Source organism: Streptomyces sp. NPDC046557, assembly GCF_040645975.1.
GTDB lineage: Bacteria > Actinomycetota > Actinomycetes > Streptomycetales > Streptomycetaceae > Streptomyces.
Genome location: NZ_JBEYZH010000025.1, coordinates 1 through 87,618, shown reverse-complemented (window position 1 = coordinate 87,618; position 87,618 = coordinate 1). Strand labels below are relative to the sequence as shown.

86 protein-coding genes and 7 tRNA genes are annotated in these 87,618 nt (G+C 71.9%); 23 read left to right on the top strand and 70 right to left on the bottom strand.

Annotated elements, in window-relative coordinates; genetic code table 11:
- Positions 1-114: 114 nt before the first annotated feature.
- From nusB to ABZ934_RS28620, 20 genes are all read right to left on the bottom strand, one after another.
- Positions 115-543, bottom strand: coding sequence for a transcription antitermination factor NusB (gene nusB / locus ABZ934_RS28715; RefSeq protein ID WP_361318627.1), 429 nt, complete (start codon positions 541-543; stop codon positions 115-117).
- Between the two features lie 2 nt (positions 544-545).
- Complete coding sequence (efp, locus tag ABZ934_RS28710) at positions 546-1,112, bottom strand: elongation factor P (protein ID WP_361318625.1); 567 nt, start codon at positions 1,110-1,112, stop codon at positions 546-548.
- A 59-nt stretch (positions 1,113-1,171) separates the two neighbouring features.
- Positions 1,172-2,278, bottom strand: a complete 1,107-nt coding sequence (locus ABZ934_RS28705) for an aminopeptidase P family protein (protein WP_361318623.1) — start codon at positions 2,276-2,278, stop codon at positions 1,172-1,174.
- 98 nt (positions 2,279-2,376) lie between these two features.
- Entirely contained in the window at positions 2,377-3,165 is a 789-nt protein-coding gene (locus ABZ934_RS28700) for an AAA family ATPase (protein ID WP_361318621.1), read from the bottom strand.
- 108 nt (positions 3,166-3,273) lie between these two features.
- Positions 3,274-3,714, bottom strand: coding sequence for a type II 3-dehydroquinate dehydratase (gene aroQ / locus ABZ934_RS28695; protein WP_361318619.1), 441 nt, complete (start codon positions 3,712-3,714; stop codon positions 3,274-3,276).
- The gene (aroB, locus tag ABZ934_RS28690; protein ID WP_361318617.1) at positions 3,711-4,802 is read right to left on the bottom strand and encodes a 3-dehydroquinate synthase; all 1,092 of its coding nucleotides are present in this window, start codon (positions 4,800-4,802) and stop codon (positions 3,711-3,713) included. The genes aroQ and aroB overlap by 4 nt, the downstream gene beginning before the upstream one ends.
- Positions 4,799-5,317 carry a shikimate kinase gene (locus ABZ934_RS28685; RefSeq protein ID WP_361318615.1) on the bottom strand — a complete coding sequence of 173 codons (519 nt, stop codon included), beginning with the start codon at positions 5,315-5,317 and terminating at the stop codon, positions 4,799-4,801. Before ABZ934_RS28685 ends, aroB begins: the two co-directional genes overlap by 4 nt.
- Positions 5,314-6,498 (bottom strand): chorismate synthase, encoded by a 1,185-nt coding sequence (aroC, locus tag ABZ934_RS28680; RefSeq protein WP_361318613.1) that lies wholly within the window; start codon positions 6,496-6,498, stop codon positions 5,314-5,316. The genes ABZ934_RS28685 and aroC overlap by 4 nt, the downstream gene beginning before the upstream one ends.
- Positions 6,499-6,612: 114 nt before the next feature.
- On the bottom strand, positions 6,613-6,777 hold the full coding sequence (locus ABZ934_RS28675; protein ID WP_361318611.1) for a hypothetical protein: 165 nt from the start codon (positions 6,775-6,777) through the stop codon (positions 6,613-6,615).
- Between the two features lie 67 nt (positions 6,778-6,844).
- The gene (locus tag ABZ934_RS28670) at positions 6,845-7,669 is read right to left on the bottom strand and encodes a shikimate dehydrogenase (RefSeq protein WP_361318609.1); all 825 of its coding nucleotides are present in this window, start codon (positions 7,667-7,669) and stop codon (positions 6,845-6,847) included.
- A gap of 6 nt (positions 7,670-7,675) precedes the next feature.
- The gene (gene mltG, locus ABZ934_RS28665; protein ID WP_361318607.1) at positions 7,676-9,409 is read right to left on the bottom strand and encodes an endolytic transglycosylase MltG; all 1,734 of its coding nucleotides are present in this window, start codon (positions 9,407-9,409) and stop codon (positions 7,676-7,678) included.
- 125 nt (positions 9,410-9,534) lie between these two features.
- Positions 9,535-10,005 (bottom strand): Holliday junction resolvase RuvX, encoded by a 471-nt coding sequence (gene ruvX / locus ABZ934_RS28660; protein ID WP_361318605.1) that lies wholly within the window; start codon positions 10,003-10,005, stop codon positions 9,535-9,537.
- Between the two features lie 2 nt (positions 10,006-10,007).
- Entirely contained in the window at positions 10,008-12,692 is a 2,685-nt protein-coding gene (alaS, locus tag ABZ934_RS28655; protein ID WP_361318603.1) for an alanine--tRNA ligase, read from the bottom strand.
- Positions 12,692-13,054, bottom strand: coding sequence for a DUF6167 family protein (locus ABZ934_RS28650; RefSeq protein WP_361318602.1), 363 nt, complete (start codon positions 13,052-13,054; stop codon positions 12,692-12,694). The genes alaS and ABZ934_RS28650 overlap by 1 nt, the downstream gene beginning before the upstream one ends.
- A gap of 8 nt (positions 13,055-13,062) precedes the next feature.
- A complete protein-coding gene (locus ABZ934_RS28645) occupies positions 13,063-13,491 on the bottom strand; it encodes a DUF948 domain-containing protein (RefSeq protein ID WP_361318601.1) in 429 nt (142 codons plus the stop codon).
- A 181-nt stretch (positions 13,492-13,672) separates the two neighbouring features.
- Positions 13,673-14,284 (bottom strand): 30S ribosomal protein S4, encoded by a 612-nt coding sequence (rpsD, locus tag ABZ934_RS28640; protein WP_030026606.1) that lies wholly within the window; start codon positions 14,282-14,284, stop codon positions 13,673-13,675.
- Between the two features lie 491 nt (positions 14,285-14,775).
- Positions 14,776-16,131: a replication-associated recombination protein A gene (locus ABZ934_RS28635; RefSeq protein ID WP_361318600.1), complete on the bottom strand. Its 1,356-nt coding sequence runs from the start codon at positions 16,129-16,131 to the stop codon at positions 14,776-14,778.
- A 41-nt stretch (positions 16,132-16,172) separates the two neighbouring features.
- Positions 16,173-16,784, bottom strand: a complete 612-nt coding sequence (locus ABZ934_RS28630; RefSeq protein WP_361318598.1) for a vitamin K epoxide reductase family protein — start codon at positions 16,782-16,784, stop codon at positions 16,173-16,175.
- 165 nt (positions 16,785-16,949) lie between these two features.
- Entirely contained in the window at positions 16,950-18,209 is a 1,260-nt protein-coding gene (gene hisS, locus ABZ934_RS28625) for a histidine--tRNA ligase (protein WP_361318596.1), read from the bottom strand.
- A gap of 10 nt (positions 18,210-18,219) precedes the next feature.
- Positions 18,220-18,930 carry an MBL fold metallo-hydrolase gene (locus ABZ934_RS28620; protein ID WP_361318594.1) on the bottom strand — a complete coding sequence of 237 codons (711 nt, stop codon included), beginning with the start codon at positions 18,928-18,930 and terminating at the stop codon, positions 18,220-18,222.
- A 163-nt stretch (positions 18,931-19,093) separates the two neighbouring features.
- Here ABZ934_RS28620 and ABZ934_RS28615 point away from each other — a divergent pair, with 163 nt between their 5' ends.
- Both ABZ934_RS28615 and ABZ934_RS28610 read left to right on the top strand, forming a co-directional pair.
- Entirely contained in the window at positions 19,094-19,873 is a 780-nt protein-coding gene (locus ABZ934_RS28615) for a peptidylprolyl isomerase (RefSeq protein WP_361318592.1), read from the top strand.
- Between the two features lie 194 nt (positions 19,874-20,067).
- The gene (locus ABZ934_RS28610) at positions 20,068-21,297 is read left to right on the top strand and encodes a DUF349 domain-containing protein (RefSeq protein WP_361318590.1); all 1,230 of its coding nucleotides are present in this window, start codon (positions 20,068-20,070) and stop codon (positions 21,295-21,297) included.
- Between the two features lie 85 nt (positions 21,298-21,382).
- Here ABZ934_RS28610 and ABZ934_RS28605 read toward each other — a convergent pair whose 3' ends face one another.
- The 15 genes from ABZ934_RS28605 to pgsA all read right to left on the bottom strand — a co-directional run bounded on the left by ABZ934_RS28605 (position 21,383) and on the right by pgsA (position 36,665).
- The gene (locus tag ABZ934_RS28605; protein WP_361318588.1) at positions 21,383-23,863 is read right to left on the bottom strand and encodes a bifunctional (p)ppGpp synthetase/guanosine-3',5'-bis(diphosphate) 3'-pyrophosphohydrolase; all 2,481 of its coding nucleotides are present in this window, start codon (positions 23,861-23,863) and stop codon (positions 21,383-21,385) included.
- Positions 23,864-24,085: 222 nt separating this feature from the next.
- Positions 24,086-24,637: an adenine phosphoribosyltransferase gene (locus tag ABZ934_RS28600; RefSeq protein WP_361318586.1), complete on the bottom strand. Its 552-nt coding sequence runs from the start codon at positions 24,635-24,637 to the stop codon at positions 24,086-24,088.
- Entirely contained in the window at positions 24,634-25,695 is a 1,062-nt protein-coding gene (gene secF, locus ABZ934_RS28595; RefSeq protein WP_361318584.1) for a protein translocase subunit SecF, read from the bottom strand. Before secF ends, ABZ934_RS28600 begins: the two co-directional genes overlap by 4 nt.
- A gap of 1 nt (position 25,696) precedes the next feature.
- Entirely contained in the window at positions 25,697-27,514 is a 1,818-nt protein-coding gene (secD, locus tag ABZ934_RS28590; RefSeq protein ID WP_361318582.1) for a protein translocase subunit SecD, read from the bottom strand.
- Between the two features lie 153 nt (positions 27,515-27,667).
- Entirely contained in the window at positions 27,668-28,150 is a 483-nt protein-coding gene (yajC, locus tag ABZ934_RS28585; RefSeq protein WP_361318580.1) for a preprotein translocase subunit YajC, read from the bottom strand.
- Between the two features lie 163 nt (positions 28,151-28,313).
- A complete protein-coding gene (gene ruvB / locus ABZ934_RS28580) occupies positions 28,314-29,372 on the bottom strand; it encodes a Holliday junction branch migration DNA helicase RuvB (protein ID WP_361318578.1) in 1,059 nt (352 codons plus the stop codon).
- Between the two features lie 192 nt (positions 29,373-29,564).
- The gene (gene ruvA / locus ABZ934_RS28575) at positions 29,565-30,191 is read right to left on the bottom strand and encodes a Holliday junction branch migration protein RuvA (RefSeq protein WP_361318576.1); all 627 of its coding nucleotides are present in this window, start codon (positions 30,189-30,191) and stop codon (positions 29,565-29,567) included.
- Positions 30,188-30,724 carry a crossover junction endodeoxyribonuclease RuvC gene (gene ruvC / locus ABZ934_RS28570; protein ID WP_361318574.1) on the bottom strand — a complete coding sequence of 179 codons (537 nt, stop codon included), beginning with the start codon at positions 30,722-30,724 and terminating at the stop codon, positions 30,188-30,190. The genes ruvA and ruvC overlap by 4 nt, the downstream gene beginning before the upstream one ends.
- 127 nt (positions 30,725-30,851) lie before the next feature.
- Complete coding sequence (locus tag ABZ934_RS28565) at positions 30,852-31,604, bottom strand: YebC/PmpR family DNA-binding transcriptional regulator (RefSeq protein ID WP_361318572.1); 753 nt, start codon at positions 31,602-31,604, stop codon at positions 30,852-30,854.
- A 57-nt stretch (positions 31,605-31,661) separates the two neighbouring features.
- Positions 31,662-32,252, bottom strand: coding sequence for a pyridoxal 5'-phosphate synthase glutaminase subunit PdxT (gene pdxT, locus ABZ934_RS28560; protein WP_361318570.1), 591 nt, complete (start codon positions 32,250-32,252; stop codon positions 31,662-31,664).
- The gene (pdxS, locus tag ABZ934_RS28555; RefSeq protein ID WP_030157377.1) at positions 32,252-33,169 is read right to left on the bottom strand and encodes a pyridoxal 5'-phosphate synthase lyase subunit PdxS; all 918 of its coding nucleotides are present in this window, start codon (positions 33,167-33,169) and stop codon (positions 32,252-32,254) included. The genes pdxT and pdxS overlap by 1 nt, the downstream gene beginning before the upstream one ends.
- 149 nt (positions 33,170-33,318) lie before the next feature.
- Complete coding sequence (locus ABZ934_RS28550; RefSeq protein ID WP_361318568.1) at positions 33,319-33,858, bottom strand: hypothetical protein; 540 nt, start codon at positions 33,856-33,858, stop codon at positions 33,319-33,321.
- Positions 33,859-33,937: 79 nt separating this feature from the next.
- Complete coding sequence (locus ABZ934_RS28545) at positions 33,938-35,098, bottom strand: glycosyltransferase family 4 protein (RefSeq protein WP_361318566.1); 1,161 nt, start codon at positions 35,096-35,098, stop codon at positions 33,938-33,940.
- Complete coding sequence (locus ABZ934_RS28540) at positions 35,098-36,000, bottom strand: phosphatidylinositol mannoside acyltransferase (RefSeq protein ID WP_361318564.1); 903 nt, start codon at positions 35,998-36,000, stop codon at positions 35,098-35,100. The genes ABZ934_RS28545 and ABZ934_RS28540 overlap by 1 nt, the downstream gene beginning before the upstream one ends.
- Positions 36,000-36,665: a phosphatidylinositol phosphate synthase gene (pgsA, locus tag ABZ934_RS28535; protein ID WP_361318562.1), complete on the bottom strand. Its 666-nt coding sequence runs from the start codon at positions 36,663-36,665 to the stop codon at positions 36,000-36,002. The genes ABZ934_RS28540 and pgsA overlap by 1 nt, the downstream gene beginning before the upstream one ends.
- Positions 36,666-36,907: 242 nt before the next feature.
- On the opposite strand from pgsA, the gene ABZ934_RS28530 reads away from it, so the two are divergent.
- Together ABZ934_RS28530 and ABZ934_RS28525 are read left to right on the top strand one after the other, a co-directional pair.
- The gene (locus tag ABZ934_RS28530) at positions 36,908-39,103 is read left to right on the top strand and encodes an elongation factor G-like protein EF-G2 (protein ID WP_361318560.1); all 2,196 of its coding nucleotides are present in this window, start codon (positions 36,908-36,910) and stop codon (positions 39,101-39,103) included.
- Positions 39,104-39,259: 156 nt separating this feature from the next.
- Positions 39,260-40,909 (top strand): hypothetical protein, encoded by a 1,650-nt coding sequence (locus tag ABZ934_RS28525; RefSeq protein ID WP_361318558.1) that lies wholly within the window; start codon positions 39,260-39,262, stop codon positions 40,907-40,909.
- Between the two features lie 42 nt (positions 40,910-40,951).
- Here ABZ934_RS28525 and ABZ934_RS28520 read toward each other — a convergent pair whose 3' ends face one another.
- A complete protein-coding gene (locus ABZ934_RS28520; protein ID WP_361318556.1) occupies positions 40,952-41,512 on the bottom strand; it encodes an HIT domain-containing protein in 561 nt (186 codons plus the stop codon).
- A 67-nt stretch (positions 41,513-41,579) separates the two neighbouring features.
- On the opposite strand from ABZ934_RS28520, the gene ABZ934_RS28515 reads away from it, so the two are divergent.
- Positions 41,580-42,266: a potassium channel family protein gene (locus tag ABZ934_RS28515; RefSeq protein ID WP_361318554.1), complete on the top strand. Its 687-nt coding sequence runs from the start codon at positions 41,580-41,582 to the stop codon at positions 42,264-42,266.
- Positions 42,267-42,283: 17 nt separating this feature from the next.
- Here ABZ934_RS28515 and thrS read toward each other — a convergent pair whose 3' ends face one another.
- Positions 42,284-44,260 carry a threonine--tRNA ligase gene (gene thrS / locus ABZ934_RS28510; RefSeq protein ID WP_361318552.1) on the bottom strand — a complete coding sequence of 659 codons (1,977 nt, stop codon included), beginning with the start codon at positions 44,258-44,260 and terminating at the stop codon, positions 42,284-42,286.
- A 122-nt stretch (positions 44,261-44,382) separates the two neighbouring features.
- On the opposite strand from thrS, the gene ABZ934_RS28505 reads away from it, so the two are divergent.
- Complete coding sequence (locus ABZ934_RS28505; RefSeq protein ID WP_361318550.1) at positions 44,383-44,877, top strand: GNAT family N-acetyltransferase; 495 nt, start codon at positions 44,383-44,385, stop codon at positions 44,875-44,877.
- Positions 44,878-44,909: 32 nt separating this feature from the next.
- Here ABZ934_RS28505 and ABZ934_RS28500 read toward each other — a convergent pair whose 3' ends face one another.
- Both ABZ934_RS28500 and ABZ934_RS28495 read right to left on the bottom strand, forming a co-directional pair.
- A complete protein-coding gene (locus tag ABZ934_RS28500; protein WP_361318548.1) occupies positions 44,910-46,148 on the bottom strand; it encodes a hypothetical protein in 1,239 nt (412 codons plus the stop codon).
- Positions 46,148-46,738: a DUF4365 domain-containing protein gene (locus tag ABZ934_RS28495; RefSeq protein ID WP_361318546.1), complete on the bottom strand. Its 591-nt coding sequence runs from the start codon at positions 46,736-46,738 to the stop codon at positions 46,148-46,150. Before ABZ934_RS28495 ends, ABZ934_RS28500 begins: the two co-directional genes overlap by 1 nt.
- A 212-nt stretch (positions 46,739-46,950) precedes the next feature.
- Here ABZ934_RS28495 and ABZ934_RS28490 point away from each other — a divergent pair, with 212 nt between their 5' ends.
- On the top strand, positions 46,951-47,676 hold the full coding sequence (locus ABZ934_RS28490; protein WP_361318544.1) for a 3'-5' exonuclease: 726 nt from the start codon (positions 46,951-46,953) through the stop codon (positions 47,674-47,676).
- Between the two features lie 93 nt (positions 47,677-47,769).
- Here the strand turns inward: ABZ934_RS28490 and ABZ934_RS28485 are convergent.
- The 4 genes from ABZ934_RS28485 to ABZ934_RS28470 all read right to left on the bottom strand — a co-directional run bounded on the left by ABZ934_RS28485 (position 47,770) and on the right by ABZ934_RS28470 (position 49,182).
- Positions 47,770-47,841: transfer RNA gene (locus ABZ934_RS28485), tRNA-Val, on the bottom strand.
- Between the two features lie 38 nt (positions 47,842-47,879).
- The gene (locus tag ABZ934_RS28480; RefSeq protein WP_361318542.1) at positions 47,880-48,389 is read right to left on the bottom strand and encodes an SRPBCC family protein; all 510 of its coding nucleotides are present in this window, start codon (positions 48,387-48,389) and stop codon (positions 47,880-47,882) included.
- Between the two features lie 228 nt (positions 48,390-48,617).
- Positions 48,618-48,689, bottom strand: a tRNA-Val gene (locus tag ABZ934_RS28475).
- Positions 48,690-48,744: 55 nt separating this feature from the next.
- Positions 48,745-49,182 (bottom strand): TIGR02611 family protein, encoded by a 438-nt coding sequence (locus tag ABZ934_RS28470; RefSeq protein WP_361318540.1) that lies wholly within the window; start codon positions 49,180-49,182, stop codon positions 48,745-48,747.
- Between the two features lie 188 nt (positions 49,183-49,370).
- Here ABZ934_RS28470 and ABZ934_RS28465 point away from each other — a divergent pair, with 188 nt between their 5' ends.
- Positions 49,371-49,784: an SsgA family sporulation/cell division regulator gene (locus ABZ934_RS28465; protein ID WP_030011909.1), complete on the top strand. Its 414-nt coding sequence runs from the start codon at positions 49,371-49,373 to the stop codon at positions 49,782-49,784.
- Between the two features lie 252 nt (positions 49,785-50,036).
- Entirely contained in the window at positions 50,037-50,672 is a 636-nt protein-coding gene (locus tag ABZ934_RS28460; protein WP_361318538.1) for a CGNR zinc finger domain-containing protein, read from the top strand.
- Positions 50,673-50,895: 223 nt separating this feature from the next.
- On the opposite strand, the gene ABZ934_RS28455 is transcribed toward ABZ934_RS28460, so the two are convergent.
- Complete coding sequence (locus ABZ934_RS28455) at positions 50,896-51,342, bottom strand: hypothetical protein (RefSeq protein ID WP_361318536.1); 447 nt, start codon at positions 51,340-51,342, stop codon at positions 50,896-50,898.
- A 194-nt stretch (positions 51,343-51,536) separates the two neighbouring features.
- Here ABZ934_RS28455 and ABZ934_RS28450 point away from each other — a divergent pair, with 194 nt between their 5' ends.
- Positions 51,537-52,079 (top strand): DsbA family protein, encoded by a 543-nt coding sequence (locus ABZ934_RS28450; protein ID WP_361318534.1) that lies wholly within the window; start codon positions 51,537-51,539, stop codon positions 52,077-52,079.
- A gap of 4 nt (positions 52,080-52,083) precedes the next feature.
- Here ABZ934_RS28450 and ABZ934_RS28445 read toward each other — a convergent pair whose 3' ends face one another.
- Genes ABZ934_RS28445 through ABZ934_RS28435 form a run of 3 tightly spaced genes read right to left on the bottom strand, consistent with a single transcriptional unit; the run spans position 52,084 to position 54,870 of the window.
- On the bottom strand, positions 52,084-52,908 hold the full coding sequence (locus tag ABZ934_RS28445) for a GNAT family N-acetyltransferase (RefSeq protein WP_361318532.1): 825 nt from the start codon (positions 52,906-52,908) through the stop codon (positions 52,084-52,086).
- A 52-nt stretch (positions 52,909-52,960) separates the two neighbouring features.
- Positions 52,961-53,779, bottom strand: a complete 819-nt coding sequence (locus ABZ934_RS28440; protein ID WP_361318530.1) for an aminodeoxychorismate lyase — start codon at positions 53,777-53,779, stop codon at positions 52,961-52,963.
- Positions 53,776-54,870 (bottom strand): chorismate-binding protein, encoded by a 1,095-nt coding sequence (locus ABZ934_RS28435; protein WP_361318528.1) that lies wholly within the window; start codon positions 54,868-54,870, stop codon positions 53,776-53,778. Before ABZ934_RS28435 ends, ABZ934_RS28440 begins: the two co-directional genes overlap by 4 nt.
- A 179-nt stretch (positions 54,871-55,049) precedes the next feature.
- Between ABZ934_RS28435 and ABZ934_RS28430 the strand changes: the two genes are divergently transcribed.
- From ABZ934_RS28430 to ABZ934_RS28410, 5 genes are all read left to right on the top strand, one after another.
- Positions 55,050-55,122: transfer RNA gene (locus ABZ934_RS28430), tRNA-Gly, on the top strand.
- A gap of 38 nt (positions 55,123-55,160) precedes the next feature.
- Positions 55,161-55,234 (top strand) — tRNA-Cys (locus ABZ934_RS28425).
- A 1-nt stretch (position 55,235) separates the two neighbouring features.
- A tRNA-Val gene (locus ABZ934_RS28420) sits at positions 55,236-55,307 on the top strand.
- 20 nt (positions 55,308-55,327) lie between these two features.
- Positions 55,328-55,399 (top strand) — tRNA-Val (locus ABZ934_RS28415).
- 50 nt (positions 55,400-55,449) lie between these two features.
- Positions 55,450-55,524 (top strand) — tRNA-Val (locus tag ABZ934_RS28410).
- 236 nt (positions 55,525-55,760) lie between these two features.
- On the opposite strand, the gene ABZ934_RS28405 is transcribed toward ABZ934_RS28410, so the two are convergent.
- The gene (locus ABZ934_RS28405) at positions 55,761-55,946 is read right to left on the bottom strand and encodes a hypothetical protein (RefSeq protein WP_361318526.1); all 186 of its coding nucleotides are present in this window, start codon (positions 55,944-55,946) and stop codon (positions 55,761-55,763) included.
- A gap of 546 nt (positions 55,947-56,492) precedes the next feature.
- Between ABZ934_RS28405 and ABZ934_RS28400 the strand changes: the two genes are divergently transcribed.
- The gene (locus tag ABZ934_RS28400) at positions 56,493-57,677 is read left to right on the top strand and encodes a serine/threonine-protein kinase (protein WP_361318524.1); all 1,185 of its coding nucleotides are present in this window, start codon (positions 56,493-56,495) and stop codon (positions 57,675-57,677) included.
- A 22-nt stretch (positions 57,678-57,699) separates the two neighbouring features.
- On the opposite strand, the gene ABZ934_RS28395 is transcribed toward ABZ934_RS28400, so the two are convergent.
- The 8 genes from ABZ934_RS28395 to ABZ934_RS28360 form a co-directional block, all read right to left on the bottom strand.
- Positions 57,700-58,521: an RNA methyltransferase gene (locus ABZ934_RS28395; protein ID WP_361318522.1), complete on the bottom strand. Its 822-nt coding sequence runs from the start codon at positions 58,519-58,521 to the stop codon at positions 57,700-57,702.
- Between the two features lie 62 nt (positions 58,522-58,583).
- Positions 58,584-59,801, bottom strand: coding sequence for a uroporphyrinogen-III C-methyltransferase (gene cobA / locus ABZ934_RS28390; protein WP_361318520.1), 1,218 nt, complete (start codon positions 59,799-59,801; stop codon positions 58,584-58,586).
- A gap of 176 nt (positions 59,802-59,977) precedes the next feature.
- The gene (gene cobT, locus ABZ934_RS28385) at positions 59,978-63,214 is read right to left on the bottom strand and encodes a nicotinate-nucleotide--dimethylbenzimidazole phosphoribosyltransferase (protein ID WP_361318518.1); all 3,237 of its coding nucleotides are present in this window, start codon (positions 63,212-63,214) and stop codon (positions 59,978-59,980) included.
- 230 nt (positions 63,215-63,444) lie between these two features.
- Positions 63,445-64,695, bottom strand: a complete 1,251-nt coding sequence (gene cbiE / locus ABZ934_RS28380) for a precorrin-6y C5,15-methyltransferase (decarboxylating) subunit CbiE (RefSeq protein WP_361318516.1) — start codon at positions 64,693-64,695, stop codon at positions 63,445-63,447.
- A gap of 79 nt (positions 64,696-64,774) precedes the next feature.
- Complete coding sequence (locus ABZ934_RS28375; protein ID WP_361318514.1) at positions 64,775-65,452, bottom strand: GNAT family N-acetyltransferase; 678 nt, start codon at positions 65,450-65,452, stop codon at positions 64,775-64,777.
- 179 nt (positions 65,453-65,631) lie between these two features.
- On the bottom strand, positions 65,632-66,495 hold the full coding sequence (locus tag ABZ934_RS28370) for a MetQ/NlpA family ABC transporter substrate-binding protein (RefSeq protein ID WP_361318512.1): 864 nt from the start codon (positions 66,493-66,495) through the stop codon (positions 65,632-65,634).
- Positions 66,496-66,613: 118 nt separating this feature from the next.
- Positions 66,614-67,282, bottom strand: a complete 669-nt coding sequence (locus tag ABZ934_RS28365; RefSeq protein WP_361318510.1) for a methionine ABC transporter permease — start codon at positions 67,280-67,282, stop codon at positions 66,614-66,616.
- Complete coding sequence (locus tag ABZ934_RS28360) at positions 67,279-68,364, bottom strand: ATP-binding cassette domain-containing protein (protein ID WP_361318637.1); 1,086 nt, start codon at positions 68,362-68,364, stop codon at positions 67,279-67,281. The genes ABZ934_RS28365 and ABZ934_RS28360 overlap by 4 nt, the downstream gene beginning before the upstream one ends.
- A 476-nt stretch (positions 68,365-68,840) precedes the next feature.
- Here ABZ934_RS28360 and ABZ934_RS28355 point away from each other — a divergent pair, with 476 nt between their 5' ends.
- Together ABZ934_RS28355 and ABZ934_RS28350 are read left to right on the top strand one after the other, a co-directional pair.
- Positions 68,841-69,209, top strand: a complete 369-nt coding sequence (locus ABZ934_RS28355; protein ID WP_361318508.1) for a hypothetical protein — start codon at positions 68,841-68,843, stop codon at positions 69,207-69,209.
- 1 nt (position 69,210) lies between these two features.
- The gene (locus ABZ934_RS28350; RefSeq protein ID WP_361318635.1) at positions 69,211-69,645 is read left to right on the top strand and encodes a hypothetical protein; all 435 of its coding nucleotides are present in this window, start codon (positions 69,211-69,213) and stop codon (positions 69,643-69,645) included.
- Positions 69,646-69,711: 66 nt separating this feature from the next.
- On the opposite strand, the gene ABZ934_RS28345 is transcribed toward ABZ934_RS28350, so the two are convergent.
- The 3 genes from ABZ934_RS28345 to ABZ934_RS28335 form a co-directional block, all read right to left on the bottom strand.
- Positions 69,712-70,218 (bottom strand): GNAT family N-acetyltransferase, encoded by a 507-nt coding sequence (locus tag ABZ934_RS28345; protein ID WP_361318506.1) that lies wholly within the window; start codon positions 70,216-70,218, stop codon positions 69,712-69,714.
- A gap of 37 nt (positions 70,219-70,255) precedes the next feature.
- Complete coding sequence (locus ABZ934_RS28340; RefSeq protein WP_361318633.1) at positions 70,256-70,795, bottom strand: sigma-70 family RNA polymerase sigma factor; 540 nt, start codon at positions 70,793-70,795, stop codon at positions 70,256-70,258.
- A gap of 178 nt (positions 70,796-70,973) precedes the next feature.
- Positions 70,974-72,152 carry a glycerophosphodiester phosphodiesterase gene (locus ABZ934_RS28335; protein ID WP_361318504.1) on the bottom strand — a complete coding sequence of 393 codons (1,179 nt, stop codon included), beginning with the start codon at positions 72,150-72,152 and terminating at the stop codon, positions 70,974-70,976.
- A 295-nt stretch (positions 72,153-72,447) separates the two neighbouring features.
- On the opposite strand from ABZ934_RS28335, the gene ABZ934_RS28330 reads away from it, so the two are divergent.
- The gene (locus ABZ934_RS28330; protein ID WP_361318502.1) at positions 72,448-73,080 is read left to right on the top strand and encodes a lysophospholipid acyltransferase family protein; all 633 of its coding nucleotides are present in this window, start codon (positions 72,448-72,450) and stop codon (positions 73,078-73,080) included.
- Positions 73,081-73,083: 3 nt separating this feature from the next.
- Here the strand turns inward: ABZ934_RS28330 and ABZ934_RS28325 are convergent, their stop codons facing one another.
- From ABZ934_RS28325 to ABZ934_RS28315, 3 genes are all read right to left on the bottom strand, one after another.
- Positions 73,084-74,559, bottom strand: a complete 1,476-nt coding sequence (locus ABZ934_RS28325) for a membrane-associated oxidoreductase (protein ID WP_361318500.1) — start codon at positions 74,557-74,559, stop codon at positions 73,084-73,086.
- Positions 74,560-74,626: 67 nt separating this feature from the next.
- On the bottom strand, positions 74,627-76,171 hold the full coding sequence (locus tag ABZ934_RS28320; protein ID WP_361318498.1) for an MFS transporter: 1,545 nt from the start codon (positions 76,169-76,171) through the stop codon (positions 74,627-74,629).
- A complete protein-coding gene (locus ABZ934_RS28315; RefSeq protein ID WP_361318496.1) occupies positions 76,168-76,719 on the bottom strand; it encodes a helix-turn-helix domain-containing protein in 552 nt (183 codons plus the stop codon). Before ABZ934_RS28315 ends, ABZ934_RS28320 begins: the two co-directional genes overlap by 4 nt.
- A gap of 99 nt (positions 76,720-76,818) precedes the next feature.
- On the opposite strand from ABZ934_RS28315, the gene ABZ934_RS28310 reads away from it, so the two are divergent.
- On the top strand, positions 76,819-77,337 hold the full coding sequence (locus tag ABZ934_RS28310) for an HAD domain-containing protein (protein ID WP_361318631.1): 519 nt from the start codon (positions 76,819-76,821) through the stop codon (positions 77,335-77,337).
- A 48-nt stretch (positions 77,338-77,385) separates the two neighbouring features.
- On the opposite strand, the gene argH is transcribed toward ABZ934_RS28310, so the two are convergent.
- Complete coding sequence (gene argH / locus ABZ934_RS28305) at positions 77,386-78,813, bottom strand: argininosuccinate lyase (RefSeq protein ID WP_361318494.1); 1,428 nt, start codon at positions 78,811-78,813, stop codon at positions 77,386-77,388.
- Between the two features lie 92 nt (positions 78,814-78,905).
- Positions 78,906-80,099, bottom strand: coding sequence for an argininosuccinate synthase (locus ABZ934_RS28300; protein ID WP_361318492.1), 1,194 nt, complete (start codon positions 80,097-80,099; stop codon positions 78,906-78,908).
- Positions 80,100-80,288: 189 nt separating this feature from the next.
- Between ABZ934_RS28300 and ABZ934_RS28295 the strand changes: the two genes are divergently transcribed.
- Positions 80,289-80,975, top strand: coding sequence for a L,D-transpeptidase family protein (locus tag ABZ934_RS28295; RefSeq protein WP_361318629.1), 687 nt, complete (start codon positions 80,289-80,291; stop codon positions 80,973-80,975).
- A gap of 15 nt (positions 80,976-80,990) precedes the next feature.
- Here the strand turns inward: ABZ934_RS28295 and ABZ934_RS28290 are convergent, their stop codons facing one another.
- The 6 genes from ABZ934_RS28290 to ABZ934_RS28265 all read right to left on the bottom strand — a co-directional run bounded on the left by ABZ934_RS28290 (position 80,991) and on the right by ABZ934_RS28265 (position 86,751).
- Complete coding sequence (locus ABZ934_RS28290) at positions 80,991-81,527, bottom strand: arginine repressor (protein WP_361318490.1); 537 nt, start codon at positions 81,525-81,527, stop codon at positions 80,991-80,993.
- A gap of 7 nt (positions 81,528-81,534) precedes the next feature.
- The gene (locus ABZ934_RS28285) at positions 81,535-82,782 is read right to left on the bottom strand and encodes an acetylornithine transaminase (RefSeq protein ID WP_361318489.1); all 1,248 of its coding nucleotides are present in this window, start codon (positions 82,780-82,782) and stop codon (positions 81,535-81,537) included.
- On the bottom strand, positions 82,779-83,717 hold the full coding sequence (gene argB, locus ABZ934_RS28280) for an acetylglutamate kinase (protein ID WP_361318487.1): 939 nt from the start codon (positions 83,715-83,717) through the stop codon (positions 82,779-82,781). The genes ABZ934_RS28285 and argB overlap by 4 nt, the downstream gene beginning before the upstream one ends.
- On the bottom strand, positions 83,714-84,886 hold the full coding sequence (gene argJ / locus ABZ934_RS28275) for a bifunctional glutamate N-acetyltransferase/amino-acid acetyltransferase ArgJ (protein WP_361318485.1): 1,173 nt from the start codon (positions 84,884-84,886) through the stop codon (positions 83,714-83,716). Before argJ ends, argB begins: the two co-directional genes overlap by 4 nt.
- Before the next feature lie 37 nt (positions 84,887-84,923).
- Complete coding sequence (gene argC, locus ABZ934_RS28270) at positions 84,924-85,952, bottom strand: N-acetyl-gamma-glutamyl-phosphate reductase (protein ID WP_361318483.1); 1,029 nt, start codon at positions 85,950-85,952, stop codon at positions 84,924-84,926.
- Positions 85,953-86,199: 247 nt separating this feature from the next.
- Positions 86,200-86,751, bottom strand: coding sequence for a CGNR zinc finger domain-containing protein (locus ABZ934_RS28265; protein WP_361318481.1), 552 nt, complete (start codon positions 86,749-86,751; stop codon positions 86,200-86,202).
- Between the two features lie 113 nt (positions 86,752-86,864).
- On the opposite strand from ABZ934_RS28265, the gene ABZ934_RS28260 reads away from it, so the two are divergent.
- Both ABZ934_RS28260 and ABZ934_RS28255 read left to right on the top strand, forming a co-directional pair.
- Positions 86,865-87,446 carry an MFS transporter gene (locus tag ABZ934_RS28260; protein ID WP_361318479.1) on the top strand — a complete coding sequence of 194 codons (582 nt, stop codon included), beginning with the start codon at positions 86,865-86,867 and terminating at the stop codon, positions 87,444-87,446.
- A partial coding sequence (locus ABZ934_RS28255; RefSeq protein ID WP_361318477.1) for a hypothetical protein occupies positions 87,413-87,618 on the top strand: 206 nt, incomplete at its 3' end. The genes ABZ934_RS28260 and ABZ934_RS28255, both read left to right, overlap by 34 nt.

Below are 87,618 nucleotides of genomic sequence, written 5' to 3'. Positions count from 1 at the left end.
GGGCGGCGAGCCAGAGGTTCTCGACGGCGAGGGCCGAGGAGTACGGGGCCATCTGCGGCTCCCGCGACGCCGTGAAGCGTCGCGGGCCCTCCGTTCCGACCGGTCTGCCGCGAACTACTCGCGGCGCAGACTCGGCTTGAGGTCCTTGAACCGGCCCAGCAGCCCGTTCACGAACGAGGGCGACTCGTCCGTGGAGAACTCCTTGGCCAGCTGGACGGCCTCGTCGATCGCCACGGCGTCCGGGGTGTCGTCCACCCAGATCAGCTCGTACGCGCCGAGTCGCACGATGTTCCGGTCCACGACCGGCATGCGGTCGAGGTCCCAGTCCACGGCGTAGGTGACGATCAGGTCGTCGATGCGGTTCACCTTGTCGGCGTACCCCTCGACAAGATCCATCGTGAAGGCGTTGACCGGCGGCTGCCGGTCGTCCGACCGCGCGTGGCGGATCCAGTCCGCGAGGACCTCGCGCACGGGCACGTCGCGCTGATCGGCCTCGAAGAGGATCTGGAAAGCGCGCTTTCGCGCGTTGCTCCGGGCAGCCACGGTTAGCTGTTCACCCGGCCGAGGTAGTCGCTGGTGCGGGTGTCGACCTTGATCTTCTCACCGGTGCTGACGAAGAGCGGCACCTGGATCTCGTGGCCCGTCTCCAGCGTCGCCGGCTTGGTGCCACCGGTGGAGCGGTCGCCCTGGACGCCCGGGTCGGTGTGCTGGATGACCAGCTCGACGGCGGCCGGCAGCTCGACGTAGAGCACCTCGCCCTCGTGGCGGGCCACGGAGGCGGTGAAGCCCTCGATGAGGAAGTTGGCGGCGTCGCCGACGACCTTCTTGTCGACCATCAGCTGGTCGTAGGTCTCCATGTCCATGAAGACGAAGTAATCGCCGTCCATGTACGAGAACTGCATGTCACGGCGGTCGATGGTGGCCGTCTCGACCTTGGTGCCGGCGTTGAAGGTCTTGTCGACGACCTTGCCGGAGAGCACGTGCTTGAGCTTGGTACGCACGAAGGCCGGGCCCTTGCCGGGCTTGACGTGCTGGAACTCGACGACGGACCAGAGCTGGCCCCCGTCGAGCTTCAGCACCATGCCGTTCTTGAGGTCGTTCGTGGAAGCCACGGTTGCGGAATCTCCTGCACTGGAAGACCACGGGTGCGCGCACAGCCCGGTCGAGCGGGCTACAGCGCGAGCAGTTCCTTGGTCGTAATGGTGAGTAGCTCTGGACCGCCGTCCGCCTCGGGGCGTACGACGAGCGTGTCATCGATCCGGACACCTCCCCGGCCCGGGAGGTGAACCCCCGGTTCGACGGTGACCGGCACGCAAGCGTCCAGTTTACCCATGGCCGTAGGTGCAAGCTGCGGGTCCTCGTCGATTTCGAGGCCCACACCGTGTCCGGTGGACGCGGCCAGCGCCTCGCCGTGCCCCCCGGAGTCCACCACGGAGCGCGCCGCGTGGTCGACGTCGCGGTAGGCGGCGCCCGGCACGAGGGCCTCACGGCCGGCCCGCTGGGCGGCGAAGACGAGGTCGTACAGCTCGATCTGCCACGCGGCCGGGGTGGTGCCGATCACGAACGTACGGCCGATCTCGCAGCGGTAGCCCCGGTAGTTCGCGCCCAGGCACACGGAGAGGAAGTCCCCCTCCTCGACCCGGCGGTCGGAGGGCCGGTGCCGGGATCGGCCGGAGTGGGGGCCCGTGCCGACTGAGGTGGGGAAGGCGGGCCCGTCCGCCCCGTGGTCGACCAGGCGTCGTTCCAGCTCCAGCGCGAGGTGGCGTTCGGTGCGGCCGACGAGGATCGACTCCAAGAGCTCGCCGAGGGCCTGGTCGGCGATCTCGGCGGCGATCCGCAGGCAGGCGATCTCCTCCTCGTCCTTGACGAGACGCTGCTGTTCGACGGCGAGCCCGAGGTCCGCCAGGCGCAGCTTCGGCGCGACGGAGTGCAGGGCCCGGTGGCGGCCGACGGTGAGGTGGTGCTCCTCGACGGCGAGGGAGTCGGCCCGTACGGAGGCGGCCAGGTCGGCGGCGGCCACCGCGGGGTCCCCTCCGGGGACACCGAGCACGGTGACCCGCAGCTGCTCGTCGAGGCGGCCTTCGTCGCTCTCGCCGGTCGGCGCACCGCCGCAGAACAGCGCGTCCTCGGCCGGACCGACCAGCAGGACGGCTCCCGGCGGGGAGGCGCCGGTGAGGTAGCGGACGTTCGCCGGACGCGTGATCAGCGCGGCGGCGTTGCCCGCGGCGGCGCAGCGGTCGCGAAGCAGGGCCCGACGGGCCGCGTACACGTCTGACATGTATTCGAGCGTACGAGCGCACCGCCGATCCGGCCTGACGAGAGCCGCCGTCCGGGGCCGCGGGCCGTCCCCGGGCCGTAGGCCGCCGCCCCCGGCCGTCAGTGGGCGGGCGGACCTATGACGCGGGCCAGGGTCTCGTCCAGCGCGCGCGCCGTGCCCTCCACGTCGAGCTGGGAGTTGTCGATGATCGGCAGGCCCGACCCGTACCAGCCGGCCATCCGCCCGTGGATGCGGGCGACCTCCTCGTCGGAGAGCCTGCGGTTCCCGGAACGGGCCGCGTTGCGCTCCAGGACGACCTCCAGGCCGGGCAGGAGGACGACCGGCAGCAGGGCGGGGCCCACGTGCCGCTTCCAGCCGCCGAGCCCGACCACGGGCCGGTCCGGGAAGACGGCGTCGTCCAGGATGCAGGAGATGCCGTTCGCCAGGAAGTTGCGGGCGGCGAAGCCGCAGGTGCGGCGGGCGAGGCGGTACTGGGCCTCGGAGTGGTCGTTCCAGCCTGCCTGGGGGTCGGCGAAACCCGAGCAGACCCATTCGCGGACGTCGTCGAGGCTGACGTGGGCGGTCGGCACCGGCCGGGTGGCGGCCCAGTGCCGGGCGACGGTCGTCTTGCCCGCGCCCGCCGGGCCGATCAGCAGCACCGCGAGGGTGGCCGCGCCGGTCCCGGGGGCGACGGCGGGTGGCAGCGGGATGTGCCCGGTGGCGTCCTGACCGGGCGCCTGCGGGGGCGGCGGCGGAACGTATCCGCCGGGCTCCCGCGCCGGGGGCCGGGCGGAGGGCGGCTGCCCGGTCCCGGGCCAGCCCTGCGCCGAGGGTATGGGCGGCTGCGGGGGCGCCTGCGGATGCTGTCCCGACTGCCCCCAGCCGCCGCCCCCCACTCCTTGCTGCATCCGCTGCCACTCCGTCTCGTTCCGGCCACTGATGCGAGAACGTTATCTGACCGCGGGCGGCCTCCCGGCCACCCCGCGCGCCGAGGGCGCGCCGGGCGGCCGGGAGGGTCAGGCGTCGACTTCGTCAGCCAGCGCCCGTAGCGCCAGCCGGTACGAGCCCAGGCCGAAGCCCGCCACCGTCCCCGTGGCCACCGAGGCGATGACCGACGTGTGCCGGAACTCCTCGCGGGCGTACGGGTTGGAGATGTGCACCTCGATCAGCGGGGCGGTGCGCTGCGCCGCCGCGTCCCGCATGGCGTACGAGTAGTGCGTGAAGGCACCCGGGTTGATCACGACCGGGATCTTGCCGTCGGCCGCCTCGTGCAACCAGCGCACCAGCTCGCCCTCGTCGTTGGTCTCGCGGACCTCGACGTCGAAGCCGAGTTCCGCGCCCACCGTCCGGCAGCTCTCCACCAGCCCGGCGTACGAGGTGGCCCCGTACACGTCGGGCTCGCGCGAGCCGAGCCGGCCCAGGTTCGGGCCGTTCAGGACCAGGACGCGCCGGCTCACGCGGCGACCTCGCCGAAGGCGGCGAACAGCACCGCCGGGTCCGGGCCCTCCAGGACCGTCGGCTTGGCCAGCCCGTCGAGCACGATGAACCGCAGCAGGTCGCCGCGGGACTTCTTGTCGAGCTTCATCGTCTCCAGCAGCTTGGGCCACTGGTCGCCCCGGTAGGTCAGCGGCAGCCCGACGGAGGCGAGCACCGCCTTGTGCCGGTCCGCGGTCGCGTCGTCCAGCCGGCCCGCGAGCCGGCCGAGTTCGGCGGCGAACACCATGCCGACGGAGACGGCGGCGCCGTGGCGCCACTTGTAGCGCTCGTTCTTCTCGATGGCGTGCGCCAGCGTGTGGCCGTAGTTGAGGATCTCCCGCAGCCCGGCTTCCTTGAGGTCGCTGGAGACCACGTCGGCCTTGACCTGGATGGAACGGCGGATCAGCTCGGCGGTGTGCGGGCCGGCGGGCGTGCGGGCCGCCTCGGGGTCCGCCTCGATCAGGTCGAGGATCGCCGGGTCCGAGATGAAACCGGCCTTGATGATCTCGGCGAGGCCGCTGACGTAGTCGTGGACCGGCAGCGAGTCCAGGGCCGCGAGGTCGCAGAGCACACCGGCCGGCGGGTGGAAGGCGCCGACGAGGTTCTTGCCCTCGGCGGTGTTGATGCCGGTCTTGCCGCCGACGGCCGCGTCCACCATGGCCAGCACGGTGGTCGGGACCGCGATCCAGCGCACGCCGCGCAGCCAGCTCGCGGCGACGAAGCCCGCGAGGTCGGTGGTGGCACCGCCGCCCACGCCCACGATCACGTCGGTGCGGGTGAACCCGGACTGCCCAAGCGCCTTCCAGCAGTACGCCGCGACCTCTACGGTCTTGGCCTCCTCCGCGTTCGGCACCTGGATGGCGACGGCCTCGTAGCCCTGCGCCGCCAGGTCGTCCCGCAGCGCCTCGCCCGTCGAGGCCAGCGCCTCGGGGTGGATGACGGCCACGCGCCGGGCCTTCGGCCCGATCAGCGCGCCGAGCTCGCCGAGCAGTTGCCGGCCGACCAGCACGTCGTACGGCGCGTGTCCCGCGCTGCCGCCGACGTTGATCCGCGTCACCTGGTCTGTCATACGTCCTTCAACTCCAGAGCGTCGAGGACCGCCTGGGCGACCTCTTCGGGGGTGCGGTCGTCGGTGGTCACCACGACGCGCGCGACTTCGGTGTACAGGTGGCGGCGGGCGTCCATCAGCTCGCGCCACTGGCGGCGCGGGTTGACGGCGAGCAGCGGGCGCGCGGCGCCCAGGCCGACGCGCCGTACCGCTTCCTCGACGTCCATCGACAGGTACGCGACGGGCAGGCCGGCGAGCAGTTCGCGGGTACCGGCGTCGAGGATCGCCCCGCCGCCGAGCGCGAGGACTCCGTCGTGCTCGGCGACGGCGGCCGCGACCGCCCGCCGCTCCAGCTCACGGAAGTACGGCTCGCCCTCGTCGACGAAGACGTCGGCGATCTCGCGGCCCTGGGCCGCGACGATGTCGGCGTCCGTGTCCCGGTAGGGGACCCCGAGCCGCTCGGCGAGGAGTCCGCCCACCGTGGACTTGCCGGACCCCATGGGCCCGACGAGGACGATCAGGGGCCCGCCGGTCACCGGATCTGCAGGTTGTCGAGGTACGAGCGGACGTTGCGGCGGGTCTCGGGGACGGAGTCGCCGCCGAACTTTTCCACGACGGCGTCCGCGAGGACGAGCGCGACCATGGCCTCGGCGACGATGCCGGCGGCCGGGACGGCGCAGACGTCGGAGCGCTGGTGGTGGGCGACGGTCGCCTCGCCGGTCACGACGTCGACGGTGGCGAGCGCGCGCGGCACGGTCGCGATGGGCTTCATGGCGGCGCGCACGCGCAGCAGCTCGCCGGTGGTCAGGCCGCCCTCGGTGCCGCCGGAGCGGCCGGTGGTGCGCTTGAGGCCCTCGGGGGTGCTGACGATCTCGTCGTGGGCCTGCGAGCCGGGCACGCGGGCCAGCTCGAAGCCGTCGCCGACCTCGACGCCCTTGATGGCCTGGATGCCCATGAGCGCGGCCGCGAGGCGCGCGTCGAGGCGGCGGTCCCAGTGCACGTGCGAGCCGAGGCCGACGGGCACCCCGTACGCGAGCACCTCCACGACGCCGCCGAGGGTGTCGCCGTCCTTGTGGGCCTGGTCGATCTCGGCCACCATCGCCTTCGAGGCGTCCGCGTCGAGGCAGCGCACCGGGTCGGCGTCGAGCTTCTCGACGTCGGCGGGGGTGGGGTAGACCCCGTACGGGGCCTTGGCGGAGGCCAGTTCGACCACGTGGGAGACGATCTCGATGCCGGCGGTCTCCTTGATGAAGGACCGGGCGATCGCGCCGAGGGCCACGCGGGCCGCCGTCTCACGGGCGCTGGCGCGCTCCAGGATCGGGCGGGCCTCGTCGAAGCCGTACTTCTGCATGCCGGCGAGGTCGGCGTGGCCGGGGCGCGGGCGGGTCAGCGGCGCGTTACGGCCGGTGTCCTTGAGGAGGGAGGGGTCCACCGGGTCGGCCGACATGACCGTTTCCCACTTGGGCCACTCGGTGTTGCCCACCATCACCGCGATCGGGGATCCGAGGGAGAGCCCGTGGCGGACGCCGCCGAGGAAGGTGATCTCGTCCTGCTCGAACTTCATCCGGGCACCGCGGCCATAGCCGAGTCGGCGCCTGGCCAGGTGGTCGGCCACCAGCTCGGTGGTGACGGGGACGCCGGCGGGAAGGCCCTCCAGCGTCGCCACCAGGGCCGGTCCGTGCGACTCTCCCGCGGTCAGCCAACGCAACCTGCTCAACGATGCTCCTCATGCTCGCGCCTGGTACAGCCACGGCGCGATCAGGGTGCGCGGCCCGGACCCGCCGTACCCGATCCTCCCACGTCCGTACCCGTACACCGCGCTCCGGTCCAGCTATCGGACGGCCATCCCACGCCGACGCCACCACTGGAAACCCTCCCAGAGGGCCGCGACGGCCAGGAGGGAGCCGATGGTCCACTTCGCCCAGGCCGGAAGCGTACCGAGCAGCACCCGGGCGAACACCACGACGCCGTACGCCGCATCCCACCTGGATGCCATCACATGACCGGTCCCGATCGCGTCCACACGAACCCCCCTCGCCCTCCGGACACCGCCGGTTCCGACCCTAGCGGGCGGCGAGGGCCCGCTCTCCGGCGGCACGCATGGCGGCGAGCGGCCCGGGCGTGCGGCCGGTCATCTGCTCGACCTGGAGCACCGCCTGGTGGACGAGCAGGTCGAGGCCGCCGACCAGGGCGCCGCCGCGGCCGGACCAGGCGGCGGCCAGGGCGGTGGGCCAGGGGTCGTAGAGGACGTCGAACAGGGTGCCGGGGGCGGTGGGCACGGCGGGGGCCAGCTCGTCGGTGGCGCCGGCCGGGGTGGTGGCGACGACCAGCGGCGCGGCCAGCGCCTCGGCCGCGCGCGACCAGTCGGCGGTGCGGACGTCGACGCCGAGCCGCTCGCCCCAGCGGCGCATCTCGTCGGCCCGGGCGCGGGAGCGGACGTACGCGGTGACCTCGCCGGTGCAGATCCGCGCGAGCGCGGCCAGCGCCGAGGAGGCGGTGGCGCCGGCGCCGAGGATCGCGGCGGCCGGGACCTTCTCGACGCCGCGTTCGTGCAGCGCGGCCACGATGCCGGGGATGTCGGTGTTGTCGCCGAGCCGGCGGCCGTCCTCGGTGAAGACGACGGTGTTGACGGCCTCGACGGAGGCCGCGGTGCCACTGACGTCGTCGAGCAGCGGGATGACCGCCCGCTTGAGCGGCATGGTCAGGGACAGCCCGGCCCACTCCGGCCCGAGGTCGGCCATGAATCCGGGCAGCGCCGCCTCGTCGATCTCGAACCGGTCGTAGGACCAGTCGGCGAGGCCGAGCTCCCGGTACGCGGCGCGGTGCAGCACCGGCGAGAGGGAGTGCCCCACGGGCGATCCCAGCACCGCGGCCCGTATGCGTGACATGTACTGCTATCCGCCGTTCTTCTGCTTCTGCCGGTCGTTGAACTCCGCGACCAGTTTCTCGTGCTCGGCAAACGTCTTGGTGAAGGTCGTCTTCTGGCCGTCGATCGACACGAAGAACATCCAACCCCCCCGGTCGGGGTTGAGCGAGGCGTTCAGGGCGTCGGAGCCGGGGTTGCCGATGGGACCCGGCGGCAGACCCTTGTAAAAGTAGGTGTTGTAAGGGTGGTCGAGCGTCTTGGTCTCGGCGCGGGAGACGTTGATGTTGCTCGTGCCCTTGAGGTAGTTGATCGTGGAGTCGAATTCGAGCTTCTGGTTGGTGACGTCGTTGGTCTTCTTCAGGCGGTTGTAGATGACGTCCGACATCTTCCTGAAGTCGTCGTGGTTCATGCCTTCGGCGTTGACAAGGCTGGCGACGGTGACGACCTGCAGGGGGTTCTCCAGCCCAAGATCCTTGGCCTTGGCTTCGAGGCCGAGTGCCGTGTACTTGTCGCTCGCGTTCTTGACCATCTGCTTGAGCAAGACCTCGGGGGACATGGTCTTGGTCAGGTCGTAGCGTGTCGGGTACAGGAACCCTTCGAGCGGGTCCATGATCTTCGGGTTGCTGGCGGCCCAGGCCGGCAGGCCCAGGTTCTTGGCCTCGCGCTTGGCGATGTCCTGCGTAGTGCCCGGCGGTTTGTCGAGCTTGCTGTCGATCATCGCGTAGACGTCGACGTTTCGCTTGCCCTCGGGAATGATGATCACGTTCAGCTTCGAGGGGTCCGTCATCAGCGCGACGGCGGCGGCGGCGGACATCTTCTTCTTCAGCGGGTAGGTGCCCGGCTGGATGCCCTTGCCCTTGGGGGTGTTCGCGGCGCTCACGAACGCCTTGGCGCTCGCGACGACCCCGGCCTTCTGCAGGATGCTGCCCATCTGGCCGAGGGTGGCGCCCTTGGGGATCTCGACGTCGACCGTCTCTTCGAGGCCGGGGCCGGCGTAGTCCTCGCCCGGGCCGTACCGCTCCTTGATGTAGGTGTAGCCGTAGTAGCCGCCACCGCCGAGGACGGCGGTGGCCACAACGGCCGCGACCAGGCAGGACATGCCGCGGCGTCTGGGTTTGGCCTTCTTCGAACGGCCCGCGCGGCGGCCACCGCCGTCGGTGCGGCCGTCGTCGCCCTCGGGGAGCGCCGACTCCTCTTCGGTGTCGTCGGTGAGGACGTCGGTGTCCCGGCTCCCGGGCTCCGGTTCCAGGTGGCGCCGGCTCGGGGGCACCGGCGGCGGGAACGCCTCCGGGGTCGCGTACAGGTCGGGGGCCTCACCGGGGAAGCCGCCGCCGGTCTGTTGGGCGTACGGGTCCGCCCCCGCGTACGGGTCCACGACCGGCGCGGGCACGTCGGCGTACTGGCCCTGACCGGTGTCCCCCGGCCGGCCCCCGTACGCCGGCTGCGGCTGCGGCTGCGGCTGGTCGTTCGGCTGGTACTGCTGGTGCGGGAGGTAGCCCTCCTGCTGGTACTGCTGTTGCTGCTGGAACTGGTCCGGGTGCTGCTGGTACTGCTGCCCGTCCTGGAACTGGGGGGCCTGGAACTGCGGGTCCTGGAATTGGAGATCCTGGTGCTGCGGCGCCTGCGCGTACTGCTCCTGCGGGCCACCGGCGTAAGGCATCTGACCCTGCTGGGCCGGATGCCCGTTGTACCCCTGGTCCCCGTACAAGGGGTCCTCGGGGTGCCACGGTTCGGGGGCGCGGCCCCGGCCATACTCAGTCATCGATCCCCTAGAGCCGCGAGACGGAGGCAGCGGCTCTACGCCACGGCACCCGGTTCCGCCTCTGAAGTGGTGGGCGACGGCTGTTCGAATGCCGTCACATCGCGCGGAACGTTACCGTATCGCGATCAGACAACCACTTCGACGCACTCACCGGGCGGATTACCTGATACCCGTTCGGTCTCAAGAGCGTTCTGAAGGATCACCACGGCGGCCGCCTGGTCGATGACCGACCGCCCCTTCTTGGCGTTCTTCCCGGAGGCCCGCAGCCCCTGGGCCGCGGTGACCGTCGTCATCCGCTCGTCCACCAGACGGACCGTCACCGGCTTGATGCCCTTGGCGAGTTCGTTGGCGAAGACCCGCACCTTGGCCGCGGCCGGCCCCTCCCGCCCGCTGAGCGAGCGGGGAAGGCCGACCACGACTTCGAGCGGCTCGTACTCCTGCACGAGCTGCCGCAGCCGCCGGTGGGCGAACGGGATGTCCCGGCCGGGCACGGTTTCCACCGGTGTGGCCAACACCCCGTCGGGGTCGCAGGAAGCGACCCCGATCCGGGCGTCCCCGACGTCGATGGCCAGTCGGCGGCCGCGGCGCAGCGTCATCGTCAGGCCGTCTCGGCGACGAGGCGCTCGACCGCGGCGATGGCTTCCGGCACCGCGGCCGGGTTCTGGCCGCCGCCCTGGGCCACGTCGGGCTTGCCGCCACCGCCGCCGCCGAGGGTCTTGGCGGCGGTGCGGACCAGGTCACCGGCCTTGAGACCGCGCTCGCGGGCGGCCTCGTTGGTGGCGATGACGGTCAGCGGCCGGTCGTTCGCCACGGCGAACAGGGCCACGACGGCCGGCCGGCCACCCTGTCCCGAGATCTGACCGAGCCGTCCCCGCACGTCGAGGACCAGCTTGCGCAGGTCATCGGCGCCGGTGCCGTCGGGCACCTGACCGACGACGAGCGCCACGCCGCGGATGTCCTGGGCGTTCTCGGCGAGACCCGCGGCGGCCTGGAGGACCTTCTCCGCACGGAACTTCTCGATCTCCTTCTCGGCGTCCTTCAGCTTGCCGAGCATGGAGGCGATCTTCTCGGGCAGCTCCTCGGGACGGCCCTTGACCAGCTCCTGGAGCTGGGCGACGACCGTGTGCTCCTTGGCGAGGAAGTTGTACGCGTCCACGCCCACGAGGGCCTCGACGCGGCGCACGCCGGAGCCGATGGAGGACTCGCCGAGCAGCTTGACCAGACCGAGCTGGCTGGTGTTGCCGACGTGCGTACCGCCGCACAGCTCCTTGGAGAAGTCGCCGATGGTCACCACGCGCACGCGCTCGCCGTACTTCTCGCCGAACTCGGCGATGGCGCCCTGCTTCTTCGCCTCGTCGATGCTCATGATCTCGGCGGTGACGTCGAGCTCGCGGGAGAGCACGTCGTTGATCTTCTGCTCGACGTCGGTGAGGACCGAGCCGGGGACGGCGTTCGGCGAGCCGAAGTCGAAGCGGAAACGGCCGGGCGAGTTCTCCGAGCCGGCCTGGGCGGCCGTCGGGCCGAGGGCGTCGCGCAGCGCCTGGTGGGTCAGGTGCGTGGCGGAGTGCGCGCGGGCGATGGCCCGGCGGCGTCGGACGTCGATGGCGGCGTAGGCGGAGGCGCCCACGGTCACCTCGCCGACCTGCACCGATCCCTTGTGCACGGAGACACCGGGGACGGGCTGCTGGACGTCGCGGACCTCGATGACGGCGCCGGAGTCGAGCTTGATCCGGCCCTGGTCGGCGAGCTGACCGCCGCCCTCGGCGTAGAAGGGGGTGCGGTCCAGGACGACCTCGACTTCGTCGCCCTCGGAGGCGGCGGGCGCGGAGACGCCGTTGACCAGCAGGCCGACGATGGTGGACTCGCCCTGGGTGGTGGCGTAACCGGTGAACTCGGTGGCGCCGGAGCCGTCGGCGATCTCCCGGTAGGCGGACATGTCCGCGTGGCCGGTCTTCTTGGCCTTGGCGTCGGCCTTGGCCCGGTCGCGCTGCTCCTGCATCAGCCGGCGGAAGCCGCTCTCGTCCACGGAGAGGCCCTGCTCGGCGGCCATCTCCAGGGTGAGGTCGATCGGGAAGCCCCAGGTGTCGTGGAGCAGGAACGCCTTGTCACCGGGGAGGACGGTGCCACCGGCGGCCTTGGTCTCGCTGACCGCGGTGTCGAGGATGTTGGTGCCGCCCTTGATCGCCTTGAGGAAGGCGGCCTCTTCGGCGAGGGCGACGGTCTCGATGCGCTTGCGGTCGGTGATCAGCTCCGGGTACTGCTGCCCCATGGTGTCGATCACGACGTCGATGAGGTCCTTGACGACCGGGCCGGTGGCGCCCATGAGGCGCATGTTGCGGATGGCGCGGCGCATGATGCGGCGCAGCACGTAGCCGCGGCCCTCGTTGCCGGGGGTGACGCCGTCGCCGATGAGCATGGCGGAGGTGCGGATGTGGTCGGCGACCACGCGCAGGGAGACGTCGGAGCCCTGGGCGGCGCCGTACCGCACGCCCGTCAGTTCGGTGGCCTTGTCCATGACCACGCGCAGGGTGTCGGTCTCGTACATGTTCCGCACGCCCTGGAGGATCATCGCGAGACGTTCGAGGCCGAGGCCGGTGTCGATGTTCTTCGAGGGCAGGTCGCCGAGGATCGGGAAGTCTTCCTTCCCGTCGCCGGCGCCGCGCTCGTACTGCATGAAGACCAGGTTCCAGATCTCCACGTACCGCTCGTCGTTCACGGCCGGGCCGCCCTCGACACCGAACTCGGGGCCGCGGTCGTAATTGATCTCGGAACAGGGGCCACAGGGACCGGGGACGCCCATGGACCAGAAGTTGTCCTTCTTGCCCAGGCGCTGGATCCGCTCCTGCGGGACGCCGATCTTGTCACGCCAGATGGCCTCGGCCTCGTCGTCGTCGAGGTAGACGGTGATCCAGAGCTTCTCGGGCTCCAGGCCGTAGCCGCCGTCCGCCACGGAGCTGGTCAGCAGCTCCCAGGCGTACGTGATGGCGCCTTCCTTGAAGTAGTCCCCGAAGGAGAAGTTGCCGCACATCTGGAAGAACGTGCCGTGGCGGGTGGTCTTGCCGACCTCTTCGATGTCCGGGGTGCGGACGCACTTCTGCACGCTCGTGAGCGTGGGGGCCGGCGGCTTGACCTCGCCCAGGAAGTAGGGCTTGAACGGCACCATGCCCGCGGGCACCAGCAGCAGAGTCGGGTCGTCCGCGATGAGCGACGCCGAAGGGACAACGGTGTGACCGCGCTCCTCGAAGAAGCTCAGCCAGCGGCGGCGGATTTCAGCCGACTCCATCAGTGGTCCTCATTCCGGTTGTACGAGAGTTTCGGGCGGTGGGTGTTCTGGTCGTGCGGGTCGAGCGCGAGGGCCCGCGTCCGCCGGGGCCCGGGCAGGGCGGTGACGTTGTCGGTCAGGGCCGGGTGGTCGGGGTCCTGGTGCAGTCCCAGTGCGTCGTTCAGCTCTTCCTCGCGCTGCGTCATTCCCGCCTTGACGTCCAGGGCGAAGTCCTTGAGGCGGTGGCCCGCCTCGACGGCCTTGTCGGCGGCCTGCGCGGCGAGGCTCTCCGGGGTCAGCTTCTTGAGCTGCCGGTTGACCTTGGTGGTGGCCCACACGCCGGCGGCCGCGCCGGCGGTGAACCAGAAGGCTCGGCGGAACATCGGAGGTCTCAGCCCTTCTGCTTCCGGCGCCGGGCGCCCGGCACCGTACGGCCGACGATCACAGTGCGTCGGGGGGTCTTGGTGGGCTCGGCGTCGGTCCGGCCCAGGGCCTTGCGCACGCCGTAGCCGAAGGCCGCGACCTTGACCAGCGGGCCGCCGAAGGTGGAGGCCACGGTCGAGGACAGGGCGGAGGCGTTGGAGGTGACCTCCTGTACGTCGCTCGCGATCGCGTCGACCCGGTCGAGCTGGGTGCGTGCGGAGCGCACGGTCGTCGAGGCGTCCGCGAGCAGCGGGACGGCCTGTTCGGTCACGTCCGCCACGAGCTTGGTGGTCGCCTTGAGCACCTGGGCCAGTCTCGCCAGCGCCACGGCGAGGAAGGAGACCAGAATGGCCCAGAAGACGGCCACGAGGATCCCGGCCACCTCTCCACCGGACACGTTCGCACCGCTCTCTGCACGTTGATCACTGCGTATGAAAAGTCTTCTCCGACCCTATCGCGCCGGAGATCCCCGGCCGTACCGGAATACCGGCCCCGGCCGGGAAAGCAGGAAGCCCGCCGGCTCCCCCGAGGGGGAACCGGCGGGCTGACCAGCCTGTGAGGCTACGACCGCCGGAAGATCAGCGGGCGTAGTACTCGACGACGAGCTGCTCGTCGCAGATGACCGGGATTTCCTTGCGGTTCGGGTCGCGGTCCAGGCGGAAGGCCAGGGCCTTCAGGTTGACCTGCAGGTAACGAGGGGTCTCGCCCTCACCCGCGTAGCCACCCTCACGGGCAACCTGGAACGGAACCTTCTCGCGGCTGCGCTCGCGCACCGTGATCACGTCGTCCGGGCGGACGCGGAACGACGGCTTGTCGACCTTGGCACCGTTGACCTCGATGTGGCCGTGAACGACCATCTGGCGGGCCTGGTAGATGGTGCGGGCGATGCCCGAACGCAGGACCAGGGCGTCGAGGCGACGCTCGAGCTCGACGACCAGCGCCTCGCCCGTCTTGCCTTCGGCCTTCTTGGCGCGGTCGTAGGCGCGAGCCATCTGGCGCTCAGAGATGTCGTACTGGGCGCGCAGACGCTGCTTCTCGAGCAGACGAACCTTGTAGTCCGAGTTCTGCTTGCGGCCACGGCCGTGCTCGCCCGGCGGGTAGGGGCGGGCCTCGAAGTACTTGACGGCCTTCGGGGTCAGCGCAATGCCGAGGGCACGCGACTTCTTGACCTTGGGTCGCTTCTGGTTCACGTGGAACCTACCTCCATGTAGTTCAGGTGAGGCTTACCGTAACGAGGGGGACGTAATGTCTCGACCACATGGGATCCCCCTGCCCAGTGCGCATCGAAGTTCGGGTTCCAACGAAACGGAATCCGCTTTCGACGACGGTAGACAAGGTCAGCCGCGTCCCAGGGAAGGCGTTCGGCAGCTCACCGGAGCCGAACGCGTACGAACCCTCGTAGAGTCCAACGCCTCAGTATCCCCCACGTCGCCGGGTGCTCCTGACAGGCAGGGACCGACTCGGCGCGGGACAGGGGAACCGGCCGTTGCGGCCGTCACCCCGGACGGGGACGTGATCCTCCTTGTTCCCAAGGAATCCGCGGCCGCGGGGGCCGCCGCTCACATCCAGGACCACGACCCCTCGGCCGTGATCGGGATCACGGACGGGGCACCGGTGTCCGTGGACCATCGTATCCGAGAGCGCGGCGGGCGAGAGCCGCCCCGGCCGCCGGCCGGAGAGGTCAGCCGCGCTCGCCGCGCAGGCGTTCGCGGACCTTCTCCACCACGTCCGCGTACCGCGCCTCCGCGCCGTAGCGCGTCGGCTCGTAGTACCGCTTGTCCTTGACCGCGTCCGGCGCGTACTGCTGGGCGGCGATCGCGCCCGGCACGTCGTGCGGGTAGACGTACCCCACCGCGTGGCCCAGCTTGGCCGCGCCCTTGTAGTGGCCGTCCCGCAGGTGCGCCGGGACCGCGCCGGCCAGTCCGGCCCGTACGTCCGCCAGGGCCGCGCCGATGGCCGTCGTCGCGGTGTTCGACTTGGGGGCCAGCGCCAGGGCGATGGTGACGTGGGACAGGGTCAGGGCCGCCTCCGGGAAGCCGATCATGGCGACCGCCTGCGCCGCCGCGACCGCGAGCGGCAGGGCGGTGGGGTCCGCCAGTCCGATGTCCTCGCTCGCGGAGATCATCAGGCGGCGCGCGATGAACCGGGGGTCCTCCCCCGCCTCGATCATCCGGGCCAGGTAGTGCAGCGCCGCGTCGACGTCGGAGCCCCGGATCGACTTGATCAGGGCGCTCGCCACGTCGTAGTGCTGGTCGCCGTCCCGGTCGTACGTGACGGCCGCGCGGTCGACCGCCTCCTCCACCGTCCGCAGGGTGATCTCCGGCTCGCCCTTGGCGATCGCCGAACCGGCCCCCGCCTCCAGGGCTGTCAGCGCCCGGCGGGCGTCACCGCCGGCGATGCGCAGCAGGTGCGCCTCGGCGTCGGCCGGCAGGGTCACCGCCCCGCCCAGTCCCCGCTCCTCCGTGAGCGCCCGCCGCAGCAGCGCCCTCAGGTCCTCGTCCGTCAGCGGCTCCAGCGTCAGCAGCAGGGAGCGCGAGAGCAGCGGCGAGATGATCGAGAAGTACGGGTTCTCGGTGGTCGCCGCGATGAGGGTCACCCAACGGTTCTCGACGGCCGGGAGCAGCGAGTCCTGCTGCGCCTTGCTGAACCGGTGGATCTCGTCCAGGAAGAGGACGGTCTCCTTCCCGTACCCGCCGGCCGCCCGCCGGGCGCCCTCGATGACGGCGCGTACCTCTTTGACGCCCGCGGTGATCGCCGACAGTTCCACGAACCGCTTCTGCGTCGCCTGGCTGACCACGTAGGCGAGGGTGGTCTTCCCGGTGCCGGGCGGACCCCACAGGATCACCGAGGAGGCGCCCGCCGGTCCGCCGGCGCCTTCCCCGACCAGCCGCCGCAGCGGGGCTCCGGGTTTGAGCAGGTGCTGCTGGCCCACGACTTCGTCCAGGGTGCGCGGGCGCATCCGGACGGCGAGGGGCGAGGCGGACGGGTCCTTCTCCTGGCGGTCCTCGGCGGCGGCGGTGAAGAGATCTGGTTCCACACGGGAAGCCTATGCGAGGCCACCGACAGCCGAGGGGCCCGTCAGGAGGTCCAGAAGTCCCACCAGCGGGTCAGGATCAGCATCCCGATGATCCCGACGTGCAGGACGGGCAGCACCCACGGGAACTCGTCGAGGAAGCCGCGCAGCCATCCCGGGGCCGGCAGCATCCGGGTGCGCACGTTGTGGGCGGTGACGTACCAGAACATGAAGATCGTGGCGACCCAGGCGAGGCAGCACCACAGGCACAGCGAGTTGATGTGGTAGAGCGACTGGTACATCAGCCAGGTGCAGAAGCCGACGCCGAACAGCATGCCCGCGTTGAAGGTGAGCCAGTACCAGCGGCGAAAGCGCGCCCCGGCCAGCATGCTCATGCCGACGCAGATCACGATCCCGTAGGCGACCAGGCCGAGCATCGGGTTCGGGAACCCGAAGACGGCCGCCTGCTCGCTCTTCATGATGTTGCCGCAGGAGACGATCGGGTTCAGGCTGCAGCCCGGCGTGAAGTTCGGGTCCTCCAGCAGCTTGAACTTGTCGATGGTGATCACCCAGGCGGCCAGCAGCCCCGCCGCGCCGGTGATCACCAAGAGCAGCGCCAGGGCCCGGCTGCCGCCGAAGGTCCGGGCGGTGTCCGCTTCAGCGCCTGTTGTCGTCATCCCGCCCGCTCCACATCTGCAAGGTCATCAAGCACCGGCCATTGTGCCGTACGGGGCCGCTCCCGGGCCGTTCGTTGCGGATAAGGACGAATCCACGGGCCGCCGACGACGAGGGGGGCGAGCCGGGGACGCTCCCCCGGCCCGCCCCCCTCGGGACGGCAGCGGTCAGGCCAGCTTGGCCCGCAGCACCTCGACCACCTCGGCCACGGCCACCGGGTTCTGCTCCCCGGACTCCATGTCCTTGAGCTGCACCACGCCCTCGGCCAGGTCCCGGTCGCCCGCGACGATCGCGAAGCGTGCGCCCGAGCGGTTGGCGTCCTTCATGGCGCCCTTGAGGCCCTTGCCCCCGTACGAGATGTCGGCCGCGACTCCCGCCCGGCGCAACTCGGTGACCAGCCCGAAGAGCACCGGCTTCGCCTCGCCGAGCGCCACCGCGAACACCGACGTGGCGGGCGGGATGTCCAGCTCGATGCCCTCGGCCTCCAGCGCCAGCACCGTGCGGTCCACACCGAGCGCCCAGCCCACCGACGGCAGCGCCGGTCCGCCGATCATCTCGGACAGTCCGTCGTAGCGGCCGCCGCCGCCGACCGCGGACTGCGAGCCGAGACCGTCGTGCACGAACTCGAAGGTGGTGCGCGTGTAGTAGTCCAGCCCGCGCACGAGCTTCTCGTCGTCCTCGAAGGCGACACCGGCCGCCGTGACCAGCGTCCGCACCTCCTCGTGGTACGCCTTGCAGGCGTCGCACAGGTAGTCGCGGAGCATCGGCGCCCCGGTGAGCTGCTTCTGCACCTCGGGCCGCTTGTCGTCCAGGACGCGCAGCGGGTTGATCTCGGCCCGGCGCACGGTCTCCTCGTCCAGGTCCAGCCCGCGCAGGAAGGACTGGAGCGCCTCCCGGTACACCGGGCGGCACTCCTTGTCGCCCAGCGAGTTCAGCAGGATGCGGAAGTCACGCAGGCCCAGGGTGCGGTACGCCTGGTCGGCCAGGATGATCAGCTCGGCGTCCAGCGCCGGGTCCTCGGCACCGATGGCCTCGGCGCCGACCTGCGAGAAGTGGCGGTAGCGGCCCTTCTGCGGACGCTCGTAGCGGTAGTACGAGCCCGAGTACCAGAGCTTGACCGGGAGGCCGCCGGCCTTGTGCAGGTTGGCCTCCAGGGCCGCGCGCAGCACGGACGCCGTTCCCTCCGGGCGCAGCGCGAGGTTCGCGCCGCCCTTCGTGGTGAGGGTGTACATCTCCTTGGTGACGATGTCGGTGGACTCACCGACACCGCGGGCGAACAGGTCGACGTCCTCGAAGCCCGGCGTCTCGACGTACCCGTAGCCGGAGGTGCGCAGGGGGCCGGAGATGGCGTCCCGGACGGCCAGGTACTTCGCCGAGTACGGCGGGATCAGGTCGTAGGTGCCCTTGGGGGCCTTGAAGGTGCTCACGGAAGTCTCGTCACATTCCTCGTCGTGGGGCGGCTGCGCCGTCCCCCAGCCCGGCGGCGACGTCCCGCAGGTACGGGTTGGTCGCGCGCTCACGGCCGATGGTGGTCTGGGGACCGTGGCCGGACAGCACCACCGTCGAGTCGTCCAGCGGCAGGCACACGCGGGCCAGCGAGCGGAGCATCTCGGCGTGGGAGCCGCCGGGCAGGTCGGTGCGTCCGATGGAGCCGGCGAAAAGCAGGTCGCCCGAGAAGAACACCGACGGGATGTCGGCCGCCTCGGGCATCCGGAAGGTCACCGACCCCTTGGTATGCCCGGGCGCGTGGGCCACGGAGAAGTCCATCCCGGCCAGCTTCAGGTCCGCCCCGTCGGTCAGCTCGCGGACGTCATCCGGTTCGCCGATCGTCAGCTCGCCCATGAGCGGCATCCCGATGGAGCGGCCGAGCGCCTTCTCCGGGTCGCTCATCATGTAGCGGTCCTGGGGGTGGATCCAGGCCGGAACGTCGTGTGCTCCGCACACCGGGACCACCGAGGCCACATGATCGATGTGGCCGTGGGTGAGGACGACCGCGACGGGCTTGAGCCGGTGCTTGCGCAACGTCTCCTCGACGCCCTGGGTGGCCTGGTGGCCCGGGTCGATGACGACGCACTCCTCACCGGCGGCGGGGGCGACCACATAGCAGTTGGTCCCCCAGGCACCTGCGGGGAACCCGGCAATCAGCACGTTCGTCCTCAATCGTCGTCCGGCGGGAGCTCGGGCGGCGCGCACGGAGCGCGATGCCGCTGCTCAGAGCCTACCGGCGCGGCTCGTGACACAGCGAACCCATATACGGTACGGCCTAACCCAGCCCGGACAGCGGTACCAGAGACGTACAAGGAGACGACCGGTGGTCAGCAGCGATCAGCGTCGGCGACAGCTCGCCAGGGACAAGTACGAACGCCAGCAGAAGCGGCGGGCGGAGGCCCGGCAGAAGGCGCGCCGCCGCGCGGCGGTGGTGGGCGCGGCCGTGGCCGTCGTGGTCGCGACGCTGGTCGGCCTCGTGGCGGGCGGTGTCTTCGACGCGAAGGACAAGAAGACCGAGGCGTCGGACACCCCCTCGCCGTCCGCCTCCCCGACCCCCAAGCAGTCGCCCCCGGCGATGACGATCGACGACAAGGCGAAGTACACCTTCGCGCTCAAGACGAGCGCGGGCGACGTGACGTTCGAGATGGACGCGGCGAAGACCCCGCAGACGGTCAACTCGTTCAAGTCGCTCGCCGACAAGGGCTTCTTCGACAACACCAAGTGTCACCGTCTGGTGACCAGCGGCATCTTCGTGCTCCAGTGCGGTGACCCGCAGGGCACCGGCAGGGGCGGCCCCGGCTACACCATCCCGGACGAGAACCTGGACGCCTTGGGCAAGCCGAACGACCAGGGTCAGGTGATCTACCCGGCGGGCACGGTGGCGATGGCGAACACGGGGCAGCCCGGGACCGGCGGCAGCCAGTTCTTCCTCGTCTACAAGGACAGCCCGCTGGCTCCCTCGTACACGCCCTTCGGCAAGATCGACGCGGCCGGTCTCAAGGTCGTGGAGGGCATCGCGAAGGCCGGGACGGCCGACGGGGCGCAGGACGGCGCCCCCAAGAACCCGGTGACCATCGAGAAGGGCACCGTCACCAAGAACTGACCCGGATCGGGAAGCGGAGGCCGGTCACGGCCGGCCTCCGCCCGTGCGTCGATATTGCGTCGTGCGGGATGCGGACAGCCGGCCCGACGGTCGCCTATGTTGGCGTTGTGCAGGGCGGGCGCGGCCCGCCCCAGGAAACTGTGGACGATGCCCGGGGGTGAACCCCTCGCGAGGCATCAGGTGGAGGAGGCGCTGTGAGCAGCGACCCGTGGGGCCGAGTCGACGAGACCGGCACCGTGTACGTGCGTACTGCCGAGGGCGAGCAGGTCGTCGGCTCTTGGCAGGCGGGCACCCCTGAGGAGGCCCTGGCCTACTTCGAGCGCAAGTACGAGGGCCTGGTGGTCGAGATCGGCCTCCTCGAACGGCGGGTGCGGACCACCGATCTGTCCGCCAAGGACGCGCAGACGGCGATCGACCACCTGCGCACGCAGGTGGACGAGCACCACGCCGTGGGCGACCTCGAGGCGCTGCGCGTGCGGCTGGACAAGCTGGTCGCGACGGTGGAGTCGCGGCGCGAGGAGCGCAAGGTCCAGAAGGCCAAGCAGGCGGACGAGGCCCGATCGGCCAAGGACGCGCTGGTCACCGAGGCCGAGCAGCTGGCGCAGAGCGACCAGTGGCGCAGCGCGGGCGAGCGGCTGCGCGCCCTGGTGGACATCTGGAAGGGGCTGCCCCGGCTCGACCGCAAGTCGGACGACGAGCTGTGGCACCGCTTCTCGCACGCCCGCTCGGCGTTCTCCAAGCGCCGCAAGGCGCACTTCGCCTCGCTCGACGCGCAGCGCGAGGAGGCCCGCAAGGCCAAGGAGAAGCTGGTCGCGGAGGCCGAGTCGCTGTCGAAGTCGACGGACTGGGGCCCGACGGCCGCCCGCTACCGCGAGCTGATGGAGAGCTGGAAGGCCGCAGGCCGGGCGCAACGGGAGGCGGAGGACGACCTGTGGAACCGTTTCCGCGGTGCGCAGGACGTGTTCTTCGCGGCCCGCGGCGAGGTCTTCGCGGAGCGCGACGCCGAGCAGGTGGAGAACCTGAAGCTGAAGGAGGAGCTGGCCGAGGAGGCCGAGAAGCTCGTCCCGGTGACGGACCTGAAGGCGGCCCGGGCCGCGTTCCGCTCCCTCAACGAGCGCTGGGAGGCCATCGGGCACGTGCCGCGTGACGCGCGTCCCAAGGTCGAGGGCCGGATGCACGCCGTGGAGCGGGCCATCCAGGAGGCCGAGGAAGGCGAGTGGCGTCGTACGAACCCGGAGGCGCGGGCGCGTGCGGCCGGTCTGACGGGTCAGCTGCAGGCGGCGGTCGACAAGCTGCGTCAGCAGATCGACGCGGCCCGCGCCGCGGGCAACAACGCGAAGGCCGACAAGCTGTCCCGTGAGCTGGAGGGCCGCCAGGCCCTGCTGGACCAGGCGCTCAAGGGCCTTGAGGAGTTCGGCGGCTGACGCTCGGTGGTCACGACGACGGGCGCCACCCCCTGGGGGTGGCGCCCGTCGTCGTGCCGGGGGCCGGTGGGCCGCCGGACAGACCCTACGGCCTGCGGGCCGAGGTGACGCGGTAGACGTCGTAGACACCCTCGACGCCCCGGACGGCCTTGAGGACGTGTCCCAGGTGCTTCGGGTCGCCCATCTCGAAGGTGAACCGGGAGGTGGCCACCCGGTCGCGGGAGGTCTGCACGGCCGCCGAGAGGATGTTGACGTGCTGGTCCGACAGGACGCGGGTGACGTCGGACAGCAGCCGGGACCGGTCCAGCGCCTCGACCTGGATGGCGACGAGGAACACGGAGGACTGGGTGGGCGCCCACTCGACCTCCAGCATCCGCTCCGGCTGCTGGGACAGCGAGTCCACGTTGACGCAGTCGGCGCGGTGAACCGATACGCCGCTGCCCCGCGTGACGAATCCGATGATCGGGTCGCCCGGGACCGGGGTGCAGCAGCGGGCCAGCTTGACCCAGACGTCGTCGACGCCCTTGACGACGACGCCCGGGTCGGCGCTGCCGCGGCGCTTGCGTCCGCGCGACGGCGGGACGCTCTCCTCGATGTCCTCGTTGGCCGCGTCCTCGCCGCCGAGGGCCTGCACCAGCTTCTGTACGACGCCCTGTGCGGCCACGTGGCCCTCGCCGATGGCCGCGTACAGGGAGGAGATGTCGGGGTAGCGCATCTCGTGCGCGAGGGTGACGAGGGAGTCGCCCGTCAGGATGCGCTGGATCGGCAGGTTCTGCTTGCGCATGGCCCGCGCGATGGCGTCCTTGCCGTGCTCGATGGCCTCGTCGCGGCGCTCCTTGGAGAACCAGCCGCGGATCTTGTTGCGGGCGCGCGGGGACTTGACGAAGCCCAGCCAGTCGCGGGACGGCCCGGCGCCTTCGGCCTTGGAGGTGAACACCTCGACCAGGTCGCCGTTGTCCAGGGTCGATTCGAGCGGCACCAGCCGCCCGTTGACCCGCGCCCCTATGGTGCGGTGGCCGACCTCGGTGTGGACGGCGTACGCGAAGTCCACGGAGGTGGCTCCGGCGGGCAGGGCGATGACGTCGCCCTTGGGCGTGAAGACGAAGACCTCGTTGCGGGAGAGGTCGAACCGCAGCGAGTCGAGGAACTCGCCCGGGTCCTCGGTCTCCTTCTGCCAGTCCAGCAACTGGCGCAGCCACGCCATGTCGTTGACGGTGTCCTGGCCGGCGCTGCCCTTGGCGGCCTGCGGGACGTCGGTGCGGACCTTGGAGGTGCCCGCGACGGTCTGCTGCTTGTACTTCCAGTGCGCGGCGATGCCGTACTCGGCGCGGCGGTGCATGTCGAAGGTGCGGATCTGGAGTTCCACCGGCTTGCCGCTGGGGCCGATGACCGTCGTGTGCAGCGACTGGTACATGTTGAACTTCGGCATCGCGATGTAGTCCTTGAACCGGCCGGGGACCGGGTTCCAGCGCGCGTGCACGGTGCCGAGGGCCGCGTAGCAGTCCCGGACGGTGTCGACCAGGACGCGGATGCCGACCAGGTCGTAGATCTCGGCGAAGTCGCGGCCCCGCACGATCATCTTCTGGTAGACGCTGTAGTAGTGCTTGGGGCGGCCGGTGACGGTCGCCTTGATCCGGGCCGCCCGGAGGTCGGCCTGGACCTCGTCGGTGACGATCGCGAGGTACTCGTCGCGCTTGGGGGCGCGCTCGGCGACCAGGCGCACGATCTCGTCGTACATCTTCGGGTACAGGATCGCGAAGGACAGGTCTTCGAGTTCCCATTTGATCGTGTTCATGCCCAGCCGGTGGGCCAGCGGGGCGTAGATCTCCAGGGTCTCGCGGGCCTTCTTCTCCTGCTTCTCCCGCTTGAGGTAGCGCATGGTGCGCATGTTGTGCAGGCGGTCGGCGAGCTTGATGACCAGGACCCTGGGGTCCTTGGCCATGGCCACGACCATCTTGCGGACGGTCTCGGCCTGCGCGGCCTCGCCGAACTTGACCCGGTCCAGCTTGGTGACGCCGTCGACGAGCAGGGCGACGGCGTCGCCGAAGTCGCGCCTGAGCTGTTCGAGGCCGTACTCGGTGTCCTCGACGGTGTCGTGCAGCAGACCCGCCATGAGGGTGGCCGGGTCCATGCCGAGCTCGGCGAGGATGGTCGTCACCGCGAGCGGGTGGGTGATGTACGGGTCGCCGCTCTTGCGCTTCTGGCCGCGGTGCCACCGCTCGGCGACCTGGTACGCCTGTTCGATCTGGCGCAGGGTGGCCGTCTCGATCTTCGGGTCGTTGCTGCGGACTATGCGCAGCAACGGCTCCAGTACCGGGTTGTACGGGCTGGAGCGCTGGACCCCGAGGCGGGCGAGGCGGGCGCGCACCCGGTTGGAGGACCCGGCCTGCTTCGCGGGCGCGGGCTTGACCGCCGGGGCGGGCTTGACCGGCACCGGCGGGACGGGCTTGACCGACGGGGCGGCCGGGGGCGTGGCGGCGGGCGCCGCGGCCTGCTGGTCCTGCTCGGCCTGCTCGGCCTGCGGGTCGGGTTGCGCGGCGGAGAGTGGCTGGGCCTCGTCTGGCAAGAGCGCTCCTCTGGGGTCCCCCCGGATTCCGTCCGGGGGAGGATCCGGGGCCCCGGTCAGGTCCGGATAACCCATGGTAGCGAGGGTTGCGTCCGCTCGTTCTCCGAGCCTCGTCCCGGCTCGGGGATCGGTGCCGTACGCGAAAGCGGCGGGCACCCGGGGCATCCCGGGTGCCCGCCGCCACGGCGGGTGAGGCCGTCGAGGCGGCCGTTGGCAGGGCCGTCAGACCACGATCAGCGCGTCCAGCGGGGCGCCGCCCAGGGCGGGTTCCAGCTTGGCGCGGCCGGGCAGGAAGGACAGCTCCATCAGGACAGCCACTCCGGCGACCTCGGCCCCCGCCCGCCGGATCAGCGAGAGCGAGGCCTCCGCGGTGCCACCGGTGGCCAGGACGTCGTCGATGACCATGACCCGGTCACCGATGGCCAGGTCCTCCGCGTGGACCTCGATCTCCGCGGTCCCGTACTCCAGGTCGTACGCCTGTCCGAGTGTCGCGCCCGGCAGCTTGCCGGCCTTGCGCACCGGCACGAAGCCGATCCCGGACTGCACGGCCACCGGCGCCGCCAGGATGAACCCGCGCGCCTCCAGCCCGACGATCTTCGTCGCGCCGTACCGCACCGCCAGGGCCGCCAGCGCGTCCGTCAGCGCCGCGAACGCCTTCGGGTCGGCCAGCAGCGGGGTGATGTCCTTGAACGTCACGCCCGGCTTGGGGTAGTCCGGTACGTCCTTGATCCGGGAGAGGAGCAGCTCGCGCACCTCGGGCGTGCAGGCGGTCACCGGCGCCGCCGTCCCGGGCCCTGGCCCTGCGCGACGACCTGCGGGCCGTCCTCGGCGTCGTACCCGTCGTCCGGGGACTCGCCCTTGGCCGCGGCGGCCGCCCGCTTCGCGAGGACCCGCTTGCGCAGCGCCTTCATCGCCGGCTCGCGCTCCTTCAGGTCGACGACCAGCGGGGTCGCGATGAAGATCGAGGAGTACGCACCGGCCGCGAGACCCACGAACAGCGACAGCGAGATGTCGTTGAGCATGCCCGCGCCCAGGAAGCCGCCGCCGATGAACAGCAGCGCGCCGACCGGGAGCAGCGCCACGACCGTGGTGTTGATCGAGCGGACCAGGGTGCCGTTGATGCTGCGGTTGGCGATCTCGCCGAAGGTGTAGCGGGTCTGCTTCGTGATGTCCTTCGAGCCCTCCTTGAGACCGTCGAAGACGACGACGGTGTCGTAGAGGGAGTAACCGAGGATCGTCAGCAGACCGATCACGGTGCCCGGGGTGACCTCGAAGCCGACGAGCGCGTACACGCCGACGGTGATGGTGAGGTCGTGGATCAGCGCGACGAGCGCCGCCACCGCCATCCGCCATTCGAAGGCGATCGCGAGGTAGAGCACGACGAGGACCATGAAGATGCCGAGGCCGGTCCACGCCTTGTTCGCGATCTGCTCGCCCCAGCTGGGGCCGACCAGGTCGGCGTTGATCTGGTTCGCGTCGACCTTGAGGTCGGTGGCGAGCTGCTTCTTCACGCCGGCCGCGTCGTCGGTGCCCAGACCTGAGATCTGGATCCGCATGCCGCCGGTGCCGAGCGCCTGGACGATCGCCTCGTGACCGGACGCCTTCTTGGCGTCCTCCGTCACCTTCGCCACCGAGACGGCCGTCTTCGGGGTGGTGAAGACGGCACCGCCCTTGAACTCGATGCCCATGTTGAGGCCCTGTACGGCCAGGGCCACGACCGCCGTGATGGTGATCAGGATGGAAACGCCGTACCAGAGGAAACGCTTGCCGACGAAGTCGTAGCCGACATCACCGCGGTACAGCCTGGCGCCGAGATCTCCCAGCTTCGACATCTCACGCCTCCTTTGCGTCGACGGGGGCGGGCACGGCGGCGGCGGTCGCTCCGCCGCCGGTACGACGGGACCGGCGCAGCGGCGGCTTGGCGCCCAGGCGCTTGGGGTCCAGCCCGGACCACGGGTGGCCGCTGGAGAAGAACTTCGTGCGCGCCAGCAGGGTCATGACCGGCTTGGTGAAGAGGAACACCACGACCACGTCGAGCAGGGTGGTCAGACCCAGCGTGAAGGCGAAGCCCTGCACCTTGCCGACGGTGACGATGAACAGCACCGCGGCGGCGAGGAAGGACACGAAGTCGGAGACCAGGATGGTCCGCCGGGCCCTCGGCCACGCGCGCTCCACCGCCGGACGCAGGGTGCGGCCGTCGCGGATCTCGTCACGGATGCGTTCGAAGTACACGATGAACGAGTCCGCGGTGATGCCGATCGCGACGATGGCACCGCAGACGGCGGGCAGGTTCAGCGCGAACCCGATGCCCTTCCCGAGCAGCGCCATGATCGTGTAGGTGAGGACCGCGGACACCAGGAGGCTGACGATGGCGATGAACGCCAGGCCCCGGTAGTACACGAGCAGGTAGATCACGACGAGCGCGAGGCCGATGGCGCCCGCGATGAGGCCGGCCTTGAGCTGCTCGCTGCCGAGCGCGGGGGTGACTGTGGTGACGCTGTCCTCCTGGAAGGAGAGCGGCAGCGCACCGTACGACAGCATGTTGCCCAGGTCCTGCGCGGACTGCTGGGTGAAACCGCCCGAGATCTCGGCGTTGCCGCCGGTCAGCGCCTGGCTCACGGACGGGTCGGAGATGACCTGGCCGTCGAGCACGATGGCGAACTGGTTCTGCGGGGGCTGCTTGGTGGCGAGCTCACCGGTGACCTTGGCGAACTTGTCGGCGCCCTTGTCGGTGAACTGCATCGTGACGATCCACTGGGCGGTCTGCGGGTTGATCGCGCCCTTGGCGTTGTCCACGTCCTGGCCGTTGACGGCGGCCGGACCGAGCACCCACTTGCCCCAGGTGTTGCCGCGCTTGCCACAGGCGAGCGTCGGGTCCTCGGGCTTGACGTCCTTGCCCACCGTGGCGCGCTGCTTCTCGTCGTTGCAGTCCAGCGCGGCGAACTTCGCCTGGAGGTCCGCGACGGCGGCGTCGGCGCCCGACGGCGTCGGGACCGGGGTCGGCGCCTTGTCGTCTGCCTTCTTCGACTCGCTCGCCGAGGGCGAGGGAGAGGGACTGGGGGCGCCCGGGGCCTTGAGGGCCTCGCTGAGCACACGTCCCTGGGAAGTGGCGCTGGACGACGGGGTGGCCGAGGAGCCGGGCTTGCCGTTCTCCGCCTTGGGGGCGCCGGAGCCGCTCGCGGAGGGGCTCGGGGCACCGCTCGTGGAGGGGCTCGGCGTCGCCTGCGGGGTGACCGGGGCGCCGTCGGCGAAGGCCAGGACGGGGCGGAAGTACAGCTGGGCGGTGGTACCGACCTGCTGGCGCGCCTGCTGCTCGTTCATCCCGCGGGGGATGTTCACGATGATGTGGTCGCGGCCCTGCGTCTGGACCTCGGCCTCCGAGACGCCGAGACCGTTGACTCGGCGCTCGATGATGCCGACCGCCGTGTTCATGTTGGTCTCGTTGACCGCGTCCGGCTTGCCGGGCTCGCTCTTGGCCTTGAGCGTGATGCTCGTGCCGCCCGCGAGGTCGATGCCCAGCCGGGGCGTCGTCTGCTTCGTGAGGAACATCCCCGCGGTGAGCGCCACCATCGCGATCAGGATGATGGCCAGGGCGCGCCCCGGCCTCCCCTGAGCCCCCGTGGGCCGCCGGCCCTTCTTCGGTGCTGCCACCTTGTCGTATCTCCCTGTCCAACCGCCCCGCGCCGGGTCAGCGCGCGGACGGCCACGAAATGTGTGGTGGGGACCCCTGCCCCCCGCAGAAGTGTCGGTGACGGGGGCCGCGGCGGCCGCCGGTCAGGCGCCGTCGCGGTCCCCGGCCGGTCGCTACTTGGCGCCGGCCTCGCCGTCGGTCTTGCCGTCCTGCGGCTCGTCGCCCTTGGGCTCGTCCTTCTTGCCCAGGTCGAGCTTGGGAGCCTCGTCCCGGTCCTTGGAGAGGTCGGTCTTGGCCGGCTCGTCCGTCTCGCCCGCGGTGAGCGAGGAGGCGTCGTCCGGAACGACCGGGGCGTCGCCGACGGGCTCGTCGGTGATGCCGTGGACGATGCGGTTGTACTCCGAGTCCTCCAGGACCGCGCCGATGGAGTTCTTGGCGTAGATCGCGTGGACACCGGGGGCCACCTCAAGGGTGAGGGTGTCGTCGCCGATCTCCTTGACCGTGGCGTACATGCCGCCGATGGTGCGGACGCCGGTGCCGGGCGTCAGGTGCTCGCGCATCTGCGCGGCGGCCTGCTGCTTCTTCTTGGCGGAGCGGGTCATCAGGAACATCGCCCCGATGAGCACGATGAATGGGAGGAGCATGCCGATATTCACGGGACGAAGATCCTTCGCACGACCGCTCGGGAGGCGGCCTTTTCTACGGGGGTGGGCATACCGACCCGAAGGGTCGGCATCGGCGGAGTCTAGGCGAGTCCGCACCGATGGAACAACGCCCAGCATGGCACCGCGGTTCCTGGACGGTCGAACCTCCGCGCCGTCACGCCCCGAACAAGCCCTGTTGTCCGCTTGATCCACTCGCCCCGTGCCCAGGCGGGACAAGGCCCAGGTGAACCCATGCGGCGGGGGTCGCGACCCGCCCGCGCGGGGTACGGGCCAGCAGCCCCTCCCGGACCAGGAAGGGCTCGGCGACCTCCTCGACGGTCTCGCGTTCCTCGCCGACGGCGACCGCGAGGGTGGACAGGCCGACGGGGCCGCCGCCGAACAGCTTCAGCAGCGCCTCCAGCACGGCCCGGTCCAGCCGGTCGAGGCCGCGCGCGTCCACCTCGTAGACCTGGAGGGCGGAACCGGCGATCTCCCGCGTGATCACTCCGTCGGCCCGCACCTGGGCGTAGTCCCGGACCCGGCGCAGCAGGCGGTTGGCGATCCGGGGGGTGCCGCGCGAGCGCCCGGCGATCTCGGCGGCGCCGGCGGTGTCGATCTCCACGTCGAGGAGGCGGGCGGAGCGGTGGATGACGCGTTCCAGCTCCTCGGGGGCGTAGAACTCCATGTGCCCGGTGAAGCCGAACCGGTCGCGCAGCGGCGGCGGCAGCAGACCGGCGCGGGTGGTCGCGCCGACGAGGGTGAAGGGCGGAAGCTCCAGCGGGATCGCGGTGGCGCCGGGCCCCTTGCCGACGATCACGTCGACGCGGAAGTCCTCCATGGCCATGTACAGCATCTCCTCGGCGGGCCGGGACATGCGGTGGATTTCGTCCAGGAAGAGCACCTCACCCTCCTGGAGCGAGGAGAGGATCGCGGCGAGGTCTCCGGCGTGCTGGATGGCGGGGCCGGAGGTGATCCGGATGGGCGCGCCCATCTCCGCCGCGATGATCATGGAGAGGGTGGTCTTGCCGAGGCCTGGCGCGCCGGAGAGCAGGACGTGGTCGGCGGTGGCGCCGCGCTGGCGGGCCGCCTTGAGGACGAGGTCCAGCTGTTGGCGGACCTTCTCCTGGCCGACGAACTCCCCGAGGTCCTTGGGGCGCAGGGCGGCCTCGACGGCGGTGTCCTCGCCGTCCGCCGCCGCCGCGACAATGCGGTCGCTCTCGTCGTCCCAGTTCACGGTCTCAGTCTGCCTTCTCGGTTCGTACGGTGATCATCGTGGCGCCCGCGGCGGTGTCCGCGCGGCGGCCCTGGCGCGCCCCGGGCTCCTCGCGGGCGGCGCCGGTTCCAGGGCGCCGGTTCTACGGGGCCGGTCGCGGGCGGGGTCGGTTCAGCGGGCGCGGTTCAGCGGGCCCGGTTCAGCGGGCCCGGTTCAGCGGGCCCGGTTCAGCGACTGGAGGGCGGCACGCAGCAGCTGCGGGACGGGGGCCGAGCCACCGGCGGCGATGGCGGCCTCCGCCTGCGGGGTCACGGCCGTGACGGCTTCCTCCGCCTCGCGGGAGGCGTACCCGAGGCCGATCAGCGCGGCGGCGAGCTGCTCGGTCCACGGCGCGGGACCGGCCGCGGCGGCCCGCTGGGCCCCCACGACGGCGCCGAGCGGCGCGCCCAGCTTGTCCTTGAGCTCCAGCAGCAGCTTCTGCGCGCCCTTCTTGCCGATGCCGGGCACCGCCGTCAGGGCCTTCTCGTCCCCCGTCGAGACGGCCAGGCGCAGCGCGTCGGGGCTGTGGACCCCGAGCATGGCCTGCGCCAGTCGCGGGCCGACCCCGCTGGCGCCCTGGAGCAGCTCGAAGACCTGTCGTTCGTCGTCGTCGGCGAAGCCGTACAGGGTGAGCGAGTCCTCCCGCACGACCAGGGAGGTGGCCAGCCGGGTCGTCTCCCCCAGGCGCAGTCCGGCGATGGTGTTCGGGGTGCACTGCACGGCCATGCCCACACCGCCGACCTCGATCACGGCCAGGGTGGGTGCGAGGGCGGCGACCGGGCCGCTGACGAACGCGATCATGAGGGGCGGCCTTTCACGGCGGAGGCATGCTGGGCGAGCGCCTGCTGGAGGCGGTTCTGGGCGGGGGCCCGCCAGATGTGGCAGATGGCGAGCGCGAGGGCGTCGGCGGCGTCGGCGGGTTTCGGTGGGGACGACAGTCGCAGCAACCGGGTCACCATCGCTGCGACCTGCGCCTTGTCGGCCCGGCCGGCGCCGGTGACGGCGGCCTTGACCTCGCTCGGGGTATGCAGGGCGACCGGCAGGCCGCGCCGGGCCGCGCACAGCATGGCGACGGCACTGGCCTGGGCGGTGCCCATCACCGTGCTGACGTTGTGCTGGCTGAAGACCCGCTCGACGGCGACGACTTCGGGCCGGTACTCGTCGAGCCACTCCTCGATGCCGCGCTCGACGGCGACGAGCCGCAGCCCCAACTCGGCGTCCACGGGCGTCCGTACGACCCCCACCCCGAGCATCGTCAGGGGACGGCCGGCGACCCCCTCGACCACGCCGACACCACACCGCGTCAGGCCCGGGTCCACACCGAGTACGCGCACTCCGCCCCCCTTCTTCGATCGCCTGTCCGTGTGCACGTGCAGGCTATCCCGCCCCACTGACAAGACGACGGGCCGACAGGACGTGTCCTGTCGGCCCGTCGCAATCATGCGAAGTGGGGGGCGCCCCTTAGGCGTCGACCTTCTCCATGACCTCGTCCGAGACGTCGAAGTTGGCGAAGACGTTCTGCACGTCGTCGCTGTCCTCCAGCGCGTCGATCAGCTTGAAGATCTTGCGCGCGCCCTCTTCGTCCAGCTCGACCTGCATGGTCGGGACGAAGCTGGAGTCGGCCGAGTCGTAGTCGATGCCCGCCTCCTGGAGCGCGGTGCGGACCGCGACCATGTCGGTGGGCTCGCTGATGATCTCGAAGGTGTCACCGTTGTCGTTGACCTCTTCGGCACCGGCCTCGAGCACCGTCTCCAGGACGTCGTCCTCGGTGAGCTCGGCCTTCGGCAGGACGACGACGCCCTTGCGGTTGAACAGGTACGAGACCGAGCCCGGGTCGGCCATCGAGCCGCCGTTGCGGGTCATGGCGACGCGGACGTCGGAGGCGGCGCGGTTGCGGTTGTCGGTGAGGCACTCGATGAGTACCGCGACACCGTTCGGGCCGTAGCCTTCGTACATGATCGTCTCGTAGTCGGCGCCGCCGGCCTCCAGGCCGCCGCCGCGCTTGACCGCGGAGTCGATGTTCTTGTTCGGGACCGAGCTCTTCTTGGCCTTCTGAATGGCGTCGAAGAGCGTCGGGTTGCCGTCGATGTCGGCGCCGCCCATCCGGGCCGCGACCTCGATGTTCTTGATCAGCTTCGCGAAGAGCTTGCCGCGCTTGGCATCGATCACGGCCTTCTTGTGCTTCGTCGTAGCCCATTTAGAGTGGCCGGACATCCGCCTGTCTCCTTCGCGTCACCAACAGTGTTCCTACCCGATCCTACCGGGACCCGGTTACAGCCCCGCGCGCACCATGTCGACGAAGTACGCGTGAACGCGGTCGTCGCCGGTGAGTTCCGGGTGGAACGAGGTGGCCAGCACGTTGCCCTGTCGTACGGCGACGGTGTGGCCGTCGTACGTGGCGAGCACCTCGGCGGCGGCGCCGACGGACTCGACCCACGGGGCGCGGATGAAGACGCCCTCGACGGGGCCGCCGTCGATGCCCGCGAAGTCGACCTGCGCCTCGAAGGACTCGTTCTGCCGGCCGAAGGCGTTGCGGCGCACGATCATGTCGATGCCGCCGAGCGTCTCCTGGTCCTCACGGCCGTCCAGCAGCTTGTCCGCGAGCATGATCATGCCGGCACAGGTGCCGTAGACCGGCATGCCGGCCCGTACGCGCTCGCGCAGCGGCTCCAGCATGCCGAACAGCACGGCGAGCTTCGACATGGTCGTGGACTCGCCGCCGGGGATCACCAGGGCGTCGACCTCGGTGAGCTCCTCGGGACGCCGGACCGGCCTGGCCACGGCGTCCGCCGCGGCCAGGGCGATCAGGTGCTCCCGTACATCGCCCTGGAGAGCCAGGACACCGATGGTGGGAGTCGTCATTACCAGCCCCGGTTGGCGTAACGCTCGGCCTCGGGCAGGGTGTCGCAGTTGATGCCGACCATGGCCTCGCCCAGGTTGCGGGAGGCGTCCGCGATGATCTTCGGGTCGTCGTAGAAGGTGGTGGCCTTCACGATCGCGGCGGCGCGCTTGGCCGGGTCGCCCGACTTGAAGATGCCGGAGCCGACGAAGACGCCCTCGGCGCCGAGCTGACGCATCAGGGCGGCGTCGGCCGGGGTGGCCACGCCACCGGCGGAGAACAGCACGACGGGGAGCTTGCCAAGCTCGGCGACTTCCTTGACCAGCTCGTACGGGGCGCGCAGCTCCTTGGCGGCGGCGTACAGCTCGTTGTTGTCGAAGCCGCGCAGCTTGGCGATCTCGTTCTTGATCTGGCGCAGGTGACGGACGGCCTCGACGACGTTGCCGGTGCCGGCCTCGCCCTTGGAGCGGATCATGGCCGCGCCCTCGGCGATGCGGCGCAGGGCCTCGCCGAGGTTGGTGGCGCCACAGACGAAGGGGGTGGTGAACGCCCACTTGTCGGAGTGGTTGACCTCGTCGGCCGGGGTCAGCACCTCGGACTCGTCGATGTAGTCGACGCCGAGGGACTGCAGGACCTGGGCCTCGACGAAGTGGCCGATGCGGGACTTGGCCATGACCGGGATCGAGACGGCCTCGATGATCTCTTCGATCATGTTCGGGTCCGACATGCGGGCGACCCCGCCGTCCTTGCGGATGTCGGCCGGGACCCGCTCCAGGGCCATGACGGCCACGGCGCCGGCGTCCTCGGCGATCTTCGCCTGCTCGGCGTTGACCACGTCCATGATCACGCCGCCCTTGAGCTGCTCGGCCATGCCGCGCTTGACGCGGGAGGTGCCGATAGCCGACTCAGCGGACTGCGGGGTGGAGGGAAGCGTGCTCACGGATTGACCTCACTCGAAGGAAGAAGGGTGCTGCGGTACTACAGCACTGAGCAAACCTCCCCCGTCCAGTCCACTGCAAGGGCCAATGAGGAGCCGGTGGCTCTTTCCGATTTGGCCATCGGGTACAAATACGCTCGTCCGGACACCCTCTAGGGCCGCTCGGCGAGGTCCGCCGGGGGCTCGTCGTCCATCTCGAAGGCGAGCGGGAAGGGCGCGTGGCCCGCCAGCCGGAACCAGCGCACCTTGCGGTGCCGGCGCAGGGCCCGCGCGGCCCGTACGGCGTCGTTGTGGAAGCGCCGTGCCATCGGCACCCGGCGCACGGCCGCCGCCAGCTCCTCCGCGGCCTCGACCCCGCCCGGCGCCGCCTTCACCGCGTCGACCTGGTCCACGTCGGCGAACACGGCGCGCAGCGCCTGGCTCAGCTCGCTCTCGGCGACCTCGCGCTGCTCCTCCTCGGCCTGCCGGGCCGCGTGCGCCGCCTCGTACAGCACGAGCGAGGAGGCGGGGTCGAGCACCCCGGAGGTGGCCACTTCGAGCACCACGGAAGCGCGCCGCACCAACTGCGCGTCGAGCGCGGCCCGCGCGGCGTCCATCCGCGAATGCAGCCGGTCGAGCCGCCCGGCGGTCCAACTCAGGTACACGCCGACGACACCGAGCGCGAGGGCGATCCAGACAAGGGTTTCGATCACGGAGGGCGAGCCTACCGTCCGAGCCCGGACGTCTCGGCGGGGTGCCGGACCAGTCGACGATCAGTCCGCGACCGGCCCGTCAGTCCCGGGTCAGGCCCAGACGGGTGCGGAGCGAGACCCGTTCGTCCGCGGCGACCGCCGCCGCGCCGTCGGTGACGGTTTCGTAGACGGCCAGGATGTCCGCGCCGACCGTCGACCAGTCGAAGCGGCGGACGTGCGCGGAGCCGCGGGCGCCGAGTTCCGCGCGGCGGGCCGGGTCGCGCAGGAGCCGGACGGCGGCGGCGGCCAGGGCTTCGGAGTCCTCGTTGGCGAACAGGTCGCCCGCCCGGCCCTGGTCCAGGACCTGCGCGAACGCGTCCAGGTCGGAGGCCAGGACCGCCGCCCCCGCCGACAGCGCCTCGACCAGGATGATCCCGAAGCTCTCGCCGCCCGTGTTCGGGGCGACGTACACGTCGACGCTGCGCAGCAGCCGGGCCTTGTCCTCGTCGGAGACCATGCCGAGGAACTCCACCCGCGCGCGCAGCTCGGGCGGGAGGGAGGCGACCGCCTCCTCCTCGTCGCCGCGGCCCGCCACCAGGAGGCGTACGTCCGGGCACTCCTCGACGATCCTCGGGAACGCCGCCATCAGGACGGGCAGGCCCTTGCGCGGTTCGTCGATGCGGCCGATGAAGCCCAGGGTCGCGCCGCCCCACTCCGCCTTGGGCGAGGCGGAGGCGAAGAAGTCCACGTCCACCCCGTTGGGGATGACGACGGCATCCCCGCCCAGGTGCTCGACCAGGGTGCGCCGCGCGTACTCGCTCACCGCGATCCGGGCGCTGATCTTCTCCAGGGCCGGCTGGAGGATCGGGTAGGCGGCGATCATCGCCCGTGAGCGGGGGTTGGACGTGTGGAAGGTGGCCACGATCGGGCCCTGCGCGGCCCAGCAGGACAGCAGTCCCAGCGACGGGGAGGCGGGCTCGTGGATGTGGATCACGTCGAAGACCCCGTCGTGGAGCCAGCGCCGTACCCGCGCCGCCGACAGGAACCCGAAGTTCAGCCGGGCGACGGACCCGTTGTAGGGCACCGGCACCGCCCGCCCCGCCGAGACGACGTACGGCGGCAGCGGGGTCTCGTCGTCCGCCGGGGCGAGGACCGACACCTCGTGGCCCAGGCGGATCAGGTGTTCCGCCAGGTCCCGGATGTGGAACTGGACGCCGCCCGGCACGTCCCACGAGTACGGGCACACGATGCCGATCTTCACTACGGGCGCTCCTCCAGATCGTCCAGCCACAGCCGCTGCAACATGTGCCAGTCCTCGGGGTGCGCGGTGATCCCCGAGGCGAACGCGTCGGCGACCGCCTGCGTCATGGCGGCGGTCTTCTCGGTCCGGGTGCCGGTTTCCGGGACCGCCACCTCGGGGTGGATGCGCCCGTACATCCGCGGCGTATCGCCGTAGTACAGGGTCGCCGGAAGCAACACCGCCCCGGTCTGCTGCGCGAGCAGCGCGGGCCCGGCCGGCATCCGCGTCTTCGAGCCGAAGAAGTCCACCTCGACCCCGGAGGCGGACAGGTCCCGGTCGGCGACCAGACAGACCAGGCCGCCGGAGCGGAGCCTGCGGGCGAGGGTGCCGAAGGCGGCGCCGCCGCTGTGCGGCAGCACCTCCATGCCCAGGCTCTCGCGGTAGGCCACGAACCGGTCGTACAGGGACTCCGGCTTGAGCCGCTCGGCGACCGTGGTGAACCGGATGCCCAGATGGCTGGTGGCCCAGGCCCCGGCCAGGTCCCAGTTCGCCAGGTGCGGCAGGGCCACGATGACCCCGCGCCCCGAGGCGAGGGCCTCGCGCAGGACGTGCTCGTCGGTCATCTCCACGTCGGCGGAGAACCGCCGCGGGTCCATCGTCGGCAGCCGGAACGACTCCATCCAGTACCGCATGTACGAGCGCATGCCCGCCCGGGACAGTTCCCGCAGTCGCTCGGGGCCGGCGTCGGGGACGACCCGGGCCAGGTTCGACTCCAGCCTGAGCACGCTCTTGCCGCGCCGCTTCCAGGTGGTGTCGGCTATCCGGCGGCCCAGGGCCACCGCGGCCGGCTCCGGCAGCTTCTTGACGGCCGCCCAGCCGAGCCCGTAGAGGCCGTCGACGATCTTGTCCTGCGCCTTGCCCATCAGGCCGCGCCGCCTTCGGACAGGTGCGCCTCGGCGTCGGCTTCCGCCGCCTCGCGCCGTACGGTGACCACGCGCTGGATCAGGGTGACGAGGGAGCCCGCCGCCACCGCCCACAGCGCGATCGGCAGCAGCACGCCGATCCAGGACGGCACGCCGAAGGTCTGGAGCCCGGACAGGCCGGCCGCGACCAGCGAGATCACCAGCCTCTCGGCGCGTTCGACGAGCCCGTTGACGGCGACCGGCAGTCCGATCGCCTCGCCGCGGGCCTTGGTGTACGAGACCACCTGCCCACTGGCCAGGCAGAAGATCGCCACCGCGCACAGCACGTTGTCGTGGCCCGAGCCCGCGTACCAGAGCGCGAGCCCGCCGAAGATGGCCGCGTCGGCCACCCGGTCGAGCGTGGAGTCGAGGAACGCGCCCCAGCGGCTGGAGACCCCGGCCTGGCGGGCCATGTTCCCGTCCACCAGGTCGGAGAACACGAACAGGGTGATGGTGATCGTGCCCCAGAAGAACTCGCCCCTGGGGAAGAAGACCAGCGCTCCCGCCACCACTCCGGCCGTGCCGATCAGCGTGACGGCGTCCGGGCTCACCCCCCGACGGAGGAGAAAAGCGGCGAATGGCGTGAGAACACGCGTGAAGAATGCACGCGCGTACTTGTTCAGCATGGCCTTCCCGGAGGGTCGCTGGGCCGCACGGCCCCATCGGCCACCGGCTGGCCCATCGTAGCCGGCGCCCCGGCCCCCCACCGCCCCGCACCCACCGGTTCCCGCCGGACAATCCGCGCGCCGGCCGTGCTTCACGCTCCGGACAGCGCCCGGTACGACGTATGGACGCAGTGTGACGCCGGTGCAAAGCTCGAAGAACCCCCGTCACCCTCCTCACCGCGACACCGGGAGGCACGATCACCATGGGAGCCACATCACACCAAGCCGGGGCCGCCGGCAGGGCACTGACGGCCGACCGCCCCGCATCCGTACGGAACGTCGTGCTGGTCGGCCACAGCGGCGCCGGAAAGACCACGCTGGTCGAAGCCCTGGCCCTGACCTCAGGGGCGGTGAACAGGGCCGCAAGCGTCGAGGACGGCGGCACGGTCTCCGACTACGACGAGATCGAACAACGCCGCCGGCGCTCCATCCAGCTCTCCCTCGTCCCGGTCGAGTGGGGCGGAATCAAGATCAACCTGTTGGACACCCCGGGATACGCCGACTTCGTCGGGGAACTCAGGGCCGGTCTGCGCGCCGCGGACGCGGCCCTCTTCGTCGTCTCGGCCGCCGACGGCATCGACGGGGCCACCCGCATGGTGTGGGACGAGTGCGAGGCCGTGGGCATGCCCCGGGCGATCGTCATCACCCATTTGGAGGCAGCCCGGGCGGATTACACGCAGATGACCTCGGTCTGCGGCGAGAGCTTCGGCGGGGACGACCCGGACGCCGTCATCCCGCTCTACCTGCCCCTGCACGGCCCGGCCGGGCCCGACGGGCACGCGCCCGTCACCGGCCTGCTCGGGCTGCTCTCCCAGCGGGTCTACGACTACGCCTCCGGCGAGCGCGTCGAACGCGACCCGGACCCCGCCGAGCTCGCGCTGATCTCCGAGGCCCGCTCCCGACTGATCGAGGGGATCATCGCGGAGAGCGAGGACGAGACCCTCATGGACCGCTACCTCGGCGGCGAGGACATCGACCTCAAAACCCTCGTCGACGACCTGGAGCGGGCGGTGGCGCGCGGCACCTTCCACCCCGTCCTGATGGCGGCACCCGCCGCCGAGGGGGCCCACCGGGGCCTCGGCACCGTCGAGCTCCTCGAACTGATCACCGGCGGTTTCCCCACGCCGCTGGAACGCGCCCCCCTCGCGGTCACGGCCCCCGACGGCTCCGCCCGCGCCGAGGTCACGTGCGACCCGGACGGGCCGCTCCTCGCCGAGGTGGTCAAGACCTCCTCCGACCCCTACGTGGGCCGCGTCTCCCTCGTCCGCGTCTTCTCCGGCACCCTGCGCCCCGAGGAGACCGTGCACGTCAGCGGACACGGCCTGGCCGACCGGGGCCACGAAGATCATGACGTGGACGAGCGGATCGGGGCCCTGACCTCCCCCTTCGGCAAACAGCAGCGCACCCTCACCCACGTCATCGCGGGCGATCTCGCCTGCGTCGCGAAACTGGGCCGCGCCGAGACCGGCGACACCCTCTCCGCCAAAGCCAACCCGCTCCTCATGGAGCCCTGGCCGATGCCGGAACCACTGCTGCCGCTCGCCATCGAGGCCCACAGCAAGGCCGACGAGGACAAGCTCTCCCAGGGCCTGGCCCGGCTCGTCGCCGAAGACCCGACCATGCGCCTGGAGCAGAACCCGCACACCGGCCAGCTCGTCCTGTGGTGCCTGGGCGAAGCCCACCAGGACGTCGCCCTGGAGCGGCTGCGCACCCGCTTCGGCGTCCAGGTCGACCCCGTCCCGCACAAGGTGAGCCTGCGCGAGACGTTCGGCGCCAAGGCCGCCGGGCGCGGCCGGCACGTCAAACAGTCCGGCGGGCACGGTCAGTTCGCCATCTGCGAGATCGAGGTCGAGCCCCTGCCGCCGGGCAGCGGCATCGAGTTCGTCGACAAGGTCGTCGGCGGGTCCGTGCCCCGTCAGTTCATCCCGTCCGTGGAGAAGGGCGTGCGCGCCCAGGCCGCCCGCGGCGTGGCGGCCGGCTATCCGCTGGTCGACGTACGGGTGACCCTGCTCGACGGCAAGGCGCACTCGGTGGACTCCTCCGACGCCGCGTTCCAGACCGCGGGCGCCCTCGCCCTGCGCGAAGCCGCCGCCGACGCGCCGATCCACCTCCTGGAACCCGTGGCGGAACTCGACGTCCTGGTCCCGGACGAATACGTCGGCCCTGTCATGAGCGACCTCGCGGGCCGCCGCGGCCGCGTGGTCGGCACCGACCAGGCCGGCCCGGGGCGGACCCGGGTGCGGGCCGAGATCCCCGAGATCGAGATCGGCCGGTACGCGGTGGAGTTGCGCTCGGTGTCACACGGCACGGGCGGGTTCAGCCGTACCTACGCCCGGCACGAGCCGATGCCCCCGCAGTTGGCGGACAAGGTTCGCGAACAGGCCGAGAAGGGAAGTTAATCGACATAGCACATGGGATGCCGCCCATTCAACCGTGTTGCGATGGGCGGTATTTCCCTGTCCCATGACCACGGGGTGGGCTCCGCCGATAGGCTCTTCGCCGGGGCAGGACGCGGGCGGCGCACAACGCATGACGGCACGTCGATGGGGGCAACGGTGGCGGACGACGGTTTCGACTTCAGGCCCGGGGCACAGATCCCGCTCCAGGGGGGCGGCGGGCAGACCGCGGCGACCAACGCGCTGGCGTCCGCCGCGTACCGCGACGGGAAGCTCGACGAGCTGCTCAAGGCCAACAACGAGTACCACGAGTCGAAGATCAAGCCGGGCAAGATCTCCCTCCTGGAACCCAACCTCGGCGAGGCCTTCTGCCGTGCCGTGGAGGCCCGGACGCTTGGCGCCGGGCGCAAGCCTCTGATCCAGTCCTTCGGCGCCGACCCGCAGACCGTCGTCGAGCACTGCCTCGCCGCGTCCCGGCTCCGCAAGGAGCGCGACCGCAAGCTGCGCCTGATCACCCTCGTGTGCGGGGTGCTGTTCCTTCCCGGGCTGCTGCTCTGGCTCGGCCTCTTCCAGCTCCGCAAGTCGCTCGGCAAGGGCAAGCGGGGGTCCTGGGTGGGCACCGCGCTCCTGGTCGGCGTCGCCCTGGTCATCGCCGTACTGATGTTCAGGCTGCCGTTCACCGGGTTCTTCGGCCTCTACCTGCGTGCGATGGTCATCGCCCCGGCCGTGGGCTGGTTCGTGGCCCGCCGGCTCTGCGAGACGACCGCGGTCGACATGCGCGCGCGCTGGGACGGGCTGCTCGGCGGCGGCGGGGTGGCCGCGAAGATCCCCGAGGCGGTGCCAGGCAACCCCGACGAGAAGGCCCGCGAGGACCTGCGCCGGCAGCTGGCGAGACTGACCGCCGAGGACCGCAGCAACTCCGTCTTCTACGCCGGCCCCAAGGGCATCCTCGGCATGGGCACCCGTTGGGGCAGCTGGCAGATGGCCGAGGAGCTGGTCCCCAAGACCGAGGGCGCCGAGATCCACCCGTTCCGCAGCTGGGACGTCATACGCGCGGTCGACGCCGAGCTGCGCAAGCTGGAGCGCGGCCCCCTGCACACGGGCGGCTTCCCGACCGCCTCGATCCAGCACTGGGTCGTCACCCCGATCGGGGAGGGCGCCACCGAGGTGGCGCGCCCCACCGGCGAGGACGTCGACAGCTACCTGGTGAAGCCGCACGAGATCACCCGGATCTGCAACGAACAGCAGTTCAGCGCCGGCAACCGGCACTACCTGGGCATCCAGTACCCGCTCTGGGACGGTCAGCTGGTGATCACCATGATGGTGACCGTCACCGTGCTCTACAAGACCCTGCGGGTGGACGTCACCGCGCACGCGCTCGGTCCCGTACACGGCCTGTTCACCACGAAGTCCGCGCCCAAGACGGTCGAGGTCCCCAAGTCCGTCCGGTTCTGGGAGACGATGGAGCGCGCGCTGCCGATGGTGGACGCGGACGAGGTGGTGCGGCTGGCCGTGCGCGCCCCGCTGAGCTGGTACCCGCCGATCCTGGACTACCTGGGCGGCAAGCTGATCCTCCCGGAGCCCTTCGGCGTCCGTCACGTCTGGGCGGGCTCCATGTGGCGCCACCGGTTCATGGCGGACGACGCCCTGCGCACGGTGACCCCGGTCCTGCGGGCGGTGCACAACGCCGCGTTCCGGGTGCTGGAGGAGAACGGTGTGGACACCGACCGCTTCCTGAACCGCTCGTCCATCATGAGCGGAGTCATCCAGGAGCCCGCCCCGCGCAAGGCGGACGTCTACGACGCGTAGCGCCCGCCCCGCGCGAGCGGCCGGCCGGTGGCCGGCGCCGGGTCAGTCGGTCGGCCACGCCTCCGCGAGCATCCGGCGGGTGTCCGCGAGGAGTTGGGGCAACACCTTGGTGTGGCCGACCACCGGCATGAAGTTCGTGTCCCCGCCCCAGCGGGGCACGATGTGCTGGTGCAGGTGCGCGGCGATGCCGGCTCCGGCCGCCGCGCCCTGGTTCATGCCGATGTTGAAGCCGTGCGCCCCCGATGCCTTGCGGAGCGCGGTCATGGCCCGCTTGGTCAGCTCCCCGAGCTCGGCCGTCTCGGGGCCGTCCAGTTCGGTGTAGTCGGCGACGTGCCGGTACGGGACGACCATCAGGTGGCCGCCGTTGTACGGGTAGAGGTTCAGCACGGCGTAGACGTGCTTGCCGCGGGCCACGATCAGGCCGTCCTCGTCGGACATCTCCGGAATCCCGCAGAAGGGACAGCCGTCCCCGGCCTCCGGGCCGGTCGGCTTGTTCTCGCCCTGGATGTAGGCCATCCGGTGGGGTGTCCACAGACGCTGGAACGCGTCCTGCGTGCCCACACCGATCTGCTGCTCCGGCTCACTCGTCATGGGATGCAGCATATGACCTTGCCCCCGCCGGGCGTGTCGCCGGGGCGGACACCGGCCGGGTACCGGCGATGCTGGGCGGATGCCCGACAATCGGACGACCCGCGAGGCCGCCTGGGAGCGCAGCACCGAGCTGCCGCTGTTCTACGCCTCCCTGGTGTTCATCGCGAGCTACGCGGTCCGCGTGCTCGCCACCGGGGCGAGCCCCGTCCTGCGCGACGCGGCTCTGGCGGTGACCGGCCTGATGTGGGCGTGCTTCCTCACCGACTACCTGGCGCGCATGGTGCTGAGCCGCCGGCGGCCGCTGGCGTTCGTCCGCAGGCACTGGTTGGACACGGTGGTGGTGCTCCTGCCGCAGTTGCGGCCGCTGCGGGTGGTCAAGCTCCACGACGCCGTGCAGGCCAGGAGGGACCGCCCGCGCCGTGAGCTGCACCTGCGCGTGATCACGTACGCCGGCCTGGCGGGTCTCCTGCTCGGCTTCTCCGGGGCGCTCGCCGTGTACCAGTACGAGCACGACACCCCCGGCGCCTCGATCCGGACCTTCGGCGACGCGGTGTGGTGGGTGTGCGAGACCCTGACGACGGTCGGCTACGGCGATGTGGTGCCGGTGACCACGATGGGCCGGCTGATCGCGGTGGTGCTGATGCTCTGCGGGCTGGCGCTGCTGGGCGCGGTCACCGGCTCGTTCTCCTCCTGGCTGCTCCAGGTCTTCCGCCGGGAGGACGACGAGGAGCCCCCGGAGAACCGAAGTTCCCCGAGGGCTCCCTGACGACCGGGCCGGTCGGCTCAGACCTGGACGCGGTCCCCGACGACCTTGGCCAGCTTGGCCAGTGCCTCGTCCTTGGCGATGCCGTTCTCCTGCGATCCGTCGCGGTAGCGGAAGGAGACGGTGCCGGCGGCCATGTCCTCGTCACCGACGATGATCATGAACGGGACCTTGAGCTTCTGGTGGTTCCTGATCTTCTTCTGCATGCGGTCGGAGGAGGCGTCCACCTCGACGCGCAGGCCCTGCTTCTTCGCCTCGGCGGCGAACGCCCGCAGGTACTCCACGTGCCCGTCGCCGATCGGGATGCCGACCGCCTGGACCGGGGCCAGCCAGGGCGGCATGGCGCCCGCGTAGTGCTCCAGCAGTACGGCGAAGAACCGCTCGATCGAGCCGAACAGCGCGCGGTGGATCATGACCGGGCGCTGACGCGAACCGTCCGGACCGGTGTACTCCAGGTTGAACCGCTCCGGCAGGTTGAAGTCCAGCTGGACCGTCGACATCTGCCAGGTGCGGCCGATCGCGTCCCGGCACTGGACCGAGATCTTCGGGCCGTAGAACGCGGCGCCGCCCGGGTCCGGCACCAGCGGCAGGCCCTGCTTCTCCGCGACCTGGCGCAGGGTCTCGGTGGCCTCTTCCCAGATCTCGTCCGAGCCGACGAACTTCTCCGGGTCCTTGGTCGACAGCTCCAGGTAGAAGTCGGTCAGACCGTAGTCGCGCAGCAGGTTCAGCACGAAGGTCAGCGTGCGGTCGAGCTCCTCCGCCATCTGCTCCTTGGTGCAGTAGATGTGCGCGTCGTCCTGGGTGAAGCCGCGCGAGCGGGTCAGGCCGTGCACGACGCCCGACTTCTCGTACCGGTACACGGTGCCGAACTCGAACAGGCGCAGGGGCAGCTCACGGTAGGAGCGGCCGCGCGCGTCGAAGATCAGGTTGTGCATCGGGCAGTTCATGGGCTTGAGGTAGTAGTCGGTGCCACCGTCGAGCTGCATGGGGGGGTACATGCCCTCCGCGTACCAGTCCAGATGGCCGCTCTTCTCGAAGAGGGTGCCCTTGGTGGCGTGCGGGGTGTAGACGAACTCGTAGCCCTCTTCCTCGTGGCGCTTGCGCGAGTAGTCCTCCATGGTGCGGCGGATGACGCCGCCGCGGGGGTGGAAGACGGCGAGGCCGGAGCCGATCTCGTCCTGCACGGAGAACAGGTCGAGTTCGGTGCCGAGCTTGCGGTGGTCGCGCTTCTCGGCCTCGGCGAGGAAGTCGAGGTGTGCCTTGAGTTCGTCCTTCGAGGGCCAGGCGGTGCCGTAGATGCGCTGGAGCATCGGGTTCTTCTCGCTGCCGCGCCAGTAGGCGGCGGCGTTGCGCATCAGCTTGAACGCCGGGATGTTGCGGGTGGTGGGCAGGTGGGGACCGCGACAGAGGTCCTTCCAGCACAGCTCGCCGGTCTTGGCGTCCAGGTTGTCGTAGATGGTCAGCTCGCCGGCGCCCACCTCGACGTCCGCGCCGTCGTCGCTGGAGGCGGACCCCTTGATGCCGATGAGCTCCAGCTTGTACGGCTCGTCGGCGAGCTCCGCGCGGGCGGCCTCGTCGGTGACGACGCGGCGGGCGAACCTCTGACCGCGCTTCTGGATCTCCTGCATCTTCTTCTCGATGGCCTTGAGGTCATCGGGGGTGAAGGGCTTGGCGACGTCGAAGTCGTAGTAGAAGCCGTCGCGGACCGGCGGGCCGATGCCCAGCTTGGCCTCGGGGAAGAGCTCCTGCACGGCCTGCGCCATGACGTGCGCGGTCGAGTGGCGCAGGATGTTCAGGCCGTCCTCGGAGGAGATCTCCACCGGCTCGACGGTCTCGCCGTCCCGCACCTCGTACGCGAGGTCCTTGAGTTCGCCCGCGACGCGCGCGGCCACGACGGTGCGCTCGCCGGCGAAGAGCTCGGCCGCCGTAGTGCCCGTGGCCACCACGCGCTCGTCCCGCTCGGAATCGCGTTGGATGATCACACGGACGTCTGACACCGGTCTCTCCTGAACTCTGGGGGTGCGCGAGCGAACACTGCGCGCCTGAATCGTACCGAGCGGAGTGGCCGCGCCGCTAAACGGTTACGCGGCCGGACCCGCACGCCCCCTACGGTGGGCCCATGCCGAAGACGACCGGGCCGGTGCGGCCCCTGGACCTGACCGACGACGCCACCGCCGCCGCCGTCCACCGCATCGGGCGCGAGGCGTACGCGGTGGAGGCGGAACTGATCGGTTTCGACGGGATACCGGCGCTCCGCGAGACCCTCGCGCAACTGCGGGAGCGGCCCCTGCGCTGGCTGGGCGCGAGCGGCCCGGACGGGGAGATCGCGGGCTTCCTGGCCTGGGAGGAGGCGCCCGACGGCTCCGTCTGCGTCGACCGCCTCTGCGTGGCCCCGGCCGCGTTCCGCCGGGGCATCGCCTCGCTCCTCCTGCACCACCTGCTGACCGACACCGTCCCGGACCGCCCGGTCACGGTCACGACGGGCGCCGCGAACGCCCCCGCGGTGGCCCTCTACGACCGCCTGGGCTTTCTCCGCGGCGACGACTTCTCCCCCGCCCCCGGCCTCGTGATGGCCTCCTTCACCCGCACCCCGGGACCGGAGGGGGGTGCCTGACGGATCATGGGCGAGCCCGGCGGGGCTGCTCGTCACCCGTCGGACGGCAGGACGCCCGACGGGTCGAAGGACTCGTCCAGCGACTTCATCAGCCGGTCCCGCTCCACCTCGTCCAGCGGGACGGGAGTGACGTCGGTGGCGTCGGTCAGCCGGCGGAACCCGCCCCGGCGCTGGAGCCGGCCGCTGACCCGCACCGGCAGCCCCACCAGGTGCGCGTGCCCGGCGACCCGGTACGCCTCCTCGTCGAGCCTCGCCCGTACGTACGGCACCTCCGCGCCCGCCAGCACCCGCAGCCGTACCGTCCCGCCGCCCCCCGGGGCCGAGCGCCGCATCCGCACCACCGCCCCGGCCAGGCGGACCGGGAGCGACGGCTCGTCCCGCGTGTAGCGGGCCGCCGCCTCCCGCAGCACCGGAAGGTCCCCCGGGGAGAACTCCACCGGCTCGGGCCGCGCCGCGCACCCCGCGGGCACCCCGGCCGCCGGTGCCCACGCCAGCGAGATCCGGGCGCCCTCGGAACCCCGTACCAGCGCGATCAGCGCGTCCGCGAGCTCGCGGCTGACTCCGGCCTCCACCGCCGCGTCGAACGCCTCCATGCCTCCGGTGGCCCGGCGGTAGTCCACCGCCTCGCGCGCCGCGTGCAGGGCGTGGTGCAGCCGGGTCACCACCCCCCGCCCGCCGTCCACCGGGAGGTACGCGGTCAGTCGGCGACCGCCCGGAGCAGGCCCCACCAGCACCCCGTCCAGGCACCGCTCCGCCTGGGCCCGGTGCCGTGCGCCGTAGTACCCGGCCCGTGCGCGGGCGGCGAGGGCCCCGGCCAACAGCATCTGCCGGGCGGCCGATCGGAGCTGTTCCTGGACGGGCCATGCCTCCGCCCGCTGCGCCGCGTACGCCCCCTCCGGGAACTCCCGTTCCCAGCGGATCTCGTCGCTCGGCACGCTCAGCCCGAAGAGCACCTCCCGCGCCGAGGGCAGCCCACCGCGCGCGAGGGCGGTCAGCGCCTCCTCCAGGAGGTCGGCGCAGTCGGGGAAGGCCCGGCTCTCCGGGACGAGCAGGCCGACGCCCGCCTGCCCCGGCGGGGTCCACCGCCCGTACCGCCCGGCGGCGCCGCCCCGGCGCAGCCAGCCGTGCCGGTGCAGGAGCGCGCCGAGTACGGCCGGGTCGACGTGCGCGGCGTCGGGCGTCCGGGGGGAGGCCGGGTCCGCGTACGGCGAGGGGCCGGCGTACGGCGAAGGGGACGACAGGGGTTCGAGGCGTGGTGTGTTCCGGTTCATCAGGGTGTCCCTCCCGACCCGACCCGGGTCATGATCTCGCAGAGCGCCCGGTCGTCGAAGATCCGTGTGGTGGGGATCCGTACGGTGGTCCGGCGCCGGCCGGTCACGGGGTGCCCGGCGAGATTGGTCCAGTAGCAGCAGTGCCGCAGGTCGAGCCGGTCGTGTCCGGCGCTCAGCCACTCCTCGCGCTCCCGGGGGACGAGCATCACCACGAGGATCTTGTGGACGGCGACCGGGGTGCGGGCCAGCTTCACGAGGTGTTCGTTGTCGAGGGTGAAGCCGAAGGTGGCCCCGGCCGGCCGCGGCGGTATCTGGTAGGTCGCCTTCAACTGCACCTTGATGGTGACCTCGTCGTCGACGACGTGCTCGGACGCGCCGTGGCTCACGTGCCAGTCGATGCCGTTGTCGGGAAAGGGCTGGGACAGCGAACAGCCGGCCGCGGCGGCGACCGCGTGCAGGTATCCCACCTGGAGTGTCTCCATGCAGGCGGTGGTGGCGAGTGAGCCGCGCAGCGGTCCGGTCCCCGCGTCCGCCCGCGGTCCGATCCGCCCCTGCAGCACCCCGCCCGGTTCGGGCTGCGCGAGCGCCATGGCCGGCTCCCCATGCCTTGTGGGCTCTGCCTCGTGAGGGGTTGGGGGGGGTGACGACCGCTCAGGCGGCCGGTCCCCCATGGAGGTTGTCTCCATAGCAGACCTGCGGCAAACGGCGTACGGGGCAAACAGCCCGGGTATCACCGATTCGGGCAAGGGGGTGGCGAGTTCCCGTCGCGCCCCATCTGCCGATCGGGGACGAGGAGTTCGCCATGACACGCTGGTACGAGGGACCGCTGGCCGCATTCGACACGGAGACGACCGGGGTGGACGTCGAGCGGGACCGGATCGTGTCCGCCGCGCTCGTCGTGCAGGAGTGTGCGGGCGGCCGGGTCCGCACCACGCGCTGGCTGGTCAATCCGGGTATCCCGGTGCCCCGGGGCGCCACGGAAGTGCACGGCCTGACCGACGAACACCTCCAGCGCAACGGCCGTTGGCCGGCGCCGGTGGTGGAGGAGATAGCCCGCTCGCTCGCCGAGCAGCAACTGGCGGGCCGGCCGGTGGTGGTGATGAACGCGCCGTTCGACCTGACGTTGCTGGACCGGGAGTTGCGCCGGCACCGGGCGTCGTCGCTGGCCCGCTACCTGGACGACCGGCCGCTCACGGTGTTGGACCCACGGGTGCTGGACAAGCACCTGGACCGCTACCGCAAGGGCCGCCGCACGCTGGGCGACCTGTGCGCGCACTACGGGATAGAGCTGGAGGGCGCGCACGACGCGGCGGCCGACGCACTGGCCTCGCTGGAACTCGTACGGGCACTCGGGCGCCGGTTCGCGGGCCGGCTGGAGCGGTTGACACCGGCCGAACTGCACACCCTCCAGGCAGTGTGGCACGCGGCGCAGGCCCGGGGGCTCCAGGCGTGGTTCGCCCGTCAGGGCACGCCGGAACCGGTGGACCCGCACTGGCCGCTCCGTCCGGAAGTCCCGGCGGCGGCGTAGGCGCCTTCCCCGGCGCACCGCCGGGGACCGCGCGGAAGGGTTGCGGAAAACGCGGAAGGCCGGTCCGTCATCTGACGGACCGGCCCGTCCCGGTGGGCGATACTGGGATCGAACCAGTGACCCCTTCGGTGTGAACGAAGTGCTCTCCCGCTGAGCTAATCGCCCGGAACGGGTTGAACAATACAAGAGCCCCGGGGTTCTGTTCAAACCGCTTCCGGCCGGGCCGCCAGCCGCGCCGCGAGCGCCCGGTGCCCGGCGCGCATCATGAGGGTGTGGTTGAGCCGGAACAGGGGGCGTCCGGGCACCGCGAGGCGACGCAACAGCGGCCGGCGCACCTCGACCTCCTGCTCGTACAGGGCGCGTGTGCGGGTCCCGCGCGGGCGGACGGTCCACCGCGCCCAGCCCTCGACGTCCCCGCTCAGCGCGACCTCCAGTACCCCTCCGGCGGGATCGCGGAGCAGTTCGGTGCCGGTGACGCGGAGCGCGTACGGCAGTGCGGAGCGGATGACGGCGGTGCCGGTGCGCCCGTCCGCGGAGGTGAAGCGGCGGACCTGGGGCCACCAGCGGGGGTAGTCCCCGGCTCGTTCCAGGGTGCGGTAGACGAGGGCGGGCGGGGCGTCGAGATCCCACACGCTGCGGAAGCGGAAGTGACTCCCACCGCGCCGGGGGCCGTGGTCCGTGCCGCTGTGGTGCTGCATGCCGCTGGGGTCCATGCCCCCAGCCTGCCCAGCCGGCCGCGCCGCCTATCCCGCTCGGCCGCGGTGCCGCGATACACCGTCGATGCCCTCCTGTGGCCCCGTGCGAGCCCCGCGGCTCTCCTCCGACCGCTCGGACCGACCCCCGCGACGCGGGGGCGCCAGGAACCCTCCAGGGCCGCTCGCGGCGCCAAGGTACGACGAAGGCCCGGAGACTCGTTTCGAGTCTCCGGGCCTTCGGTCCGGTGGGCGATACTGGGTTCGAACCAGTGACCCCTTCGGTGTGAACGAAGTGCTCTCCCGCTGAGCTAATCGCCCGGACGCACCGCAAACATTACCGCATGTCAGCGGTGCTCTACGCCATCGGTGCGGATCACTGGTCGTTGATGTTCCACGGCAGCACGAGGCCGTACTTCCACAGGTAGAACCCGATGAGCGCGGCCGCGACGGTCACGCCCACAGCGGTCAGGATGAGGTTGCGGCGGCGGACCCTCGGGTCCATCGCCTTCTGCGCCGCCTCGGACACCTTCCGCTTCGTCCAGCGCAGCACCACCTGCGCCCAGGCGAACTCGGTCCCCCAGATGAACAGGCCGGCGAAGATCGCCACCCACCCCGGCCCGGGCAGCACCAGCATCGCGATGCCGGCGGCGATGACGGCCAGGCCGACGATGAACACGCCGACCTGCCAGCTCAGGTGCAGGGTGCGGTTGGCCTTGACGAAGGCGGGCGCCTTCGAGACGTGCGGCTCGGCTCCCGGATCGGTTCCCTTGTCCGCGGACTCGTCGGTCTCGCGGTCACTCCCCGTATTCATGGGTCGAATCTACCGGAGTCGAATCGTGGCCCGGAAGCACACGTGATCCGCCGTTTGGATCCGCCGTCCGAGGGACCCAGAGGTCCGCAAAACGGTCAGAGGGGTTTACAACGCCACCGTAGGTGGCATGTCGATTTCGCCGACGTGCGAATCCCCGAGCGCACACTGAGCGAAAGGCCCTGGCGCTTATGAACACCACGGTCAGCTGCGAGCTGCACCTGCGCCTCGTTGTGTCGAGCGAGTCCTCACTGCCTGTTCCCGCGGGCCTGCGGTATGACACGGCCGATCCCTACGCCGTGCACGCCACCTTCCACACCGGCGCCGAGGAGACGGTCGAATGGGTATTCGCCCGCGACCTCCTCGCAGAGGGTCTCCACCGGCCCACCGGCACCGGCGACGTCCGCGTCTGGCCGTCCCGCAGCCACGGTCAGGGAGTCGTCTGCATCGCCCTGAGCTCTCCGGAAGGAGAAGCACTGCTCGAAGCACCCGCCCGAGCCCTTGAGTCCTTCCTCAAGCGGACGGACGCCGCGGTCCCACCCGGGACCGAACACCGGCACTTCGACCTCGACAAGGAGCTGTCCCACATCCTGGCCGAAAGCTGACCCAGGACGCGGGCGACTCTCCCGGCCGCGGCCGGGGGACCACCCGACACCGTCCGACTCGGGGCGACGGTGCGGGAGGGACAACCACAAGCGGCAGTGCCGGCGCTGTTCTCGCGGAAGCCAACCGCGGGGGCGGCGCCGCCGTGCGTTCCGGGGACGGTCGCACCTCCCGGCCGCGGCCGGGGACGGCTAGAGTCGGCCACCCACGCGGCAGAGACCGATCGCCGCAGGCCCGGCCCCCAGGGAGACCCCGTGCAGATCCCCCACGACACCCGTCGCGCGCTCGACGTCGTCGTCGCGCTGGTGAACACCGCGGCCGAGCCCGGCAGGCCCGACGGGCTGTCCGATGTGGGCGCGCTGCGCGGTTTCGTCCAGGAGTACGCGATCAGCGACGTGGGCGAGCTCGGCGCCCGTGATCTCGCCGGCGTGCGCACCGTCCGGGACAAGTTCGCGCAGACCTTCGCCGCCCCGAACCCCCGGGCGGCGGCCACGCTGATCAACGAGCTGGTCGCGACGGCGGGCACCACGCCGCGGCTGACCGACCACGACGGTTACGACTGGCACGTGCACTACTTCGCGCCGGGCGCCTCCGTGGGCGACCACCTGGCGGCGGACGGCGGCATGGCGCTCGCGTTCATCGTGGTCTCGGGAGAGCAGGAGCGGCTGCGGCGCTGCGAGGCCCCCGACTGCCGACGGGCCTTCGTGGACCTCTCCCGCAACCGCTCGCGGCGCTACTGCGACAGCCGGACCTGCGGGAACCGGCTGCACGTGGCCGCGTACCGGGCGCGCCGCAAGGAGGCGGACGCCCACGGTTCGGACGCCCACGGTTCAGAGCAGGAAAAGGTCGTGTACGGCGGCGAGCAGCAGCAGGGTTCCGATCACCGCTAGGAAGATCATCAGGGGCGGCTGGGACAGCGCGAAGAGACAGCCGCGGGCTTCTTCGGCGGGGGCGTGAGCCGACGGCTCATCAGGTGATGTGTCCGGCATGTCGGGCCGATGATCGCCCAACCCGCGCTTGATCGCCCCTCAACACGCCAGTGACGTGGCGGGAGTTCGCCCTTTCCTGTGACGGGAAGTGCGGCGGCGGGGCGGACCCGGGTCCGCCGCCCGGTCAGATCCCGTGCTTCTTGAGGATCGCCTCGATGTCGGAGAAGTCGTCCGCCGGGGCGGCGGCCCGCTCCCGCGTCGGCCGGGGCCCGGAGCCCGCGGCGAGGGAGGGCGCGGAGGCGTCGGGGGCGACGGCGCCCCGGGCGGGGCGACCCCTGGCCGCCTTGGGCTCCTCCGGCTTCGCGGGCCGGCCGAGCGTACGGCGTTCGACCGCCCGGGTGGCCAGGAACAGCGCCCAGGCAAGGCCCAGCAGACCGAAACCGATCCAGACGGACGGCTTGAACACCATCCCCGACACCCACGCGACGACGCCGGTCAGCACCAGCGCGACCGGCACCAGCGCGTACGCGGCGATGCGCGTCGCGGCGAGGAAACGCCTGCGGTACGCGGTCACCGCGGCGATTCCCAAGCCCGCCGCGGACACCGCGGAACAAATGGTCTCGGCGAGCATGCTGTCCTCCAGAAGCCGACGGGTCGGGCGGTCGGGCCGGAGCGGCGGTCCGTCCCCATCCATCGTGCACCGGCCCGGGGCGCGGGGGCCACGCCGCGGACGGCTCCCGGACCGATCTCCGGGACATCTCGGGGTCGGGCCTCCTCCCCCGGTGCCGGTCGGTGCGGCGCCGGGCGAGCTGGGACACTGTGCGCATGACCGATTCCCACTCCCCCGACTCCGTCTCCGCTTCCCCCTCGGCGCCCGCCGGCCACGTCGTCCTGGAGGTGTGGTGCGAGCTCCAGTGCCCGGACTGCCACGGCGCCCTGGACGACGTACGCGCCCTGCGGGCCCGCTACGGCGACCGCCTGGACATCGTGCTGCGGCACTTCCCGCTGGAGAAGCACAAGCACGCCTTCGCCGCGGCCCAGGCCGCCGAGGAGGCCGCGGAGCAGGGGCAGGGCTGGCCGTACGCGGAGGCCGTACTGGCCCGCACCGCCGAGCTGGGCGAGCGCGGGGAAGCGGTCCTGCTCGATGTGGCCCGTGAACTCGGCCTGGACGTCGAGGAGTTCGACACCGCCCTGGTCGACGGGCGGCACATCCTGATCGTCGACGCCGACCAGGCCGAGGGCAAGGCGATCGGCGTGACCGGCACCCCCACGTACGTGATCGGCGGCGAGCGCCTCGACGGCGGCAAGAGCCAGGACGGCCTACGCGCCCGCATCGAGGAGATCGCCGACCGGCTGCTGGCGGGATGAGCGCCTACAGCAGGTCCTTGGCGTAGTTCAGGTTCGTGGGCCGGTAGCCCAGGGACGCGTACAGGCGCCGCGCGGGGGTGTTCGTGGTGAAGACCTGGAGGGCGACCGTCCCGTGGCCTGCGGCGGCGGCCTCGCGTTCCGCGAGCAGCATCAGCGCGCGCCCGTGGCCGCGGCCCCGGTGTCCTTCGGCGACCTCGACGTGGAAGACGTACGCCCCGTCGCCGTGCGCGGCGAGCCACAGGTGACCCACGGTATCGCCGGCCGCCTCCAGGACGGCGAGGGTGACGCCCGCGGTGTCCCGGCCGTCCGGGAAACGGGCCGCGTGGTCGGTCACCGCCCGCGCGTACGCGTCGCGCTCCGGCATCCCGCGCGCGGCCAGTTCGGCGGCGTAGCCGGCCGGTGCCTCGGCGGCCCAGGCCGCGTACTCGTTCTCCGTCATGCGGCGGGACGTGACCCCTTCGGGCAGGGCGGGCGGTTCGACCGGGAGCTCTTTGCCCAGGTGGCGGCTGTACTCGGCGTACCCGAGGGCCTCGGCGAGCCGCAGTCCGCCGGCGGACCCGGCGGGGACGGACACCCGAACGCGGCGGCAGCCCCACCCCCGCAGCACCTCCTCGGCGGCGAGCGCGGCCACGGTGGCGCGGCCACGGCGGCGGTCGGGCGGGTCGATGACGAGATCGCCGATCTCCCCGACCGCCGGCCCGAACGCGGTTCCGGCACGGATCAGCAACTGCCCGACGCGCCTGCTGTTGACGCGGACCTCGTAGGGGCGCGAGCGCGCGCCGTCCTCGCCTTCCCGGAGCGGCCCGCTCGGCCGCAGTGTGGTGGTCATCGTCGAGTTCTACCCTCCGGACGCCCGCCGCGACAGGGCGTGCGACGGCGGTCTACGGGTCGAGGTCGGAGCCCGCGCGCTCGTCGAAGATCCGCATCGCCTCGGCCGTGACGGGCCCCGGCGCGGCCGGCCGGCGGTCGTCGACGCGGTGGACCGCCTGGACGTCGCGCAGGGTGGAGGTGAGGAAGACCTCGTCCGCCCGTTCCAGCACGTCGAGGGGCAGGTCGGTCTCCTTGGCGCCGGTCCACTCCACCACGAGGGCGCGGGTGATGCCCGCGAGGCAGCCGGAGGCCAGCGGCGGGGTGTGCAGTTCCCCGTCGAGGACGACGAACACGTTGGATCCGGTGCCCTCGCAGAGCTGCCCGACCGTGTTGGCGAAGAGGGCCTCGGAGGCGCCCGCCGCGTGCGCCCGGGCGAGCGCGACCACGTTCTCGGCGTACGAGGTGGTCTTCAGGCCGGCCAGCGGGGAGCGTTCGTTGCGGACCCAGGGGACGGTGATCACGGCGGTGGTGTCGGGACGCCGGGTGGTCTCGCCGACGGCCACGACCAGGGTGGGGCCGGTCTTGCCGCGCTCGGAGCCCAGCGGGGACTCGCCGCCGGTGTAGGTGATGCGGAGCCGACCGAGCGCCACCGGGTTGGCCTCCAGCACGGCGGCGCAGGCCCGGCGCACCTCGTCCAGGTCGGGGTCGGGCAGCCCGAGGCCGCGGGCCGAGCGGGTCAGCCGGTCCAGATGGCGGGTGAGCGCGAACACGGTCCCGTCCTTGGCCTTGAGCGTCTCGAAGAGCCCGTCGCCCACGGTCAGCCCGTGGTCCAGTACGGACACCTTCGCCGCGTCCGCGTCCCGCAGCGCCCCGTTGAGCCAGATCCTCACCGTACGGTCCCTTCGCTCAGCCCATGCGCACCGTGTGCTTCATGCGGCTCGTGCATGACGTGCGTGCCCGACGCTACCGCGAGGAGCCGGGCCGCCTTCAGTTCGGTCTCGGCCCACTCCCGGTCCGGGTCGGATCCCCAGGTGATCCCGGCCCCGGTGCCGAAGAGCAGGCGGGGGCCGCCGGGCAGCTCGCGGTCGATCCAGAAGGTGCGGATGCCGACGGCGAGCTCGGCGGTGCCGCGGTCGGCGTCGACCCAGCCGATGCCCCCGCAGTAGGGGCCGCGCGGGGCGGTCTCCAGCGCCTCGATGATCCGTAGGGCCGAGGACTTCGGGGCGCCCGTGACGGAGCCCGGCGGGAAGGCCGCCTCCAGCAGCTCCGGCCAGCCCGCGTCCTCCGCCAGCACGCCGCTGACGGTGGAGACGAGGTGGACCAGGCCCGGGTGCTCCTCGACGGCACACAGCTCGGGGACGGCGACCGAGCCCGGGGAACAGACACGGCCGAGGTCATTGCGCACGAGATCCACGATCATCACGTTCTCGGCGTGGTCCTTGGGAAGCAGGTCGGCGGCAGTGCGGCCGGTTCCCTTGATGGGCCCGGACTCCACGTGCCGGCCTGCGCGGCGCAGGAACAGTTCGGGGGAGGCGGTGGCGATCTCGACGCCGTGGGCCGGCAGCCGAATCGTTCCTGCATAGGGTGCGGGGTTGCCGCGCGCGAGCAGGGCGGTGAGGGCGTCGACGTCCGCCCGTGCCGGGTCGGGCAGCGCGGCGGACAGCACCCGGCAGAGGTTGGCCTGGTAGACCTCGCCACGGGCGATGTGCTCGCGGACGCGGCGTACGCCGGCCACGTAGGCGGCCCGGTCGAGCGAGGAGGTCCACTGGTCGGCGGCGGGTCCGCGCCAGGCGCCGGGGACCGGCAGGGGGACGGGGTCGGGGCGGACGTCCCCGAAGCGCGCGCACACCAGACGCCCCTCGAAGTCCGCGGCCACCGCCCAGAAGCCGGTGGAGTCGAGGGCGGAGGGGTCGCTGGTGACGTCGCGGAGGTCGGTCGCGAGGCGGCCGCCGAAGCGGGCCAGGGGAGGCAGGTCGTGCACGGCTGCGAGTCTATGACCGGTGACGCGCCGGCGCCGGAGCGGTGACAGCGGGGTGACCGGCGGTGATCGAGTGGCAGCACGCTGCGGAAACGCGTTTTTGAGCTGGCCCGGGAATCCGCTAGAGTTCAACACGTCGCCAGGGAGCGAAGGGGAACACCCCGGAGTGAACACGGTGACCTGCGGACGTAGCTCAGTTGGTAGAGCACCACCTTGCCAAGGTGGATGTCGCGAGTTCGAGTCTCGTCGTCCGCTCGAAGTGGGGGGTCTTCCCGAGAACCCCCGCAGCTCCTGGTGGAGTGGCCGAGAGGCGAGGCAACGGCCTGCAAAGCCGTCTACACGGGTTCAAATCCCGTCTCCACCTCCAAGGACGATTAGCTCAGCGGGAGAGCGCTTCCCTGACACGGAAGAGGTCACTGGTTCAATCCCAGTATCGTCCACTGGTCCGCGAGGACCACCCGCGCGATTAGCTCAGCGGGAGAGCGCTTCCCTGACACGGAAGAGGTCACTGGTTCAATCCCAGTATCGCGCACGCAGCACCGGCAACACCTGCTCCACCTGCGGCTTTCGAGCCGTGATCCCGCGCGATTAGCTCAGCGGGAGAGCGCTTCCCTGACACGGAAGAGGTCACTGGTTCAATCCCAGTATCGCGCACCACTGGAAAGCCCCGGCCGTCAACACGGTCGGGGCTTTCGCGTTCTGTCCCCCGCCTCCGTGACCGGGGGGCGGGCGGTCCGGAATGGGAAACACGTGAAAAAGGGTGCTGCCCGTCCGACTCCCCAGTCGTACGGGCAGCACCCTTCACCTGCCGTCCGCCGTCGCGCCCCCGTCCCCACGGGGTGCGACATGGCGATGTCCCGACCCGGACCGCTCTTCCGGGCCCGGAGCGCCGCTCAGCGCCCCAGCATCGCGCCCACGGACGACGCCTGCGCCGCCACCTGTTCGAAGCCTCCGAAGAGGAAGAGCAGGAGGACGGCCAGGGGGAGCACCATGGCCGCGGCCACCAGCGGGTGGCGCGTACCGGACTCGTGGCTGTTGAACGCGAATGCCTTGCGCCCCTGCCGTGCGGAGTCCGCCATGGTCCTCTCCCTGTCGTCTGGCAGCGGCGGGCTCGTGACCTCGGGGGACGAGTGTGCCGCCCGCCGCTTGTCTTCAACACTAGGCGGGCGCAAGGGCCCTGGCCTCATGCCCTCGTACCCATTGGCGGGCCTCCGGGAGGATGAGGGACCACCCTCCCGTGTACTCCCCTGGGTGGAGATCACTCCCCCGGCGTGAGGGTCTCCCCGGAAGGGATGACCGGACAGTAGTGACTTCGCTCACTTCCGTCACTCCCCGCACACGCGTGTCTTCCGACGAGCTGTTCGCGCGCGGTATGACCGCCGGCGGTCCCGCCGCCTGCGGGGGTATGGCAACGGAGGCCGCCCGAGGGGCCAATCCCCTTGGCCCGGGGGCTGTTTGGCGGTACGCGGCGGAAGGGGCCGAGCGGCTCCCGAACCATCTGAGCCACCCTCAAGTGGCCTGCTCCGTACTGACGATCGATTGTCCCGGCGAGGGCGCGGCCTCTGAGCGCTCGTGCCGGATGGTCCGTAAGCTGGGGCACGTCAACAGGACGACCGGGCAGCGGGGTGGACATGGCGATGATGCGGCTCCGGCGCGAGGACCCGCGTGTCGTCGGCTCGTTCAGGCTGCACCGGCGGCTCGGGGCGGGCGGCATGGGCGTCGTCTACCTGGGGTCCGACCGGCGCGGGCAGCGGGTCGCGTTGAAGGTGATCCGGCCGGACCTGGCGGAGGACCAGGAGTTCCGCTCCCGTTTCGCCCGTGAGGTGTCCGCCGCGCGGCGGATCCGCGGGGGCTGCACGGCGCGGCTGGTGGCGGCCGACCTCGAGGCCGAGCGGCCGTGGTTCGCGACCCAGTACGTGCCCGGCCCCTCCCTGCACGACAAGGTGGCCGAGGAGGGTCCGCTGACCGCCGCGCAGATCGCCGCGATCGGCGCCGCGCTGTCGGAGGGGCTGGTGGCCGTGCACGAGGCGGGCGTCGTCCACCGCGACCTCAAGCCCTCGAACATCCTGCTGTCGCCCAAGGGGCCGCGGATCATCGACTTCGGCATCGCGTGGGCCACCGGCGCGAGCACCCTCACCCATGTGGGGACCGCGGTCGGCTCCCCCGGCTTCCTCGCGCCCGAACAGGTGCGCGGCGCCGCGGTGACCCCCGCGACCGACGTGTTCGCCCTCGGCGCCACCCTCGCCTACGCCGCGACCGCCGACTCGCCCTTCGGGCACGGCAGTTCGGAAGTCATGCTGTACCGCGTGGTGCACGAGGAACCCCACTTGCAGGGGGTCCCGGACGCCCTCGCGCCCCTCGTGCGGGCCTGTCTGGCCAAAAATCCCGAGGACCGGCCGAGCACGCTGCAGCTGTCGATGCGGCTCAAGGAGATCGCGGCCCGCGAGGCGCAGGGGCTGGGCGAGGTACGGCCGCCGGCGCAGCGCGCCCGTACCGAGCAGCCCACGGGGCGACTGACGGAGCAGTACACCGACCAGCGCACGGAGCGCCGTACCGGAGGAGGAACGGCCGCGAGCGGCGCCACCCCGCGGCCGCAGGGCCCGCACAGCGGCCCGCCCTCGCGCCCCTCCTCGCCCCGCAACCCCGGCTCCACCGCCGGGCGCGGGGGCGGCCGCCCGGCGCCGCGTACGACGGGGACGGGCCGCCGCCCTTCGCGGCCGGACCCGAAGCTGATGCGGCAGCGGCTGATCGTGTTCGTCGTGGTGACGTTGATCGTCGCGCTGGGCATCGCCGCCGCGCAGAAGCTCTAGCCGGACACCGCCCGAGGACCGGTCAGGCCGCCGGCGGTCGGGTGGCGTAGAAGGCGACCGCCGAGGCGGCGGCCACGTTGAGGGAGTCGATGCCCTCCGCCATGGGAATGCGTACCCATTCGTCGGCGGCCCGTAGGGCGTATGTCGACAGGCCGTGGCCCTCGGACCCGAGCATGATCGCCGAACGTTCGAAGCGCTCCGGCGGGACCTGGTCCAGCGGGGTCGCCTTCGGGCTGGGCGTCATGGCGAGGATCCGGTAGCCGGCCTCGCGGACCTTCTCCAGGTCGGCCGGCCACTGGTCGAGGCGCGCGTAGGGGACGGAGAACACCGATCCCATCGAGACCTTGATGGCGCGCCGGTACAAGGGGTCCGCGCAGTCCGGGGAGAGCAGTATCGCGCTGATGCCGAGCGCCGCGGCGCTGCGGAAGGCGGCGCCGAGGTTGGCGTGGTCGACGAAGCCCTCGAAGACGCCGATCCGGCGACCGGCGGACTCGTCGGCCAGCAGGTCGCCCGGCGCCGGGAGGGGCTTGCGCTGCATCGACGCTAGGGCGCCGCGGTGCACGTGGTAGCCGGTGACCCGTTCGGCGAGCTCGGGGGTGACGGCGTAGACCGGGGCGGGGAGTTCGTCGATGACGTCGCGCATGACGTCGACCCACTTGGCGGAGAGCAGCATCGAGCGCATCTCGTAGCCCGCGTCCTTGGCGCGTCTGATGACCTTCTCGCCCTCGGCGATGAAGAGCCCTTCGGCGGGCTCGCGCCGGCGCCGCAGTTCGACGTCGGTCAGGCCCGTGTAGTCGCGCAGGCGCGGGTCGTCGGGGTCGTCGACGGTGATGAGATCAGCCACGGGGTGATACTGCCTTGTCCTGGGTGTGGTGCCAACGGCCGGGTGCGGCCCGGCGGAGGTGTTCAGGCCGTCGGGGCGTTGACCGTGACGACCGCGCCGATGACGATGACGGCCGGCGGGCGGACCTCCCGCGCGCGCACCGTCTCGCCCACCGTGGCCAAGGTGGCGTCCACCCGGCGCTGGGTCGCGGTGGTGCCTTCCTGGACGACGGCGACCGGGGTGTCGGCCGGGCGGCCGTGGCGGATGAGGGCCTCGGCGATCAGGCCGATCTTGTCGACGCCCATCAGGATGACGAGGGTGCCGGTCAGCTTGGCGAGGGAGGCCCAGTCCACGAGGGAGCGCGGGTCGTCGGGGCCGACGTGGCCGCTGACCACGGTGAACTCGTGGGCGACGCCCCGGTGGGTGACGGGGATGCCGGCCGCGCCGGGCACCGAGATGGAGCTGGAGATGCCCGGGACGACCGTGCAGGGGATGCCGGCCTCCGCGAGGGCCTGGAGCTCCTCCATGCCGCGGCCGAAGACGTACGGGTCCCCGCCCTTGAGCCGGACCACGGCCTTGCCGGCCTTGGCGTGCTCGATCAGGGCGTTGTTGATGGCCTCCTGGGCCATGAAACGGCCGTACGGGATCTTCGCCGCGTCGATGACCTCGACGTGCGGCGGGAGTTCGTCGAGGAGGTCGCGCGGCCCGAGCCGGTCGGCGATGACGACGTCCGCCTCGGCGAGCAGCCGACGGCCGCGCACGGTGATCAGGTCGGGGTCGCCGGGGCCGCCGCCGACCAGGGCCACGCCCGGGGCGTGAGCGCGCCGGCGGGTGGAGACGAGGGAGCCGTCCCGCAGTCCCTCCACCACGGCGTCGCGGACCGCGGCGGAGCGGCGGGGGTCGTTGCCGGTCAGCACGGCGACGGTGACGCCGTCGACACGGCCGGTGGCGGGGGTCCAGGCGGTGGCGGCGGAGGCGTCGTCGGCGCGGACGCACCAGACCCGCTCGCGCTCGGCCTCGGCGGAGGCGCGGTCGTTGGCCTCGCGGTTCTGGGTGGCGATCAGCGCGTACCAGGCCCCGGCCAGGTCGCCGTCCTCGTAGCGCCGGCGCTCCCAGCGGATCTCGCCGGTCTCGGCCATGGCGTCCACCGAGGGGGTGGCCGAGGGCGAGACGAGCAGGACGTCGGCCCCGGCCGCGATCAGCGCGGGCAGGCGGCGCTGGGCGACCTGTCCGCCGCCGATGACGACGACGCGGCGGCCGGCGAGGCGCAGACCGACGGGGTACGCGGGGTGTTCGGCCATGGCGGTGCGGCTCCTGATACGGCGGTGGGTCTGCGGCCGCTGCTGCGCTGGAGCGGCTTGTCCTTGTGTGACGTGCGGTTTCGGGTGCGCGGGTCCACGATACGACCCGGTGCTCCCGCCGCCGCGAGGGCAGGCGCTCTGCTGCCGGCGCCCGCCCTCGCGGCGGCGGCCCGCGGCTACTTCTCCGTGACTCCGGCGGAGTCGAAGGTGGCGACCTCGTGCATGGCGCGGGCCGCGCTCTGTACCAGCGGGAGGGCCAGCAGGGCGCCCGTGCCCTCGCCGAGGCGGAGGTCCAGGTCGACCAGGGGGCGCAGGCCGAGCTTGTTCAGGGCCGCGACGTGGCCGGGCTCGGCGCTGCGGTGGCCCGCGATGCAGGCCGACAGGGACTCGGGGGCGATGGCCCGGGCGACGAGGGCCGCCGCGCCGGCGCTGACGCCGTCGAGGATCACCGGGGTGCGCAGGGAGGCGCCGCCGAGGAGGAGGCCGACGATCGCCGCGTGCTCCAGGCCGCCGATGGCGGCGAGGACGCCGATCGGGTCGGCCGGATCGGGCTGGTGGAGTTCCAGGGCGCGGCGGACGACCTCGACCTTGCGGGCGTGCGTCTCGTCGTTGATGCCCGTGCCGCGGCCGGTGACCTCTGCGGGGTCCACTCCGGTGAACACCGAGATCAGCGCGGCCGAGACCGTGGTGTTCGCGATCCCCATCTCGCCCGTGAGCAAGGCCTTGTTGCCGGCCGCGACCAGGTCGCGGGCGGTCTCGATGCCCACTTCGATGGCCTGGACGGCTTCCTCGCGGGTCATCGCCGGGCCGGTGGAGAGGTCGGCCGTGCCGGGGCGGACCTTGCGCGGAAGCAGACCCGGCGTGGCCGGGAGGTCCCCGGCGACGCCGACGTCGATCACGCAGACCTCGGCGCCCACCTGGTTGGCGAACGCGTTGCAGACGGCTCCGCCGCCCAGGAAGTTGGCCACCATCTGCGTGGTGACCTCCTGGGGCCAGGGGGTGACGCCCTGGGCGTGCACTCCGTGGTCACCGGCGAAGATCGCGACGGCGGCCGGCTCCGGGATCGGCGGCGGGCAGACCCGGGACAGGCCCGCGAGCTGGGCGGAGATGATCTCCAACATGCCGAGCGCGCCGGCCGGCTTGGTCATCCGCTTCTGCCGCTCCCACGCCTCGCCGAGCGCCTTCGCGTCCAGCGGGCGGATGCCGGCGACCGTCTCGGAGAGCAGGTCGTGCGGCTCCTCGCCGGGCAGCGCGCGGCGCCCGTACGTCTCCTCGTGCACGACCCAGGCCAGCGGCCGACGCCGGGACCAGCCGGCCTGCGCCAGCTCGGGCTCCTCGGGGAACTCGTCGACGTATCCGACGCAGAGGTAGGCGACGACTTCGAGGTGCTCGGGCAGGCCGAGTTCGCGGACCATCTCGCGCTCGTCGAAGAAGCTGACCCAGCCGACGCCGATGCCTTCGGCGCGGGCGGCGAGCCAGAGGTTCTCGACGGCGAGGGCCGAGGAGTACGGGGCCATCTGCGGCTGGGTGTGCCGGCCGAGGGTGTGGCGCCCGCCGCGGGTGGGGTCGGCGGTGACGACGATGTTCACCGGGGTGTCGAGGATGGCCTCGATCTTGAGTTCCTTGAACTGCTTCGCCCGGCCCTTGGGCAGCGACTTGGCGTACGCCTCGCGCTGGCGCTGGGCGAGTTCGTGCATCGTGCGGCGGGTCTCGGCCGAACGGATGACCACGAAGTCCCAGGGCTGGGAGTGGCCGACACTGGGCGCGGTGTGCGCGGCTTCGAGGACCCGCAGCAGGACGTCGTGCGGGATCGGGTCGGGACGGAAGCCCTTGCGGATGTCGCGGCGCTCTCGCATGACGCGCTGGATGGCGTCGCGGTCGGCCTCGGCGTAGGCGGGGGCCGGTTCGCCGGGGGCGACGGCCGGCGCGAGCACCTCGGCGGTCTCGGAGGTCCGGGGCGGCTCGGGAGCCTGCGCCGCCTCGGCAAGCTCGGGCGCCTCGGCGGGCGCGGGGGCTGCCTCGGCGGCCGGCTCGGGGTCGGCGACGGGCTCCGCTACGGGGCCCGCCGGCTCGGGGTCGGCGACGGGCTCCACGGGCGCGGCGACGTGTTCGGTCGCGGCGGCGAGCGGCTCCGGCTCGGCCCGGGCGATCTCCTCGGCCATGGGGGGCTCGGCTGCCTCGGGCGCGGCCGGGGCCTCGACGGGCTGCGGGATGACCGGGGCGGCCACGGCGACGGGGACGGCCTCGGGCTGCTGCTCGGGCTGCTGCTCGGGCTGCGGGGCGGCCTCGGGGGCGGCTTCCACGGGGGCGGACTCCACGGCTGCGGTGGGCTCCGCCTCGGCGGCCACCGTCTCGGCCGCCACCGGCTCGGCTGCCACCGGCTCCGGTGCGGGCTCCACGACCGCGGCGACGGGCTGGGTCGCGGCGGCGAGCGGCTCCGGCTCGGCCGCGGCCTGGGGCTCGGCCTCCGCGACCGGCTCCGCGACGGGCTGCGGGGCGGGCTCGGCGGCGGGCTCGGGAGCGGGCTGCGGCTGCTGCGGCTCGGCGACGGCTGCCTGCGGCGGGGCGGTCGCCTCGGCCGGCGGTTCCACCGGCCACGGCGTCCCGGCCTGCGGCGGGATCTCGGTCGGCTGCGGCGTGGCCGGGGCGACGGCAGCCGGGGCGGCCTCCTCCGGCTGGGGCACGTCCAGGTACTCCGGGCCCGTGGTGGGCGGACCGGGGTGGCGTACGGGCATCGGCGTCACCGGCGTGGGCGCCACTGGGGCGGTGGCCGGCCCCCGGTCCGCGAGGGACCGTACGACTCCCCCGGCCTCGGGCACGGCCGGGCCCATGTGCAGCGGGCGGCGGGCCGCGGCGGCGGGGGCCTGCGGCGCGGTGGCCGGCTGCGGGACCACGAGACCGCCGAGGTCGAGCGCGCCGGAGTCCCGGCCGCCCGTCTCGTGGGCGCCGGCGCTGTACGCGGCCTCGGGGAAGCCGGCGTCGGGGAAGCCGGCGTAGCCGTTGTCCGCGGCGGCGTTCTGCGCGGCCGGGGTCTGGGCGGCCGGGGTCTGCGCCGCGGCGTTCTGGGCGTACTGGGGCTCGACGTACGCGGGCTCGGCGTAGACCCCGCCGGTCTGCTCGGTGTAGAGCGGCTGCGGGTACTCGGAGTACGCCGGCGCCTGCTCGACGGGGAAGGCGGGGGCCGGCGGGACGGGCTGCGGGTCGCTCCACGCGCCCTGGCCGCTCGGCATGAGCAGGAGTTCCTCGTCCTCCGCCTCGGCGGAGTCGTCCACCAGGTCCTGGAAGGCGTAGCCCGCCGGAACCTGCGGTGGGACGGGGGGAAGGGGCGCGCCCTGCGCGGGGACGCCCTGCTGATCCACCATGCCCGCGTTGTCCGGGTGACCCTCGCCCGGGACCTGGCCGGTGTCAGTCATGCGTACCCCTCGCCCATCGGTGTTGCCTCTTCGATCGCCCGGTTCGCCCACAGGGCCGCCGCGCGGAGTTACCGTGCGGGTTGCCGTGGGCCGCGTGCGCCCCGGGGGCGCCCGCACGACAACTACTGAGCATTGTCGCGCTCGTCAGCCGCCGTGTGGGCCATAAACCGGCACGGCCCGCTGTGGACTGCGCCACGTCCCGCGTACTGCCGTGGCGGTACGACGATCGGTCAGCCTACCCCGGGGGCCGCGTCCGGTCCTGTCCGGGCGGTTCGGGGCCGTTCCGCTGCCAGCAGGAACACCACGGAACGGTCCTGTTCGTCCCAGGTGCGGGGGTCGAGCCCGACGGACTGGAGCAGCGCGCACTCGACGGCGTACCCGTGTTCGATGAGCGCCCCGCCGATGGCCTCCGCCTCGTCGCGGGTGGAGGCGTGGCTGACGATCCGTTCGGGCCGGCGGTCGGCGACGGCCGAGACCACCGCCGCTCCGCCGGCGCCCACGCGCACGACGTCGGGTTCGGGCAGGTCTTCGAGTACGACGGGGGCGCGTCCGGCGACGACCTGGATCTGCACACCGCGGGCGCGGGCGAGGGCGGTTACGCGTTCGCACGCGTGCGGGTCGGCGTCGACGGCGATGACGGCCGCGCCGAACGCGGCGGCGTCCACGGCGAGTGCGCCGGAGCCGGCGCCGATGTCCCAGACGAGGTCGCCGGGGCGCGGGCCGAGGCGGGCGAGTTGGGCCGCGCGCAGCGTGGCCGATTCGCCTTCGCCGGTGCCGGCCCGGGGCCGCGCCCAGCCGCGTTCGGCGGTGCGGGCGGCGTTCTGGCCGAGCAGCCACGCCGGTTCGGCCGGGACCGGGACCGGGCCGGGGGCGGGGGCCTGGCCGCCGATGACGATGACGACGTTGGGGTCGCGCCAGCTGTGGTCGGCGGCCTTGTCGGAGGTGAGGACGGTGACCCGTTCGCCGGTGGTGCCCAGTTCCTCGCAGATGACGAAGGTGCGGTGGACCGGGCCGAGCAGCAGGGCGAGTTCGGCGGGACCGGCGCCGGGTGCGGTGAGGACGGCGACCTTGGGGTGGGCGCGGCAGACGTTGACGGCGCGGCGCAGGGTGCGCGGGTGGGCGACGACCACCTGGGCGTCGTCCCAGGGCATCCCGGCGCGGGCGAAGGCCGCGGCGACGGACGAGACGGCGGGGACCACCTCGACTTCGAGGCCGTACTCGGGGGCGCGCAGGGTGCGTACGACTCCGAAGAAGCCGGGGTCGCCGTCGGCGAACACGACGGCGGTGCCGCGGTGGCCGGCGATCCGGCGGGCGGCGAGGCCGAGGCTGCCGAGCCGGACGCGTTCGGCGGTGGGCGGTACCTCGGGCAGTGCCAGGTGGTGGGCGGCGCCGGCCACCAGGGTGGCGGCCGAGAGCGCGGACCGGGCGGCCGCGGTCAGCACGGAGCCGTCCCAGCCGATCACCGTGACCCGGTCGGCCATCGTCGTCAGTCTCCTGGGGTGGGGGCAGGCGAAGCTTCGTCGGGCGGGGCGCGCACGGTGAGACTACCTGGTCATCGGGTCACTTCCGGTCGGCGCCGACGGTCTGGCCGCTCACGTCGGCCCGCTCCCGGAACTCGTACCGCTCGCCGTGGCCGGGGTACTCGTCGTAGCCGCCGTCGTCGAGGTCTTCGGGGACCAGGCCCCACACGATGAGGTCGCTGCGGGTCTCGGTCCAGGCGCCGTCCGCCGTCTGGGTGCGCACTATGCACGCGTTGCGCAGGACGCCCTCGCTGATGCAGCCGATCTTCTGGGCCACTTGCTGGGACGCGGTGTTGTCGGCGGCGGTGCGCAGTTCGAGGCGTTCGAAGTGGCGGTCGTTGAAGAGCCACTGGGCGACCGCGAGGACGGATTCGCCGGCGTAGCCCTCGCCCCGGCCCCAGGGGGCGGTGAGGTAGCCGACTTCGGCGGTGCGGGTGCGCCAGTCGGTGTTGCGCAGGTGCACGGCGCCGACGAGGCGGTGGGTGAGGAACTCGGTGACGGCGAGGACGAGGCCCCGGCCCTCGGTGCGTTCCGCGTGCGAGCGCCGGGTGGCCCAGTCGTGGGCGTCGGCCCGGGTGTAGGGGTGGGGGGCGGAGGTCCAGGCGATGACCTGCTCGTCGTTCATCATCTCGCTGAGCGCGGTGACGTCCTCTTCCTCGAAGGGGCGCAGCACCAGCCGGTCCGTGCTGATGGTGACGTCCGGGAAGGTGGTAGTCATGCGCAGCTCCATGCCTGAGACCGTGGTGCGACCGTGGTGCGGGAGGACCGTTCGTGCGGGTCGTAGGCCACAGCATGCAGCATCGGAGTGGTGATGTGCAGGGCCGCCCCGCGCGGGTGCGGGCAGCCGTCGGCCCCGCTCGCCCGGGTGGGCGCGCGGGGCCGAAAGCCCGAGCGGGGTCAGACCGCGGGGGTGCCGAAGGCCGGGATGACCGAGCCCTGGTACTTGTCCTCGATGAACTTCTTGACCTCGTCGGAGTTCAGGAGCTTGGCCAGCTTCTGGACGCGCGGGTCGTTCTGGTTGCCGTCCTTGACCGCGAGGAAGTTGGCGTAGGGGTTGCCCTCGGCCTTCTCCAGGATCAGCGCGTCCTTGGCGGGCGCGAGCTTGGCCTCCAGGGCGTAGTTGCCGTTGATGACGGCGGCGTCGACGTCGTTCAGGGCGCGCGGGACCGTGGCGGCCTCCAGCTCCTTGAACTCCAGGCCCTTCTTGTCGGTGATGTCGGACAGCTTGGCGCCGGTGCCGACACCCTCCTTGAGGGTGATCAGGTTGTTGGCGGCGAGCAGTTGGAGCGCGCGGCCCTCGTTGGTGGTGTCGTTGGGGACGGCGACGGTCTGGCCTGCCTTGATGTCACCGACGGCCTTGACCTTCTTGGAGTAGAGGCCGAGGGGTTCCAGGTGCACGTTGACGACGGGCACGATGTGGGTGCCGTTCTTCTTGTTGAAGTCGTCGAGGTACGGCTTGTGCTGGAAGTAGTTGCCGTCGACCTGGCCCTGCTCGGTGGCGGTGTTGGGCAGGACGTAGTCGGTGAACTCCTTCACCTCCAGCTTGAGCCCTTCCTTGGCCGCCAGCTTGTCCTTGACGAAGTTCAGGATGTCGGCGTGGGGGCTCGGGGAGGCCGCGATGACGAGCGGCTTGCTCTCGTCGGCCTTGCCGCCGTCGGCCTTGGCGGAGGACGGGTCCGAGGAACTGCCGCAGGCGGTGAGGCCGAGGGCGAGCGCGGCGGAGGCGGCGGCGAAGGCGGTGAGCTTGATGTTCTTACGCACGAAGAGTGCCTTTCATTGCGGTGCAAGTACGCGGGTCTCGCGCGGTTCTTGCGGGTGGTGGCCCAAGCACGACAAGTGCGGGCTTTCTGGGGGTGGGGAAGTCTTGGCGGCCCGCCGGTCAGGCGGTGCGGCCGCGGCGGGACAGGACGCGCACGACGCCGTCGCCGATCAGCTGGATGACGGTGACGAGGGCGATCAGGACGACCACGGTGGCGACCATGAAGCCGGTCTCGAAGCGCTGGAAGCCGTACGTGATGGCCTTGGAGCCGAGCCCTTCGCCGCCGACCGCGCCCGCCATGGCCGAGTAGCCGACCAGGGTGATGACGGTGGTGGTGACCCCGGCGATCAGGGAGGGCAGGGCCTGCGGCAGCAGCACCTTGCCGACCAGGGTCGGGACACCGCCGCCCATGGACTCGACGGCTTCGACCAGCCCGGGGTCCACCTCGCGGACGGCCGTCTCGACGAGCCGGGCGAAGAAGGGGACGGCACCGATGGCGAGCGGGACGATCATGGCGGTGGGGCCGATGAAGGTGCCGACGACGGCGGTGGTGACCGGGATCAGGGCGATCAGCAGGATGATGAACGGCAGCGAGCGGCCGATGTTCACGATCACGCCGAGCACCTTGTTGAGCGGCTGGTTCTGGAGCAGGCCACCGCGGTCGGTGAGGACGAGGAGGATGCCGATGGGCAGTCCGCCCGCGACGGTGACCAGCGTCGCCCACAACACCATGTAGAGGGTGTCGTAGGTGCCCTGGGTGAGCAGGGGCTGCATTTCCGACCAGGTCACTTGGCACCGTCCTTGACGAGCTCGGCGAGCTCCGCGTCAGCGATCACGTCTGCGTCCGGCTCGTCCGGCTCGTCCGGCTCGTCCTCGACCACGTCGACCTGGAGCCCCTGCTCGCGCAGGAAGCCGACGGGGACCACGTTCTCCTCGTAACGGCCGGGCAGTTCGATGCGCATCCGGCCGATCTGCCTGCCGGCGACGGTGTCCATGGCCGCGCCCAGGATCGAGATGTCGATGTTGTACGTCCGGGCGAGCTGGGAGATGACCGGCCGGGTCGCGGCTTCACCGTGGAAGGTGACGTCGATGACCGTGCGGTCGGGACCGGTGGGGGCGCCGCTGACGGGGAAGAGTTCCCCGGCGAGTTCGGAGCCGGGGGTGGCCAGCAGTTCGGAGACGGTGCCGGACTCGATGACCCGGCCGCCCTTCATCAGCGCGGCGGAGTCGCAGACGGCCTTGACCACGTCCATCTCGTGCGTGATGAGCAGCACGGTCAGGCCGAGCCGGCGGTTGAGGTCGCGCAGGAGTTGGAGGATGGAGCGCGTGGTCTCGGGGTCGAGGGCGCTGGTGGCCTCGTCGGAGAGGAGCACCTTGGGGTCGCCGGCCAGGGCGCGGGCGATGCCGACGCGCTGCTTCTGGCCGCCGGAGAGCTGGCCGGGGTACGCCTTGGCCTTGTCGGACAGGCCGACGAGGTCGAGGAGTTCGGCGGCCTTGCGGGAGCGCTCGCGGCCGGAGACGCCGAGGATCTCCAGGGGCAGCTCGATGTTGCCCTGGACGGTGCGCGAGGACAGCAGGTTGAAGTGCTGGAAGACCATGCCGATGCGCCCGCGGGCCTCGCGGAGCTCCTTGCCGGCGCGGCGGCCCCGGCCGGCGAGTGCGGTGAGGTCGACGCCGTCGACGGTCACGGTGCCACTGGTGGGGCGTTCCAGCAGGTTCACGCAGCGGATGAGGGAGGACTTGCCGGCGCCGCTCTGGCCGATGACTCCGAAGACCTCGCCCTCCCGTACGTGGAGGTCGACGCCGTCCAGGGCGGTGACCTCGCGGCCACGGGATTTGTAGACCTTGGTGAGGCCCGATGTGGTGATCACAGGATTTCCGTCGCTGTCGAGTGCACGGCGCAGCGGGGTGCCGGGCACGGGGCAAACATCTGGCACGCGATACGGGTCACACCGTCACAAAGGGGTGAGGCGGACGCATGCGCGGGGCGGGAGCGTTTCCGGGTGTCACACGGTGGTGGCCACGGGGCTCGGCCGGTCTCGCTTCGGGGCGCGAGACTGCGGGGAAGGGGCCCTCAGAAGGCGCACATTCGACACATACAACGAGCACCGGGCGTCATCGTCGCCTCGGTCGCAAGGGTGCGGCTGCTCGTCGTGGTCATGGGTTCAGTAAAGCAGACCTCTCGCCTCAGCATTCAACGCTGTCCGGATAGCGGACGCAATCGGTTCGCATGCCGGACGGATGGCGGGGCGGGCGGTGGGCGGACGCCCGGCCCGACGCCCGGCCGGAACCGGGGCCCTCCAGGGGTGCGCGCAGCGGATCTTCGGCCCCGTAATACCCTCGCAGCATGCTCGACGCCCTGACGGTCGCCCTCGGCGCGGCCGCACTCGCCCTCGCCGCTTGGTGCGGTTTCGCCGCCTTGCGGAACCAGCCGACCAAGGACTGGCACTTCATCGGCATGGCCGTGGTGACCGTGCTGGTCCTCGCCCAGCTGGTGGTCGGCGTGGTCAAGCTGGGCTCGGGCGAGAGGCCGGAGCAGGGCACGGTGCTGTTCGTGGCCTACCTGCTCGGTGCCTTCGCGGCGGTCCCGGCGGCCGGGCTGCTCTCGCTCACCGAACGCACGAAGTGGGGATCGGTGACGGTGGCGGCGGGCGCGGTCGTCCTCGCCGTCCTCGAAGTACGCCTCTACGACATCTGGGGAACCGCCGGTGCCTGACCTGCCCGACACCGATTCCGCCACGGCCGACACCGCCGGGGCGCCCGTGGGACACGAGCGCCTGGTCTCCGGGCCGGGGCTGCTGCTGGTGTGGCTGTACGGGGTGATCACGGTGGGCGCGGTGTCGCGCTCGGCCTACCAGATCTCCACCGAGTTCGACCGGGCCCCGCTCCCGTACTCGCTGTCGGCGCTTGCCGCGCTCGTGTACGTCTTCATCACGTACTCGCTGGTGCGGGGCGGGGAGACGGCCCGCAAGGCGGCGCGGCTGTGCTGCGCCGCCGAGCTGACCGGTGTGCTCGTCGTGGGGACCTGGACGCTGCTGCGGCCCGAGGCGTTCCCCGACTCCACGGTGTGGTCGCAGTTCGGGATGGGCTACCTGTTCATCCCGGTGATCCTGCCGATCACCGGGATGCTCTGGCTGCGCGTGAAGCGCTGACGCGGCCTCAGACCGACCGGCTCAGGCGGACGGACCGCCTCAGGCGGACCGGCTCAGCGGACCGGCTCAGGCGCTGACCGCGAAGTCGGCCGCGTCCTTTGTCTCCTTCTCCAGGACGACGAGGTGGACCCCGTCGGAGGCGGTCCGGTCGCCGACCCGCACATAGCCCGCCTTGCGGTAGAGCCGCAGGTTCGACTCGCTCTTGTGGCCGGTGTGCAGCCGGAACCGGCTGGTGCCGCCGGCGCCCGCGAGGGCCTCCTCCACCGCTCGCAGCAGCCGGGCGCCGAGCCCGTGGCCCTGGAGCCGGGGGTGGACGCACAGCTTGGCGATCTTGCCGGTGCCGTCCGCGTCGACGTTGCCGCGGACGGTGCCGACGACCTCGTCGCCGAGCCGGGCCACGAGCACGGTGTCGGTCGCGAGCTCCGCCTTGAGGGAGTCGAGGGTCTGGGTGAGCGGTTGGATGCGGTAGTTGCCGTACAGCTCGGCCTCGCGCTGGAACGCCAGGTACTGGAGCTTGAAGATCTGCTCGACGTCTTCGGCGGCCGCCGCCGAAATGGTCACGCTCATACCCATGTGCGCATGCCTCCAGCTCACCTGGTAGCCCGTTGGTCTACCGCTCCTTTCCCCGCAGGTGAGGAGCCGCAACCTCTGCAGCCAGCATTCTGCGCAGACATCCCAGGCAACGGGAACGCACGGGCCCCAAACTTCCTTGTGAGATACCCAACTCTCCTGCGATTTCACGGTAGGTGAGGTCTCTGGGCGAAAGAAGTGCCCCTATCAGTTCCGGACACCGTCCGGGCAACCGGGCGACGGCCGATCGAAGGACCCGTCGCTGCTCCCCGTGCAGCACCGCGTCCTCCGGGTCCGCGCCGGCGCAGCCGGGCCGGGCGCCGTAGGGCACCTCGCGCAGGGCCCGGCGGCGGGCGCTGCGGGCTTCCGCGCGCACCGCCCGGCGCAGCCAGCGGGCGCGCTCGGCGGAGGCTTCGGCCCCGGCGCCCGTCGGACCGGGGGCGGCCGGGCCGCGTTCCAGCAGCCTGACCCAGACGGCTTGCTCCAGGTCGGCGGCGTCCACCCCGGCGGCCGGCGCCTCCGCGGCGGCCTCGGCGGAGAGCAGCGGGCCCAGTTCGCCCAGGAGGTCGGTGTCCTTCATCGAGTCCATGCCGGGCGGGACGCGAGGGCCGGTGCCGGCGGTTTCCCCGCCGGGCACAGCACACTCGTACGAGAAAATCCGCTCGGCCGTTGACACCGGCCGTTCGCTGCCCGCAGCGCCGCGCCGTCCGCAGCGCTGCGGACGGGTCTACGACGGGTCGGGGCCTACGAGTCGGGGCCTACGGGCGCGGGACCCGGCCCGGCCGGAAGGTCTCGGCGGCGAGCAGCCCGGTGTCCGGGTTGTCGGTGAAGATGCCGTCGACGCCGAGTTCGAAGTAGCGGCGGAAGGCGCCGAAGGCGTCCCCGTAGGCGGCCGGATCGGCGCCCTTGCGGTACTCGGCCGGCAGGAAGGTGTTCTCGTTGCGCGCGGTGTAGGGGTGCAGGACCAGCCGCTGCGCGTGCGCGTCGCGCACCAGGGTGGTCGGGGTGCCCAGCTTGCCGTCGGCCTCACGCGGCACGATCAGGTCGAGGGTGGGGCCGATGCCCTGGGCGAAGCCCGCGATCCACGTGAGGCCCTCGGGCGTGACGAGGTCGGCGACGGTGCGGGGGTCCTTGGCCAGTTCGAAGTCCCAGGGGCGGGTGTTCGCCGCGGACAGCAGCACCACGCGGGGCGCGGAGACCAGCCGGGAGAGCCGCTGGATGCTGGACGGCTCGAAGGACTGGAGGAACAGCGGAGCGTTCCTCCCGTCGCGGCCGTAGCGGCGCAGCAGCTTCGCGAGGGGCTCCTCCAGGCCGAGGCCCAGCGCCCGGAAGTAGCTGGGGTGCTTGGTCTCGACGTGGAGCCAAACCCGCTTGCCGCGCCTGCGGCCCTCCTGGTCGGCCCAGCGCAGCACCTCCTCGAAGGTCGGCACGTCCCAGCGGCCGTCGTAGAGCGTGTTGCGCTGGCGGACGGCGGGGATACGTTCCTTCGCGCGCAGGGTCTTCAGCTCGGCGAGGGTGAAGTCCTCGGTGAACCAGCCGGTGACGGACACGCCGTCGACGGACTTGGTGGTCCGCCGGGAGGCGAACGCGGGGTGGTCGGCGACGTCGGTGGTGCCGCCGATCTCGTTCTCGTGACGGCAGACCAGATGCCCGTCCTTGGTGGGGACCAGGTCCTGCTCGATGACGTCGGCGCCGAGGTCGAGGGCCAGTCGGTACGAGCCCAGGGTGTGCTCGGGGCGGTAGCCGCTGGAGCCCCGGTGACCGATGATCAGCGGCACGGGCAGGTCCCGGTAGCCGCCCTCGTGGCCGCCGCCCGAACCCGCCGCCCCCGAACCCGCCGCCGCTGCCGTGCCTGCCGCCGTTCCGGTGATGCCGGCCCCCGCCGCGAGCACCGCGGCCCCCAGGACCGTACGCCGTGCTGCCCCACCCTGCGTCATGAGTGTCACTCCCTGTGTCTGAGGGCTGCCCGTCCCGGGATCACCAGGTCAGACGGCCGGACCGCCCGCCGATGGTAGGCACCGGACGGTGGCCCGGAGGGGGTGCCGGGCGGAACATGGCGCGAACACGCGTCAACAACGCGTATCCGACACGTGAACCCGATGTGCGATCAGTGATGACCCGCGAGTATCGTCCTCACCTGCACTACCACCGTGTCGTGCGAAGCCGCTTTTCGATGCCGGAGGGCTCACGTTGTTCCGTACCGCGCTCATCAAGGCCACCGTAGGACCGGTCATGCGGCTCATGTTCCGCATCCGGGTGGAGGGCATCGAGAACATCCCGGGCACCGGTCCCGTGATTCTCGCGGGCAATCACCTCACCTTCATCGATTCGATGATCCTGCCGCTCGTCTGTGACCGTACGGTCCACTTCATCGGCAAGGACGAGTACGTCACGGGCAAGGGCCTCAAGGGCCGCCTGATGGCGTGGTTCTTCACCGGCTCCGGGATGATCCCCGTAGACCGCGACGGCGCGAACGGCGGAGTCGCGGCCCTGATGACGGGCCGCCGCATCCTCGAAGAGGGCAAGATCTTCGGTATCTACCCCGAGGGCACCCGCTCCCCCGACGGTCGGCTCTACCGCGGCCGCACCGGCATCGCCCGCCTCACCCTGATGACCGGCGCGCCCGTGGTGCCCTTCGCCGTGATCGGCACGGACAAGCTGCAGCCCGGCGGCAAGGGCATGCCCCGCCCGGGCCGGGTGACCATCCGCTTCGGCGAGCCGATGGAGTTCTCCCGCTACGAGGGCATGGACCGCGACCGCTACGTGCTGCGCGCCGTCACCGACTCGGTGATGGCCGAGGTCATGCGACTGTCGGGCCAGGAGTACGTCGACATGTACGCCACGAAGTTCAAGGAAGCCGCGTAGCCGCTACTGCCGTCGCAGTGACCGGCTGACGCCCGCCGCGGTCGTCGTCGCGAGGACCCAGCCCGTCACGATCAGCAGGTACGACAGCCACTGGTACCAGCCGCTCGGAGCGAACGCCTCCTCTTGGCCGAAGCCGATGATGGGCAGCATCAGGTCGATCGTGTAGAACACGGCGTTGAAGTCGGGCGCCTCCCCCGGCTTGAGCGGCCGGGGGTGGTGGAGGGCGTAGGCGAGCGAGCCGGTCACCAGCAGGGCCAGCAGCCAGCCCGCCGCGCGCAGCGGCCGGAAGCCGTAGCCGACCGTGCCGTCCTGGAGCAGTCCCCAGAGCCGGGCGTGCCGGGGCAGGGTGCGCCGGTGCCGGCGCAGCTTGGCGAGCTGGACGGTCCGGGCCGCCTCCTCGTCGCCGGCCGTACGGTAGGCCGCCGCGAGCTGTTCGTAGGCGTACGGGAGGTAGCCGGCCTCCTCGCGCTCCAGTGCGGGCAGCCGGTCCTCGGCGGGCAGGTGGGGGGCGAGGGTGCGGTAGGTGAGGCCGTCGACGGCGATCCGTTCGGGCCAGCTCTGCGGCTCGATGTGGAGCATGTCGAGGGTGGACCGGCGCAGGTTCACATCGCCCCGGATCGGCGGGCACCGGCGCAGCCACAGCTCGCCGATGGAGCAGCTGGAGGCCCGTAGGGCGGTGCCACCGGGGTTGGCGAGGTCGCTGCGGGTGAACATGGCCTGCCCCGGGATGCGCGATCCGGTGAGGTTGACCATGCCGCGGGCGTGCAGCCGGGGGGCTCGCAGGTCGGTGCCGACGGTCAGCGTCTCGGCGTGCAGGGCTATCGCGCCGGGGGCGAGGAGGCGGGCATCTTCGAGCTGGACCTGTCCGCCCACTGTGGCGCCGTTCAGGCGTAATTGGCCGTGGACGGTGAGATCGTTGGCGATGATGTCGGTGCCGATCTCGGCGTGGTTGAGCTGGAGCGCGGCCTCGCCCTCCTCCTCGCCGGAGGCCGGTTCGATCACGGCTCCCTGGAGGAAGAGACCACCGGCGATCCGCGCGCCCTGGAGGCGGACGGGGCCGGTGATCCGGCAACAGGAGAGCCGCAGGACCACCTCGACCCGCACGGTGGCGGCGGTCAGGCCGGGCAGGGTCGAGTAGCCGAGGACGAGCGCCTTCAACTGGGCCCCGTACAGGAGCGGCTTGCGCTCGAACCAGCAGTCCCGCAGCCGGATCGGGTGGTCGACGACGGCGTACCTGAGGTCGAGCGGGCCGGTGATCCGGGCGCCCTTGACCTTGAGTCCGGCGACCTGGCCCTCTTCGACCGGCCCGGCGCCGAGCAGGAGGGCCCGGAGCACCTCGGCGCGGACGGTGCGGTCCGGTCCCCACCCGGCCCCGTCGACTGAGCTGTCCTCGGGCTCCTCGCGGAAGTCGACGGCCTCGCCGCGCGGGAAGGCGTCCCACACGCGGCGCTCGGCGGGCGTCAGATCGTTGATCTCCATCGCGGGATGGTGTCCGGCGCGTCGACGGGGTGTCAACTTTGGCCGGAACAACGTCCCTTGGGGTGGCTCAGTGCTCGACGCCGTCCTGGAGTTCCTGGCCGCGCAGCAGGAACCAGGCGGCCGCGGCGGTGGCCAGGAGGACGGCCGAGCCGACGCCCGAGGCGAGGCGCAGGCCGTCCACGAAGGCGTCCTGGGCCGCGCCGATCATCGTCTGCGCGGTCTGCGGGTCCAGCATCCGGCCCGCCTCGACGGCGCCGCCCAGCGATTCGTGCGCGGCGTCTGCGACCGGCGCGGGGACCGAGGCCGGGGCGGTGAAGCCCTGGTAGACGCCGGTGACGATGGAGCCGAGCAGGGCGATGCCGAGGGCGGCGCCCAGTTCGTACGCGGTCTCGGACACGGCCGAGGCCGAACCGGCCTGCTCCTTGGGCACGCTGGAGAGGATCACGTCGGCGGTGACGGTGAACGAGAAGCCGGCGCCGAGGCCGACGACGAGCAGGGCCGCGCCGAGCAGCGGGTAGCCGCTCTCCTTGTGGAGCAGCGTGAGCGCACCCAGGGCCAGGCCGATGGCGGCGAGGCCACCGCTGACGATCACGCGGACGGAGTACCTGCGGGCGTAGCGGCCGGCGAGCAGTCCGGTGGCCACCGCGCCGATCGCGGCGGGCAGTTCGGCCAGGCCCGCCTCCAGCGGGTCGCGCCCTTGGACGAGCTGGAGGAACTGGGAGAGGAAGAAGACGAGTCCGGACAGCCCGAAGACGGTGAGCAGGTCGGCGAGGACCGCTCCGGAGAAGCCGCGGTGCTTGAACAGCCGCATGTCGAGCAGGGGGGCGCCCAACCTGAACTGGCGCTGTACGAAGGCGTACAGGGCGCCGGCGCCGAGGAGGGCGGCGAGCCCGACCTCCCAGGTGACGCCGTGGGTGGCGGCTTCCTTGACGGCGTAGACCACGCCGATGACGCCGACGAGCGAGAGGCTGACGCTGAGCAGGTCCCAGGGCCCGGCGACGGGGTTCTTCGACTCCGGCAGCAGCTTGACGCCGACGATGACCAAGACGGCCATCACGGGCAGGTTGATGAGGAAGACCGAGCCCCAGTAGAAGTGCTGGAGCAGCGCCCCGCCGACGACGGGGCCGACCGCCGCGCCGGCGGAGGCGGTGGCGCCCCAGATGCCGATGGCGAGGCTGCGCTCGCGCGGGTCGTGGAAGATGTTGCGGATCAGCGCGAGGGTGGACGGCATGAGGGTCGCGCCGGCCACACCGAGCAGCGCCCGGGCGACGATCATCATCTCGGGGCTGGTCGCGCAGGCGTTCAGCACGGAGACGGCGCCGAAGGCGGTGGCGCCTATGAGGAGCAGCTTCTTTCGGCCGATCCGGTCGCCGAGCGAGCCCATGGAGACGAGCAGACCGGCGATGACGAAGGAGTAGATGTCGCCGATCCACAGCAGCTGGGTGCCGGACGGCTTGAGGTCCTCGCTGAGGGAGGGGGTGGCGAGACCGAGGACCGTGGCGTCGACCGCGACCAGCAGGACGGCCAGGACGAGTACGGAGAGCGCGAGCCAGCGCCCACTGCTCCTTTCCTCCGCCCCCTTCTGCCGTGTGAGCTGTTCGGTACGGGTCATTTCTCCACACTCCGTCGTGCGCCACCGAGCAGCAGCTCGATGATCATGTACTGGAAGTCCTTGGCCGCGACCCGGCCGTCCATGACGGCCCAGGCGCAGGTGCCGATGAGGCCGTAGAGGGCCTCGGTGAGCCAGGCGGGGCTCAGGTCGATCCGGATGGTGCCCTCTTCCTGGCCGCGGCGGAACAGGGCGCTGACGCGCGCGTCGAGCCGGGCCCATCCCTCGTGGATGCGGTCGCCCTCGAAGAGCTGGTTCTCGGTGACGAGGAAGGCCAGCAGTTGGGCGTTGGGCTCCGTCTCGGCGACGAGGCGCCGCAGTGCCTCGACGGCCGTGCCCTCGCCGAGGCGGGCGTTGTCGAACGCCACCTCGAACTCGCGGATGCCCATTTCCTCCAGGGCCCGCACGAGGGCGTCGCGCCCGGCGAAGTGCCGGTGGAGGGTCGCCCGGCCGATACCGGCGGCGCGGGCGACCTCGTCCATCGTCGCGGTCGATTTCCGGGAGAGCAGGGCCGCCGCGTCGCGGAGCACCTGGTCACGATCCATTGCCATGAGACAAGCCTACCCCAAATGAGACGCCAATGTCTCATTCCCCGCGATAAATGGGCTGCCCTTGCGGCGGCCGGAAGGAATCCTGCCGAGATGGAACCGCTGAAGCCGCTGCTGTTGATCGATGTCGACGGACCGCTGAATCCCTATGCGGCCAAGCCCCGGCGCCGGCCCGAGGGCTACACCACCCACCGGATGCGCCCGACCGGTTGGACGGAGCCCGAGAGCCGCAAACCGCTGCGGGTGTGGCTGAACCACGGGCACGGCGCGGAGCTGCTCGCGCTGGCCGGCGCGTACGAACTGGTCTGGGCGACGACGTGGAAGGACGAGGCCAACGACTGGATAGGGCCGCACCTGGGTCTGCCCCGGCTGCCGTTCATCGACTGGCCGCGGATGCACGGTCGGGCGCCGCGCGGCACCTTCTGGAAGACGCAGTACGTCCTGGAGTACGCGGGTGACAGGCCCTTCGCGTGGGTCGACGACGACATCACGGCCTTGGACCGGGAGTACGTCGACCAGCGCCACCCGGCTCGGGCGCTGCTGATGCGGATCGACGAGCGGGTCGGCCTGGGACGGGCGGACTTCGACGCGCTCGCGGCCTGGGCGGCGTGGACGACGTGAGGGCGGCCGGAGCGGGTGCTCCGGCCGCCCTCACGGGGGGTGACGCGGTTACTGCTTGTGGGCGGCCCAGGCGTGCTGGATGACCAGGTCCGCCTTGAGTTCGGTCAGCTGGGTGGCCACCGCCGAGGGCGCGGTGCCGCCGCGGCCGTTGCGCGAGGCGAGGGCGCCCTTGACGTTGAGGACCGTACGGACCTCCGGCGTCAGGTGCTCCGAGATCTTCGCGAACTGCGCGTCCGTGAGCTCGTCCAGCTCGATGCCGAGCGCCTCGCACTCCTTGACGCACTCGCCGGCCACCTCGTGCGCGACCCGGAACGGCACGCCCTGCTTGACCAGCCACTCAGCGATGTCCGTCGCGAGCGAGAAGCCCGCCGGGGCCAGCTCCTCCATCCGCTCGCGGTTGACCGTGAGCGTCGCCATCATGCCGGTGAAGGCGGGCAGCAGGACCTCAAGGGTGTCGCAGGAGTCGAACACCGGCTCCTTGTCCTCCTGGAGGTCGCGGTTGTACGCGAGCGGGAGGGCCTTGAGGGTGGCGAGCAGGCCGGTCAGGTTGCCGATGAGGCGGCCGGACTTGCCGCGCGCCAGCTCCGCGATGTCCGGGTTCTTCTTCTGCGGCATGATCGACGAGCCGGTGGAGAAGGCGTCGTGCAGCGTCACGAAGGAGAACTCCTTCGTGTTCCAGATGATGATCTCCTCGGCGATCCGGGACAGGTTGATCCCGATCATCGCGGTGATGAAGGCGAACTCGGCGACGAAGTCACGGGAGGCCGTGCCGTCGATGGAGTTGCCGACCGACCCGCGCTCGAAGCCGAGGTCCGCGGCGACCGCCTCCGGGTCCAGGCCCAGCGAGGACCCGGCGAGGGCGCCGGAGCCGTACGGGGAGACCGCGGTACGGGTGTCCCACTGGCGCAGCCGCTCCGCGTCCCGGGACAGGGCCTGCACGTGGGCCAGCACGTGGTGGGCGAACAGCACCGGCTGCGCGTGCTGGAGGTGGGTGCGGCCCGGCATGGCCACGTCGGCGTGCGCCTCGGCGAGCCCGACCAGCGCGTCCTGGAGGTCGGCGAGCAGGCCGCCGACGATCCGGGCGTGGTCGCGCAGGTACATCCGGAAGAGGGTGGCCACCTGGTCGTTGCGGGACCGGCCGGCGCGCAGCTTGCCGCCGAGGTCGGCGCCGAGCCGCTCCAGCAGGCCGCGTTCCAAGGCGGTGTGCACGTCCTCGTCGGCGATGGTGCCGGTGAAGGAACCGTCCGCCACGTCGGCTTCGAGCCGGTCCAGGCCGGTGATCATGCGGTCCAGCTCGTCGGCCGTGAGCAGGCCCGCTTTGGCGAGCACGCGCGCGTGGGCGCGGGAGCCGGCGATGTCGTACGGCGCGAGGCGCCAGTCGAAGTGGACGGACGCGGACAGCTTGGCCAGGGCCTCGGCCGGGCCGTCGGCGAACCGGCCGCCCCAGAGCCGGACGTCACCGTTGTTGCTGCTCACAGCTACTGCTCCTCAAGAGGGTGGATGTACGGCCGGCTCCCTGTCGCGGAGGAACAGGGAGCCGGCCTTCGTACCGCGTGGAACGAGTCGGCTCAGGCGAGGTCGCGGCGCGCGGCGATCTTCGAGGACAGGCCGAAGATCTCGATGAAGCCCTGCGCCTTCGACTGGTCGAAGGTGTCGCCCGAGTCGTAGGTGGCCAGATTGAAGTCGTACAGCGACACGTCCGACCTACGGCCGGTGACGACGGCCCGGCCGCCGTGCAGGGTCATCCGGATGTCACCGGTGACGTGTTGGTTGGCCTCGTTGATGAAGCCGTCCAGGGCCCGCTTGAGCGGGGAGAACCACAGGCCGTCGTAGACCATCTCGCCCCAGCGCTGCTCGACCTGCCGCTTGTAGCGGGCCAGCTCCCGCTCGACGGTGACGTTCTCCAGCTCCTGGTGGGCGGTGATCAGGGCGATGGCGCCCGGAGCCTCGTACACCTCGCGGGACTTGATGCCGACGAGCCGGTCCTCGACCATGTCGATCCGGCCGACGCCCTGGGCGCCGGCGCGCTCGTTGAGCTGCCGGATGGCCTGGAGCACCGAGACGGGCTTGCCGTCGATCGCGACGGGGACGCCCTCCTTGAAGGAGATGACGACCTCGTCGGCCTCGCGCGGGGTCGCCGGGTTCGCGGTGTACTCGTAGATGTCCTCGATCGGGGCGTTCCAGATGTCCTCCAGGAAGCCCGTTTCGACGGCGCGCCCGAAGACGTTCTGGTCGATGGAGTAGGGGGACTTCTTGGTGGTCGCGATCGGGAGGTTCTTCTGCTCGCAGAAGGCGATGGCCTTGTCGCGGGTCATCGCGTAGTCGCGGACCGGGGCGATGCACTTGAGGTCGGGCCCGAGGGCGGCGATGCCTGCCTCGAAGCGGACCTGGTCGTTGCCCTTGCCGGTGCAGCCGTGGGCGACGGTCGTCGCGCCGTGCTTGCGGGCCGCGGCGACGAGGTGCTTGACGATCGTGGGCCGGGAGAGCGCCGAGACCAGCGGATAGCGGTCCATGTAGAGGGCGTTCGCCTTGATCGCCGGCAGGCAGTACTCGTCGGCGAACTCGTCCTTGGCGTCCGCGACCTCGGCCTCGACGGCACCGCAGGCGAGCGCGCGCTTGCGAATGACGTCCAGGTCCTCGCCCCCCTGACCGACGTCGACCGCGACGGCGATGACCTCGGCTCCCGTCTCCTCCGCGATCCAGCCGATGGCGACGGAGGTGTCAAGGCCGCCCGAATAGGCGAGTACGACGCGCTCGGTCACGGGTTTCTCCTCACGGTGCAAGCAACAACAGGCATAACTATGCACTACTCCGTATGTTTCGTCAATCGACCGGGTGCGCGCCGCTCGGCGCGAGAAGACGGGCGGTAGCGGCCGGCCGGGGCTCGGCGGGTGAGGGGTCGGCCTGTCGGGCGGGGGTGGGGGCGGGGCGGACGTAGCGTCTGGGGTGTGCTGCGTACCGCTCTTCTCGCCGGGTCGCTGGTGGGCGCCTGCCTGCTGCCCCACGGCTCGACGCCGTTGCCCGCCCGCCTCGCCGACACCGGCGGCGGAAGTCAGCTCCTCGTCGCCGTCGCGCCGTCGGCGGGCTCCAGTACCGGGTGGCTGAGCTGGTGGGACCGGCGCGCGGGCCGGTGGTTCGAGGAGGGGCGGGCGCCCGCCCGGTTCGGGGCGAACGGCCTGACCGAGGGGGCGAGCCGGGTCCAGGGGACGAACACCACCCCGGCCGGGCTGTACGACCTGCCGTACGCCTTCGGTCTCGCGCACGCCCCCGCGGGCACGGAGTCCCCCTACCGCCGGGCGTCGGACCGCTCGTGGTGGTGCCAGGACAACGCCTCGGGCAGCTACAACCGCTGGGTGGAGCCGCTGCCCGCCGACTGCGCGCCCGGTGAGGCGGAGCACCTGGCCGCGTACGAGAAGCAGTACGCGCACGCCCTGGTCATCGGCTTCAACTACGACCGGCCGGTGCGCGGCCGGGGCGCCGGCATCTTCCTGCACGTCAACGGCAAGGGTGCGACGGCCGGTTGCGTGTCCGTCCCGGAACGGGCCATGCGGGCGGTCCTGCGCTGGGCGAACCCGCGCAGGCGCCCGCACATCGTGATCGGTACGGAGTCCGGGACCCTGGCCGTGACGCGCTATTAGCGCACCGAGGCGAGGTCAGCTTTCCTTCTGCGCCAGTCGGAGCAGGTGGTCGGCGAGGGCCTGGCCGCCCGCCGGGTCGCGGCTGATCAGCATCAGGGTGTCGTCCCCGGCGATCGTGCCGAGGATCGACTGGAGTTCGGCCTGGTCGATCGCCGAAGCGAGGAACTGGGCCGCACCCGGCGGGGTGCGCAGGACCACGAGGTTCGCGGACGCCTCCGCCGAGATCAGCAGTTCACCCGAGAGGCGCCGCATGCGCTCCTCCTTCGCCGACTCGCCGAGCGGGGCCTGCGGGGTGCGGAAGCCGCCCTCGCTGGGAACCGCGTAGATCAGCTCGCCGCCCGTGTTGCGGATCTTGACCGCGCCCAGCTCGTCGAGGTCGCGGGAGAGCGTCGCCTGGGTGACGCTCAGCCCGTCGTCGGCGAGCAGCTTGGCCAGCTGGCTCTGCGAACGGACCGGCTGCCGGTTGAGGATGTCCACGATCCGGCGGTGGCGGGCGGTGCGGGTCTGCGGGACGGACGGCCCGATCTGCTCGTGTTCCTGCGCCTGACTCATCGTCGTCTCATTCCCCGGTTCGTCCGTCCCCATTGGCCCCGTCGGCCGCGGCCTGGGCCGCGTCGAGGACGCCGGGCAGCGCCCGGACGAACGCGTCCGCCTCGGCCTCGGTCAGTACGAACGGCGGCATGAGCCGTACGACGTCGGGGGCGGGCGCGTTGACCAGGAAGCCGGCGTCCTGAGCCGCCTGCTGCACCAGCGGTGCGAGCGGCTCGGTCAGCACGATACCCAGCAAAAGGCCCGCGCCACGGACATGGGCGACGAGCCCGTGCCCGGAGCCCTCGATTCCGGAGCGCAGTCGCTCCCCGCGCGCCTTGACCCGGTCCAGCAGTCCGTCGGCGGCGATGGTGTCGATCACGGCGAGCCCGGCGGCGCAGGCGACCGGGTTCCCGCCGAAGGTGGTGCCGTGCTGTCCGGGGCGGAGCAGGTCGGCGGCCGGGCCGAAGGCGACCACCGCGCCGATCGGCAGGCCGCCGCCCAGACCCTTCGCGAGCGTGACGAGGTCGGGCTCCACGCCCTCGTGCGCCTGGTGCTCGAACCACTGGCCGCAGCGCCCGATACCGGTCTGCACCTCGTCGAGGACGAGCAGGGTCCCGGTGGCCCGGGTGATCTCGCGGGCGGCCGTCAGGTAACCGGCCGGGGGTACCACCACACCGTTCTCGCCCTGGATCGGTTCGATGACCACCAGCGCCGTCTCCCCGGTGACGGTGGCCCGCAGGGCCTCCACGTCGCCGTAGGGGACGTGGGTGACGTCACCGGGCAGGGGCAGGAACGGGTCCTGCTTCTTGGGCTGGCCGGTGAGCGCGAGCGCGCCCATGGTCCGCCCGTGGAAGCCGCCGTCGGTGGCCACCATGTGGGTGCGCCCGGTGAGCCGGCCGATCTTGAAGGCGGCCTCGACGGCCTCGGCGCCGGAGTTGCAGAAGAAAACGCGGCCGGGGCGGCCGAAGAGCTGGAGCAGCCGCTCGCCGAGCGCGAGCACCGGTTCGGAGGCGTACAGGTTGGAGACGTGGCCGAGGGTGGAGATCTGGCCGGTCACCGCCGCGACGACCGCCGGGTGGGCGTGCCCGAGGGCGTTGACGGCGATCCCGCCGACGAAGTCGGTGTACTGCTTTCCGTCGGCGTCCCAGACCTGCGCGCCCCGGCCGCGTACGAGGGCCAGCGCCGGGGTGCCGTAGTTGTCGGTCAGCGCCCCCCGCCAGCGGGCCGCGTAGTCCTGGTTTCCGCTTGTACCGGGCGTACCGGTCGTGCCGGTCATTCGGGTTCCCCTCCCTGTGCGTCGGGCACGACCATGGTGCCGATGCCCTCGTCCGTGAAGATCTCCAGCAGGATCGAGTGCGGGACCCGCCCGTCGATCACGCGCGCGGTGCCGACGCCGCCGCGGACGGCGTGCAGGCAGCCCTCCATCTTGGGCACCATCCCGCTGGACAGCTCGGGCAGCAGCTTCTCCAGCTGGCTCACCGTCAAACGGCTGATGACCTCGTCGCTGTTGGGCCAGTCGGCGTACAGACCTTCGACGTCCGTGAGGACCATCAGCGTTTCCGCGGCGAGCGCCGCGGCGAGCGCCGCGGCTGCCGTATCGGCGTTGACGTTGTAGACGTGGTGGTCGTCGGCGCTGCGCGCGATGGAGGAGATGACCGGGATCCGGCCGTCCGCCAGCAGGGCCTCGATCGCGCCGGTGTCGATGGCGGTGATCTCGCCGACCCGCCCGATGTCGACGCGTTCTCCGTCGATCCTCGGGCTGTGCTTGACCGCGGTGATGGTGTGGGCGTCCTCGCCCGTCATGCCGACGGCGAGCGGGCCGTGCTGGTTGAGCAGGCCCACCAGCTCGCGCTGGACCTGACCCGCCAGGACCATGCGCACGACGTCCATGGCTTCGGGGGTGGTGACGCGCAGGCCCGCCTTGAACTCGCTGACCAGGCCCTGCTTGTCGAGCTGGGCGTTGATCTGCGGGCCGCCGCCGTGCACCACGACGGGCTTGAGGCCGGCCTGGCGCAGGAAGACGACGTCCTGCGCGAAGGCCGCCTTGAGGTCCTCGTCGATCATGGCGTTGCCGCCGAACTTGATGACGACGACCTTGCCGTTGTGTCGGGTGAGCCAGGGCAGTGCCTCGATGAGGATCTGCGCCTTGGGCAGCGCGGTGTGCTTGCGCGCGGTTCCGGTGCCGGGCTGTCCGGCCTTGTCGCCGCTCATGAGCTGTACGCGCTGTTCTCGTGGACGTACTCGGCGGTGAGGTCGTTGGCCCAGATCACCGCGGACTCGGAACCGGTGGCGAGGTCGGCGGTGATGCGGACCTCCCGGTCTTTCATCGAGACCAGGTCGCGGTCCTCGCCGACGCTGCCGTTCTTGCAGACCCACACACCGTTGATGGCCACGTTCAGCCGGTCCGGGTCGAAGGACGCCTTGGTGGTGCCGATGGCGGAGAGCACCCGGCCCCAATTGGGGTCCTCGCCGTGGACGGCGCACTTGAGGAGGTTGTTGCGGGCGATGGACCGGCCGACCTCGACGGCGTCGTCCTCGTTCGCCGCGCCGACGACCTCGATGCGGATGTCCTTGCTCGCGCCCTCGGCGTCCCCGATCAACTGCCGGGCGAGGTCGGCGCACACCGTACGGACGGCCTCCGCGAACTCCTCGTCCGTCGGCACGCGGCCCGACGCGCCGGAGGCGAGCAGCAGCACCGTGTCGTTGGTGGACATGCAGCCGTCGGAATCGACCCGGTCGAAGGTGGTGCGGGTGGCGGCGCGCAACGCCTTGTCCAGGCCGGCACTGTCCAGGTCGGCGTCTGTGGTGAGCACGACGAGCATGGTGGCCAGCCCCGGGGCGAGCATGCCCGCGCCCTTGGCCATGCCGCCGACCGTCCACCCCTCCCGGGCCGCGACGGCCGTCTTGTGGACGGTGTCGGTGGTCTTGATGGCGATGGCCGCGGCCTCGCCGCCATCGACGGAGAGGGCCTCCACGGCCGTCTCGACGCCGGGAAGCAGCTTGTCCATGGGCAGCAGGACGCCGATCAGCCCGGTGGAGGCGACGGCGATCTCGCCGGCGTTGTGCTCGCCGCCGACACCGTGCCCGTTCAGCGTGGCCGCGACCTTCTCGGCGGTGGCGTGGGTGTCCTGGAAGCCCTTGGGGCCGGTGCAGGCGTTGGCGCCGCCGGAGTTGAGGACCACCGCGCTGACGGTGCCGCCGCGCAGCACCTGCTCGGACCAGTGCACGGGCGCGGCCTTGACGCGGTTGGAGGTGAAGACGCCCGCGGCGGCCAGACGCGGCCCGTTGTTGACCACGAGGGCCAGGTCCGGGTTGCCGTTCGCCTTGATCCCGGCGGCGATGCCCGCCGCCGTGAATCCCTGTGCTGCCGTGACGCTCACTGCATCTCCTTGTTCGTGGTGGCTGCGGGGGTGACGCTCACGGAGCGACTCCGACCGCGGAGAGCCCGAGCTGTTCGGGCAGCCCGAGGGCGATGTTCATGCTCTGCACCGCGCCGCCGGCGGTGCCCTTCGTGAGGTTGTCGATGGCGCTGATCGCGATGATCCGCCGGGCGGTGGCGTCGTAGGCGACCTGGATCTGTGCGGCGTTGGAGCCCTGGACCGACTGGGTGGCCGGCCACTGCCCCTCCGGGAGGAGGTGGACGAAGGGCTCGTCGGCGTACGCCTTCTCGTACGCGGCACGGACCGCGTCGGCGGTGGTGCCGGGGAGGGCCTTCGCGGAGCAGGTGGCGAGGATCCCGCGGGCCATGGGCACCAGGGTCGGGGTGAAGGAGACCGAGACCCGTTCCCCGGCGAGCGGGCTCAGGTTCTGCACCATCTCGGGCGTGTGGCGGTGGCCGCCGCCCACCCCGTAGGGGCTGACGGAGCCCATGACCTCGGAGCCCAGCAGGTGCGGCTTGAGGGCCTTGCCCGCGCCGGAGGTGCCGGTGGCGGCGACGATCACGGCTTCGGGCTCGGCGAGGCCGGCCGCGTACGCCGGGAACAGGGCGAGCGAGACGGCGGTCGGGAAGCAGCCGGGGACGGCGATGCGCTTGGTCCCCTCCAGCTCGGCCCGGGCGCCGGGGAGTTCGGGGAGTCCGTAGGGCCAGGTGCCGGCGTGCGGCGCCCCGTAGAAGGCGTCCCAGTCGGCGGAGTCCTTGAGCCGGTGGTCGGCGCCCATGTCGACGACGAGCACGTCCTCGCCGAGCTGCGCGGCGACCGCGGCGGACTGGCCGTGCGGCAGCGCGAGGAACACGACATCGTGCCCTGCGAGCACCTCGGGCGTGGTCGCCTCCAGCGTCCGGCCGGCGAGGGGTACGAGGTGCGGCTGGAGCGCGCCGAGGAGCTGTCCGGCGCTGGTGTTGGCGGTCAGCGCGCCGATCTCCACCTCGGGGTGCGCGAGGAGCAGGCGCAGCACTTCCCCGCCCGCGTATCCGCTCGCTCCGGCCACTGCTACACGTACCACCATCGGACCTCCTCCTCGATGGCATGACTATACGGTCCGTCGCAGTTTTATGCAAAGCTCCCTGTGGCGCCGATGGCGCGCGGCCCATGGCTGCGGGGCGACCGGCGGCGGGTCGTCGGGCGGGGACCGGGGCCGGGGCGCGTCGACCGCGACGATCAGGCGATGTCGACCACGGGCTCCCGCCGACGAGCGTACGCCGCACCGGGCGGGGTGTGCCGGGAAGCCGCCGCCCGGCCCGGCCGCCCGGCGGTCAGCCCTTGCGGGCGCGGAAGGCCGCGGCCTTGGTGCGGTTCTGGCACGCGGTGGAGCAGAACCGGCGGGCCGCGTTGCGGGAGGTGTCGACGTACACGCGGTCGCAGCGGTCGGCCCGGCACACGCCGAGCCGGCCCGCGAGGCCGCCGCCCACCGCCAGGGCGAGCGCGGTCGCGCAACTGGCGCTGCACCCCGCCGCGAAGGAGTCGTCGGAGCCGTGGAAGTGCACCTGCCGGGGCTCGCCCTCGGCGCGGTCGAGCCGGGGCCGGGCGGCGCTCTCGCGCAGCAGGGCGTTCACGACACGACCGGCGGCGTCCAGGTGCCCCTCCTGCACGGCAAGGAACACCTCCCGCATCCGCCGCGCCGCCCCGACCAGGTAAGCGGCCTGCCCGGCGTCGATGTCGCGCGGCAGCGAGGCGGCGGTGCGCCCCACGGCGGCGTCGATCACCTCCGGCAGCTCCGCTCCCAGGGGCGGCCGCGCGCCTCCCCGGGCCGGCGGCCGTCTGGCGGCCCGCCCCGGGCGCCGGCGCACGATCGTGCTCGGGCTCACCGGCTGCACGCTCTCTCAGCTGGGCATCGCCGCCGCCGGCTCCCTGACCGAGGTGGCGGCCTTCGCGATCCTCCTCGCTCGCCTTCGAGCTGTACGCGCCGCCGCGCCAGGCCATGATCGCCGACGCGGTCGCCCCCGGCGAGCGGGTGCGTGCGTACGGCCTCCTCAACGCCGCACTCGCGGCGGGCGGCACCGGCGCCGGACTGATCGCGGCGGCCCTGGGGCGGTGGGACCTGCGCCTGTTGTTCGTCGCCGACGCGCTCACCTGCCTGGCCTGTGCCCTGATCCTGCGCCTCGCGCTGCCCGCCGACCGTCCCCGCCGACCGTCCCCGCCGGGCGCCCGCCGGGTCCGGCGGCCGCCCGGAGCCGCTCCGGCCGTGGCGGGACGGGGCGCTGTGGGCCGGCACGGCGGGCCTGTGCCTCGCCCTCGCCGCCGCCCAACTCCTCGTGGTCGGACCGCTCGCCGGCCGTGGGGGTCGAGGCAGCCCGGCGGCGGCCGGGGCAGCCGCACGGGTCGGCTTCGACCTCTCGGGGTGACCGCGGGGCCGCCGCCGAGATGCAGGGCACCCCGTTCGGACGCACACTGGGCTTGGCCCCCGCCGGTGTGGCCGGTCCGGCCGAGCCAGGCGGAGTTCCTTCGGGTTCCCATGGGGAGGCTCTCGTGCTCTTCGCAGCCCTGTGCGTGCCTGTGTTGATGATGCTGTTCCTGATCGGGATGGGCGCCTTCGAGGACCTCGTCTCCCGTCCGGCGCCCGACCCCGTCGAGGTGACTCTGGGCGGGGGCGGCCCGATGGTCCGATGGCGCGGCCCGGTGGCGGTGGTCGGATCGGTCACCTCGGGCCGGTCACCTCGGGCCGGTCACCTCGG

Coding starts and splice junctions, on each gene's coding strand:
- pdxT (WP_361318570.1), bottom strand. CDS start 32,252: ATGACGACTCCCACCATCGGTGTCCTGGCTCTCCAGGGCGATGTACGG.
- ABZ934_RS28450 (WP_361318534.1), top strand. CDS start 51,537: ATGACCGATTCCCACTCCCCCGACTCCGTCTCCGCTTCCCCCTCGGCG.
- ABZ934_RS28285 (WP_361318489.1), bottom strand. CDS start 82,782: ATGACCGGCACGACCGGTACGCCCGGTACAAGCGGAAACCAGGACTAC.
- cbiE (WP_361318516.1), bottom strand. CDS start 64,695: ATGGCCGACCGGGTCACGGTGATCGGCTGGGACGGCTCCGTGCTGACC.
- ABZ934_RS28495 (WP_361318546.1), bottom strand. CDS start 46,738: ATGGCGCTCGCGCAGCCCGAACCGGGCGGGGTGCTGCAGGGGCGGATC.
- ABZ934_RS28670 (WP_361318609.1), bottom strand. CDS start 7,669: ATGTCACGCATACGGGCCGCGGTGCTGGGATCGCCCGTGGGGCACTCC.
- alaS (WP_361318603.1), bottom strand. CDS start 12,692: ATGGAGTCGGCTGAAATCCGCCGCCGCTGGCTGAGCTTCTTCGAGGAG.
- ABZ934_RS28515 (WP_361318554.1), top strand. CDS start 41,580: ATGCCCGACAATCGGACGACCCGCGAGGCCGCCTGGGAGCGCAGCACC.
- ABZ934_RS28650 (WP_361318602.1), bottom strand. CDS start 13,054: ATGTTCCGCCGAGCCTTCTGGTTCACCGCCGGCGCGGCCGCCGGCGTG.
- ABZ934_RS28445 (WP_361318532.1), bottom strand. CDS start 52,908: ATGACCACCACACTGCGGCCGAGCGGGCCGCTCCGGGAAGGCGAGGAC.
- ABZ934_RS28505 (WP_361318550.1), top strand. CDS start 44,383: ATGCCGAAGACGACCGGGCCGGTGCGGCCCCTGGACCTGACCGACGAC.
- ABZ934_RS28340 (WP_361318633.1), bottom strand. CDS start 70,795: ATGAAGGACACCGACCTCCTGGGCGAACTGGGCCCGCTGCTCTCCGCC.
- ABZ934_RS28455 (WP_361318536.1), bottom strand. CDS start 51,342: ATGCTCGCCGAGACCATTTGTTCCGCGGTGTCCGCGGCGGGCTTGGGA.
- ABZ934_RS28315 (WP_361318496.1), bottom strand. CDS start 76,719: ATGGCAATGGATCGTGACCAGGTGCTCCGCGACGCGGCGGCCCTGCTC.
- ABZ934_RS28260 (WP_361318479.1), top strand. CDS start 86,865: ATGATCGCCGACGCGGTCGCCCCCGGCGAGCGGGTGCGTGCGTACGGC.
- ruvA (WP_361318576.1), bottom strand. CDS start 30,191: ATGATCGCGTTCGTCAGCGGCCCGGTCGCCGCCCTCGCACCCACCCTG.
- ABZ934_RS28465 (WP_030011909.1), top strand. CDS start 49,371: ATGAACACCACGGTCAGCTGCGAGCTGCACCTGCGCCTCGTTGTGTCG.
- ABZ934_RS28490 (WP_361318544.1), top strand. CDS start 46,951: ATGACACGCTGGTACGAGGGACCGCTGGCCGCATTCGACACGGAGACG.
- ABZ934_RS28530 (WP_361318560.1), top strand. CDS start 36,908: ATGGGAGCCACATCACACCAAGCCGGGGCCGCCGGCAGGGCACTGACG.
- ABZ934_RS28675 (WP_361318611.1), bottom strand. CDS start 6,777: ATGGCATCCAGGTGGGATGCGGCGTACGGCGTCGTGGTGTTCGCCCGG.
- ABZ934_RS28375 (WP_361318514.1), bottom strand. CDS start 65,452: ATGACTACCACCTTCCCGGACGTCACCATCAGCACGGACCGGCTGGTG.
- ABZ934_RS28355 (WP_361318508.1), top strand. CDS start 68,841: ATGCTCGACGCCCTGACGGTCGCCCTCGGCGCGGCCGCACTCGCCCTC.
- ABZ934_RS28540 (WP_361318564.1), bottom strand. CDS start 36,000: ATGGGCAAGGCGCAGGACAAGATCGTCGACGGCCTCTACGGGCTCGGC.
- ABZ934_RS28630 (WP_361318598.1), bottom strand. CDS start 16,784: ATGACGACAACAGGCGCTGAAGCGGACACCGCCCGGACCTTCGGCGGC.
- ABZ934_RS28700 (WP_361318621.1), bottom strand. CDS start 3,165: ATGCAGCAAGGAGTGGGGGGCGGCGGCTGGGGGCAGTCGGGACAGCAT.
- ABZ934_RS28320 (WP_361318498.1), bottom strand. CDS start 76,171: ATGACCCGTACCGAACAGCTCACACGGCAGAAGGGGGCGGAGGAAAGG.
- aroB (WP_361318617.1), bottom strand. CDS start 4,802: ATGACAGACCAGGTGACGCGGATCAACGTCGGCGGCAGCGCGGGACAC.
- mltG (WP_361318607.1), bottom strand. CDS start 9,409: ATGACTGAGTATGGCCGGGGCCGCGCCCCCGAACCGTGGCACCCCGAG.
- cobA (WP_361318520.1), bottom strand. CDS start 59,801: ATGGCCGAACACCCCGCGTACCCCGTCGGTCTGCGCCTCGCCGGCCGC.
- ABZ934_RS28705 (WP_361318623.1), bottom strand. CDS start 2,278: ATGTCAGACGTGTACGCGGCCCGTCGGGCCCTGCTTCGCGACCGCTGC.
- ABZ934_RS28520 (WP_361318556.1), bottom strand. CDS start 41,512: ATGCTGCATCCCATGACGAGTGAGCCGGAGCAGCAGATCGGTGTGGGC.
- argB (WP_361318487.1), bottom strand. CDS start 83,717: ATGAGCGGCGACAAGGCCGGACAGCCCGGCACCGGAACCGCGCGCAAG.
- ABZ934_RS28480 (WP_361318542.1), bottom strand. CDS start 48,389: ATGGACCCCAGCGGCATGCAGCACCACAGCGGCACGGACCACGGCCCC.
- ABZ934_RS28330 (WP_361318502.1), top strand. CDS start 72,448: ATGCGGCTCATGTTCCGCATCCGGGTGGAGGGCATCGAGAACATCCCG.
- ABZ934_RS28290 (WP_361318490.1), bottom strand. CDS start 81,527: ATGAGTCAGGCGCAGGAACACGAGCAGATCGGGCCGTCCGTCCCGCAG.
- cobT (WP_361318518.1), bottom strand. CDS start 63,214: ATGACTGACACCGGCCAGGTCCCGGGCGAGGGTCACCCGGACAACGCG.
- secF (WP_361318584.1), bottom strand. CDS start 25,695: ATGTCGAAGCTGGGAGATCTCGGCGCCAGGCTGTACCGCGGTGATGTC.
- argC (WP_361318483.1), bottom strand. CDS start 85,952: ATGGTGGTACGTGTAGCAGTGGCCGGAGCGAGCGGATACGCGGGCGGG.
- ABZ934_RS28325 (WP_361318500.1), bottom strand. CDS start 74,559: ATGGAGATCAACGATCTGACGCCCGCCGAGCGCCGCGTGTGGGACGCC.
- ABZ934_RS28565 (WP_361318572.1), bottom strand. CDS start 31,604: ATGTCCGGCCACTCTAAATGGGCTACGACGAAGCACAAGAAGGCCGTG.
- pgsA (WP_361318562.1), bottom strand. CDS start 36,665: ATGCTGAACAAGTACGCGCGTGCATTCTTCACGCGTGTTCTCACGCCA.
- ruvX (WP_361318605.1), bottom strand. CDS start 10,005: ATGACGCTGCGCCGCGGCCGCCGACTGGCCATCGACGTCGGGGACGCC.
- ABZ934_RS28470 (WP_361318540.1), bottom strand. CDS start 49,182: ATGAATACGGGGAGTGACCGCGAGACCGACGAGTCCGCGGACAAGGGA.
- ABZ934_RS28345 (WP_361318506.1), bottom strand. CDS start 70,218: ATGGGTATGAGCGTGACCATTTCGGCGGCGGCCGCCGAAGACGTCGAG.
- ABZ934_RS28335 (WP_361318504.1), bottom strand. CDS start 72,152: ATGACGCAGGGTGGGGCAGCACGGCGTACGGTCCTGGGGGCCGCGGTG.
- ABZ934_RS28405 (WP_361318526.1), bottom strand. CDS start 55,946: ATGGCGGACTCCGCACGGCAGGGGCGCAAGGCATTCGCGTTCAACAGC.
- ABZ934_RS28500 (WP_361318548.1), bottom strand. CDS start 46,148: ATGAACCGGAACACACCACGCCTCGAACCCCTGTCGTCCCCTTCGCCG.